Annotated in this window: 100 protein-coding genes and 1 riboswitch; of the genes, 59 read left to right on the top strand and 41 right to left on the bottom strand. The window is 73.8% G+C overall.

Annotation, left to right across the window (positions count from 1 at the left end; all coding sequences use genetic code 11):
* The first annotated feature begins 124 nt into the window (after positions 1–124).
* The 6 genes from ACFY2K_RS05860 to ACFY2K_RS05835 all read left to right on the top strand — a co-directional run bounded on the left by ACFY2K_RS05860 (position 125) and on the right by ACFY2K_RS05835 (position 6,259).
* Positions 125–1,174 (top strand): ABC transporter substrate-binding protein, encoded by a 1,050-nt coding sequence (locus ACFY2K_RS05860; RefSeq protein WP_380521094.1) that lies wholly within the window; start codon positions 125–127, stop codon positions 1,172–1,174.
* Positions 1,175–1,411: 237 nt separating this feature from the next.
* Entirely contained in the window at positions 1,412–2,440 is a 1,029-nt protein-coding gene (locus ACFY2K_RS05855) for an ABC transporter substrate-binding protein (RefSeq protein WP_380521096.1), read from the top strand.
* Positions 2,437–3,303 (top strand): ABC transporter permease, encoded by an 867-nt coding sequence (locus ACFY2K_RS05850; protein ID WP_380521098.1) that lies wholly within the window; start codon positions 2,437–2,439, stop codon positions 3,301–3,303. The genes ACFY2K_RS05855 and ACFY2K_RS05850 overlap by 4 nt, the downstream gene beginning before the upstream one ends.
* Entirely contained in the window at positions 3,300–4,124 is an 825-nt protein-coding gene (locus ACFY2K_RS05845) for an ABC transporter ATP-binding protein (protein WP_380521100.1), read from the top strand. Before ACFY2K_RS05850 ends, ACFY2K_RS05845 begins: the two co-directional genes overlap by 4 nt.
* Before the next feature lie 152 nt (positions 4,125–4,276).
* A complete protein-coding gene (locus ACFY2K_RS05840; protein ID WP_375891414.1) occupies positions 4,277–5,182 on the top strand; it encodes an ABC transporter substrate-binding protein in 906 nt (301 codons plus the stop codon).
* A gap of 3 nt (positions 5,183–5,185) precedes the next feature.
* Complete coding sequence (locus ACFY2K_RS05835) at positions 5,186–6,259, top strand: LLM class flavin-dependent oxidoreductase (RefSeq protein ID WP_380644523.1); 1,074 nt, start codon at positions 5,186–5,188, stop codon at positions 6,257–6,259.
* Positions 6,260–6,420: 161 nt separating this feature from the next.
* Here ACFY2K_RS05835 and ACFY2K_RS05830 read toward each other — a convergent pair whose 3' ends face one another.
* A complete protein-coding gene (locus ACFY2K_RS05830) occupies positions 6,421–7,413 on the bottom strand; it encodes an aldo/keto reductase (RefSeq protein ID WP_380521105.1) in 993 nt (330 codons plus the stop codon).
* Between the two features lie 520 nt (positions 7,414–7,933).
* Here ACFY2K_RS05830 and ACFY2K_RS05825 point away from each other — a divergent pair.
* The 6 genes from ACFY2K_RS05825 (at position 7,934) to ACFY2K_RS05800 (ending at position 12,715) form a co-directional block, all read left to right on the top strand.
* Positions 7,934–8,953, top strand: coding sequence for an LLM class flavin-dependent oxidoreductase (locus ACFY2K_RS05825; protein WP_375891420.1), 1,020 nt, complete (start codon positions 7,934–7,936; stop codon positions 8,951–8,953).
* A 318-nt stretch (positions 8,954–9,271) separates the two neighbouring features.
* Positions 9,272–9,838 (top strand): TetR/AcrR family transcriptional regulator, encoded by a 567-nt coding sequence (locus ACFY2K_RS05820; protein WP_380589967.1) that lies wholly within the window; start codon positions 9,272–9,274, stop codon positions 9,836–9,838.
* A gap of 53 nt (positions 9,839–9,891) precedes the next feature.
* Positions 9,892–10,476: a DUF4865 family protein gene (locus ACFY2K_RS05815; RefSeq protein WP_375891424.1), complete on the top strand. Its 585-nt coding sequence runs from the start codon at positions 9,892–9,894 to the stop codon at positions 10,474–10,476.
* Between the two features lie 17 nt (positions 10,477–10,493).
* On the top strand, positions 10,494–10,997 hold the full coding sequence (locus ACFY2K_RS05810) for a carboxymuconolactone decarboxylase family protein (RefSeq protein WP_380521113.1): 504 nt from the start codon (positions 10,494–10,496) through the stop codon (positions 10,995–10,997).
* On the top strand, positions 10,994–11,914 hold the full coding sequence (locus ACFY2K_RS05805; protein WP_387709790.1) for a phosphotriesterase: 921 nt from the start codon (positions 10,994–10,996) through the stop codon (positions 11,912–11,914). Before ACFY2K_RS05810 ends, ACFY2K_RS05805 begins: the two co-directional genes overlap by 4 nt.
* A gap of 138 nt (positions 11,915–12,052) precedes the next feature.
* The gene (locus ACFY2K_RS05800; RefSeq protein WP_387709788.1) at positions 12,053–12,715 is read left to right on the top strand and encodes a Pr6Pr family membrane protein; all 663 of its coding nucleotides are present in this window, start codon (positions 12,053–12,055) and stop codon (positions 12,713–12,715) included.
* A 269-nt stretch (positions 12,716–12,984) separates the two neighbouring features.
* On the opposite strand, the gene ACFY2K_RS05795 is transcribed toward ACFY2K_RS05800, so the two are convergent.
* The gene (locus ACFY2K_RS05795) at positions 12,985–13,749 is read right to left on the bottom strand and encodes an SDR family NAD(P)-dependent oxidoreductase (RefSeq protein WP_387709786.1); all 765 of its coding nucleotides are present in this window, start codon (positions 13,747–13,749) and stop codon (positions 12,985–12,987) included.
* A gap of 137 nt (positions 13,750–13,886) precedes the next feature.
* Between ACFY2K_RS05795 and ACFY2K_RS05790 the strand changes: the two genes are divergently transcribed.
* A complete protein-coding gene (locus ACFY2K_RS05790) occupies positions 13,887–14,513 on the top strand; it encodes a TetR/AcrR family transcriptional regulator (RefSeq protein WP_387709784.1) in 627 nt (208 codons plus the stop codon).
* Between the two features lie 304 nt (positions 14,514–14,817).
* On the top strand, positions 14,818–15,978 hold the full coding sequence (locus ACFY2K_RS05785) for an alpha/beta hydrolase (RefSeq protein WP_380644517.1): 1,161 nt from the start codon (positions 14,818–14,820) through the stop codon (positions 15,976–15,978).
* Positions 15,979–16,051: 73 nt separating this feature from the next.
* Here ACFY2K_RS05785 and ACFY2K_RS05780 read toward each other — a convergent pair whose 3' ends face one another.
* A complete protein-coding gene (locus ACFY2K_RS05780; RefSeq protein WP_223243450.1) occupies positions 16,052–16,381 on the bottom strand; it encodes a MoaF N-terminal domain-containing protein in 330 nt (109 codons plus the stop codon).
* A gap of 444 nt (positions 16,382–16,825) precedes the next feature.
* A riboswitch (cyclic di-AMP (ydaO/yuaA leader) is annotated at positions 16,826–16,933 on the top strand.
* Positions 16,934–16,940: 7 nt separating this feature from the next.
* Between ACFY2K_RS05780 and ACFY2K_RS05775 the strand changes: the two genes are divergently transcribed.
* Positions 16,941–18,281 carry a hypothetical protein gene (locus tag ACFY2K_RS05775; protein WP_387709782.1) on the top strand — a complete coding sequence of 447 codons (1,341 nt, stop codon included), beginning with the start codon at positions 16,941–16,943 and terminating at the stop codon, positions 18,279–18,281.
* Positions 18,282–18,361: 80 nt separating this feature from the next.
* On the opposite strand, the gene ACFY2K_RS05770 is transcribed toward ACFY2K_RS05775, so the two are convergent.
* Both ACFY2K_RS05770 and ACFY2K_RS05765 read right to left on the bottom strand, forming a co-directional pair.
* Positions 18,362–18,970: a hypothetical protein gene (locus tag ACFY2K_RS05770; protein WP_387709781.1), complete on the bottom strand. Its 609-nt coding sequence runs from the start codon at positions 18,968–18,970 to the stop codon at positions 18,362–18,364.
* A gap of 173 nt (positions 18,971–19,143) precedes the next feature.
* Positions 19,144–19,941, bottom strand: coding sequence for an IclR family transcriptional regulator (locus tag ACFY2K_RS05765; protein ID WP_375891442.1), 798 nt, complete (start codon positions 19,939–19,941; stop codon positions 19,144–19,146).
* A 201-nt stretch (positions 19,942–20,142) separates the two neighbouring features.
* On the opposite strand from ACFY2K_RS05765, the gene aceB reads away from it, so the two are divergent.
* Positions 20,143–21,795, top strand: coding sequence for a malate synthase A (gene aceB, locus ACFY2K_RS05760; protein ID WP_387709778.1), 1,653 nt, complete (start codon positions 20,143–20,145; stop codon positions 21,793–21,795).
* A gap of 162 nt (positions 21,796–21,957) precedes the next feature.
* The gene (locus tag ACFY2K_RS05755; protein ID WP_380521132.1) at positions 21,958–22,359 is read left to right on the top strand and encodes a gamma-glutamylcyclotransferase; all 402 of its coding nucleotides are present in this window, start codon (positions 21,958–21,960) and stop codon (positions 22,357–22,359) included.
* A gap of 318 nt (positions 22,360–22,677) precedes the next feature.
* Here ACFY2K_RS05755 and ACFY2K_RS05750 read toward each other — a convergent pair whose 3' ends face one another.
* From ACFY2K_RS05750 to ACFY2K_RS05720, 7 genes are all read right to left on the bottom strand, one after another.
* Entirely contained in the window at positions 22,678–24,063 is a 1,386-nt protein-coding gene (locus ACFY2K_RS05750; RefSeq protein WP_375891445.1) for an 8-oxoguanine deaminase, read from the bottom strand.
* 69 nt (positions 24,064–24,132) lie between these two features.
* On the bottom strand, positions 24,133–25,608 hold the full coding sequence (locus ACFY2K_RS05745) for a nucleobase:cation symporter-2 family protein (RefSeq protein ID WP_375891446.1): 1,476 nt from the start codon (positions 25,606–25,608) through the stop codon (positions 24,133–24,135).
* A gap of 312 nt (positions 25,609–25,920) precedes the next feature.
* Positions 25,921–26,841 (bottom strand): factor-independent urate hydroxylase, encoded by a 921-nt coding sequence (gene pucL / locus ACFY2K_RS05740; protein WP_375891447.1) that lies wholly within the window; start codon positions 26,839–26,841, stop codon positions 25,921–25,923.
* Between the two features lie 30 nt (positions 26,842–26,871).
* The gene (gene uraH, locus ACFY2K_RS05735; protein ID WP_375891448.1) at positions 26,872–27,207 is read right to left on the bottom strand and encodes a hydroxyisourate hydrolase; all 336 of its coding nucleotides are present in this window, start codon (positions 27,205–27,207) and stop codon (positions 26,872–26,874) included.
* A gap of 118 nt (positions 27,208–27,325) precedes the next feature.
* Positions 27,326–27,829, bottom strand: coding sequence for a 2-oxo-4-hydroxy-4-carboxy-5-ureidoimidazoline decarboxylase (uraD, locus tag ACFY2K_RS05730; protein WP_375891449.1), 504 nt, complete (start codon positions 27,827–27,829; stop codon positions 27,326–27,328).
* Positions 27,830–28,077: 248 nt separating this feature from the next.
* Positions 28,078–28,458: a helix-turn-helix domain-containing protein gene (locus ACFY2K_RS05725; RefSeq protein ID WP_375891450.1), complete on the bottom strand. Its 381-nt coding sequence runs from the start codon at positions 28,456–28,458 to the stop codon at positions 28,078–28,080.
* A complete protein-coding gene (locus ACFY2K_RS05720; protein ID WP_375891475.1) occupies positions 28,455–28,700 on the bottom strand; it encodes a thiamine-binding protein in 246 nt (81 codons plus the stop codon). The genes ACFY2K_RS05725 and ACFY2K_RS05720 overlap by 4 nt, the downstream gene beginning before the upstream one ends.
* Before the next feature lie 218 nt (positions 28,701–28,918).
* On the opposite strand from ACFY2K_RS05720, the gene ACFY2K_RS05715 reads away from it, so the two are divergent.
* The 14 genes from ACFY2K_RS05715 (at position 28,919) to ACFY2K_RS05650 (ending at position 44,397) form a co-directional block, all read left to right on the top strand.
* Positions 28,919–29,761, top strand: coding sequence for a TIM barrel protein (locus ACFY2K_RS05715; protein WP_380593701.1), 843 nt, complete (start codon positions 28,919–28,921; stop codon positions 29,759–29,761).
* 141 nt (positions 29,762–29,902) lie between these two features.
* On the top strand, positions 29,903–30,796 hold the full coding sequence (locus ACFY2K_RS05710; protein WP_380404843.1) for a 2-hydroxy-3-oxopropionate reductase: 894 nt from the start codon (positions 29,903–29,905) through the stop codon (positions 30,794–30,796).
* Positions 30,797–31,252: 456 nt separating this feature from the next.
* The gene (locus ACFY2K_RS05705; protein ID WP_375891453.1) at positions 31,253–32,395 is read left to right on the top strand and encodes a glycerate kinase; all 1,143 of its coding nucleotides are present in this window, start codon (positions 31,253–31,255) and stop codon (positions 32,393–32,395) included.
* A 113-nt stretch (positions 32,396–32,508) separates the two neighbouring features.
* Positions 32,509–33,867, top strand: a complete 1,359-nt coding sequence (gene allB / locus ACFY2K_RS05700; RefSeq protein ID WP_380529154.1) for an allantoinase AllB — start codon at positions 32,509–32,511, stop codon at positions 33,865–33,867.
* 124 nt (positions 33,868–33,991) lie between these two features.
* Positions 33,992–35,266: an allantoicase gene (gene alc, locus ACFY2K_RS05695; protein ID WP_380529152.1), complete on the top strand. Its 1,275-nt coding sequence runs from the start codon at positions 33,992–33,994 to the stop codon at positions 35,264–35,266.
* A gap of 68 nt (positions 35,267–35,334) precedes the next feature.
* Positions 35,335–36,795, top strand: coding sequence for a catalase (locus ACFY2K_RS05690; protein ID WP_387709773.1), 1,461 nt, complete (start codon positions 35,335–35,337; stop codon positions 36,793–36,795).
* A 358-nt stretch (positions 36,796–37,153) separates the two neighbouring features.
* A complete protein-coding gene (locus ACFY2K_RS05685; RefSeq protein WP_375891457.1) occupies positions 37,154–37,933 on the top strand; it encodes an IclR family transcriptional regulator in 780 nt (259 codons plus the stop codon).
* A gap of 235 nt (positions 37,934–38,168) precedes the next feature.
* Positions 38,169–39,086 carry a metal-dependent hydrolase gene (locus tag ACFY2K_RS05680; RefSeq protein WP_380404861.1) on the top strand — a complete coding sequence of 306 codons (918 nt, stop codon included), beginning with the start codon at positions 38,169–38,171 and terminating at the stop codon, positions 39,084–39,086.
* Positions 39,087–39,267: 181 nt separating this feature from the next.
* Positions 39,268–40,386, top strand: a complete 1,119-nt coding sequence (locus ACFY2K_RS05675; RefSeq protein ID WP_387709771.1) for a PDR/VanB family oxidoreductase — start codon at positions 39,268–39,270, stop codon at positions 40,384–40,386.
* A 12-nt stretch (positions 40,387–40,398) separates the two neighbouring features.
* Positions 40,399–41,310 (top strand): M24 family metallopeptidase, encoded by a 912-nt coding sequence (locus ACFY2K_RS05670; protein ID WP_387709769.1) that lies wholly within the window; start codon positions 40,399–40,401, stop codon positions 41,308–41,310.
* On the top strand, positions 41,307–43,040 hold the full coding sequence (locus ACFY2K_RS05665; RefSeq protein WP_387709767.1) for an SDR family oxidoreductase: 1,734 nt from the start codon (positions 41,307–41,309) through the stop codon (positions 43,038–43,040). The genes ACFY2K_RS05670 and ACFY2K_RS05665 overlap by 4 nt, the downstream gene beginning before the upstream one ends.
* Before the next feature lie 95 nt (positions 43,041–43,135).
* Positions 43,136–43,333, top strand: a complete 198-nt coding sequence (locus tag ACFY2K_RS05660; RefSeq protein ID WP_380404873.1) for a type II toxin-antitoxin system VapB family antitoxin — start codon at positions 43,136–43,138, stop codon at positions 43,331–43,333.
* Positions 43,326–43,742, top strand: coding sequence for a PIN domain nuclease (locus ACFY2K_RS05655; protein ID WP_380529140.1), 417 nt, complete (start codon positions 43,326–43,328; stop codon positions 43,740–43,742). Before ACFY2K_RS05660 ends, ACFY2K_RS05655 begins: the two co-directional genes overlap by 8 nt.
* A 34-nt stretch (positions 43,743–43,776) precedes the next feature.
* Entirely contained in the window at positions 43,777–44,397 is a 621-nt protein-coding gene (locus ACFY2K_RS05650; protein WP_380529138.1) for a LysE family translocator, read from the top strand.
* A gap of 33 nt (positions 44,398–44,430) precedes the next feature.
* Here ACFY2K_RS05650 and ACFY2K_RS05645 read toward each other — a convergent pair whose 3' ends face one another.
* From ACFY2K_RS05645 to ACFY2K_RS05620, 6 genes are all read right to left on the bottom strand, one after another.
* On the bottom strand, positions 44,431–44,730 hold the full coding sequence (locus tag ACFY2K_RS05645) for a hypothetical protein (RefSeq protein WP_375891465.1): 300 nt from the start codon (positions 44,728–44,730) through the stop codon (positions 44,431–44,433).
* 116 nt (positions 44,731–44,846) lie between these two features.
* The gene (locus ACFY2K_RS05640) at positions 44,847–46,037 is read right to left on the bottom strand and encodes an XdhC family protein (RefSeq protein ID WP_387709765.1); all 1,191 of its coding nucleotides are present in this window, start codon (positions 46,035–46,037) and stop codon (positions 44,847–44,849) included.
* 92 nt (positions 46,038–46,129) lie between these two features.
* Positions 46,130–47,614, bottom strand: coding sequence for an NCS2 family permease (locus ACFY2K_RS05635; protein WP_387709763.1), 1,485 nt, complete (start codon positions 47,612–47,614; stop codon positions 46,130–46,132).
* A 398-nt stretch (positions 47,615–48,012) separates the two neighbouring features.
* Positions 48,013–50,379 carry a xanthine dehydrogenase subunit D gene (pucD, locus tag ACFY2K_RS05630; RefSeq protein ID WP_380529132.1) on the bottom strand — a complete coding sequence of 789 codons (2,367 nt, stop codon included), beginning with the start codon at positions 50,377–50,379 and terminating at the stop codon, positions 48,013–48,015.
* Positions 50,376–50,864, bottom strand: coding sequence for a (2Fe-2S)-binding protein (locus tag ACFY2K_RS05625; protein ID WP_380404888.1), 489 nt, complete (start codon positions 50,862–50,864; stop codon positions 50,376–50,378). The genes pucD and ACFY2K_RS05625 overlap by 4 nt, the downstream gene beginning before the upstream one ends.
* Positions 50,861–51,748: an FAD binding domain-containing protein gene (locus tag ACFY2K_RS05620; protein WP_375891470.1), complete on the bottom strand. Its 888-nt coding sequence runs from the start codon at positions 51,746–51,748 to the stop codon at positions 50,861–50,863. Before ACFY2K_RS05620 ends, ACFY2K_RS05625 begins: the two co-directional genes overlap by 4 nt.
* Positions 51,749–52,204: 456 nt before the next feature.
* Between ACFY2K_RS05620 and ACFY2K_RS05615 the strand changes: the two genes are divergently transcribed.
* The gene (locus tag ACFY2K_RS05615; RefSeq protein WP_380529129.1) at positions 52,205–53,797 is read left to right on the top strand and encodes a PucR family transcriptional regulator; all 1,593 of its coding nucleotides are present in this window, start codon (positions 52,205–52,207) and stop codon (positions 53,795–53,797) included.
* A 169-nt stretch (positions 53,798–53,966) separates the two neighbouring features.
* Here ACFY2K_RS05615 and ACFY2K_RS05610 read toward each other — a convergent pair whose 3' ends face one another.
* Complete coding sequence (locus ACFY2K_RS05610) at positions 53,967–55,049, bottom strand: alpha/beta hydrolase (RefSeq protein ID WP_380593753.1); 1,083 nt, start codon at positions 55,047–55,049, stop codon at positions 53,967–53,969.
* Between the two features lie 361 nt (positions 55,050–55,410).
* Here ACFY2K_RS05610 and ACFY2K_RS05605 point away from each other — a divergent pair, with 361 nt between their 5' ends.
* The 7 genes from ACFY2K_RS05605 to ACFY2K_RS05575 all read left to right on the top strand — a co-directional run bounded on the left by ACFY2K_RS05605 (position 55,411) and on the right by ACFY2K_RS05575 (position 63,066).
* Positions 55,411–56,430: a substrate-binding domain-containing protein gene (locus tag ACFY2K_RS05605; protein ID WP_387709760.1), complete on the top strand. Its 1,020-nt coding sequence runs from the start codon at positions 55,411–55,413 to the stop codon at positions 56,428–56,430.
* Complete coding sequence (locus ACFY2K_RS05600) at positions 56,427–57,467, top strand: ABC transporter permease (RefSeq protein WP_375884897.1); 1,041 nt, start codon at positions 56,427–56,429, stop codon at positions 57,465–57,467. Before ACFY2K_RS05605 ends, ACFY2K_RS05600 begins: the two co-directional genes overlap by 4 nt.
* The gene (locus ACFY2K_RS05595) at positions 57,464–58,342 is read left to right on the top strand and encodes an ATP-binding cassette domain-containing protein (RefSeq protein ID WP_375884899.1); all 879 of its coding nucleotides are present in this window, start codon (positions 57,464–57,466) and stop codon (positions 58,340–58,342) included. The genes ACFY2K_RS05600 and ACFY2K_RS05595 overlap by 4 nt, the downstream gene beginning before the upstream one ends.
* The gene (locus ACFY2K_RS05590; RefSeq protein WP_375884901.1) at positions 58,339–59,445 is read left to right on the top strand and encodes an ROK family glucokinase; all 1,107 of its coding nucleotides are present in this window, start codon (positions 58,339–58,341) and stop codon (positions 59,443–59,445) included. Before ACFY2K_RS05595 ends, ACFY2K_RS05590 begins: the two co-directional genes overlap by 4 nt.
* Before the next feature lie 136 nt (positions 59,446–59,581).
* Positions 59,582–61,369 (top strand): gamma-glutamyltransferase, encoded by a 1,788-nt coding sequence (gene ggt, locus ACFY2K_RS05585; RefSeq protein ID WP_375884904.1) that lies wholly within the window; start codon positions 59,582–59,584, stop codon positions 61,367–61,369.
* A gap of 121 nt (positions 61,370–61,490) precedes the next feature.
* Positions 61,491–62,294 (top strand): exodeoxyribonuclease III, encoded by an 804-nt coding sequence (locus ACFY2K_RS05580; RefSeq protein WP_375884907.1) that lies wholly within the window; start codon positions 61,491–61,493, stop codon positions 62,292–62,294.
* Between the two features lie 184 nt (positions 62,295–62,478).
* Positions 62,479–63,066 carry a hypothetical protein gene (locus ACFY2K_RS05575; protein WP_380526893.1) on the top strand — a complete coding sequence of 196 codons (588 nt, stop codon included), beginning with the start codon at positions 62,479–62,481 and terminating at the stop codon, positions 63,064–63,066.
* 75 nt (positions 63,067–63,141) lie between these two features.
* Here ACFY2K_RS05575 and ACFY2K_RS05570 read toward each other — a convergent pair whose 3' ends face one another.
* Positions 63,142–63,849 (bottom strand): lysoplasmalogenase, encoded by a 708-nt coding sequence (locus ACFY2K_RS05570; RefSeq protein WP_380526891.1) that lies wholly within the window; start codon positions 63,847–63,849, stop codon positions 63,142–63,144.
* 234 nt (positions 63,850–64,083) lie between these two features.
* Between ACFY2K_RS05570 and ACFY2K_RS05565 the strand changes: the two genes are divergently transcribed.
* The gene (locus ACFY2K_RS05565) at positions 64,084–65,784 is read left to right on the top strand and encodes a DUF2398 family protein (protein ID WP_380593743.1); all 1,701 of its coding nucleotides are present in this window, start codon (positions 64,084–64,086) and stop codon (positions 65,782–65,784) included.
* Between the two features lie 45 nt (positions 65,785–65,829).
* Here the strand turns inward: ACFY2K_RS05565 and ACFY2K_RS05560 are convergent, their stop codons facing one another.
* From ACFY2K_RS05560 to ACFY2K_RS05550, 3 genes are all read right to left on the bottom strand, one after another.
* The gene (locus ACFY2K_RS05560; RefSeq protein ID WP_380593741.1) at positions 65,830–67,203 is read right to left on the bottom strand and encodes an FAD-dependent oxidoreductase; all 1,374 of its coding nucleotides are present in this window, start codon (positions 67,201–67,203) and stop codon (positions 65,830–65,832) included.
* Positions 67,204–67,292: 89 nt separating this feature from the next.
* Positions 67,293–67,472 carry a hypothetical protein gene (locus ACFY2K_RS05555; protein ID WP_375884919.1) on the bottom strand — a complete coding sequence of 60 codons (180 nt, stop codon included), beginning with the start codon at positions 67,470–67,472 and terminating at the stop codon, positions 67,293–67,295.
* A gap of 144 nt (positions 67,473–67,616) precedes the next feature.
* A complete protein-coding gene (locus ACFY2K_RS05550) occupies positions 67,617–69,269 on the bottom strand; it encodes a BCCT family transporter (protein WP_380526885.1) in 1,653 nt (550 codons plus the stop codon).
* 327 nt (positions 69,270–69,596) lie between these two features.
* On the opposite strand from ACFY2K_RS05550, the gene ACFY2K_RS05545 reads away from it, so the two are divergent.
* The gene (locus tag ACFY2K_RS05545; protein ID WP_380526883.1) at positions 69,597–70,907 is read left to right on the top strand and encodes a sulfite oxidase; all 1,311 of its coding nucleotides are present in this window, start codon (positions 69,597–69,599) and stop codon (positions 70,905–70,907) included.
* A gap of 83 nt (positions 70,908–70,990) precedes the next feature.
* On the opposite strand, the gene ACFY2K_RS05540 is transcribed toward ACFY2K_RS05545, so the two are convergent.
* Together ACFY2K_RS05540 and ACFY2K_RS05535 are read right to left on the bottom strand one after the other, a co-directional pair.
* Complete coding sequence (locus ACFY2K_RS05540) at positions 70,991–71,641, bottom strand: TetR/AcrR family transcriptional regulator (RefSeq protein WP_375884924.1); 651 nt, start codon at positions 71,639–71,641, stop codon at positions 70,991–70,993.
* Between the two features lie 176 nt (positions 71,642–71,817).
* On the bottom strand, positions 71,818–72,729 hold the full coding sequence (locus tag ACFY2K_RS05535) for an acyl-CoA thioesterase (RefSeq protein ID WP_380593737.1): 912 nt from the start codon (positions 72,727–72,729) through the stop codon (positions 71,818–71,820).
* A gap of 126 nt (positions 72,730–72,855) precedes the next feature.
* On the opposite strand from ACFY2K_RS05535, the gene ACFY2K_RS05530 reads away from it, so the two are divergent.
* The 3 genes from ACFY2K_RS05530 to ACFY2K_RS05520 all read left to right on the top strand — a co-directional run bounded on the left by ACFY2K_RS05530 (position 72,856) and on the right by ACFY2K_RS05520 (position 78,078).
* Positions 72,856–74,211: an SWIM zinc finger family protein gene (locus ACFY2K_RS05530; RefSeq protein ID WP_380593735.1), complete on the top strand. Its 1,356-nt coding sequence runs from the start codon at positions 72,856–72,858 to the stop codon at positions 74,209–74,211.
* A gap of 50 nt (positions 74,212–74,261) precedes the next feature.
* Positions 74,262–76,988 carry a DUF6493 family protein gene (locus tag ACFY2K_RS05525; protein WP_387709755.1) on the top strand — a complete coding sequence of 909 codons (2,727 nt, stop codon included), beginning with the start codon at positions 74,262–74,264 and terminating at the stop codon, positions 76,986–76,988.
* Between the two features lie 142 nt (positions 76,989–77,130).
* Positions 77,131–78,078, top strand: a complete 948-nt coding sequence (locus tag ACFY2K_RS05520; protein WP_380526875.1) for a DUF389 domain-containing protein — start codon at positions 77,131–77,133, stop codon at positions 78,076–78,078.
* Between the two features lie 55 nt (positions 78,079–78,133).
* Here the strand turns inward: ACFY2K_RS05520 and ACFY2K_RS05515 are convergent, their stop codons facing one another.
* The 3 genes from ACFY2K_RS05515 to ACFY2K_RS05505 form a co-directional block, all read right to left on the bottom strand.
* Positions 78,134–79,303 carry an MBL fold metallo-hydrolase gene (locus ACFY2K_RS05515; RefSeq protein ID WP_375885300.1) on the bottom strand — a complete coding sequence of 390 codons (1,170 nt, stop codon included), beginning with the start codon at positions 79,301–79,303 and terminating at the stop codon, positions 78,134–78,136.
* Between the two features lie 379 nt (positions 79,304–79,682).
* Positions 79,683–80,135, bottom strand: a complete 453-nt coding sequence (locus ACFY2K_RS05510) for a MaoC family dehydratase (protein ID WP_380404942.1) — start codon at positions 80,133–80,135, stop codon at positions 79,683–79,685.
* Between the two features lie 107 nt (positions 80,136–80,242).
* Complete coding sequence (locus tag ACFY2K_RS05505; protein ID WP_387709753.1) at positions 80,243–80,761, bottom strand: pyridoxamine 5'-phosphate oxidase family protein; 519 nt, start codon at positions 80,759–80,761, stop codon at positions 80,243–80,245.
* A gap of 149 nt (positions 80,762–80,910) precedes the next feature.
* On the opposite strand from ACFY2K_RS05505, the gene ACFY2K_RS05500 reads away from it, so the two are divergent.
* From ACFY2K_RS05500 to ACFY2K_RS05440, 13 genes are all read left to right on the top strand, one after another.
* A complete protein-coding gene (locus ACFY2K_RS05500; RefSeq protein ID WP_375884939.1) occupies positions 80,911–81,762 on the top strand; it encodes a hypothetical protein in 852 nt (283 codons plus the stop codon).
* Between the two features lie 281 nt (positions 81,763–82,043).
* On the top strand, positions 82,044–82,523 hold the full coding sequence (locus ACFY2K_RS05495; RefSeq protein WP_375884940.1) for a hypothetical protein: 480 nt from the start codon (positions 82,044–82,046) through the stop codon (positions 82,521–82,523).
* A complete protein-coding gene (locus ACFY2K_RS05490; protein WP_380593729.1) occupies positions 82,517–83,455 on the top strand; it encodes a hypothetical protein in 939 nt (312 codons plus the stop codon). Before ACFY2K_RS05495 ends, ACFY2K_RS05490 begins: the two co-directional genes overlap by 7 nt.
* 65 nt (positions 83,456–83,520) lie before the next feature.
* On the top strand, positions 83,521–84,369 hold the full coding sequence (locus ACFY2K_RS05485; RefSeq protein WP_387709750.1) for an SAF domain-containing protein: 849 nt from the start codon (positions 83,521–83,523) through the stop codon (positions 84,367–84,369).
* Positions 84,369–85,718, top strand: a complete 1,350-nt coding sequence (locus tag ACFY2K_RS05480; RefSeq protein WP_380641962.1) for a hypothetical protein — start codon at positions 84,369–84,371, stop codon at positions 85,716–85,718. The genes ACFY2K_RS05485 and ACFY2K_RS05480 overlap by 1 nt, the downstream gene beginning before the upstream one ends.
* Positions 85,708–87,336, top strand: coding sequence for a CpaF family protein (locus tag ACFY2K_RS05475; RefSeq protein WP_387709748.1), 1,629 nt, complete (start codon positions 85,708–85,710; stop codon positions 87,334–87,336). The genes ACFY2K_RS05480 and ACFY2K_RS05475 overlap by 11 nt, the downstream gene beginning before the upstream one ends.
* Complete coding sequence (locus tag ACFY2K_RS05470; RefSeq protein ID WP_380526866.1) at positions 87,333–88,295, top strand: type II secretion system F family protein; 963 nt, start codon at positions 87,333–87,335, stop codon at positions 88,293–88,295. The genes ACFY2K_RS05475 and ACFY2K_RS05470 overlap by 4 nt, the downstream gene beginning before the upstream one ends.
* On the top strand, positions 88,292–89,170 hold the full coding sequence (locus ACFY2K_RS05465) for a hypothetical protein (protein WP_375884955.1): 879 nt from the start codon (positions 88,292–88,294) through the stop codon (positions 89,168–89,170). The genes ACFY2K_RS05470 and ACFY2K_RS05465 overlap by 4 nt, the downstream gene beginning before the upstream one ends.
* Positions 89,171–89,230: 60 nt before the next feature.
* Positions 89,231–89,530 (top strand): hypothetical protein, encoded by a 300-nt coding sequence (locus tag ACFY2K_RS05460; RefSeq protein WP_387709745.1) that lies wholly within the window; start codon positions 89,231–89,233, stop codon positions 89,528–89,530.
* Between the two features lie 47 nt (positions 89,531–89,577).
* The gene (locus tag ACFY2K_RS05455; RefSeq protein WP_375884959.1) at positions 89,578–89,952 is read left to right on the top strand and encodes a TadE/TadG family type IV pilus assembly protein; all 375 of its coding nucleotides are present in this window, start codon (positions 89,578–89,580) and stop codon (positions 89,950–89,952) included.
* 140 nt (positions 89,953–90,092) lie between these two features.
* Positions 90,093–90,461 (top strand): pilus assembly protein, encoded by a 369-nt coding sequence (locus tag ACFY2K_RS05450; protein ID WP_375884962.1) that lies wholly within the window; start codon positions 90,093–90,095, stop codon positions 90,459–90,461.
* 149 nt (positions 90,462–90,610) lie between these two features.
* Positions 90,611–91,093, top strand: coding sequence for a hypothetical protein (locus tag ACFY2K_RS05445; protein WP_375884965.1), 483 nt, complete (start codon positions 90,611–90,613; stop codon positions 91,091–91,093).
* Positions 91,093–95,205, top strand: a complete 4,113-nt coding sequence (locus ACFY2K_RS05440; protein ID WP_387709743.1) for a LysM peptidoglycan-binding domain-containing protein — start codon at positions 91,093–91,095, stop codon at positions 95,203–95,205. The genes ACFY2K_RS05445 and ACFY2K_RS05440 overlap by 1 nt, the downstream gene beginning before the upstream one ends.
* Before the next feature lie 160 nt (positions 95,206–95,365).
* Here ACFY2K_RS05440 and ACFY2K_RS05435 read toward each other — a convergent pair whose 3' ends face one another.
* Positions 95,366–95,881: an HAD domain-containing protein gene (locus ACFY2K_RS05435; RefSeq protein ID WP_380594646.1), complete on the bottom strand. Its 516-nt coding sequence runs from the start codon at positions 95,879–95,881 to the stop codon at positions 95,366–95,368.
* Positions 95,882–96,053: 172 nt separating this feature from the next.
* On the opposite strand from ACFY2K_RS05435, the gene ACFY2K_RS05430 reads away from it, so the two are divergent.
* Positions 96,054–98,252 (top strand): hypothetical protein, encoded by a 2,199-nt coding sequence (locus tag ACFY2K_RS05430; RefSeq protein WP_387709741.1) that lies wholly within the window; start codon positions 96,054–96,056, stop codon positions 98,250–98,252.
* Positions 98,253–98,457: 205 nt separating this feature from the next.
* Here the strand turns inward: ACFY2K_RS05430 and ACFY2K_RS05425 are convergent, their stop codons facing one another.
* The 4 genes from ACFY2K_RS05425 to ACFY2K_RS05410 form a co-directional block, all read right to left on the bottom strand.
* A complete protein-coding gene (locus tag ACFY2K_RS05425) occupies positions 98,458–99,864 on the bottom strand; it encodes a S8 family serine peptidase (RefSeq protein WP_375884975.1) in 1,407 nt (468 codons plus the stop codon).
* Between the two features lie 285 nt (positions 99,865–100,149).
* On the bottom strand, positions 100,150–100,908 hold the full coding sequence (fabG, locus tag ACFY2K_RS05420) for a 3-oxoacyl-ACP reductase FabG (protein ID WP_380407496.1): 759 nt from the start codon (positions 100,906–100,908) through the stop codon (positions 100,150–100,152).
* Positions 100,909–100,990: 82 nt separating this feature from the next.
* On the bottom strand, positions 100,991–102,190 hold the full coding sequence (locus ACFY2K_RS05415) for a thiolase family protein (RefSeq protein WP_380407494.1): 1,200 nt from the start codon (positions 102,188–102,190) through the stop codon (positions 100,991–100,993).
* Positions 102,191–102,266: 76 nt separating this feature from the next.
* A complete protein-coding gene (locus ACFY2K_RS05410; protein ID WP_387709958.1) occupies positions 102,267–103,430 on the bottom strand; it encodes an acyl-CoA dehydrogenase family protein in 1,164 nt (387 codons plus the stop codon).
* A 129-nt stretch (positions 103,431–103,559) separates the two neighbouring features.
* Between ACFY2K_RS05410 and ACFY2K_RS05405 the strand changes: the two genes are divergently transcribed.
* Positions 103,560–104,210 (top strand): TetR/AcrR family transcriptional regulator, encoded by a 651-nt coding sequence (locus tag ACFY2K_RS05405; protein WP_375884982.1) that lies wholly within the window; start codon positions 103,560–103,562, stop codon positions 104,208–104,210.
* Positions 104,211–104,429: 219 nt separating this feature from the next.
* Here ACFY2K_RS05405 and ACFY2K_RS05400 read toward each other — a convergent pair whose 3' ends face one another.
* The 8 genes from ACFY2K_RS05400 to ACFY2K_RS05365 form a co-directional block, all read right to left on the bottom strand.
* On the bottom strand, positions 104,430–105,533 hold the full coding sequence (locus ACFY2K_RS05400; protein ID WP_380522582.1) for a nitric oxide synthase oxygenase: 1,104 nt from the start codon (positions 105,531–105,533) through the stop codon (positions 104,430–104,432).
* 379 nt (positions 105,534–105,912) lie between these two features.
* Complete coding sequence (locus ACFY2K_RS05395) at positions 105,913–107,337, bottom strand: sugar porter family MFS transporter (protein ID WP_375884984.1); 1,425 nt, start codon at positions 107,335–107,337, stop codon at positions 105,913–105,915.
* A gap of 168 nt (positions 107,338–107,505) precedes the next feature.
* Positions 107,506–108,477, bottom strand: a complete 972-nt coding sequence (egtD, locus tag ACFY2K_RS05390) for an L-histidine N(alpha)-methyltransferase (RefSeq protein WP_380407490.1) — start codon at positions 108,475–108,477, stop codon at positions 107,506–107,508.
* 45 nt (positions 108,478–108,522) lie between these two features.
* Positions 108,523–109,272, bottom strand: coding sequence for an ergothioneine biosynthesis protein EgtC (gene egtC, locus ACFY2K_RS05385; protein WP_380522584.1), 750 nt, complete (start codon positions 109,270–109,272; stop codon positions 108,523–108,525).
* A complete protein-coding gene (gene egtB, locus ACFY2K_RS05380; protein WP_387709737.1) occupies positions 109,272–110,717 on the bottom strand; it encodes an ergothioneine biosynthesis protein EgtB in 1,446 nt (481 codons plus the stop codon). Before egtB ends, egtC begins: the two co-directional genes overlap by 1 nt.
* Positions 110,714–112,018 carry an ergothioneine biosynthesis glutamate--cysteine ligase EgtA gene (gene egtA / locus ACFY2K_RS05375; RefSeq protein ID WP_387709956.1) on the bottom strand — a complete coding sequence of 435 codons (1,305 nt, stop codon included), beginning with the start codon at positions 112,016–112,018 and terminating at the stop codon, positions 110,714–110,716. The genes egtB and egtA overlap by 4 nt, the downstream gene beginning before the upstream one ends.
* A gap of 253 nt (positions 112,019–112,271) precedes the next feature.
* The gene (locus ACFY2K_RS05370; RefSeq protein ID WP_387709735.1) at positions 112,272–113,558 is read right to left on the bottom strand and encodes an aminotransferase class I/II-fold pyridoxal phosphate-dependent enzyme; all 1,287 of its coding nucleotides are present in this window, start codon (positions 113,556–113,558) and stop codon (positions 112,272–112,274) included.
* Positions 113,555–114,037, bottom strand: coding sequence for an SRPBCC family protein (locus tag ACFY2K_RS05365; protein ID WP_380522587.1), 483 nt, complete (start codon positions 114,035–114,037; stop codon positions 113,555–113,557). The genes ACFY2K_RS05370 and ACFY2K_RS05365 overlap by 4 nt, the downstream gene beginning before the upstream one ends.
* Positions 114,038–114,141 lie beyond the last annotated feature (104 nt).

The following is a 114,141-nucleotide window of genomic DNA, read 5'->3' as shown; positions in this document are numbered from 1 at the left end:
CGTGCGGCGTGCGCTCCGCGCTCCGCTTCCCGCTCGCCGCCGTGCGCCGTGCCGTGCGGCGGCGGCGCACCCGAACTCCGCTGCCTCCGACCGCCGTCGGAGCCCCCGAAGAGGACCACGCCCCGTGCCCAGTCGTTCGCCCAGCTCCTCCGCCGTCCCCGAAACCCTCTGGTTCACCCGCTGCCCGGTGCCCACCGCGACCGGTATCGCCGCTGATCAGGGCTGGCTGGCACGGGAGTTCGCCCCGGACGGAATCGCCGTCCGCTCGCTCCAGGACGCCCCGCCGGAGGTGGCCGCCGACCACCACTACACCCACGCGCTCACCGGGCTCTTCCGCGAGGGCGGCAACGTCCCCGCGCTGTGGGCCCGTTCGCGCGGCGAGGCGACCCGGCTGATCGGGTTGACCTGGATCGAGGAGCGACAGGTCGTCCTGGTCCGGGCCGGGAGCGGCATCAGTGAGCCCGGGCAGCTGCGCGGGCTGAGGCTGGCGGTTCCACATCATGGGATCGGCATCGACTTCTGGCGGGCCATGGCCCTGGCCGGCTTCCGGGGCGCCCTGGCGCTCGCGGGTCTCGGGCTGGAGGACGCCGAACTGGTCGACGTGCCGGCCGTCCCGGGCGGCGGGCAGTGGTCCGCCGAGCTGTCCGCATTGCGAGACGGCCTGGTGGACGCCGTGTACGTGAAGGGGGCGCTGGCCGTCGAAGCGGCCCGCCGGATCGGCGCGGAGGTGGCGGTGGAGCTGGACGCGGCTCCGGACCGCCGGGCCCGGGTCAACAACGGCACGCCCCGGCCGGTCACCGTCCACCAGCGGCTGCTGGACGAGCACCCGGAGCTGGTCGCCCGCTTCCTGGCGGTCCTGTTGGAGGCCGCCGACTGGGCCGCCGAGCGTCCGGTGGAGGTGGCCAGGATCCTCCAGGCCGAGACCGGCGCGGGTGCGGAGGGCGTCGAGGGCGCCTATGCGGCGGGCAGTCATCGCACGCTGCATCTGGACCTCTCGGAGGAGCGGCTGGGGCTGCTGGCCCAGCAGGAACGCTTCCTCGCCGGGCAGGGCTTCCTCGCGGCACCGGTCGACATCCGTGCCTGGGCCGACCCGGAGCCGCTCCGCGCCGCGCGCGACCTGCTGCGCGGTCGGCGGGCTGCGGGAGGGGAGCAAGTGGCGAGCGTGTCCAGCTGACCGTCCGCTCGTTCGTCCGGCCAGTCGGCAATGCCGGTCAGCCGTGCCGCTCGGTGGCGTCGGTCGGTGCTGCCCGACGCCGCCCGTTGCCGTCCGAGGCCGCTCGGCGGAGTCCGGCGGAGTTCAGCGAACAACTTTCAGCGAACAACCTTCAGCGAACAGATTTCAGATAACAGAGTTCAGCGAACAACTTTCGAAAGTTGTCAGCTGTCATCTGTCACCCGTTTTGGAGACCCCGTGAACACCGCCCGCCTCGCCCTCGCCGCCACCGCGCTGCTCGCCACCACCGCTCTGGCCGCCTGCGGCTCGTCCGCCGACGGGGGCAGCGCCTCCGCCGCAGGCGGGCCCGGCGGCAAGGCCGACGCCGTGCTCCGCCTGCCCGACCCCGGGAACAACGGCTTCCTCGCCCGTGGCAAGAAGGACGGCTCGCTGGACCGGGCCCTGGCGGCGGTCCACGCCAAGGTGGCCTGGACCGGCAGCGCGGGCCCCTTCGCCCCCGCCGCGCAGGCCCTGTCCGCCGACCAACTCGACGTCGCCCAGGGCTCGATCACCTCGGCCGTCGCCGCGCTCGCCCAGAAGCCCGGCTTCAAGCTGTTCGCCCAGACCGCCCCCGACGGCGTCGGCGAGGGCATCCTGGTCAAGAACGACTCGCCCATCAAGACCGTGCAGGACCTGGTCGGCAAGAAGGTCGCCGTCTCCCAGGGCGGCACCAGCGAGTACCTCCTGCTCAAGGCGCTGGAGAAGAACGGCGTCCCGGCCGACCAGGTCCAGCGGGTCTACCTGCGCGCCGACCAGACCTCGGGAGTCTTCAACTCCGGCCAGGTGGATGCCTGGGCGACCTGGAACACCTTCTCCACGCCCACCATCGCCAACGCCGGCGCGCACTTCCTGGTCGACGGCAAGGCGATCGGCTCCGACAACTACGCGGTCTGGGCGGTGCGCAACGGCTTCGCCGACAAGCACCCCGATGTGGTCAAGGCCTTCTACGCCTACCTGCGCGACAACGGCGCCAAGGAGAAGGCCGATCCGGCCGCCTACCTCAACGTCTTCACCGACTCCGGCCCGACCGCCGTCACCCCGGCCGAGAAGGACGTCGCGGTGAACGTCAGCCGGCAGGGCACTCCGGCCGACGCCATCTCGGCGGCCGACACCGCCCGCTTCGGCACCGTCGCCCAGTTCTTCGCCGACCAGAAGGTCACCAAGCAGCTGGTCGACGTCAAGCCGTACCTGATCGACATCGACACCTTCGGCGGTGGTGCCAAGTGACCGTGCTCGCAAGGGAACAGGATTCCGAGGGCACCCGGGCGGCCCGGGCCGCGGGCCTGGTGACGCCGCGTGCCCAGCTCCGACGGCCCCGTCCGCGCGCCCTTGCCGTGCTGCTGCGCACGCTCGGTCCGCTGGCGCTGCTCGGCGGCTGGGCGCTCGCCTCCGCCACCGGCGCGCTCACCCAGGATGTGCTCGCCTCACCGTCCCAGGTCGCCGAAGCGGTCGGCGAGTTGTGGGGCAACGGTCAGCTGACCGACGCCCTCACCGTGTCGCTCACCCGGGCCGGACTCGGACTGCTGCTCGGTGCCACCACGGGACTGGTGCTCGGCGTGGTGACCGGATTCACCCGCCTCGGCGAGGAACTGCTCGACTCCGCGGTCCAAGTCCTGCGCACCGTACCGTTCCTGGCGCTCGTCCCGCTGTTCATGGTGTGGTTCGGCATCACCGAGACCGCGAAGGTCGCCCTGATCGGGGTGGCCACCAGCTTCCCGATGTACGTCTCCGCCTCGGGCGGGGTCCGCAACACCGACCGCAAGCTGGTGGAGGCGATGCGCAGCTTCGGCCTGGGCCGCTGGGCGATCGTACGGACGGTCGTGCTGCCCGGGGCGCTACCCTCCCTGCTGTCCGGCCTGCGGCTCTCCATGACGCTCAGCGTGATCGCCCTGATCGCCGCCGAGGAGATCAACTCCACCGAGGGCATCGGCTACTTGATGGCCCAGGCCCAGAACTACTCGCGCACCGACGTGCTCGCCGTCTGCATCCTGATCTACGGCCTGCTCGGCCTCGCCGCCGACGGCATCGTCCGGATCCTGGAACGGCTGCTGATGCCGTGGCGCCGCGCCGTCCGAGGAGCTGCCCGATGACCGCCCCCACCGACTCGGCCTCCGCTCCGGCCTCGACCGTGAGCGCTGCCGTGAGCACCGCCGCGAGCGCCACTGAGACCGCCACTGAGACCGCCGCCGTGACTGCCGCCGCGACCGCCGAAGATACCGCCCCCGCCGTCCATCTGCGCGGCCTGCGCCGGGTGTTCGGCACCAGGGCCGTACTCGACGGCGTCGACCTGTCCATCGCCCGGGGCGAGTTCGTCGCCCTGCTCGGCGCCAGCGGCACCGGGAAGACCACCCTGCTGCGGATCCTCGGCGCGCTGGACCAGGCCGACGGGGGCACCGTGCTGGTGCCGCCGGTCCGCACGGTGGTCTTCCAGGAGCCCCGACTCGTCCCGTCCAAGCGGGTGTTGGCCAATGTCACGGTCGGTCTGCCGCGCGGCGCGGCGACCCGGGAGACCGGGCTGAAGGCACTCGCCGAGGTGGGCCTGGAGCGGCACGCCGAGGACTGGCCGGCCACCCTCTCAGGTGGCGAGGCACAGCGCGTCGCACTGGCCAGGGCGCTCGTGCGCGAACCGCAACTCCTGCTCCTGGACGAACCGTTCGCGGCACTGGATGCCCTGACCAGGCTGCGGATGCAGGACCTGGTCGGCGATCTCGTCCGCCGCCACCGCCCGGCCGTGCTGCTGGTCACCCATGACGTGGACGAGGCCGTCCGGCTCGCCGACCGTGTCGCCGTTCTGCGTGACGGTCTGCTGGTCCGGGACGAACCCGTCGGTGTCGAACGCCCCCGGGACCCGGCCGACCCCGCCTTCGCCGACCTGCGCCGCCGACTGCTCGCCGACCTCGGCGTCCACTGAACCGGCGCTCCGCCACGCCGTCACCACGCCATCGCTCCACCACTCCACCACTCCATCGCACCGCCATTCTGCGGCTCGACCGCTCCACCCTCCCCCGCAACCCCACCGCACGTCTTCCGCACGAGCCCCTACGCACCACCGGAGTTGACCAGATGACCGTCACCCTCGGCGTCCACGCCAGCAATCCCACGCTCTACTACCTCGCCCGGTTGCCCTACCTGGACGAGGAGTTGGCCCCGCTCGGGGAGAGCGGCGCGTTCCACCACTACACCGACGGGACCCGTACCGGCGAGCTGCTCGCCGACGGCACCATCGACTTCGGCGGCACCGGCTCGACCCCGCCGATCACCGCCCAGGCGGCCGGCCACGACCTGGTGTACGCGGTGGTCTCCGCACCCCGCCCCGACCACGGCGCACTGCTCGTCCTGGACGGCGGACCGGTCCGTACGGTCGCCGACCTCAAGGGCGGCACCGTCGTGCTGGGCGTCGGCTCCTGGCAGACCCACCTGCTCGCCAAGGCCCTGGACGCGCACGGGCTTTCGTACGGTGAGGACGTCACACCGGCGCGGCCGGTGGCAGGGGAGGACCAGGCCCGGAGGCTGCGCGAGGGCGAGATCGCGGGCTGGATCGCCCAGGGCGCCGAGCTCGCCGCGGCCCGTCGCAGTGGCGAGTTCCGCGCGCTGGTCCGCACCGGGGACGTCATCACCGACCGCTCGGTCTTCTTCACCCGCCGGGACTTCGCCACCGACCGCCCCGAGGTGGTCGCCGCGATCACGACCGCGCTGCGCCGGGCGGACGCCTGGGCGGCCGCCCATCCGGCCGAGGCGGCCGCGATCGCGGCCCGGGAGCTGGGCGGAACGGTCGCCGACTGGCGTGCCGCGCTCGTCGCGCTGCCCTGGCAACTGGAGCCGGCCACCGACGCGTTCGTGGCCGAGCAGCAGGAGGCGGCGGACATCTTCCACCGGGTCGGCTTCATCGACCGCGCGCTGACCGTCGCCGACGCCCAACTGTCCGCTCTGGAGGCCCCGGTGGCCGCCGCACTCGGGAAGGACCGCTGAGCCGTGGCCTCCGAAGTCCTCTGGTACATCATCCCGCGCGAAGGACACTACCCGTGGGAGCCGTCCGGCCGACGCCCGGTGGACCTGCGGTACCTGCAGCAACTCGCGGGCAGTGTCGAGCGCTTGGGCTACACCGGCGCGCTGCTCGCCACCGACCTGTACGACGTCTGGACGCTCGGCAGCGCGCTCGCCGCGGCCACCGGGCCGGCCTTCAAGCCGCTGCTGGCGGTCCACCCCGGACTGGTCTCGCCCACCCTGCTCGCCAAGATGGCGCTCAGCTTCGACCACCTGCACGGCGGGCGGCTGCGCTTCAATGTGGTCAACGGCTCCACCGCGCAGCTGCGCGAGTACGGTCTGGACGTCGAGCACGACGACCGCTACCGGCTCAGCGCCGAGTACTGGTCGATCGTCAAGCGCCTCACGGCCGGCGAAGTCTTCGACCACGAGGGCGAGTTCTACCGGTTGAAGAACGCGGGTGCGAGCCTGCGCGAGCTCACCCCGGCGCAGCCCGGTGGCATCCCGCTCTGGTTCGGCGGCAGCTCGCCGGCCGGCATCGAGATGGCCGCCGAGCACGTGGACGTCTACCTGACCTGGGGGGAGCCGCCGCACCTGCTCAAGGAGAAGCTCGACCTGGTCCGCGAACGCGCCGCCGCGCACGGACGGAGCCTGCGGATCGGGCTGCGGCTGCACCTGATCGTCCGGGACACCGAGGAGGAGGCCTGGGCCGCCGCCGACCGGTTGCTGGACGTGACGAGCGAGGCGACGTACGCCCGGCAGCTGGGATCCGCCGAGGGGGAGGACGGCGTCGGGTGGCAGCGCCAGTTCCGCCAGCACGGCGGAAGGGTCCCGGCGCGCGCCCGGGAGCTGGAGGCCTACCCCAATCTCTGGCCGGGCATGAGCCTGTTCCGGCCCGGTCCGGGGACGGCGGTGGTCGGGTCGACGGCCCAGGTGGTCGAGCGGTTGAAGGAGTTCGAGGCGCTGGGCGTCGACACCTTCATCCTCTCCGGGAACCCGCTGCTGGAGGAGGCCCATCGAGTAGCGGAAACGGTTCTTCCGGCCTTGGGTATTCGCCGTTGACGGCCCTCGGCCGCTGGCCGCTGGCCGACGGGTGACGGGTGACGGGTGACGGATGTCGACGAACAGATAACAGATAACAGCTGACAGATTTCGAAATCTGTCAGCTGTTATCCGTCACCCGTCACCCGCCGCAGTGCCCCGTCACCCCAACCAAGTTCCCGTCACACGCTCAGCCGGTCGATCTCGGCCAGCTGCTCCTCCGTCAGCGGCCCGCCGGCCAGTGCGTCGAGGTTCTGGTCCAGCTGGTCCACGCTGCTCGCACCGATGATCACCGAGACCACCCGCGGGTCCCGCAGCACCCAGCACAGGGCGAGCTGGGCCAGCGTCTGTCCGCGCTCCTCGGCGACCTTGTTCAGTGCCCGCAGCTGGTCCAGCTTCGACTCGGTCAGCACCTCCTCGGTCAGGAACTTCCCCACCGACATGCGCGAGCCGGCCGGGACCCGGCCCGAGAGGTACCGGTCCGTCAGCAGTCCCTGGGCGAGCGGCGAATAGGCGATCAGGCTGGTCCGGGTGTCGCCCACCGCCTCCAGCACGCCGCCCTCCTCCACGTTCCGGTTGAGGATCGAGTACGCCGACTGGTTCAGCAGCACCGGCGTCCCGAGCTCGCGCAGGATCGCAACCGCCTCCCGGTGCTGCTCCGCCGGGTAGTTGGAGATCGCCGCGTACAGGGCCTTGCCCGAGCGCACCGCGCTGTCGAGCGCCCCCATCGTCTCCTCGATCGGGGTGTCCGGGTCGTAGCGGTGCGAGTAGAAGACGTCGACGTAGTCCAGCCCCATCCGGTCCAGCGACTGGTCCAGGCTGGCCAGCAGGTACTTGCGGCTGCCGCCGTTCCCGTACGGGCCGGGCCACATGTCCCAGCCGGCCTTGGTGGCGATGAACAGCTCGTCGCGGTACGGCCGGAAGTCCTGCGCGAACAGGTAGCCGAAGTTGCGCTCCGCACTGCCGTACGGCGGCCCGTAGTTGTTCGCCAGGTCGAAGTGGGTGACGCCCCGGTCGAAGGCCCGGCGCAGCACCGCCCGCTGCACCTCCAGCGGCTGGGCGTCACCGAAGTTGTGCCAGAGCCCCAGTGAGACGGCGGGCAGCTGAACTCCGCTGCGGCCGGCCTTCCGGTAGGTCATCGAGGCATAGCGGTCATCCGCGGCGAGGTAGCTCATGCCGGACATCTTGCCAGTCGGCTCCGCCCGATCAAGTCCCTGGGAGTGTCTTGCCCCGCCTCCCTCCGCTGCTTATCCTCGCGGAGGACCAGGTGGGACGGCGCGGGGCCGGGTGCGGCCGCGCGCGGACGAGGCGGAGGGGGAGCGTGATGGCAGTCCGGACCGTAGCGGCCGAGGCCACCGTGACCGTCGTGCCCCGCTGTTGTCGCCGTCACCGCCGCAGCACCGTGCGCTGACGCCGCCCGCGGGCCGCCAGGCCCGCCCCGGTCCACCTCCGGTGCTGCCCGTCCGAGCGCAGCGCCGCCGTACCGCGCCTCCGCCGGTGCCACGCCCACCCTGTCGCGGACTCCCCGTCGCGGACTCCCCGTCACGGACTCGCCGTCACGGACTCCCCGTGACGGGCTCCGTACCTCGGGCTCCTCGCACCGGTCCCGCATCCCGCGCGTCCCGCACCCGCAGCGCCCCGGACGGCCCAGCGCCGTTCCGTCGTCCGACCACCGAGCGCCCCTAGGAGACCGCCGTGCGGTTCACCGTCTCGTCCCTCGTCGCCAACGCCCCCGATCCCGTCACCGGCATCCACCGCACCCCGCAGCAGAAGCTGTGGAACGTGGTCGACCAGGCCGTCCTCGCCGAGCAGCTCGGCTACGACGGCTACGGGGTGGGGGAGCGGCACGGCGAGCCGTTCCTCTCCCCGGCGCCTCCCGTGCTGCTGAGTGCGATCGCCGCCCGCACCAGCACCATCCGGCTGTTCACCACGGTGACGGTGCTCAGCATCCTGGACCCGGTCCGGGTCGCCGAGGACTACGCGATGCTCGACCAACTCTCCGGGGGCCGGATCGAGTTGATCATCGGCAAGGGCAACGACCCGCGCCACTTCGGCCTGTTCGGCCTCCCGGAGGAGCGTCAGTGGGAGGCGCTCGCCGAGAACTACGCTCTGCTGCACCGGCTCTGGCGGGAGGAGAAGGTGACGTGGCGGGGCTCGACCCGTCCGCCGCTCACGGAGGCCACCGTGTCGCCGCGCCCGCTCCAGGACCCGATCCCGGTCTGGCACGGCAGTGCGACCAGCACCCGCTCGACCGACCTCGCCGCCCGCTACGGGGATCCGCTGTTCTCCGCCAACTCCTTCCATCCGCTGGCCAAGTACCGGGCCCTGGTGGAGGACTACCGCGAGCGCTGGGAGCACTACGGCCGCGACCCGAAGGAGGCCCGGGTGGGCGCGGGCTTCGGCGGACTGTACGTCGCCAGGCGCTCGCAGGACGCGGTGGAGGGCTACCGGCCGTACTGGGAGGCCATGGTCAACTCGGCCGCGGGCAAGCACAACAACTCGCCGTTCCGTTCACTGGAGGACGCGCTGGAGGAGGGTTCGGCCCTGGTCGGCAGCCCGCAACAGGTGGTCGAGAAGATCCACCGCTACCACGAGGCCTTCGGCAACGAGGTGGTCGGGATCGGGGTCGACGCGCTCACCGAGGAGGTGCAGCGGGAGCAGTTGGAGTTGTTCGCGGCCGAGGTGGCACCGGTGATCCGGCGCGAACTGCCCTGAGCGCCCGCCCGCGCAGGGCGCCGCGCACTCCCTACGCGGCGTGACGCCCGACACCGTGCGTAACGTGACGCGCGCCACCGGGTCGGGCCGAATGCCGGTGGCCGGCGCGGGGGATGACGAACGGTCGAGGGGCCGTGGCCGCCGGGGGGCGGCGCACGGCCCTCGGTCTTTCCTCCGCCTCCGCCGAAGGCGCCCGAAGTCGCCCGAAGTCGACCGAAGCCGGCCCCACCCCTGGTGGCACCGCACCCACCCCTGGTCCCGCCCGCCGTGCCGGAGAAACCCCTTCTCTCTGTACCTACTGGTATGTACAGTGGAGTCATGACCACCCAGGACCGCCTCATCGAGAGCACCCAGGCCCTCCTCTGGGAACGCGGCTACGTCGGCACCAGCCCGAAGGCCATCCAGCAGCGCTCCGGCGTCGGCCAGGGCAGCATGTACCACCACTTCGACGGCAAGCCCGACCTCGCCGCCGCCGCCCTGCGCCGCAGCGCCGAGCAGCTGCGGGGCATCGCCGAGGCCGACCTCGCCGCCCCGGGCACCGCGTACGACCGGATCGCCGCCTACCTGCACCGCGACCGCGAGGTGCTGCGCGGCTGCCGGATCGGCCGGATGGCCCAGGACCCTGACGTGGTCGCGGACCCGCAGCTGCGGGCCCCCGTCGAGGAGACCTTCGACTGGCTGCGCGGCCGGATCGCCGAGCTGGTCGCCGAGGGCCAGGCGCACGGCGAGTTCGCCGCGGGCCTCGACCCGGCGGACACCGCCGCGGCCGTGGTCGCCGTCGTCCAGGGCGGCTACGTCCTGGCCCGCGCCGCGGACAGCGCCGCCCCCTTCGACCAGGCCGTCCGCGGCGCCCTCGGCCTGCTGGGCGCCCACCGCCGGGCCTGACCGGAGACGGCGACTCGACGGCCGACACCCGCCCCCGACCCAGGGAGCCCACCGTGCACGCCATGCAGTACGAGATCACCCTTCCCGCCGACTACGACATGGCCGTCATCCGTCGGCGCGTGGCCGACAAGGGCCACCTGCTGGACACCCACCCCGGCCTCGGCCTCAAGGCGTACCTGGTCCGCGAACGCGGCCAGGACGGCTCGCCGGTCAACCAGTACGCGCCGTTCTACCTCTGGCGCACCGCCGAAGGCATGAACCGCTTCCTCTGGGGCCCGGGCTTCCGCGGCCTGAGCGCCGACTTCGGCCGCCCGGTCGTCCGCCACTGGCTCGGCGCGGGCCTGGCCGAAGGCGACCGGACGGAGGCCCCGAGCACCGCCACGCGTACGGTCGTCCGGCTCCCGGAGAGCGCCGATCCGGCCGAGGCCGTCGAGCGGGCCCTCGCCGAGCTCCCGGCACACCCGTCGAACCCCGCCCTGCACACCGCGGCCGTCGCCGTGGACCCGAGCCGCTGGGAACTGCTCAGCCTCGCCCTGTGGTCCGGTCCCGCCCCGGACGACGCGCCCGGCACCCGCTTCCGGGTGCTGCACCTGTCCCGCCCCGAACTCGACCGGCTGCCGGCCGGCCGCCACTGGTGAAAGGTCCCCACACCGCGATGCCCGCCACGATCCCCACCACCCCCACTGCCCCTACCGCCATCGCCCCCGCCGACCTCACACCGGCGCCGCTCGACCGCGAAGCCGGCTACGCCCTGCTCGCCGAGCTCGCCGGTCCGGCCGCCGCCGGGACCCTCGGCGGCCTGGACGCGATCGCCCCGGGCTTCGCCGACTGGATCGTCACCAGCCTCTTCGGCGGCACCTACCAGCGCCCCGGCCTCGCCCTGCGGGACCGCCAGATCGCCAACCTGGCCGCGCTCACCGCCCTCGGCGGGGTCGAGCCGCAGCTCGCCGACCACGTGCGCAACAGCCTGCGGATCGGGATGAGCCGCGAGGAGATCACCGAGGTGATCGTCCACCTGGCCCCGTACGTCGGCCTGCCCAAGGCCCTGGCCGGCCTCCGGGTCGCCACCGCCACCTTCGCGGCGTCCGCAGCCCCGGCTTCCGAAGCCCCGGCGGCCGACACTCCCGTGACCGACGCCTCGGCGGAGGACGTGGCATGACCGCCACCCGCACCGTACGCACCGTCCTGGGCGACCTCGCCCCCGGCGAGCTGGGCGTCACCGACTCCCACGACCACCTCTTCATCCGCAGCCCCCTGCTCCCCGGTCAGGAGCTGGACGACCCGGTCGCCGCCGAGGCGGTGCTGCGCGAGTACGCCGCGGCCGGCGGCCGCTCCTTCGTCCAGTGGACCCCGCAGGGCATGGGGCGCGGCGCGGGCTCCCTCGCCGCGCTGTCCCGCGCGACCGGCGTCCACGTGGTCGCCGCCACCGGCGCGCACCAGGCGGTCCACTACCCCGAGGACCGGTTCCCCGCCGCGTCGGCCGAGCTCGCCGAGCACTTCGTCACCGAGCTCGTCACCGGGCTCCCCGGCGCCCCCGAGGGCGTCCGCGCCGGCCTGATCAAGATCGCCGACGACGCGGGCCCGCTGACCGGGCACACCCGCCGGACGGCGGCCGCCGCGGCCGAGGCGCACCACGCCACCGGCGCCCCGATCGCCGTTCACCTCGAACCCGAGGGCGACCCGCACGGCATCCTGGACCGGCTGCACGGGCGGCACGGCGTCGACCCCGACCGGATCCTCCTCGGCCACCTCACCCGCTTCACCGACCGGTCGCTGCACCGCAGCCTCGCCGCCGAGGGGGCCTTCCTCGCCCTGGACAGTCCCTCGCGGATCGGCCACCCCGCCGACCTCCAGGCCTTCGAGGTGATCGCCGACCTGGTCGAGGCGGGCCACGCCCACCGGCTCCTGCTCGGTGCCGACACCACCACCCGGACGGCCCGCGAGGTCGGCGGCCCCACCCGGCTGCTCACCGACCTCGTCCCGCGACTGGCCCGCACCTTCGGGCCCGAGCTGTGCGACCTGCTGCTGGTCACCAACCCGGCGGCCGCCCTCGCCGCGGACTGGCGCACCCCCTGAGGCGCACCCCACGGAGGGCCCCGAGACAGCCCCTGATGTGCTCCCTGATGCGGTCCCTCGTGTGGCCGAGTCCGCTCGCCGGGGTTTGAATCCGAAGAGCCCCTGTCCGGACCACGCCCCAGAGAGGCGGTTCCGACGATGCACTCGTGGCTCGCCCCCGCCCGGCTCGCCGTCGCGGCCTTCCTCGTCGTCGCGCTCTGCTTCTCCGGCTACCGCGCGGCGACGGACGGCTCCGGGGTGGTGAACTTCCTCAGCTACTTCACCACCCTCGCCAACCTCGCCGGAGCGGCCGTCCTCGGCTACGGCGGCTGGGCCGGGCTGACCGGCCGCCGGCCCGTGCCGGACGCGGTGCGCGGCGCGGTGCTGCTCTACCTGGTGGTCACCGGGTTGGCGTACGGCACGCTGCTGGCGACGTACCCGGCGCCGCTGGTGATCCCGTGGGTGGACGACGTGGTCCACCGCGTGATGCCGCTGCTCGCGCTCGCCGACTGGCTGGTCGACCCGCCCGCCCGGCCCGTCCGGGCCCGGACGGTGCTCGGCTGGCTCGGGTTCCCGCTGCTCTACGTGGCGTACGCGCTGCTCCGCGGCCACGCCGCGGGCTGGTACCCGTACCCGTTCCTCGACCCCGCCCGACACGGTGGCTACCGCCGGATCGCGGGGGCGTGCTTCCTGCTGGCGGTGGCGTTCCTGCTGCTCGGGGCCGCGCTCGCGGCGGTCGGCAACGCCCTCGCCGCCCACCGCGACGCCCGGCGGGGCGTGGCGTCGAACGGCCGGCACGCCCGCGCCCGGGCGACCGGCTGAGAGCGACCGGCTGAGAGCGACTGGCTGAGACTGACCCGCTGACGGCCGTCGCCGCCCGCCCGTACGGTGGCGGCCGTGCCGACCATCCGGACCTCCACCCGGTGGCCCTGCCCGGCGGCACCCCGGCCGGACCGGTCGACAACGCCTGTGAACGACGGCGCCTGTGAACGACGGCGCCTGCGAACAACGGCGCCCGAGAACGAGGACGCCGACGGGGCCCGTGCCCGATGGGGGAGGGCACGGACCCCGCCGGCGACCGGACCGGGGGCTCACATGTGGGTGCCGCCGTCGATCCGGAGCTCGGTGCCGGTGACGAAGGCGCCGTCGTCGGAGGCCAGCATCGCGATCACGCCGGCCACCGTGTCCGGGCCCGCGAAGCCGTGTCCGAGGGCGGGGGAGAGCTTGGCCAGCAGGGTGAAGTCGGCGTCGGCGGGCAGGCCCGGGTTGTTGGTCATGCCGCTGTCGATGCTGCCCGGTGCGACGCAGACCGCGCGCAGGCCCTGCTTCGAGTACTCCGAGGCGATCGCGTGGGTGAAGGACTGGATGCCGCCCTTGGTCGCGGCGTACGCGGCCATGTAGGGGTGGGCGAAGCTCGCGGAGGTGGAGGAGAAGTTGACCACCACGCCCTTGCCGGTGGCGAGCAGCGCGGGGAGCACCTCGCGGGTCATCAGGAAGGTGCCGGTCAGGTTCACCGCGAGGAGCTTGTTCCAGAACTCCAGCGTGGTCTCGTGGGTGTGCGAGGAGCGGAGGATGCCGGCCGCGTTGACCAGGACGTCCAGACCGCCCAGGCCCGCGACGGCCTCGGCGACGCCCGCCACCACGGCGGCCTCGTCCGAGATGTCCAGGACCTGGATCGTCAGGCGGTCGGCGGTGCCCTCGGCGGTCGCGCGGTCCAGGGTCTTCTTCAGGCCGTCCTCGTTGACGTCGACGGCGACGACCTTCCCGCCCTCGGCGAGGATCCGGTGCACGGTCGCCTGGCCGATGCCAGAGCCGCCGCCGGTGATCAGGACGTTCCGTCCGCTGAAGCGCTCCATGGTGGTACTCCTTCGTTCGTGCTCTCTCGACCTTAAGAGACACGGTACGCCCATGTGGCACGTTGTGCCAAGAAGGCTCGATGTGCCACCTGGGCGCGATGCGTCGGGACCGTGATCGCTTGCGTACGCTGACCCCTGTGACCGGACGCCCGACCCTGACCCAGCGCCGCCGTGACGCCACCCGGCTGGAGATCGCCCGCACCGCCGCCGCGCTCTTCGCCGCGCAGGGCGCCGAGGCGACCACCGCCGAGGAGATCGCCGCCGCCGCGGGCATCTCGCTGCGCACCTTCTACCGCTACTTCTCCGTCAAGGAGGACGCCGTCGCCCCGCTGCTGGCGGCGGGCGGGCAGCGCTGGGTGGACCTGCTGGCCGAGAGTCCGGCGGACGTCCCGCTGCGCGAGGCGCTGGAGCGCTCGGCAGTCGAGTCGCTCACCCCGGCCGACGACGAGGCCGTCGAGGCGATGCACTGGACCCGCGACCTGCTGCGCGACCCGCGGCTGGACGGCACCTGGCAGCGGGTCCATGCCGCGTCGGAGGCGCGGCTGCGGGGCGTGCTGGCCGCCTGCTGTCCGGACGGCGCCGATCCGCTGGAGGTCCGGCTGGCCGCGGCGGCGGCCACGGCGGCGATCCGGGTGGCCCTGGAGCAGTGGGCCGGCTCCGATGCCGCCGTCACCGGCCCCGGGTCCCCGCAGGACCTCGGCGCCCGCTGCATGCGCGAACTCACGGCGGGGCTGCGCCTGTGGGCCCGGCCGACGGGGGAGTAGCGACCCAGCGGTGAGCGGATGACAGCGGACAGGTGACAGCAGCCGGATGACGGATAACAGATAGCGGCGAACAGATGACAGAGAACAACTTTCGAAATCTGTTATCTGTTATCCGTTCGCTGTCATCTGTTATCTGAAAGTTGAAATCTGTCATCTGTTCGCCGCTTGCCCACAGCCCCCGATCAGCTTCCTCCCAGCTCCCGCTAGGGTTGGTGCGCGCGCCCCGGTGGGGGAACCGGGGTGACCTCCTCGGATGTCCCTGAGCGGAGGGGGCGGGAGTTCGAGGCGTGGGAGCAACTGGAACATGGGTCTGACGAGCCACAAGGTGCTGGCACTGGCCGTGCTGATGGCGGTCGTGGTGATGGTCGGCACGGTCTGGCTCTGGCCCAGACTCGCCCGGAAGAGCTGGCAGGCGGTGCTCGGCCGGATCGGCGCGCTGCTCGCGACCCAGCTGGCGGTGCTCGCCGCGCTCGGGCTGGTGGCGAACAACTACTTCGCCTTCTACAGCAGTTGGGACGACCTGATGGGCACGGGCAGCACCGGCCCGGTCGTCATCCACAACAAGGCGGACGCCTCCGGCCGACTGCTGGTCGAGACCATAGGCCAGGCGTCGGTCAAGGGCGGCGGCGCGATGGGCCGTGAGCCCGGCCAGTCCGGCGAGATCCGCAAGGTCCGGATCGACGGCAAGGAGAGCCGGCTGTCGACCGAGGGCTTCGTCTACCTGCCGCCGCAGTACTTCCAGCCCGAGTACGCGCAGAAGCAGTTCCCGGCCGTGATCGTCAGCACCGGATTCCCAGGAATCGCCGAGAACCTGATCACCCGCTTCAACTACCCGGGCGCCGCGCTCAAGCTGCTGCAGGAGGGCCGGATGCAGCCGACCGTCATGGTCCTGATGCGTCCCTCGCCCGCCCTGCCGCAGGACACCGAGTGCGAGGACATCCCGGGCGGCGCCCAGTCCGACACGTACTTCACCAAGGACGTCCCGTCGGCGATCCAGGCCAGCTACCGGGTCTCGGCCGACCCCCGGGCCTGGGCCTTCATGGGCAACTCCACCGGCGGCTACTGCGCGCTCAAGCTGGCCATGCGCCACCCGGACGTCTTCCCGACCGCCGTGTCCCTGTCCGGGTACTACGAGGCGGCCGACGACCCGACCACCGGCGACCTCTTCGGCGGCAGCAAGCAGCGCCGCGACGAGGCCGACCTGATGTGGCGGTTGAAGAACATGCCGCAGCCGGACGTCTCCGTGCTGCTGGCCGGCACCAAGAAGGGCGACGGCAACTACAAGCACGACACCGAGGCGTTCATCGACGCCGCGAGGAGCCCGATGAAGGTCTCCTACAGCATGCTCGAGAACGGCGGCCACAACTTCGAGACCTGGAGCGCCCTGCTGCCGTCCTCGCTGGAGTGGCTGTCCCAGCACCTCAAGGTCCCGAACCAGCCGGGCCACCCGGGCCAGACCGTCTGACGGCGCCGCCCGCGGAACGCACCGAACCCCCGGAAGCCTCGGCTCCCGGGGGTTCGGTGCGTTCCGGCGCCGGTCAGGCGACCCGTTCCAGCGTCCCGGTGTGCAGCTGGCCGACCCGGCCGCCCTCGCCCTCGAAGGTCCAGAAGGCCCGTACGGTCAGCGCGTTGAGGTCCATCACGTGACTGACGGTGATCCCGCTCTGCTCCGTCCAGCTGATGAAGTAGATCTCCGGCGCGACCTCGGCGACGTGCAGCCGCACGTCCTCCCACTGGCCCGCCGACTCACCGAGGCCCTCCCAGCGCAGCCGGGTGCCGTCGGCCGAGTAGGAGTTGCGGAAGGCCGCGCCGTTGTCGGCCCGGAAGACGTAGGTACGGCCGGCGAAGGCGGGCAGGGACGCGGTCATGGTGGGGCGGAACCTCTTCTCTGGAACGGGGGACGGGTCGTACGGCTCCGGCCGGTGCTCTTGTGCACCGCGGAAAATCCCAGGGCTCCAATTTATCCGATGGGGCGGACTCGGGCGGCTCCACGCCACGGCGGTCACACACGGTCCGCCACCGCCGCGCCGCGCACCGTGTGTGACCCCCATCCCGGGCGGGCCCGGCGGGGCCGCGGGTCGGCGTCGGCTCCATTGATCAACTCGGCCGCCACGCAGCGTCGTTGATCGACACCACTGTGAGCTGCGCGACAACCGGCCCCATGAGGTTGTCCGTCCACGGACGGCCTGCCTAGCCTGCAGTCGTCGTCCGCTGTCGCGGACCCCGCCGCCGGGACGCCGAGTCCCGTCCACCCGCCGGCGAGTACCCGAGCACCACAGCGGACGGGAGCGGGGGAACCAAGGTCAGCGCCCGGCCCGTACGCACCAGCGTGCGGGGCGTGGCTAGGGGTGAAGCCGCTCCACAGGCGGCCGGGCAACTGCAGCCCGAATCCGACAGCTCACCTCGCAGGCGTGGCAGAGGACCCCCATGCACCAGCCTGCCCGGCGCCGTCGCGCGCCCCGCCACGCCCGTCCGTCCCACCGCGGCCGCAACGCCGCCCTCGCCACGACCGGGGCGCTCGCCATCACCGGCGCCGGCCTGCTCGGCCTGCCGTCCGTCTCCGGCGCCCAGGCCGCCACCGGCCCGACCGTCACCCAGGACCGGCTCGCCCCCGCCACCATGGTCGCCGGCAGGGCCGGCACCGCCTCGCTGGCCCTGCACTCCTCGTCCTGCTTCACCGCCAAGACCGTCGGCGTCGGCGTCCGTGACGCGCGCGGCACCAACCTGGACTTCCCGGGCAACGCGAGCAACGTGCAGATCTGCCCCGGCGGACTCACCTACACCAGCGCCGCCCGCACCCTGGCCGCCGGGGCGTACACCCAGTTCGGCTTCTGGCAGGACCTCGGCGGCGCCTGGCACAACCTGCCCTCGCAGCAGCTGGTGGTCTCGGCCACGGGTTCGCCCACGCCGGCTCCGTCCCCGACGGCGACCCCGACGGCGAAGCCCACCCCCTCCCCGACCGCGACCGCGAGCCCGACGGCGAAGCCCACCGCGACCGCGTCCCCCACCGCGAGCCCGACCGCGACGCCGACCCCCACCGCCACGGCCACCCCGACGACCCCGGCGCCGTCCTCCCCGATCGCCGGCAAGTCGCTGACCTGGTCCGACGAGTTCAACGGCCCGATCAACTGGGGCCAGCGCTGGGTCGGCGACAAGAGCACCTCGTACAAGTACGGGAACCACAACCCGGACGACAACAAGCTCGACTGGCTGAACAAGGACAACGTCACCGTCGCGAACGGCGTCGCCACCTTCACCGCCACCCCGGGCGGGCCGACGCTGGAGAACGGCAAGCAGTCCTGGAACACCGGCTTCCTGACCACCGAGGGCTCCGCCGAGGGCTTCCAGGTCAAGACCGGCGACTACGCCGAGACCCGGGTCAAGCTGCCCGCCGGCACCGGCGCCTGGCCCGCCCTGTGGACCTGGAAGAACGGCAACGGGGAGATCGACTCCTTCGAGTACCACCCCGACAACCCGAACCTGCTGGAGCTGACCAACCACGTCAACCCCGGCAACCCCGACTACTACACCGACGCGAGCGCCATCGGCACCGACCAGTGGGTGACCATCGGCACCTACTACGGCGCCAACTCGGTGGACTGGTACGTCAACGGCGTCAAGGTGTTCTCGGACGGCAAGGGCGTCGGGGCCAACTTCTCGGCGTACCTGATCCTCAACCTCTCGGTGAGCGCCGGCAAGTACCACCCGGCCCCGCAGGGGAACACCCCGATCACCATGGCCGCCGAATACGTCCGCGTCTACCGGTAACCACGAGCCCGCCCCACCGGTCATCGGAGGCCCGGCAGCCGCTCGCCGGCGGCCGGTGACCGGTGGGGCGATCCGTCGCGTCAGTCGCCGGTCGTCTCGACGACCTTGATGTCGAACTCCTCCCGGTGGCCCCTGCCGCCGGGGTCGTCCGCGCTGCGCACCTCGACCGAGCCGCCCTCCAGGACCCCGAGTGGGAGCTTGTCGGAGAGCCGGACCGGGACGAGGGCGGTCACGGTGCGCCCGTCCGGCAGCCCGGGACCGAACACGCAGCGCACCTGCCGGCCGCGCGAGATGACCGCACAGTCCTCGGGGTAGTACGGGCCTTCCGGGGTCACCCCGTTCGGCAGGGTGACCGTGATCGTGAGCGGTGAGGCGGTGGTGTCCGGGCCGAGATTGGCGACGAAGGCGTGGATCGTGGTGGCGCCGCCGGGCGGCGCCGGATCCGGGTCGATCCGGACCACCTCCAGGTGGGAGCGGGACGTCTTGGCGACCACGGCGGGCAGAGTGGACGCCTCGGGCGCCCCCGGCGCGACGGTTCCCAGATCCGGGCGCGGCACCGGGTGCCGCACCGCCCAGGAGGGCCCGGCGGCCAGCGCGGCCACCGCGCAGCCCGCCGTCACCGCCGCCAGCAATCCGGCCCGGCCGAACCTCCTGCGCCCCGCGCCGCCCCGTACTCCGTGCTGCTCCACGCCGTTCACCCTGCTCCCGTGCTCCGGCGGCCCGCACCGTCGCGGGCCGCGTCCGCACCAGGGTGTCCGAGCCGCCGCCGCGAGGGCGCCGCAACTCGCCCACCGCCACTCGAACGGCGGGGGCACCGGTCATGGCCCGATCGCTCTTGCCGGTCAAGGCGGTTGACGGAGCGTCAGGGTGCCAGGACCTGCCCCAGCCGGGCCGCGATCTGGTGCATCACCGGCACCAGTGCGGACGCCCCCGCCTGCTCCTCCAGTGCCCGGATCCGGGCCTCCGGGCCGGAGACGGAGAGCGCGGTGGGCGTCGGCGCGCCCGGGACGGCGAGGGCGATGCAGCGGACGCCGATCTCCTGCTCCTGGTCGTCGACCACGTACCCGCGCTCGCGCGCCTCGGCGAGCTGGTCCATCAGCTCCTGCGGGTCGGTGAGGGTGTACTCGGTGTGGGCGGGCAGCGGGTTGGGGCCCAGGACCGCGCGCGCCTCGTCCTCGGGGAGCTGGGCGAGCAGCGCCTTGCCGACGCCGGTGCAGTGCGGCTGCACCCGCCGGCCGACCTCGGTGAACATCCGCATCGAGCGCCGCGACTGCACCTGCCCGACGTACACCACCTCACCGCCCTCCAGTACCGCGAGGTTGGCGGTCTCGCCGGTGGCCTCCATGAGTTCGGCCAGGTACGGGCGGGCCCAGCTGCCGAGCAGGCGGCCGGCGGTCTCGCCGAGCCGGATCAGCCGGGGGCCGAGGGTGTAGCGGCGCGCGGTGTCCTGGCGGACATAGCCCTGCTGGACGAGGGTACGAACCAGTCGGTGGATGGTCGGCATCGGGAGGCCGGAGCTGGTGGAGAGCTCACTGAGAGTGGCCACGCCGCCCGAGTCGGCCAGCGCCTCCAGGAGTTGGAAGGCGCGCTCGACGGACTGCACGCCGCCGCTCGCGCGGTCGGCGCCTGTCGTCGATGCTGTGTCGGGGGTCGCAACCACCGGCGTTCCCTTCGCTGTCGGGGAGGAGTAGAGTCCCGGCGACCTCTTCAACAAACCGTTGAAATTCTGTATCGCGGAAACTAGTCTCCACCTTACAGAATCGAACCCGCCGACAGGCGGGTAACGATCGAGGAAGTTCCCGAGGAAGTTCCCACCGGAGCTCCCTTCGCCAGGCTCAACCGTCTTAGGAGTGTCCTGCTCATGGCTGCAGCTCAGGGGCCCGTCGGCGCCTCCCCCGCCGCTCCGGTCGTCACTGTCGCCGGACCGCGCGTCCATCGGGCCGAGGAGGTGCTCACCCCGGAGGCGGTCGCCTTCGTCGTGGGCCTCCATCGCGCCTTCGAGGGCCGTCGACAGGAGCTCCTGGCGAGGCGGAAGAGCCGACGCGCGGAGATCGCCCGCACCGGCACGCTGGACTTCCTCCCCGAGACCGCCGACGTCCGGGCCGGCGACTGGAAGGTCGCCGAGGCGCCGCGCGCCCTCCGGGACCGCCGGGTCGAGATCACCGGGCCCACCGACCGCAAGATGGTCATCAACGCGCTCAACTCCGGGGCGAGGATCTGGCTCGCCGACTTCGAGGACGCCACCTCCCCGACCTGGGAGAACGTGGTCAGCGGCCAGGTCAACCTGATCGACGCCTTCGAGGGCCGGATCGACTTCACCAGCTCGGCCGGCAAGGCCTACACCCTCAAGCCCGCCGCCGAACTCGCCACCGTCGTGGTCCGCCCGCGCGGCTGGCACCTGGACGAGAACCACCTGCTGGTCGACGGCGTCCCGGTAGCCGGCGCGTTCGTCGACTTCGGCCTGTACTTCTTCCACAACGCGGCCCGGCTCATCGCCAAGGGCGCCGAGGACCCCAACTCCGGCCCGTACTTCTACCTGCCGAAGACCGAGAGCCACCTCGAGGCCCGGCTCTGGAACGACGTGTTCACCCACGCCCAGGCCGAGTTGGGCATCCCGCACGGCACCGTCCGGGCCACCGTGCTGATCGAGACCATCACCGCGGCCTTCGAGATGGACGAGATCCTCTACGAGCTGCGCGACCACGCGGCCGGCCTCAACGCCGGGCGCTGGGACTACCTGTTCTCGATCGTCAAGAACTTCCGCGACGCCGGCGAGCACTACATCCTCCCGGACCGCAACAGCGTCACCATGGCCTCGCCGTTCATGGCCGCCTACACCCGGCTGCTGGTGCGGACCTGCCACCAGCGCGGCGCCCACGCGATCGGCGGGATGGCCGCGTTCATCCCCAGCCGCAGGGACCCGGAGGTCAACGCCGCCGCGCTGGAGAAGGTCAAGGCGGACAAGGACCGCGAGGCCGGCAACGGCTTCGACGGCTCCTGGGTCGCCCACCCGGACCTCGTCCCCGTCGCCCGGGCCTCCTTCGACGCGGTGCTCGGCGAGCGGCCCAACCAGAAGGACAACCCGGGCCCCGCCGAGCCGGTCACCGCCGTCGAACTGCTCGACATCGCCGGTGCCGGGGGCACCTGCACCCGGGCCGGACTGCACAACGCCGTCCAGGTCGGCCTCCGCTACATCGAGGCCTGGCTGCGCGGGCTCGGTGCGGTCGGCATCTTCAACATGATGGAGGACGCCGCCACCGCCGAGATCTCGCGCTCGCAGATCTGGCAGTGGATCCACAACGGGGTCGTGCTGTCCGACACCGGCGAGAAGGCCACCGCCGAGCTGGTCCGCACCCTGGTCGCCACCGAACTGGCCGAGCTGCGCGCCGAGTTCGGCGACGAGGCCTACCGGGCCGGCCGCTGGCGCGAGGCCGCCCAGCTCTTCGAACAGGTCGCCCTGGCCGAGGAGTTCGCGGACTTCCTGACCCTCCCCGCGCTTCCCCTGCTGGGCTGAGCACCAATCTACCCACCGGCGCCACCGCTGCCGCCTGCCGGGCCGTAGCAGTTCCGCCGCCCTTTGCTCCGTTCCGTACGGCGACGAATCCACCTGTCCTCTCGTCGCCGTGCGGAACGGTCTTTTTCTTCGTACGGCCTTACCCTCCTGAGGAGTTCACCGATGGCACGCATCTTCTTCAACGGCCAGGCGATGGTCGGCGGACCGTTCCACGAGAAGGTCGCCGACGCCCTCATCGGCCCGGCCCGCACCGCGGCCGGCTACCGCTTCTTCTCCATCGACCACAGCGGCGGCACGGACGTCTGCCCGGGACTGCTGGCCGACCCGTCCGTCGACACCGCGATCGAGGGCGAGCTGTACGAGGTCAGCCTGGAGCGCCTGCGGGACGTCATCCTGCCCGGCGAGCCCAGGGAGTTGGAGCTCGGTGTGATCGAGCTGGAGGACGGCTCCGCGTGCTTCTCGATGCTGCTCGCCCGCGGCGAGGTCGAGCGCGGGGTGCACCGCGAGATCACCCACCACGGCGGCTGGCGGGCCTACCTGGCGACGCTGGGGCGCACGGCCTGAGACAGCCGGGCCGACAGCGAACAGATAACAGAAGACAGCGAACGGATCACAGATGATGAAAGTTGTCATCTGTGATCCGTTCGCTGTTCGCTGTTCGCTGTCTGCCTTCCGCCGCCCCCTGTCCCCCCGCGCCCTCCCCCCGCACCCTCCCCCCGCCCCGGGCACGCCGCGGCCCCGAACCCTCGCCGTGGGTTCGGGGCCGCGGTCCGCACGCCCGGACGGGCGTACGGAGTCCGGGTCACGCACCGTCCCTGGGCGCGCTCCGGAACCAGTGGGCCGGGCGGGCCGGAGGGCAGCTCCGGCCCGCCCGGCGGACCGTCAGACGGGCCGGGAGGCGAGCTCCTTGGCCGCGCGGGCGCAGGCACGCGCGATCCGGTCCTCGTTGACGGTGGTCAGCTCGCCCTTCTCGACGACGGCGTTGCCGTTGACGAACAGGGTCGCCAGCGGCGGCAGGGCGCCGAAGGTGAGGGCCGCGACCGGGTCGGCGATCGAGGAGTGCATGACCCCGTCGATCTTCCACAGCGCCAGGTCGGCCAGCTTGCCGGCCTCGATGGAGCCGATCTCGGCCTGCCGCCCGAGCACCCGGGCGCCGCCCATGGTGCCCAGCCGCAGCGCCTGGCGCCCGGTCAGCGCGGTCGGGGAGCCGTGCAGCCGGTTGATCAGCAGCGCGTTGCGCAGCTCGGTGCCCAGCTCGCCGGATTCGTTGGAGGCGGTGCCGTCGACGCCGAGCCCGACCGGTACGCCGGCCTTGAGCATGTCGGGCACCCGGGCGATCCCGGCGGCCAGGCGGGCGTTGGAGGAGGGGCAGTGCGCCACGCCGGTGCCGGTCTCGGCGAACTTGGCGATGTCGGAGTCGTTCATGTGGACGCAGTGCGCCATCCAGACGTCCTCGCCGAGCCAGCCGACGGACTCGAAGTAGTCGGTCGGCCCCATGCCGAACAGCTCCTTGCAGAACTGCTCCTCCTCGGCCGTCTCGGAGCCGTGGGTGTGCAGCCGGACGCCCTTGCGGCGGGCGAGTTCGGCGGACTGGCGGAGCAGGTCGGTGGAGACCGAGAAGGGCGAACAGGGCGCCAGCGCGACGTGCAGCATCGAGCCGAAGGAGGAGTCGTGGTAGCGGTCGACGGCGGCCTCGGAGGCGGCCAGGATGTCGTCCAGCTCCTCGACGGCGTGGTCCGGCGGCAGTCCGCCGTCCTTCTTGCTGCGGTCCATCGAGCCGCGCAGCGCGGTGAAGCGCAGGCCGAGCTCCTGGACGGCCTCGATCGAGGCGCCGAGGATGTCGCCGCCGTCCTTGGGGAAGACGTAGTGGTGGTCCGAGGCGGTGGTGCAGCCGGACTTGAGCAGGGCGGCGGCCGAGCCCTGGCTGGCGGCGTGCACGAGCTTGTCGTCGATCCGGGCCCAGGTCGGGTAGAGGGCGACCAGCCAGTCGAAGAGGATGTTGTCCTGGGCGAGGCCGCGGGTGATCCACTGGTAGAAGTGGTGGTGGGTGTTGACCAGGCCGGGGGTGAGCAGGTGGCCCTCGCCGTTGATCCGGCGCACCACGTTGTCCAGCCACGCCGGGGCGGGGCCGTTGCCGACGGATTCGATCCGGTTGCCGAGGATGACCACGTGGCCGCGGGCGTACTCGGTGTCGACGGCGTCGACCGTGGCGATCGCGACGTTCTCGATCACGATCCGCTGGTCGGCGGGCGGGGGCTGGACTGCCATGGTGTCACTCCTATGGGGGAGGGCCAGGAGGGGCGCGCACCGAGTGGTGTGCGCCCCTGCCCGGACCGGTCAGGACGGTGTCGCCGTCGGCACCGTCGCGCCGGGGGCCTCGCCGGACCTGGACTGCGATGCGGACCGGCGGGCGGTTCCGACGTGGTGGAACAGCAGGTTGAGCAGGACGGCCATCACGCAGCCGGCCGAGATCCCCGAGTGCATCAGGGTCCGGACCGCCTCCGGGAAGGCGTCGTAGAAGGTGGGTACGGCGATCGGGATGATGCCGACCCCGAGCGAGACCGACACCAGGATGGTGTTGGCGCTGGACTCCATGCCGGCTTCCGCGAGGGTGCGGATCCCGCTCGCCGCGACCGTGCCGAAGAGGACGATCCCGGCACCGCCGAGAACGGGCTGCGGCACCAGCGAGACGACCGAGCCGAGGACCGGGAAGAGTCCCAGCAGGATCAGGATGCCTCCGCCGGCCGCGACCACGAAGCGACTGCGGATCTTGGTCAGCGCCACCAGCCCGATGTTCTGGGCGAAGGCGCTGGCGGCGAAGCCGTTGAAGACGGGGCTGAGCGCGGTGGCCAGTCCGTCGGCCCGGAGGCCGGCGGCGAGCGTGGGTTCGTCGGCCTCGCGCTCGACGATTTTGCCGAGGGCGAGCATGTCGGCGGTGGACTCGGTCATCGAGACCACCATGACGATGCACATCGAGACGATCGCGGCCGCGTCGAAGGCGGGCGCGCCGAAGTGGAACGGGGACGGGAGCGCGAAGACCTTCGCGTCCTGGACCGCGCCGAAGTCGGCCAGCCCCAGCGGGAAGGCGACCAGGGTGCCGAACGCCAAGCCGATGAGCAGGGACAGCTGCTGCCAGAAGCCGCGCAGCAGCCGGTTGCAGAGCACCACCGCGGCGAGGGTGATCGCGGCGAGGCCGACGGCCCGTACGGAGCCGTACCCGGGGGCGCCCGGCGAGCCGCCGCGCGCCCAGTTCACCGCCACCGGGAGCAGGGACACCCCGATGAGGGTGATCACGGTGCCCTGGACGACCGGGGGGAAGAACCGGATGAGCTTGCAGAAGTACGGCGCCGCGAGGAAGCACAGGGCCCCCGCGACGATCACCGCGCCGAAGATCACCGGGAGGGCGTCCTTCGGTCCGTGTTCCTTGGCGATGGCGATCATGGGCGCGACGCCCGCGAACGACACGCCGTTCACGAACGGCAGTCGTGCGCCGATCTTCCAGATGCCGAGGGTCTGGAGCAGGGTGGCCAGTCCGGCGGTGAACAGGCTGGCCGATATGAGCAGGGCGAGGTCGGTGGCGGAGAGTCCGACGCCGGCGCCGACGATGAGCGGGGGTGCGACGACTCCCGCGTACATCGCGGCGACGTGCTGGAGCCCGGTGGAGAACAGCTTCACCGGGGGCAGCACCTCGTCCACGGGGTGGGTCCCGGACCCGGACGGCCCGCCGGGCAGGCGGGTCGACGTACCGTCCGGGCCTGGGGTTCTTGCAGGGGTGGAACCGCCGTCGTTACTGCTGGTGTTGCTGGGTGCCATGTCGAGCCCCTCTTGTGCCCGTGGCTCCCGGCGCGCCCGTGGCGCTGGAGATCCCCCGAGGGCGGGACGGCGGAGCAAGGATCCCTCGGGACGCTTCTCCAGTGCCCCGGGCCGGCCGCCGCGAGGCGAGCACGAACTCCGGTTGGTGGGGGTGGAGAAACAGGTGGAGCGTGGTGCGGTGGTACGAGTGGCGATGGTGGTGCGGGTGGCGATGGTGGTGCGGTCCGCCCGAACTCGACCGGCCCGAGCGGGCCGGAGGGTGCGGCGATTCCGGGCGGAGTCCATGGGGTGGGGTGAGCGGGGTGGGGGAGGTCAGGCGACCGGGATGACCGGGACGACGCCCTCGCGGTGCACGGTGCCCTCGATCAGGCCGTACATGCGGTCCGCGGCGTAGTAGACCTCGTTCTCGTTCTTGAGGCCGAACGGCTCCAGGTCGACGAGGAAGTGGTGCTTGTTGGGCAGTTCGAGGCGTACCTCGTCCACCTCGGCGCGGTTGTTGAGGACCCGGGTGCCCATCGCGTGCAGGGTCTGCTGCAGCGAGTAGGAGTAGGTCTCGGCGAACGCCTCCAGCATGTGCCGCTTCACGTGGGTGTAGGAGCGGTTCCAGTTGGGCTGGGCCTCGCCGTCGCGACCGCTGTAGCCGTACTTCCAGCGGGCGGTGACCTGGGTGGCGAGGATGCGGTCGTACGCCTCCTGGAGGGTGGTGTACTTGTCCTTGATGTAGCCCCAGAACTCCGAGTTGGTGGAGTTCATGACGATGAGGTCCTTGAGGCCGGAGATGACCTGCACCGTCTCGCCGTCGTAGACGATCTCGGTGGTGCGGGTCTCCTGGCCGGTGCGGACGAAGGAGTGGCCGACCTCCTCCGAGCCGATGAACCGGGCCGAGCTGTCCGGCGTCCTGATCCGGTCCCAGGCGTACTCCTCGATCCGGATCCGGGCGCTGTGCACGACGCCGCGCTCGGTGTCGTCGACGAAGTGCCGGGCCAGCAGGATGCCGAAGGCCTCGGCCGAGTCGATGCCGTACTCCTTGGCGAAGGCGTACACGGTGTTCTTGGTGGTGTCGGTGGGAAGGCAGTTGGCGTTCGACCCGGTGAGGTGGACGTCCTCGAACTCGCCCTGGAGGGAGACCGAGACGTTCAGGTCCTTGATCTCGTGCCGGGTGGAGTCGCGGTAGACCCGGACGATGCGGTTCTCCGCCTTGCCGTACTGGTTCTGACCGAGCACGTGGGCCATGACAGGCTCCTAAGCTTCCAGGTCGGTCCACTAGCTTCCGCGGTAGACCGAGTATCCGAACGGGTTCAGCAGCAGCGGCACGTGGTAGTGGTGCTGCTCGGGCGCGACCGTGAAGACGATCGAGACCTCGGGGAAGAACGGCGGCTCCGCGGACCCCCGCGCGTAGTAAGCGCCGGTGTCGAAGAGCAGCCGGACGACCGAGCCCGCCTCCACGGCCGGGAGGTCCTTGACCCGGCCGTCGGAGTCCGTGGCGGAGGTGCCGAGCACCTGCCAGCCACCCTCGGTGTGCAGTGCGAGCTCGACCGGGACGCCCTCGGCCGGGCGGCCGAGGCTGGTGTCGAGCACGTGGGTGGAGATGCCAGTCATGGGTGAGGTGACCTTACTGATGGCAGAGGTGATGGTGCGTCAGATCGCGCGGAGCGCACGTCCGAGGTGGGGCGTCCGGGATGGGACGCCCTTCCTGCCGAGCATTCTTGACGATGCGTCAGGAACCGTCGAGGAGGCGGCTCAGCCGGATGTCGTTGATCTTGCGCAGCTCGCCCCGGACGATCTCCGCCTCGGTGGCGGGGTCGTTGGGGTGGCGCTCGCGCAGGGCCGTGAGCATGGTGACCGCGGTGCGGCCGGTCGCGCAGATCAGGAACACGTGGCCGAACTTCGCCTCGTAGGCGGTGTTGGCCTCGTGCAGTTCGTCGAGGACCGCCCGGTCCACGCCCTGGATGCCGGCCTGTTCGCGCTCGGAGGTGGCGTCGCCCTCCTTGGGCCGGCCGATCCGGGCGTGTCCGGCCATCGCGTCGCGCAGGTCCGCGACGGTCAGCGCGGCCATGGCCGCCGCGTTGGCGGCGAGCAGGGCCTCACGGCTGGGCCAGGGTCGGGTCTGTGCGACGGCGGCGGCCCAGCGGGGGCTGGAGCATACCTCCAGCAGGATCTCCTCCAGCTTCGCGGCATCGGCCGCGGCCAGGGAGTCGAGGGCGTGGGGGTGGTTGGTCACGAGTGGACCTCCTGAAGAGTGGTGCCACCCGGAAAAGCTAGATCGGCCCCACCCTGCCGTCAACAGTTTGTTGAACCCTTGGTGGTTACGTTTTGAACCGGGCCGCGCTGCGGGGCCCTTTCGTGTGCGATTCGCCAAGTGTGCCCCGCCGTGGGCCGGTCGAGACTGTCCACAGCGGCGGGGTCACCCGTCCGCGAACCCCTCGTGGGTTCCTCGCGAGCTCTTCGCGGGGAGCCCGCGAGTCGCGCTCAGGACGGCTTCGTGCCGTCCTGGCGGTTCAGGTAGTTGTACACGGTGAAGCGGCTGACGCCCAGGGCCGAGGCGACCGTCTCGACCCCGTGGCGGACGGTGAAGGCGCCGCGCTCCTCCAGGAGGGCGACGACCCGCTGCTTCTCCCAGCGGTCCAGCTCGGCCAGCGGGCGGCCGTCGAACTGGCGGGCCATCTCGGCCAGCAGCCGGTCCAGCGCACTGCTCAGGTGCGGCAGCCGGACGGCCAGGGCCGGGGTGCCCTCCCACTCCAGGACGACGTCCTCGGCCTTCGCCTCGTCCAGTGGGACGGGCGTCGCGCCGACCGCGTCCAGCAGCGGCTTGACCGCCGCGGCGAGCGGGTGCTCCACGTGCTCGGTCACGGCGTACCGCCCTCCTCTCCCAGCACGCTCACCTGGACGGAGATGCGGGTCGCCCCGGCGTCCAGGGTCTCCCGGAGCAGCCGGGTCACCGCGGCGAGGACCTGGTCGGCCTCGCCCTCGGCGCCGGTCCCGAAGGGGCCGACCGCCACGTCCAGGCCGGCCTCGTCGACGACCTTGCGGGCCGTCGCGGCGTGCTCGGGGAACGTGTCCAGTTCGAACGGTTCTGTCGTGAACTCCACCATCAATCGCACCCGCTCACTCTAGCGAGCGGGGGTGGGCGGGGGCAGGGCCTGGGCGATCGAACAGTCGCGGGGCCGGTGGGCGGACCCCTCGGAGCCACTTCAACAAAATGTTGCGGCAGCCTTGACACCCGCTCGGCGGGCCGGAGATGCTTCCACTACACAGAATCCCTCTTCCGGATCGTGGAAGTTGCGGATGAAGGAAGAGAGAGTGAGAGGTGATGGACGTGACGGCGGCTGCCAAGCACGGCTTCACGGTCAACCTGTCGATCCTGTTCGGCGAACTCCCGCTGCTGGAGCGCCCCGCGGCCGCCGCCGCGGCCGGCTTCACGGCCGCCGAACTCTGGTGGCCCTTCGGCACCGAGCACAGCCCGGGCCGGGCCGAACTCGACGCGCTGCGCAAGGCGTTCAGTGACGCGGGCGTCCGGCTCACCGGCCTCAACTTCCTGGACGACCTCAGCCAGGGCGCCCGGGGAACCGTCTCGGTCCCGTCCGAGCGGGAGCGCTTCCGGGCCAACGTCCCGGTCGCCGCGGAACTGGCCGCCTCGCTCGGTGCCACCGCGCTCAACGCGCTGTACGGCAACCGGGTCGAGGGCGTCGAGCCGGCCGAGCAGGACGCGGTCGCACTGGAGAACCTGGTGCTCGCGGCCCGGGCGGCCCACGAGATCGGTGCCGTCCTGCTGATCGAGGCCCTCAACGCGGCCGAGTCCCCGGACTACCCGCTGGTCTCCGCGGCCGCCGCGGTCGAGGTGGTCGACAAGGTCAACGCCGCCACCGGCCTGGGGAACGCCAGGTTCCTCTGCGACCTGTACCACCTGGCCAAGAACGGCGAGGACCTGGCGGCCGTCATCGACACCTACGCCGACCGGATCGGCCACGTGCAGATCGCCGACAACCCGGGCCGCAACGAGCCCGGCACCGGCGGGCTGGACTTCGAGGACCTGTTCACCCGGCTCAGCGCGGCCGGCTACAGCGGCTCGATCGGCCTGGAGTACCGCCCCTCCACCGGCGTCAGCGCCGACAGCTTCGACTGGCTGCCGCGCGAGCTGCGCGCCGCCCGCTGACCCGGCGCCCACTCCGCCGGCGCCCACTCCGCCGGCCGACCCGGCGCCCCCGGCGCCCGTCCGGCCCGGGTACGCGGCGTACCGCGGCGCCCGTCCGGCCCGTCACCCCTCCCCACCCGTACACGTAAGGAACCCGACGCGATGAGCGCCTCCCGCAAGATTGCCTTCGTCGGCCTCGGCATCATGGGCAAGCCCATGGCCGTCAACCTGGTCAAGGCCGGCCACCACGTGACCGGCTTCGACCTTTCCCAGGCCTCTATCGACACCGTGATCGCGGCCGGCGGCCACGGCGCCGCCAGCATCGCCGACGCGGTGAAGGACGCCGAGGTCGTCATCACCATGGTCCCGGCCGACCCGCACGTCGAGGCGGTCATCCTCGGTGAGGGCGGCGTCCTGGAGAACGTCCAGGCCGGCACCCTGGTGATCGACATGTCCTCGATCACCCCGCAGACCTCCATCAAGGTCGGCAAGGCCGCCCGGGAGAAGGGCGTGCGCACCCTGGACGCCCCGGTCTCCGGCGGCGAGGCCGGTGCGGTCGAGGCGGTGCTGTCGATCATGGTGGGCGGCGAGGCGGCGGACTTCGCCGAGGCGAAGCCGCTGTTCGACGCGCTCGGCACCACGGTCGTCCACGTCGGCCCCGACGGCGCCGGCCAGACCGTCAAGGCCGCCAACCAGCTGATCGTCGCGGTCAACATCCAGGTGCTCGCCGAGGCCGTGGTGTTCCTGGAGAACGCCGGCGTCGACCTCGCGGCCGCGCTGGACGTGCTCGGCGGCGGCCTGGCCGGCTCCACGGTGCTCAACCGCAAGAAGGCGAACATGCTCAACCGCGAGTTCGCCCCCGGCTTCCGGATCGACCTGCACCACAAGGACATGGGCATCGTCACCGACGCCGCCCGCGCCGTGGGCGCCGCGCTGCCGGTCGGCGCCGTGGTCGCCCAGCTGGTCGCCTCCGCCCGGGCCAACGGCGACGGTTCGCTCGACCACTCGGCGCTGCTGCGCGGCGTCGAGCGGCTCTCGGGCCGCGAGGTCGCCTGACCCGAGGGGTCGAGGCCCCACAGACTCCTCCTGGTGGCGTGTACCTGATCCGGTCGTGCCCGCGCCACCAGGAGGCCAGACCCGACCGGCGTGCGGGCAGGGGCTCATCCGCCCGCCCGCCGGTCGATCCAAGCCGGTGACGCACACACCCTCCCCCGGGGGCACTTCGGTCGTGCCAGCGGTGCGTCGCCTGGCCCCCTCCTCGCCGAGGGGAGCCCCTCGAACGTCGGAAGCGGGTCGAGGGGAACGGCGGGGAGGGGGTCGCACCCCCTACGGGACCGGCGCTCCCACGGAAGCGACGATCCTCCGGGACCGGCGCTCCCGCGGGAGTCCGGCCCCGGGCCGGGCCGCACCGCCCGGCCAGGGGGGTCGCAACCCCGGTGCCACCGGACCCATGCTTGTCCGGACCCATGTTCGTGGAACACCGCCCGACCCGCACGGAAGTGAGGACCACCGATGCCCCCCACCCCCCTCAAGGGCCACGTGGTCGTAGCGCCGGACAAGTTCAAGGGCACCCTGGAGGGTGCCGAGGTCGCCGCCCGGATCGCCGCCGGCATCCGGCGTGCCGCACCCGGCGCCGACGTGCGCGAACTGCCCGTCGCCGACGGCGGTGAGGGCACCCTGGCCGCGGCGCTCGCGGCCGGGTTCGACCGCGTCCCGGCCAAGGTGGCCGGTCCGACCGGCCTGCCGGTGGACGCCGCGCTGGCCGTCCGCGGCGACACCGCCGTGGTCGAACTGGCCCAGGCCTCCGGGCTCGCCCGGCTGCCCGGCGGCCGGACCGCCCCGCTCGCGGCCGGCTCCTACGGCGTCGGCCAGCTGATCGCCCGCGCGGTGTCGATGGGTGCCAAGCGGATCGTGCTCGGCCTCGGCGGCAGCGCCTGCACGGACGGCGGGGCCGGCATGGTGCAGGCGCTCGGGGTCCGGCTGCGGGACGCCGACGACGTCGAACTTCCGCCCGGCGGAGCCTCGTTGCGCCGCCTGGAGCGGATCGACCTCGGCCCGCTGGCCGAGCTGCTGACCGGGGTGGACGTCGTGGTCGCCTGCGACGTGGACAACCCGCTGCTGGGCCCGCGCGGCGCCACCGCCGTCTACGGCCCGCAGAAGGGCGCCGACGGCGACGACCTGGTGGTCCTGGAGCAGGGGCTGACCCGCTTCGCCGACCGGGTGGCCGCGGTGACCGGTCGGGACGTGCGGGAGGCCCCCGGCGCCGGGGCCGCGGGCGGGGTGGGCTTCGCCGCCCTCGCCCTGCTCGGCGCCACCATGCGACCCGGTATCGAGCTGCTGCTCGAACTGCTGGGTTTCGACGAGGCCGTGCGTGGGGCACGCCTCGTCGTCACCGGTGAGGGCTGCCTGGACGCTCAGACGCTCCATGGCAAGGCCCCCGCCGGAGTCGCCGCGGCGGCTGCCCGGGCGGGGGTTCGGGTGGCCGCCGTGGCGGGTCGGCTGGAGCTGTCCGAGCCCGAGTGGCGGGCGGCCGGCTTCACCGCCGCGGTCGCCCTCACCGACCTGGCCGAGCAGCCGGGGGACAGCATGACCAGGGCCGGCGAGCTGGCCGAGGTGGCGGGGGAGCGGCTGGCCGTGGAGCTGCTGCCGGGCTGAGCCCTCGTACGTTCCTCCATTGACGTTTTGTTGAAGGCGGGCCTAGGCTCCCGGCAATCCTTCGACCCCACCCGTGTTCCGCCACCCCCAACTCCCAGGTTCCGGAGGTCCCCATGCCGATCAGCCAGCCAGCGGTGATCCGCTCCCGCCGGGCGGTGCTGCCCGAGGGCGAGCGCCCCGCGGACGTGCTGATCCGGGACGGCAGGATCGAGCAGGTCGCCGCCCACGGATCGCTCGTGGTCGGCGACAGCGACCTCGTCGACCTCGGCGACACCGCGCTGCTGCCCGGCCTGGTCGACACCCACGTACACGTCAACGAGCCCGGCCGGACCGAGTGGGAGGGCTTCGCCACCGCCACCCGGGCCGCCGCGGCCGGCGGCGTCACCACGATCATCGACATGCCGCTCAACTCCGTACCGCCCACCACCACGGTGGCGGGGCTGGACGTCAAGCGGAAGACCGCCGAGGGCCAGGCCTGGGTCGACCTCGGCTTCTGGGGCGGGGCCGTGCCCGGCAACGTCCCGGACCTCGAACCCCTGCACCGGGCGGGCGTGTTCGGCTTCAAGAGCTTCCTCGCCCCGTCCGGCGTCGACGAGTTCCCGCACGTCGAGGCCGCCGACCTGGAGGCCGCGCTGGCCGAGCAGGCCCGGATCGGGGCACTGGCGATCATCCACGCCGAGGACCCGGCCGTGCTGGCCGCCGCGCCGCAGCAACCCGGCGTCCACTACCGGGACTTCCTCGCCTCCCGCCCGGCCGGCGCGGAGACCGCCGCGGTCGCCCACCTGCTCGACACGGCCCGGCGCACCGGTGCCCGGGTGCACATCCTGCACGTCTCCTCGGCGGCCGTGCTGCCCCTGCTGCGCCGGGCCCGCGAGGCGGGCGTGCGGGTCACCGCCGAGACCTGCCCGCACTACCTGACGCTCGCCGCCGAGCAGGTGCCCGACGGCGACACCGCCTTCAAGTGCTGCCCGCCGATCCGCGACGAGGCCAACCGGGACGCCCTCTGGCAGGCCCTGGCCGACGGCGAGTTCACCGCCGTCGTCTCGGACCACTCGCCGTCCACCCCCGACCTCAAGCTGCTGCCCGAGTTCGGCGGCAGCGGCGACTTCGCGGCGGCCTGGGGCGGCATCGCCTCGCTCCAGCTGGGCCTGCCCGCCATCTGGACCGAGGCCCGCCGACGCGGCCACACGCTCGCCGACGTGGTGCGCTGGATGTCCGCCGGACCGGCCGAACTGGTCGGCCTCACCGGCACCAAGGGCGCCATCGCGGCGGGCTGCGACGCCGACCTGGTCGCCTTCGACCCCGACGGGGAGTTCGCCGTCCACGCGGGCGAGCTGCACCACCGCAACCCGGTCACCCCGTACGCCGGACGGACCCTGAGCGGCGCCGTGCGCACCACCTGGCTGCGCGGCCGGGCGGTGGACACCGGGGCCGAGCCCTTCGGCCGCCAGCTGCTGCGCCCCGCGGACTAGCCCGGCGGACGGCCCGGCGGACCAGCCCCCGGCGGATCGGCCCCCGGCGGATCGGGCCCTCGCTTCGGTCCCTCGCTCCGGGCCTGCCAACTCCCTTACCCACCAAGCCTTCCGAGGAGAGTCAGTGACCACTGCCGACACCCCGAGCGCTCCCTTCACCGAGCTGGTCAACCTGGCCTCCCGGCTGCTCGGCGCGGGCGTCGTCGCCACCAACGAGGACACCTTCGCGGACGCCGAGAACCTGCTGGTGGCCAAGCCGGCCGAGTTCCGCCCGCACACTTTCGGCCACAAGGGCCAGATCATGGACGGCTGGGAGTCCAAGCGCCGCCGCGGCGTCTCCGCGGACCAGCCGCACCCCACCGACCAGGACCACGACTGGGCGATCGTCCGGCTCGGCGTCGGCGGTGCGATCCGCGGCGTGATCGTCGACACCGCGCACTTCACCGGCAACTACCCGGAGAGCGCCGTGGTCGAGGCCGCCTCCGTCCCCGGGCACCCCTCGCCCGAGGAGCTGCGGGCCGCCGAGTGGACCGTCCTCGTGCCGCGCACCCCGCTGCGGGGCGACACCGCCCACGAGTTCGCCGTCCAGGACGACTCCCGCTACACCCACGTGCGGCTCAACATCTACCCGGACGGCGGCGTGGCCCGCCTGCGGGTGCACGGCGAGGTGCTGCCCGACCCGCGCGAACTGGACGGCCTCACCTTCGACCTGGCCGCCCAGGAGTACGGCGGCGTGGCCGAGGCGGCGTCCGACCGCTACTTCTCCTCCCCGCACAACCTGAACGCTCCCGGTCGCGCCTCCGTCATGGGCGAGGGCTGGGAGACCCGTCGTCGGCGCGACAAGGCCAACGACTGGGTTCAGATCGCCCTGGCCGGGGGCGGTGAGGCCCTGGCGGTCGAGGTGGACACCACCCACTTCGTCGCCAATGCCCCCGGCTGGGCCGACCTGATCGGCTTCGACGCCTCGACCGGGCAGGCCGCGACCTCGCAGGCGCCGGCCGACGGCGAGTGGTTCGAGATCCTGCCCCGCACCCGCCTGCAGCCCGACACCCGGCACCGCTTCCGGCTCGACGTCGGCCGCCCGGTGACCCACGTGCGGATCAACGTCTACCCGGACGGCGGCCTCGCCCGCCTGCGGCTCACCGGCCGCCTCACCGAGGCCGGCCGCGCGGCCCTCGCGCTGCGCTGGTTCAACGCCGTCCCGGCCGCGGAGGCCGCCGCCGCCCTCGTCGACGCCGGCCTCGGCGCGGAGGAGGCCGCCGTCCTGGCCGCCGCCCGCCCGCTGGCGGACCCGGCCGCGGCCACCGCCGCGGTCGCCGGCCTCCAGCCGGCCGACGGCCCGGACGGCGAGCACTCCGCCCGCCGCCGCTCGGCGCTGTGGCGCCTGCTGGGCGTCTGAGCGGGGCTCGCCCGCCCGCCCGCTCCACCTCTCCACGCACCGCCTTATCGACACCTGAAGGACCCTCCATGTCCAAGATCCTGACCACGGAGTCCGGCGCCCCGGTCGCCGACAACCAGAACTCGGCCTCGGCCGGCGAGTACGGCCCGCTGCTGATCCAGGACCAGCAGCTGCTGGAGAAGCTGGCCCGGTTCAACCGCGAGCGCATCCCGGAGCGCGTCGTGCACGCCCGCGGCTCCGGCGCGTACGGCTACTTCGAGGTCACCGACGAGGTGTCGAAGTACACCCGGGCGGCGTTCCTGTCGGAGGTCGGCAAGCGCACCGAGGTCTTCCTGCGCTTCTCCACGGTGGCCGGCAACCTCGGCGCCAGCGACGCGGTGCGCGACCCGCGCGGCTTCGCGCTGAAGTTCTACACCGAGCAGGGCAACTACGACCTCGTCGGCAACAACACCCCGGTGTTCTTCATCAAGGACCCGGTCAAGTTCCCCGACTTCATCCACTCGCAGAAGCGCGACCCGTACACCGGCGTGCAGGAGGCGGACAACGTCTGGGACTTCTGGGCCCACTCGCCGGCCTCGACCCACCAGATCACCTGGCTGTTCGGCGACCGCGGCATCCCCGCCTCGTACCGCCACATGAACGGCTACGGCTCGCACACCTACCAGTGGGTCAACGCCGAGGGCGAGGCCTACTGGGTGAAGTACCACTTCAAGACCAACCAGGGCATCCGCAGCCTGGACGGCGACCAGGCCGCCGAGGTGGTCGGCGCCGACGCCGACTCGCACCAGCGCGACCTCCACCAGGCCATCGAGCGGGGCGTCTTCCCGTCCTGGACCCTCTACGTCCAGCTGATGCCGGTCGCCGAGGCCGCGGACTACCGCTTCAACCCCTTCGACCTCACCAAGGTGTGGCCGCACGCCGACTACCCGCTGGTCAAGGTCGGCCGCCTGGTGCTCAACAGGAACCCGGAGAACGTCTTCGCCGAGGTCGAGCAGTCCGCGTTCTCGCCGAACAACTTCGTGCCCGGCATCGGCCCCTCCCCGGACAAGATGCTCCAGGGCCGGCTGTTCGCCTACGCCGACGCCCAGCGCTACCGCCTCGGCGTCAACCACACCCTGCTGCCGGTGAACACCCCGCACGCCACCGAGGCCGCCAACTACGGCCGGGACGGCCTCATGGCCGTCAACAGCGCCGGCCGCGGCAAGAACTACGAGCCCAACTCGTACGACGGCCCGGCCCAGACCGACGGCGCGCTCGCGGCGCCGGTCAAGGTCGACGGCTACACCGGCACCTACACCACGCCGGCCCACACCAAGGACGACGACTTCTTCCAGGCCGGCGAGCTCTACCGGCTGATGTCGCAGGGCGAGCGGACCCGCCTGATCGACAACATCGCCGGCTTCCTGTCGCAGGTCAGCCGGGACGACGTGGTGGAGAAGAACCTCGCCCACTTCCACGCCGCCGACGAGGAGTACGGCGCCCGCCTGGAGGCCGCCGTCGCCAAGCTCCGCGCGGGCGACGAGGGCTGACCCTCCGCGGGCCGACCCTCCTCGCACACTCCGCACCGACCTTTCGCACCGACCTTTCGCACCGACCTTTCGCACCCTCAGGACCGCCGGGGCCCGCACCCCGGCGGCTCCACGACGGGCCCCTCCCCCCGGGCAGTGGGGGAGGGGCCCGTCGGGCTTCGCGGGGGCGCTGCGGCAGGGGAGGTGTCGGGTGCGGGTTCCGTTCGTGCGTGTGCGCGGGGCCCCTTGTACCAGCCGACCGGCCGTGCTCCACGGAATGTTCACGGATATTCACGGACGGCAGCCGCCCGGGGCCCGGGGTGGATAGGCTGGAGACCGCCCGCGGTCGCTCCGTGGGGGGACATCGGAAGGGGACGACATGTCGACACCAGCCCCGGGTCGTCACGCCGCGCTGGACCAGGGCCCGACGGGCCCGTTCACCTCCCTGCAGCACGCCCTCAGACTGCTGGAGGCCGTCGACCGGCACCCCGACGGCGCCACCCTGGTCGGGCTCGCGCGGGAGACCTCGCTGGGCCTGCCGACCGTCCGCCGGCTCGCCGAGATCCTGGAGATCGAGGGCTACCTCCAGTGCCAGGACGGCGGTTGGGTGCTCGGCGGCACCTTCGCCCTGCTCGGGCAGCACAACCGGGAACAGCTCGTCAAGGCCCGGCTGAACCGCAAACTCGCCGAACTCCGGGACGAGTTGGGCGCCGCGGTCTACTTCACCCGGTACCACGACGGGGAGTTGTCGGTCGAGGCGGTCGCCGCCGCCGACTACGCGCCCGCCGTCCAGGAGTGGGTGGACTTCCGTGCCACCGCGCACGCCAGCGCGATCGGCAAGTGCCTGCTCAGCCAGCTCGACGCGGACGGCCGGCGGGACCACCTCTCCCGGCACCCGGTCGCCCGGCTGACCTCCCGCACCGTCACCGATGCCGACCAGCTGATGCACCGGCTGGAGCGCCAGCCCGCGACGGTGCCGGTGCTGGACATCCAGGAGTACGCGCTCGGCACCGTCTGCGCGGCGGTGCCGATCACGGCGGGCAGCACGGTCGGCTGCCTGGCCACCTCGATGCCCGTGGACAACATCCACAAGCTCAGGGCCGCCGCCGAACTGCTGGCCGCCCGGGCGGCGCCGCTGATACTGGCGATGGCGGTCTGAGCACCGCTCGCTCGTGGGGCCCCGTCGGACGCGTCGTCCGGCGGGGCCCGCGCGCTTTCCGCGGGAGGGTTGCCGCGGGAGGGTTTCCGGGGGTGGGTTTCCGGGGGTGTCCCGCGGTGCACATCACTTATTAGACTCGATGTCGATAAGAGGTGCCGAACCCCTTGTCCCCATCGCTACCGGCGAGTACGTTTCCGAGAGTCGAGCCGCCGCCCCCAGGTCAGGAGGGCCTGCCATGCCCCGCCCCACCCCCGTCCCCGCCGTCGCCGCCCCCGCTGCGCGGGTGCACGAGAGCCTCGTCCTGGAACCCCGGGACGTCCGCTTCGACTGGGCCCGGCTGCCGCTGCACTGGATCCCGGACGAGCCGATGGCCACCCACGTGATCAACGTGCTGCACCTGCTGCTGCCCGAGGGCGAGCGCTGGTTCGTCAAGGTGTTCAAGGAAGCGCTGCCGCTGATCCGGGACGAGCAGCTGCGCGAGGAGGTGCTCGGCTTCATCGGGCAGGAGGCCATCCACGCCGAGGCCCACCAGGAGGTGCTCGACCACCTGCTCGGCCAGGGCCTCGACCCGCGCCCGTACGTCCGGCAGATCTCCTGGCTGTTCCAGCGCGTCCTCGGCGACAAGCCGGGCCTGACGCCGGCGCAGCGGCGGGAGAACGTCATCGAACGGGTCGCCTTCGTCGCGGCGATCGAGCACTTCACCGCCTTCCTCGGCAACTGGGCGCTCAACTCCCCGGGCCTGGACCGGGCCAAGGCCGACCCGACGATGCTGGACCTGCTGCGCTGGCACGGCGCCGAGGAGGTCGAGCACCGCAGCGTCGCCTTCGACCTGATGGTCCACCTGGACCCGGGCTACCTGCGGCGGGTCCGCGGCATGGCGATCTCCGGGCCGCTGCTGGTGCACCTCTGGGTGCGCGGCGCCCGCTTCCTGCTCGCCGCCGACCCGACCCTGGAGGGGCGGCTCAGGCCCACCTGGCGGGAGGCGAGCCGGATCGCCAAGCGCGGGCTGCTGCCGGATCCGGTCCGCTCCCTCCGCTCCGGGCTGCGCTACCTCCGGCCGGGCTACCACCCGACCCAGGAGGGCTCCTCCAGCCAGGCGCTGGGTTACCTCGCCACCTCCCCGGCCGCCCGGGCGGCGGCCGGGCGGGGCTGACGGGGAGCAGCTGACGGCTGACAACTGACAGGTTTCAACGAACAGCGAACGTTATCTGTTCGCTGAAATCTGAAATCTGAAATCTGTCAGGTGTCAGCCGTCGGCCGTCAGCTGCCGCCCGCCGCCCGCCGCCCGCCCGCCCCCGCCGCCCTTCCTCTCTCCCCGCCAAGGACCCGCCCGGATGGACCTGCTCACCCCGCCCCCCGACCTCTACGGCCGCCCCCGCGCCGACGGCTTCATGCGCTGGCTCACCGCCTTCGGTGACCGCTACTCCCCGGCGCTCGGCGGCCCGCTGCTGCGCCGCAACCCCCGCCGCCCGCTCAGCCGCCCCACCCCGCTGCTCCGGCTGGTCGTCGCCGAGCGCCGTCAACTCGCCTCCGACGTGATCGAGTTGACGCTCGCCGACCCCTCCGGCGGGCAACTGCCGTCCTGGCAGCCCGGCGCCCACCTGCGGCTGGCCCTGCCCTCCGGCCGTGAGCGCCACTACTCGCTCAGCGGCGACCCCGCCGACCGCCGGCACTACCGGATCGCCGTCCGGCGGTTGCCCGGGGGCGGCGGAGGGTCCGTCGAGGTCCACGACGCCCTGCACCCCGGCGCCCGCCTCGCCGCCCGCCGCCCGCGCAACGGCTTCGCCTTCTGTGCCGAGCCCGCCGTCCTGCTGCTCGCCGGCGGCATCGGTGTCACCCCGCTCCTCCCGATGGCCCGCGAGGCCCAACGGCACGGCCTGGACTGGACGTTGGTGCACGTCGGCCGCAGCGCCGACACCCTCCCGTACAGCGACGAGCTGCGCGCCCTCGATCCGCGCCGGGTCGTGCTGCGCACGGACGACGAGCACGGCGGCGTCCCCACCGGCGCCGAACTCCTCGCCCACGCCCCGCACGGCGCGGCCGTCTACTGCTGCGGCCCGGCCCCGATGCTCGCCGCCGTCCAAGCGGCTCTGGACGAATCCACCTCCACCGCCCTGCACTTCGAGCGCTTCGGCGCCGCCCCGGTCACCGACGGCCGGCCCTTCGCCGTCCGGCTCGGCGCCGACGGGCCGATCCTGGACGTCCCCGCCGACCGCTCCGCCCTGGACGTGCTGCGCGAGGCCCGCCCCGACCTCCCGTACTCCTGCCACCAGGGCTTCTGCGGCACCTGCGAGGTCCGCCTGGTGGCCGGTACGCCCGAGCACCGGGACCGCCGCCTCACCCCCGAACAGCGCGCCGCCGGCGCCCTGCTGCCCTGCGTCTCCCGCGCCGCCGAGGGTGAGACCCTCGTGCTCGACCTCGACCTCGACCTCGACGCCGACCTCGACGTCTAGAAGGAGCCCCCGATGCCCCCGACGGCGCATGCGATGCCGACGTTCTCCTACTCCGAGCGCGACCTCGCCCGCTTCCGCGAGACCCAGCAACTGGCGTACCACTGCGCCGAACAGGTCGCCGCCTGGATCGAACCCGGGGTCACCGAGCGCCAGACCACCGCCGAGCTGCGCCGCCGCCTGGTCGCCGCCGGGGTGCAGGACTTCTTCCACGTCCCGTTCGCCTGGTTCGGCGACCGCACGGCGTTCCGGCACTTCCACACCCCGCTGCAGTTCTTCGCCGGCGGCCGCCGCCTGGAGGAGGGCATGCCGTACGTGCTGGACTGCGCGCCCGTCGTGGACGGCTACACCGCCGACATCGGCTACGGCGGCAAGGTCGGCGAGAACCGGGTCTGGGACCGGCTGGCCGCCGACCTCCGGGTCTACCGCGAGCTGATCCTCACCGAGGTGCGCGCCCGCAAACCGCTCGACGAGGTGTACGCGGCGGTGGACGCGCAGATCGCCGCGCACGGCTACGACAACCGGCACCAGGTCTACCCGGGCCGGGTGATCGGCCACCAGGTCACCCGCACCACGGCACGTGGCCCGGCCGGGGTGAATGTCTTCGGCTTCGGCGTGCGCACCCTGCAGACCCTCGGCCGCGAGCTCATCTCCGAGCGCCTGCACGGCCGTTCGCCGCTGTGGGCGGACGGGCGGTCGTCCCGGCACGCGCCCACCCCGGGGCTGTGGGCGGTCGAGCCGCACATCGGCTTCCGCGGTGTGGGCATCAAGTTCGAGGAACTGCTGGTGGTCACCGAGGACGACGCCTACTGGCTGGACGACGACCTCCCGCACGTCCGCCGCTGGACCGCCGCCGATGCCGAGTCAACCACCCTCGCTGCCAGTAGTGCCACCGTCGAGCCGACCGCCCAGGAGGCCACCCGATGACGACCCCCACCCGCCGCCGGACCGTCTACTCCGGCGGCATCCCGCTCGCCGTCTTCGAGCAGGGCGACCCCGAGGCCCCCACCGTCCTCCTGGTGCACGGCTACCCGGACACCCACACCGTCTGGGACGACATCGCCGCCGACCTGGCCCGCGACCACCACGTGGTCCGCTACGACGTGCGCGGCGCGGGCGAGTCGGGCGCCCCGGCGCACCGAGACGGCTACCGCCTGGAGCAGCTCGCCGACGACCTGTTCGCCGTCGCCGACGCCGTCAGCCCGGACCGCCCGGTCCACCTGGTCGCCCACGACTGGGGCTCGATCCAGTCCTGGGAGGCCGTCACCACCCCCGGCGCCGAGCGCCGGATCGCCTCCTACACCACCCTGTCCGGCCCCAGCCTGGACCACATGGGCTTCTGGCTGCGCCACCGGATGCGCCGCCCCACCCCGCGCCACCTGCGCCAACTGCTGCACCAGGGCGCGCACTCCTGGTACATCACCGCCTTCCACCTGCCCTTCCTGGCCCCGGCCGTCTGGCGCCTCGGCCTCGCCCGGGCCTGGCCGCGGGTGCTGCGCGACCTGGAGCACGTCACCCCGCGGGCCGACCACCCGCAGCGCACCCTGCGCCGCGACGCGGTCCGCGGCATCGAGCTTTACCGGGCCAACTTCCGCCCCACGCTGGGGAGTCCGCGGGAGCGGCCGACCGAGGTGCCGGTCCAGCTGGTCACCCTCACCCGGGACCGCTACGTCGGCACCTACCTCTCCGAGGGACTGGAACGCTGGGTGCCCCAGCTGACCCGCCGCACGCTGCACGCCGGCCACTGGTCGGCGCTGCTGGAGAAGGGAGCCGCCGTGGCCGGCATGGTCCGCGAGTTCACCGCCCGGATCGACACCGGGAAGGCGGACGGGGCCCAAGAGTCCTACGGTGACGGCCGGTTGGTGGTGGTCACCGGTGGCGGCAGCGGCATCGGCCGGGCCACCGCGCTGGCCTTCGCCGAGGACGGCGCCCGGGTGGTGGTCTGCGACCTCGACCTCGCGGCCGCCGAGCGCACCGCCGAACTCGCCGCCCTGGTCGGCCCGCAGGCGCACGCCTACCAGGTGGACGTCTCCGACGGCGCCGCGATGGACGCCTTCGCGCAGCGCGTCGCCGCCGAGCACGGCGTGCCCGACGTGATGGTCAACAACGCCGGCATCGGCCACTCCGGGACGTTCCTGCAGACGACCGAGAAGGAGTGGCAGCGCGTCCTGGACGTCAACCTCTGGGGCGTCATCCACGGCTGCCGCGCCTTCGGCACCCTGATGGCCGACCGGGGCCAGGGCGGCCACATCGTCAACGTCTCCTCGGCCGCCGCCTACCTGCCCGCCAAGGCGCTCACCGCCTACGCGACCAGCAAGGCCGCCGTCTTCATGCTCTCCGACTGCCTGCGCGCCGAGTTCGTCGGCCACGGCATCGGCGTCTCGACCATCTGCCCGGGCATCGTCAACACCAACATCACCCGCACCTCCACCTTCTCGGCGACCACCGCCGACGAGCAGTCCGCCAAGCAGGCCCGCGCCGCCAGGCTCTACGCCCGCCGCGGCTTCCCGCCCGAGAAGGTCGCCGGCGCCATCGTCAGCGCCGTCCGCACCGGCAAGCCGGTCGTCCCGGTCACCCCCGAGGCCAAGGCCGCCCGCCTCCTCTCCCGCCTCAGCCCCGGCCTCCTGCGCCTCGCCGCCCGCCTCAACATCACCTGATCGGGCGAACTTCACCTGATCGGCCCCAACGGGCCTGCGATATCAACTATCATCGATTGTGATATCGCAGGTCTGTATTCCTTTGGAGGCGACTCATGGCTCGCACCGTGATAGACGTCAACGACGAACTCCTGGCCGAGGCCGCCGAGATCTTCGGCACCACGACCAAGGTCGCCACCGTCAATGCCGCCCTTGAGGACGCGGTAAAGCGTCGCAAGGGCAAGGAGTTTCTTGCGTGGCTTGCCGACGGCGGGCTGCCCGACCTGACTGGTCCGGTGGACAAGAGTGAGTGAGCACTTCCTCATCGACAAGTCCGCTTTCGCTCGCTACCCCAAGCCCGCGATCGGGGATGTCATCGACAGGTTGTTCAATCAAGGGCGCCTCGCGATCTGCGGTGCGGTCGAGCTGGAGATCCTGTACAGCGCCCGGTCCAAGGCGGATGCCGACCGAATCCGGGACGGCCTGCGTGGCTTCGGCTGGTTCTCCACACCCGACGAGGTGTGGGACCGGGCCATCGAGGTGCAAGCCCTGCTGACAACCGCCGGCAACTGGCGCGCGCTGTCCGTGGCAGATCTCATCATCGCCGCCACGGCTGAGCGTCATGGCGCGACCGTCCTCCACTACGACGGCGACTACGACATGATCGCCGCCGTCACCGGCCAGCCCACCGAGTGGGTCGTCCCGCCGGGGACGGCGGACTGAGGGTGTCTCCGGGGTTGTGAGAGCATCGCGGCCCATGGAGATGACAACGGCCCTGTGGTCCTTCGCCCTCGTCGTGGGGCTGCTCACCCTCACCCCCGGGCTCGACACCGCGTTGATCCTGCGGACGTCCGCGCTGGGGCGGCGGCGGCAGGCGTGGGGGGTGGTGCTGGGGATCCAGACCGGGACGCTGATCTGGGGGACGCTGACCTCGGCGGGCGTGACGGCGCTGCTCACCGCCTCGCAGGTGGCGTACGAGGTGCTGCGCTGGGCCGGTGCCGCCTACCTGGTGTGGATGGGCGTCGGGATGCTGCGCGAGCGCGGGGCGCAGGCCGAGGCCGAGGAGGAGTCGGCCGAGGGCGGGTTCGTCCACGGCTGGCGGCGCGGGACGCTGACCAATCTGCTGAATCCCAAGGTCGGGGTGTTCTACGTGGCGGTGCTGCCGCAGTTCATCCCCTCCGGGGCCCCGCACTTCGCCGCCGGGGTGGCGCTGACCGGCGTGCACGTGGTGGAGGGCGTGCTGTGGTCGACGGTCCTGGTCGGCTTCGCCCGGGTACTGCGGGGCTGGCTGCGCCGCCCGGCCGCCCGGCGGGTGATGGACCGGGTGACCGGTGCGGTGGTGGTGGGCTTCGGCCTCAAGCTGGCGCTGGCCGACTGAGCCGAGCCGCCGTACCGGATCGGGTAGCCGGGTTCAGGCCGGGGTGAGCCGCCGCAGCCCCTCGCGCAGGTCGTCGGCGTTCATGCAGATGCGGACGTCCACGTTCGCTTCGAGTCGCAGCCAGAACGGCTCGCAGATCGCGACGACGGAGGCCTCGTCCGGTACGTCCACGACGAGCAGCATGCCGCGGCGGCCGTCGCCGCTGGCGAAGAAGTACGAGGCCTCGGGCTTGAGTTCGCCGAGGACGCGTTCCAGTTCGGCGCCCATCGAGCCGTCGGCGATGAGCTTGTTGGAGGCAGCGGTGTCGAGGGTGACATCCAGCAGGGCGCGCATGGTCCCCGCTCCTTCCCCGGGCTCGGGGTGAGTCCGCACCTCCAGCCTCCCGCTGCCGACTACCGTCCGCAACGTCACCCGGACGGTCGCAGCGAGTGGCCGGACGCGGGAGGGCGTCACGCCGCGTGCGGCGAGCGCCGCTCGACGGGATCCTCGGCCGGCAGCGGGGCGGCGGTGTCGTGGTGGATCGGTCCGTTGCCGGCGCTCAGCGGCAGGCAGCTGCCGCCGCGGCGGTGGGCGATGATCTCGGCGGCGACCGAGACGGCGGTCTCCTCGGGGGTGCGGGCGCCGAGGTCGAGGCCGATGGGGGAGCGCAGCCGGGCGAGTTCGGCGTCGGTGAGGCCGGCGTCGCGGAGCTTGGCCTGCCGGTCGCGGTGGGTGCGCCGGGAGCCCATGGCGCCGACGTAGCCGACCGGGAGGCGCAGGGCGCGTTCGAGCAGCGGGACGTCGAACTTGGCGTCGTGGGTGAGCACGCAGAGCACGGTGCGGCCGTCGATCCGGCCGAGCTGGGAGTCCAGGTAGCGGTGCGGCCAGTCGACGACGACCTCGTCGGCCTCGGGGAAGCGCCGGGTGGTGGCGAAGACGGGCCGGGCGTCGCAGACGGTGACGTGGTAGCCGAGGAACTTGCCGATCCGTACGACGGCGGCGGCGAAGTCGATCGCGCCGAAGACGAGCATCCGGGGCGCGGGCACGTAGGACTCGACGAAGCAGGTGACCGTCCCCTGTTCCTGTTCGTCGCAGGGCCGGCCGTCGAGGCCGAGCACGATCCGTCCGGTGCGTCCGGCGTCGAGCATGGCCCGGGCCTCGGCGACGAGGGCGCGTTCGAGGGCGCCGACGGTGGACGGTCCGACGCTGAGCGCGCCGTGCTGTGCGTCGGCGGTGACGGCGAGGGTGGCGCCGACGAGTCCGGCCGGGCCGTCGATCACCCGGGCGAGGGCGACGGGCGTGCCGTCGGCGATGTGGCGCAGGCCGGTGTCCAGGCCCGGGTCGGTGCCGGGCACGATCGGCTGGACGAACACGTCCAGGATCCCGCCGCAGGTCAGGCCGACGGCGAAGGCGTCCTCGTCGCTGTAGCCGAAGCGTTCCAGGACGGGTTCGCCGGATTCGATCGCGGCCTGGCAGAGCTCGTAGACGGCGCCTTCGACGCAGCCGCCGGAGACGCTGCCGACGGCCTCCCCGGCGGCGTCGACGGCCAGGGCCGCCCCGGGGTCGCGCGGGGCGCTGCCGGAGACGCTGACGACGGTGGCCACGGCGAAGGAGCGCCCGGACGCGTGCCAGGCCTGCAACTGCTCGGCGATGTCCTGCATGTCGGATGCTCCTTACACGTTTCGACAGTAGCGGGAGACGCCGCCGTACGGGAAACGATCCCGTACGGCGGCGGTGATGATCAGAAGGGCACTCAGTGCACGCCCAGCCAGGACTTGACGGGGCTGAGCGCGAAGTACACGACGAACACCGCGGTGAGGATCCACATCAGCAGGCCGGGCTCGCGCCACTTGCCCTGGCCGGCCTTGATCACCGAGTAGGAGATGACGCCGGCGGCGACGCCCGCGGTGATGCTGTAGGTGAACGGCATCAGCACGCAGGTGAGGAAGGCCGGGATGGCGACCTCGCGGTCGGACCAGTCGATGTGCCGGGCCTGGCTCATCATCATCGAGCCGATCACCACGAGGGCGGCGGAGGCGACCTCGACCGGGACGATGCCGGCCAGCGGCGAGAAGAACAGCATCAGGGCGAACAGGCCGCCGGTGACGGTGGAGGCGAGGCCGGTGCGGGCGCCGTCGCCGACGCCGGTGGCGGACTCGACGAAGACGGTCTGTCCGGAGGCGCCGGCCAGGCCGCCGACCGCGCCGCCGGCGCCGTCGATGAACAGGGCCTTGGACAGGCCGGGCATCCGGCCCTGCTTGTCGGCGAGCCCGGCCTCGGTGCCGACGCCGATGATGGTGGCCATCGCGTCGAAGAAGCCGGCCAGCACGAGGGTGAACACGGCCACCGAGGCGCTGATCGCGCCGAGGCCCTTGCCGCCGAAGGCGCCGAACAGGTCGACGTGGCCGAAGAGGCTGAAGTCGGGGGCGGCGACGGGGCTTCCGGGCCACACCGGGGCGGAGTTGCCCCAGGCCTTGGCGGGGAGGTCGGCGAGCTTGTTGACGACGACGGCGACCACGGTGCCGCCGGCGATGCCGATCAGGATCGCGCCGCGCACGCCGCGCGCCATCAGCACGAAGATCGTGAGCACGGTGAGGCAGAAGATCAGGACGGGCCAGCCGGAGAGCTCGCCGAAGGGGCCGAGCGACAGCGGGGTGGGGCCGCCGGTGTGCACGAAGCCGGCCTTGTAGAGCCCGATGATGGTGACGAACAGGCCGATGCCGATGGTGATCGCGTGCTTGAGCGGCAGGGGGATGCCGTTCATGATCTTCTCGCGCAGTCCGGAGACCACCAGCAGCACGATCAGCAGGCCGTAGATCACGCACAGGCCCATGGCCTGGGGCCAGGAGGTGTGCGGTACGACGAGTGCGGAGACCGCGCCGGAGACGGAGAGGCCGGCCGCCAGGGCGAGCGGCACGTTGCCGACCACGCCCATCAGGATGGTGGTGACGGCGGCCGCGAGGGCGGTGGCGGTGGTCAGCGCGGCGTGGTCGAGCTTGACGCCGGTGACGTCCGCGCCACTGAGGATCAGCGGGTTGAGCAGGATGATGTACGCCATCGCCATGAACGTGGTGAGGCCACCGCGTAGTTCGTTGGCGAGGGTCGAGCCGCGGGCCGAGATCTTGAAGTACGCGTCGAGCGCGCCCTTGGGCTCTGCTGTCGAGGGCGAGGGGTGGGTCTCGTCCTCGGCGGGTCTGTCTGCTTCAGTGGTGCCGGGCTCCGTGGGGATCCTGGTCATGTCCACTCCCAAGTGTCAAAGGGGGTTGGGGTGGGCGAGCCGACCTGACTGCCAGTCAACGAAGTTGGCACAGGGGGACGGTATCGACTCACTGGAGGCACTCGTCGGGGAGTGCCGGCGGTGCGGATGGGGTGGTGCGTGAGGGTGCTGCGTGGTGGTGCAGGTGCGGGTGGTGCGCACCACTGCGGAACCCCGGCGTGGGCAGGGCAGCGGATGTGGGGGTCCCGGGGCGGCGGGGAAGACGTGTCGCCGCCCCGGGAAGTACGGCCGTGGTAGGCCTCACCGGTCGAACCTCACCGGTCGAACCTCACCGGTCGAACCTCACCGGTCGAACCTCACCGGTCGAACCTCACCGGTCGAACCTCACCGGTCGAACCGAGCTGGTCGAACTCCCGCTGTCAGCCGGGCTGTTCGGTGGTCAGGTGTTCCGGCCGGACCGGGATCCGGTTGAGCGCGAGTCCGGTCGCGTTGCGGATCGCCGCCACGATCGAGGGGGTCGCCGACACGGTCGGCGCCTCGCCGACGCCGCGCAGCCCGTACGGGGCGTGCGGGTCGGGCAGTTCGAGGACGTCCACCGGGATCGGCGGGGTGTCCAGGATGGTGGGGATCAGGTAGTCGGTGAAGGAGGCGTTGCGCACCTTCCCGTCCCGGACGATGATCTCCTCCATCACGGCCAGGCCGAGGGCCTGGGTGCAGCCGCCCTGGATCTGGCCGACCACGGAGAGCGGGTTGAGCGCCTTGCCGACGTCCTGGACGGCGGTCAGCTCGACCACCTTGACCAGGCCGAGTTCGACGTCCACGTCCACCACGGCGCGGTTGGCGCAGAAGGTGTACTGGACGTGGCCGAAGCCCTGGCCGGTCTCCTTGTCGAAGGCCTGGGTCGGCCGGTGGTGGTGCTCGCGGGTGAGGTCGATGGCCTCGTCGCCGAGCAGGTCCACCATGGGCACCAGCACGCCGGCGCTCTCCGAGACGACCTTGCCGCCGGTCAGCGTGATGTCCTTGTGGGTCCAGCCGTAGCGGCGCCGGCCCTTCTCGATCAGCTCCCGCCGGACGGCCTCGGCGGCGATCTTCACGGCGCCGCCGGTCATGTACGTCTGGCGCGAGGCGGAGGTCGAACCGGCCGATCCCACTTCGGTGTTGGCCGGGTGGATGGTGACCTGCTCGACGCCCAGCTCGGTGCGGGCGATCTGGGCGTGCACGGTCACGCCGCCCTGGCCGACCTCCGCCATCGCGGTGTGCACCATGGCGACCGGCTCGCCGCCGATCACCTCCAGGCGCACCCGGGCGGTGGAGTAGTCGTCGAAGCCCTCGGAGAAGCCGACGTTCTTGATGCCGACCGAGTAGCCGACCCCGCGCACGATGCCCTCGCCGTGCGAGGTGTTGGAGAGTGCTCCGGGCAGCGAGCGCACGTCGAGGTGCTCGGTGTCCAGCGGCGGCGGCAGCGGCATCTCCTTGGCCCGCCGCAGCAGTTCGGCCACCGGGGCGGGGGAGTCGATCTGCTGGCCGGTGGGCATGAAGTCGCCCTCCGACATGGCGTTCAGCTGCCGCAACTCGACCGGGTCCATACCGAGTTCGACGGCCAGCTTGTCCATCTGGGTCTCGTAGCCGAAGGCCGCCTGGACGGCCCCGAAGCCGCGCATCGCCCCGCAGGACGGGTTGTTGCTGTAGAGCGCGATGGCGTGCATCTTCACGTTCGGGATCACGTACGGGCCGTGTCCGAGCGAGGCCGCGTTGCCGACGACGGCGGGGGAGGCGGAGGCGTAGGCGCCGCCGTCCAGCACGATCCGGCAGTCGGCGAAGACCAGCTTGCCGTCGCGGGTGGCGCCGTGCTCGTAGTGCATCCGCGCCGGGTGGCGGTGGACGTGGCCGTAGAAGGACTCGTCCCGGGAGTACACGATCTTGACCGGCTTGCCGGTGTGCAGGGCCAGCAGGCAGGCGTGGATCTGCATCGAGATGTCCTCGCGGCCGCCGAAGGCGCCGCCGACGCCGGCCAGGGTGAGCCGGACCTTCTCCTCGGGCAGGTCCAGCACCGGGGCCATCTGCTCGCGGTCCACGTGCAGCCACTGGGTGGCGATGTAGAGGTCGATGCCGCCGTCCTCGGCGGGCACGGCCAGGCCGGACTCGGGGCCGAGGAAGGCCTGGTCCTGCATGCCGACCTCGTAGTCGCCGCTGACGATGACGTCCGCCAGCGCCCGCACCTCGTCGGTCACGCCGAGGCCGGAGACCAGCCGCTGCTCGTGGCAGATGTTGCCGTACGCGTGGGACTTGTACTCGTGCGGCTCGTGCACGTACCCGTGGGTCTGCGGGTCCAGGCACTGCTCCTCGGTGACGATCGGGGTGAGCACCTCGTACTCGACCTTGATCTTCTTCACCGCGCGCCGGGCGGTCTCCGGGTGGTCGGCGGCGACCAGGGCGATCGCCTCGCCGTGGTAGCGGATCTTGTCGATGGCCAGGGCCGGCTGGTCCTGGATCTCCAGGCCGTAGTACTTGGCGCCGGGGATGTCCTCGTGGGTGAGCACCGCGTGGACGCCGGGCACCTTGAGCGCCTCGGAGATGTCCACCGAGAGGATGTTGGCCCGGGGGTGCGGCGAGCGCAGCGCCATGCCCCAGAGCATGTCCTCGTGCCACATGTCCGAGGAGTAGGCGAACTCGCCCTTGACCTTCAGGTTGCCGTCCGGGCGCAGCGGCGAGCCGCCGATGCCGTCCTTCGAGGCCTGGTTGATGTTCTGCAGGTTCTTCTGGCCCTGGATGGTCCGCGTGGTCATGCCGAAGCCCCCTTGCCCGAGCACTTGCGGGCGGAGGCGAGCCGCACCGCGTCCATGATCTTCTCGTAGCCGGTGCAGCGGCACAGGTTGCCGGACAGCGCCTCGCGGATGTCGTTGTCGCTCGGCTGGGCGTCCTGCTCCAGCAGGGCGTCGGTCTGCACCAGCAGCCCCGGGGTGCAGAAGCCGCACTGGACGGCCCCGGCGTCGACGAACGCCTGCTGGACGAGGCCCAGCTCGCCGTTCTCCTCGGCCAGGCCCTCGACCGTGCGCACCTCGCGGTCCTGCACCTGGCCGGCGGCGACCAGGCAGGAGCAGACCGGCACGCCGTCCAGGTAGACGGTGCAGGAGCCGCACTCGCCCTGCTCGCAGGCGTTCTTCGAGCCGGGCAGGCCGACGCGCTCGCGCAGCACGTAGAGCAGGCTCTCGCCCTCCCACACGTCGTCGGCCTCGACCGGCTTGCCGTTGGCGGTGAACGTGACCTTCATGCCGCGCTCCTGATCTGCTTGCTGTAGTCGTTCCAACACCAGGTGAGGGTGCGGCGGGCCATCACGGCCAGCGCGTGCCGCCGGTAGTCGGCGGTGCCGCGGACGTCGTCGATGGGGGAGGCGGCGGCCTTGACCAGCTCGCCGAAGCGCTGGATCACCTCGGTGCCCAGCAGCTCCCCGGACTCCCAGAGCCCGCGCTCGGCGAGCACGTCCCGCAGGTACTCCTCGGCCTCGACGGCGCGGCGCGGCGTGGGGGCAGCCGAACCGATACCGGTGCCGACGGTGCCGTTCTTCGGGTGAAGGGCGAAGCCGAAGGCGCAGACCGCGATCACCATCGCGTTGCGGGTGCCGATCTTCGAGAACTGCTGGGGGCCGTCCGCGACCGGGATGTGCACGGCCCGGATCAGCTCGTCGGCCTCCAGGCTGTTGCGCTTCACGCCGACGTAGAACTCGTCGATCGGGATCAGCCGGGTGCCGCGCACCGAGGCCGCCTCGACGAAGACGTCCCGCCCGGCCGCCAGCAGCGCCGGGTGCGCGTCACCGGCCGGGGAGGCGCCGCCGAGGTTGCCGCCGACGCCGCCGCGGTTGCGGATCTGCGGCGAGCCGACGGTGTGGGCCGCGAGGGCGAGCCCGGGCAGCGGCCCGGACAGCTCCGAGATGATCCGGGCGTACGGGACGGAGGCGCCGAGTCGGACGACGCTGCCGTCGTTCGTCCATTCGGTGAGCTCGGTGACGCGGTTCAGGTCGAGAATCGCGGATGGCCGGTGCACGTCGAAGTTCAGCTCGACCATGACGTCCGTGCCGCCCGCGATGGGCAGCGCGGTCGGGTACTCAGCCTTCGCCGCGAGAGCCTCGTCCCAGGTGGCGGGCCGAAGGAACTCCATGCGGGTTTCTCCTCAGGTCTTCGCCGACCGGGTGTCCGGCGGCGTGTCGCCCAGTGAACTCCTGTGACGCGGCCCACTGGCAGTCACCGATGGCATGAAGCCCCGGCTGTGAGCCCGCCCGGCATCCTGTACGTTCCTCTAAGCAGGAGAATCCGCAGCCCAGGTGTTCGCCGAGTGCTACCTACGACCGTAATCCGGCCGTGATTCGCGGGCTACGGGCCCGTGACCCGGCGGCCCGCTGGTACGTAACGCCGAGCACGGATGTTCGGGCACACTGTCACCCCCGGACGGCGTACCCGGCAGCCCCCACCCCCCGTCCAGGCCCCCGATCCCCGCTTCCACCCCCGCCTCCACCACCGCCTCCACCACCGCTTCCACCCCCGTTCCCACCCTGCTCCGACCCCCGCTTCCACCCCGCCCTGCCACCCTGTTCCTGCCCCCGATAGGAGTCCGCGGATGCGTGTCCGTGACCTGCTCGCCCCCGGCGCCCCCCGACTGCGCCTGCTCGCGGCGGAGGAGGAGCTGGACCGGCAGGTCAGCGGCGTGATGACCACGGACCTGCACGACCCCGGCCGCTACCTGCACGGCGGCGAGCTGGTGCTCACCGGGATGCTCTGGCGCGGCGGCCCCGCCGACTCCGAGCGCTTCGTGCGGACCATCGCGGCCGGCGGCGCGGTCGCCCTGGCGGCCGGCGAGGCCGAGGTCGGCCCGGTGCCCGAGGACCTGGTCGAGGCCTGTCGCCGGCACCGGATGCCGCTGCTGGCCGTGCCCGACGACATCGCCTTCGGCACCGTCACCGAGTTCATCGGCCGTCAGGTCTCCGCCGACCGCGCGGCCGACCTCGCCGCCCTGGTCGACCGGCACCGGCTGCTGGTCTCGGCGGCCGGCGGCGGCGGACTGGACGCCGTGCTGGACCTGCTCGGCGGCGACCTCGACCTGGACTGCTGGGTGCTCACCCCGACCGGCGCGGTGATCGCCGGCCCGGCCGACCGGCTCACCGCCGAGGACCGCGACCAGCTGGTCCGCGCCCACCTCGCCGCCCAGCGCCAGCGCCGCCGCCCCCCGCACCGGGCCCGACTGGCCGGCGGCGCCTACTCGCTGCTGCCCGCCGCGGCCTCCGCCGAGCACGAGGCGCCGCTCGTCGACTGGGTGCTCGCGGTGGCCGGCGACGTCACCGAGTGGACCACCAAGCGCCAGCAGCTCGCCGAGAACCTGGCCCGGCTGGTCGCCGCCGAGCGCCACCGCCGGGACGAGGGCCGCCGGCTGCGCCGCCGGCTGGCCGACGAACTGCTCGCCCTGCTGCGCCGCGACGCCGACCCGGCCGAGATCAGCCGCACCCTGTACGCCTCCTCGGCGATGGCCGCCCGCTACGAGAGCCACGAGCCCAAGTCCCCCGTCCAGGAGGCCTCCTGGCTGGTGCTCAGCGCCGAGGGCACCGGCCTGCCCGAGGGCACCGTGCGGGCCGTGCTGGAGGAGGCGCTCGGCGGCACCAGCGACCGCGCCCTGGTCGCCGGGGCGGGCAACGGCGCCGTGGTGGTGCTGCCCGCGCTGGACTCCCCGGTGCCCGCCGACACCCTGCGCGAGCTGCTCGCCCCGCTGGAGGCCGGGCTGGGCTCGGAGGGCCGGATCACCCTCGGCGTCTCCGCCCCCGCCTCCGAGGCCGGCGGCCTGCGCGGTGCCCTGGAGGAGGCCCGGCACGCCCGCCGGATCGCCGCCGCCCGGGTCGGCCGGGTCTGCGTCGCGGGCCCCGAGGAGCTGGCCTCGCACGTGCTGCTGCTGGCCGCCGTCCCGGACGAGGTCCGCCGGGCCTTCCGCAGCCGGCTGCTGGACAAGGTGATCGCGTACGACATCGAGCACCAGGCGGACCTGGTCCGCACCCTGGAGGCCTTCCTGCGCTCGGACGGCTCCTGGACCCGCTGCGCCGGGCAGCTGCACGTCCACGTGAACACCCTGCGCTACCGGATCGGCCGGATCGAGGAGCTGACCGGGCGGGACCTCTCCCGCCTGGAGGACCGGGTGGACTTCTACCTGGCCCTGGAACTGGCCTGACCGTTTCCTGACAGTTCCGCCCGATGAGCGCCGGTCCCAGGAACGGCCGCTTCCTGGGAGGTCGCTGGACGGCGCCTGAGCCGGTCGGGAGCCGTCAGGAGAACGGCCGGGGGCCCGTCGCGAACACGCGCGACGGGCCCCCGGCCGTTCTTCCGGCGGTGCCGGTCGGTCACTGCACCGGGATGACCCCGGTCAGCCACTCGAAGGCGCTCGGGACCATCCGCTTCCACATGTCGGTGGTGTGCGGGCCGGTGCTCTCCTCGACCTGGACCTTGGTCGGCTCCTTGGCCGCGGCGGCGATCGCCTGGCCGTCCTCGTAGCCGTCGCCCTTGGCGCCGCTGACCAGCAGGGCGACCTTCGGCGGCTGCTGGGCGGACTTGAGGATGTTGACCGGGTTGTTCTCGGTGCGCAGCTTCGGGTCCTTGCCGACCAGCGAGTCGCCCTCGGTGGCCGGGTCGTTGTAGCCGGACATCGCGATGGCGGCGCGGTAGCGGTTGGGGTGGGCGAGTGCGAGCTTGGCCGCGCAGTGGGCGCCGGCCGAGTAGCCGGCGATCGCCCAGCGGTCCGAGGACGGGTCGGCGCGGAAGTTGTCCATCACCATCTGCGGGACGTCGCGGGTGATCCAGGCGTCCGCGTTGATCTTGCCGGGGATGTCGGTGCAGCCGGCGTCCTGGTGGCTGCCCAGCAGCAGGGTGCGCGGCGAGACCAGGATGAAGGGCGCGACCTTGCCCTGCTGCATCAGCGGCTTGAGCTGCTCGGAGACCTTGAGGGTGCCGTACCAGGTGGAGGAGGAGCCCGGGTAGCCGGGGATCAGCTCGACGACCGGGAACTTCTTGTCCTTGAACGCCGGGTCGTTGTACTGCGGCGGCAGCCAGACCAGCACCTCGCCGTCGACCCCGGAGACCTGGCCCTTGAGCTCGGTCTTCTGGACGTCGCCGGGTACCGCCGGGTCGTTCACGCCGCCGAACTTCTGCAGCACCTTCGGCGGCTGCTTGGCGGCGTCGCCGGAGCCGTCCTTGCCGTTGCCGGCCGGGTCCACCGGCGCCACCGAGGGCACCGCGCGGACGTGGTCACCGGTGCCGAGCAGGTCGTCCCAGTTGCCGTAGATCAGGTTCGCGTTGTTGACCATCACGAAGACCATCAGCACGGCGGTGACCTGGCAGAACATGATCATGACGATCCGGGACAGGGTGCGCACCGGCTGGGGGCCGCGCACCTTCCCCCAGAAGAGCAGCGCCACTGTGATGGACACCGGCACCAGGATGACGGTGAGGATGAGGAATGGCGTACCTGTCAGTTCCATCGCGTTCTCGTATCCGGGTCGCTCGCCGCCCGGGCCCCACTCGCCCGGACGCACGTCAATGGCATCAGACGGCAACCAGCGGATGATCGGTTGCTGTCCGAATCTGTGCGGAACCTGAGAGGAACATCACGTTTCAGAGTTGTTCCCGCTTCGGGTCGGCGCCTAGTCTGTCACCCGGACGGCGGTGCTCCGGACCAGATGTTCAGCGAACTTCCAGGAAGGTCCCCCGGGGCACCTTACCTGGCGCGCCGTTCGCACCGCCGGGCGAGGCGGTGCGATCCCGCGCGGCCGGGCCAGAGAGACTATGGGGATGAGCACAACCCGCTTTCGCCCGTCCCGCCGCTTCTGGCCCGTGTGCGCCGTCCTGGCCCTCGCGGTCACCGCGGCCGGTTGCAGCAGTACCGGAGGCAGACGCGCCGAGGAGGCCCGCGCCAAGGCCGCGGCCGCCGGTGGCAGCGCCGTCACCACCCCGCGCTGGAAGGTCGCCATGGTGACCCACGCCGGCGCCGGCGACGCCTTCTGGGACAGCGTGCGCAAGGGCGCCGAGCAGGCCGCCGCCAAGGACAACATCACCTTCCTGTACTCCAACGACGCGCAGACCCAGAACCAGGTCCAGCTCGTCCAGGCCGCCATCGACCAGAAGGTCGACGGCCTGCTGGTCACCCTCGCCAAGGGCGACGCGATGGCCGGCGTCCTCGGCAAGGCCAAGGCGGCCGGCATCCCGGTCATCACGATCAACTCCGGTCAGGAGTTCTCCGCGAAGTTCGGCGCGCTCACCCACATCGGCCAGGACGAGTCCTCGGCCGGCCAGGCGGCCGGCACCGAGCTGGCCTCGCGCGGCCGCAAGAACGTGCTGTGCGTGATCCACGAGCAGGGCAACGTCGGCCAGGAGCAGCGCTGCTCCGGGGCCCAGTCCAAGGCCGGCGGCGGCTTCCAGGTGCTGTACGTCAACGGCGTCGACATGCCCGACGCCCGGGCGTCGGTCTCCGCCAAGCTCCAGGCCGACCCTTCCATCGACACCGTGCTCACCCTGTCCGGCCCGATGGCCGCCACCGGACTGCAGGCCGTCCAGGACGCCCACCGCGGCGTGGAGCTGGACACCTTCGACCTGGGACCGCAGGTGGTCGCGGGGCTCAAGTCCGGCAGCGTCGGCTTCGCCGTCGACCAGCAGCCCTACCTCCAGGGCTACGAGGGCGTCGACCTGCTCTGGCTGTACCGGTCCAACCTGGACATGCTCGGCGGCGGCAAGCCCGTCGCGACCGGCCCGCAGATCCTGACCAAGGACGACGCCGACGCGCTCGCCGAGTACGTCGCGAGGGGGACCAGGTGAGCGGTTCCACCACCCCGGACCTGCTCGTCCAGGACCGTCCGGCCGCCCTGCGGCGCCTCCTCGCCCGCCCGGAGCTGGGCTCGCTGATCGCGGCCGTCGCGGTGTTCACGGTCTTCGCCGCCGTCGCCGAACCGTTCCTGCGGGTCTCCTCGCTGGGCACCGTGCTCTACGCGGCCTCCACCATCGGGATCATGGCCGTGCCGGTCTCGCTGCTGATGATCGGCGGCGAGTTCGACCTGTCGGCCGGCGTGCTGGTCACCACCGCCGCGCTGACCTCCTCGATGGTGTCCTACCAGTTCACCGCCGTCACCTGGGTCGGCGTGCTGGTCTCGCTGGCCACCACGCTGGCGATCGGCGGGTTCAACGGCTGGATGCTCGGCCGCACCAGGCTGCCCAGCTTCATCGTCACCCTCGGCACCTTCCTGATGCTGACCGGCGCCAACCTGGGCGTCACCAAGGCGATCTCCGGGACGGTCTCCACCAAGTCGATCGCCGACATGCAGGGCTTCGAGAGCTGCCGGTGGCTGTTCGCCTCCGAGGTGAACATCGGCGGACTGACGGTCAAGGCCACCGTCTGGTGGTGGCTCGGCCTGCTGGTGGTCGGCAGCTGGGTGCTGCTGCGCACCCGCTTCGGCAACTGGATCTTCGCCGTCGGCGGCGACGCGGCGGCCGCCCGCGCGGTCGGCGTGCCGGTCGCCCGGACCAAGACGCTGCTCTACCTGGGCGTCGGCTTCGGCGCCTGGGTGCTCGGGCAGCACCTGCTGTTCTCCTTCGACACCGTGCAGTCCGGCGAGGGCGTCGGCAACGAGCTGATCTACATCGTCGCGGCGGTGATCGGCGGCTGCCTGATCACCGGCGGCTACGGCTCGGTGGCCGGCTCCGCGCTCGGCGCGCTGATCTTCGGCATGGCCAGCAAGGGGATCATCTACGCCCAGTGGAACCCGGACTGGTTCAAGTTCTTCCTCGGCGCGATGCTGCTGCTGGCCGCGCTGCTCAACGCCTACGTCAAGCGCCGGGCGGAACGGGGTCCGCGATGAACGACCAGCTCGGCTCCGGCACGGAGCGCCCGGTGGCCACCGAACCGGCGGGCACCGAACTGCTCGCGCTGGAGGGCGTCGGCAAGACCTACGGGACGGTCCGCGCGCTGCAGGACGTCTCGCTGACCCTGCGGGCCGGCGAGATCAGCTGCGTGCTCGGCGACAACGGGGCCGGCAAGTCCACCCTGATCAAGATCATCGCGGGGCTGCACCGGCACGACGAGGGCCGCTACACCGTCGGCGGCGAGGAGGTCCGGCTGGACTCCCCGCGCCAGGCGCTGGACCGCGGCATCGCCACCGTCTACCAGGACCTCGCCGTCGTCCCGCTGATGCCGGTGTGGCGCAACTTCTTCCTCGGCTCCGAGCGGGGCACCCGCCGCTGGGGCGGCCTGCGGCTGGACGCCGAGGGCATGCGCGCCACCACCCGCGAGGCGCTCGCCCGGATGGGCATCGACCTGCACGACGTCGACCGGCCGATCGGCACCCTGTCCGGCGGCCAGCGCCAGTGCGTGGCGATCGCCCGGGCCGTGCACTTCGGCGCCAAGGTGCTCATCCTGGACGAGCCGACCGCCGCGCTCGGCGTCAAGCAGTCCGGGGTGGTCCTCAAGTACGTCACCGCGGCCCGCGACGCCGGGCTCGGGGTCGTCCTGATCACCCACAACCCGCACCACGCCTACCTGGTGGGCGATCACTTCACCCTGCTGAAACGGGGGCGGACGGCCGGCAGCCACCCGCGCGCCGAGATCGGCCTCGAACAGCTCACCACCGAGATGGCCGGCGGCTCCGACCTCGCCGAACTCTCGCACGAGCTGGCCCGGCCGTCGGCCCCCGGTCCCACCGAACCCGACTCTCGTGAGGAGCGTCCGCAGCCGTGACCAGCCCCCATGGCAGCACTCGGCCGGCCGTCCTGCCCACCCTGCTCGGCCTCGGCCCGCGCGCCGAGCGCCGCCGCCGCGCCCTGCCCGCGGGCATACTGCGGCTGCCCACCATCGGCGTCGACATCGGCGGCACCAAGGTGGTCGCCGGGGTCGTCGACGGCGAGGGGAAGGTGCTGGAGAAGCTGCGCACCGACACCCCGCACAAGAGCAAGAGCGCCAAGGTCGTCGAGGACGTGATCGTCGAGCTGGTGCTCCAGCTCTCCGACCGGCACGACGTCCACGCGGTCGGCATCGGCGCGGCCGGCTGGGTCGACGCCGAGCGCTCCCGGGTGCTCTTCGCCCCGCACCTCAACTGGCGCAACGAGCCGCTCCAGCAGGCGCTCAGCGAGCGGCTGCGGTTCCCGGTGATCGTGGAGAACGACGCCAACGCGGCCGCCTGGGCCGAGTGGCGCTTCGGCGCCGGGCGCGGCGAGGACCACATGGTGATGCTCACCCTGGGCACCGGCATCGGCGGCGCGGTCGTCCGGGACGGCTACGTCGACCGCGGGAAGTACGGCCTGGCGGGCGAGTTCGGGCACATGCAGGTGGTGCCCGGCGGCCACCGCTGCCCGTGCGGCAACCGCGGCTGCTGGGAGCAGTACTCCTCCGGCAACGCCCTGGTGCGGGACGCCCGGGAACTGGTCGCGGAGGAGTCCCCGGTGGTGCAGCAGCTGCTCGCCCGGGCCGGCGGCACCGTCGAGGGCATCACCGGACCGCTGGTCACCGAGGCCGCCCGGGAGGGCGACCCGACCGCCGTCGAGCTGCTCTACGAGGTCGGCACCTGGCTCGGGGTCGGCATCGCCAACCTGGCGGCCGGCCTCGACCCGGGGCGCTTCGTCATCGGCGGCGGCGTCTCCGAGGCCGGCGACCTGCTGCTCGGCCCGGCCCGGGACACCTTCCGCCGCACCCTCACCGGCCGCGGCTTCCGGCCCGAGGCCAGCATCGTGCACGCGGCCCTCGGCAACGAGGCCGGGCTGGTCGGCGCCGCCGACCTGGCGCGGCAGGTCGCACGGCGGTTCCGCACCATCAAGCGGCGCCGGGTGGAGCGCAGCGCGCCGTAGCGGGGCCAGGGGCGGCGGGGAGCAGGGCGTCCCCTCCGTCCCTCCTGTCAACTACCCGTTGGTAGCCGTGCGGTGTGGTTGTCGGATTCATGTCTCCTGTGGAACAACTGACGTGACGTCGACTCAGGAGGACCGGATGAGGGCCCTGACCCGCCTAGCGCCATCACTGCTGATCGCCACCGCACTGGTCTGGGCCACCACCGGCCCCGCCGGCGCCGCGGCGCCACCGCCCAAGGCGCCCGAGGCGGTGGGCTGGGGCGGGGCGGTGGCCTCGGTGGACGCCGACGCCACCGCCGCCGGCATCGAGGTGCTGCGCAAGGGCGGGAACGCGGTGGACGCGGCCGTCGCCGCCGCGGCCGCGCTCGGCGTGACCGAGCCCTACTCCTCCGGGATCGGCGGCGGCGGGTACTTCGTCTACTACGACCACGCCACCGGCACGGTGCACACCGTCGACGGCCGCGAGACGGCCGGCCGCACCGCCGACACCGGACTGTTCCTGGAGGGCGGCAAGCCGCTCGCCTTCGCCGACGCCGTCACCAGCGGACTGTCCGTCGGCGTCCCCGGCACCCCGGCCACCTGGGACTCCGCACTGCGCCAGTGGGGCACCCGCTCGCTCGCGCAGAACCTCGAACCCGCCGAGCGGATCGCCGAGAACGGCTTCGTCGTCGACGACACCTTCCGCGGCCAGACCTCCGACAACTACAGCCGCTTCAAGGACTTCCCGGCCACCGCCAAGATCTTCCTGCCGAACGGCAAGCTCCCCGAGGTCGGTTCCGTCCTGCGCAACCCCGACCTCGCCGCGACCTACAGGCTGCTCGCCAAGGACGGCGTGAAGGCCTTCTACCAGGGCGCGTTGGCACAGGACATCGCCGACACCGTGCAGCACCCGCCGGTCGACCCGGCCTCCGGCCGCAACGCCCGCCCCGGGAAGGTCGACGCCGCCGACCTGGCCGCCTACCAGGCCCGCCGCCAGGCGCCCACCCACGTCGCCTACCGCGACTACGACGTCTACTCGATGGCCCCGTCCAGCTCCGGCGGCACCACCGTCGGCGAGGCGCTGCACATCCTGGAGGACGGCGACCTCTCCGGCTCCAGCAGCACGCAGTACTACCACCACTTCCTGGAGGCCTCGCGGATCGCCTTCGCCGACCGCAACCGCTGGGTCGGCGACCCGGCCTTCGGCGACGTCCCGACCCGGCAGCTGCTCTCCGAGCGCTACGCCGCCTCCCGGGCCTGCCTGATCAGCCCGGACCACGCGCTCACCAGCCCGCTCGCCCCCGGCGACCCGTACCACCCGGCCGACTGCGCGGACACCGGGCAGGCCCTCCCCGAGCCGTACGAGGGCCCCAACACCACCCACCTGACGGTGGCGGACCGCTGGGGCAACATCGTCTCCTACACCCTCACCATCGAGCAGACCGGCGGCAGCGGCATCACCGTCCCCGGCCGGGGCTTCCTGCTCAACAACGAGCTGACCGACTTCGACTTCGTCCCGCTCGCCGCCGGCGTCCCCGACCCCAACCTGCCCGGACCGGGCAAGCGGCCGCGGTCCTCGATGTCCCCGACCATCGTGCTGCGCGACGGCGAGCCGCTGCTCGCCACCGGCAGCCCGGGCGGCGCGACCATCATCACCACCACCCTCCAGGTGCTGCTCGGCCGCCTCGACCGGGGCCTGAGCCTGGAGCAGGCGATCGCCGCGCCGCGCGCCAGCCAGCGCAACAGCGCCGTCACCCAGGCCGAGCCCGGCTTCCTGGCGCTGCCGGAGCGGTCCGCGCTGGAGGCCCTCGGGCACCGGTTCGCCGACGGCGGCGAGATCGGCGCCGCCACCGGCGTGGAGCGGCTGCCGGACGGCCGCTGGGTGGCCGCCGCCGAGCCGGTGCGACGCGGCGGCGGCTCGGCCGCGGTGGTCCGCCCCGCGGGCTGACCGCCCGGCCGCGGCGCCGGTCGGGCCGGGTTGTCGGTGCCGGGCGGTATGTTCGGGGTGGGTCTCCCCGTGGGGCCCACCCCCGTCCGTACCGACCGAACCACCGGGAAGGCCGCCCGCCGTGACCGTCCGCATCGCCACCTGGAACATCAACTCCGTCACCGCCCGGCTGCCCAAGCTCCTGGAGTGGCTGGAGAGCGCCAAGCCCGACGTGCTCTGCCTCCAGGAGCTCAAGTGCGCGGCCGACGCCTTCCCGTACGAGCCGGTCCGCGAGCTCGGCTACGAGACGGCCGCGCACGGCAACGGCCGGTGGAACGGCGTGGCGATCGTCTCCCGGATCGGCCTGGAGGACGTCGTGCGCGACCTGCCCGGCCAGCCCGGCTACCTGGCCGACGGCGCCCTGCTGCCCGACGTCGAGCCGCGCGCCGTCGCCGCCACCTGCGGCCCGGTCCGGGTCTGGTCGGTCTACGTGCCCAACGGCCGCGAGGTCGACCACCTGCACTACCACTACAAGCTGGAGTGGCTGGAGGCGCTGCGCAAGGCCTCCGCCGAGGACGCGGCCGGCCCCCGCCCCTTCGCCGTCCTGGGGGACTTCAACATTGCCCCCACCGACGCGGACGTCTACGACGTCGCCGCCTTCGAGGGCCTCACCCACGTCACCCCGGTCGAGCGCGCCGCGCTGGCGGCGCTGGGCGAGATCGGCCTGCACGACGTGGTGCCGCGCCCCCTCAAGTACGACCACCCCTACACCTACTGGGACTACCGCCAGCTGGCGTTCCCGAAGAACCGCGGCATGCGGATCGACCTCACCTACGCCAACAAGCCCTTCGCGGACGCCGTCACCGACAGCTACGTGGACCGCGAGGCCCGCAAGGGCAAGGGCACCTCGGACCACGCCCCGGTCGTGGTGGACCTGGACCTCTGAGCCCCCGGGGCCGCGGTGACGCCGTGTGACGATCACACGAGGTGACGGGCCGTCGCCCGAACGGTCCTGAGCGGTGGCCGGGCCCACCGGGCCTGCCTACCGTCGGTGAAAGACCGGGTGCAGTTGACACACCACGTGGACATGGGAGTCCCCGGCTGCGCCCGAGAATCCCGGAGGTTCCGGCATGCGCCCCACGCGTACGGCCGCCGCCGCCCTGATCGGCGCGACGGTGCTGACCGGTCTGACGGCCCCCCTCGCAGCAGCCAGGGACGGCGCGGCCTCGGTCAGCCCGTCCCAGGCCGCACCGGGCCAGACCGTGACGGTCACGGTCTCCTGCGAGAAGTCGGACAAGCCCGACGCCAAGACCATCACCGCCCACTCCGCCGCCTTCGAGGGCGGCCCCGCGACCCTCACCCTGGGCTCCGACGGCAGGCACACCGGCTCCGCCCGGCTCGCCTCCGAGCGCAACGGGGACAGCAAGGTCGACGGCACCTGCCCGGACGGCGGCGCCTTCTCCACCACCGTCAAGGTCACCACGGTGACCGCCACCGCCCCCGACAAGGGCCTCGGCGACTGGGGCAAGGCGGCGGGGGAGTGGGCCGGCTCGCTGGGCCAGTCCGGCGCCGGCAGCCAGCAGGTCGCCCCGCACGGCGCGGTGAAGACCGGGCTCGGCGGCTCGGTCGCGGCGGACCCGGCGGAGCTGGCCGGAGGGCTGGCCCTGGTCGCGGGCGGCATCGGCGGCTTCTGGCTGCTCCGCAGGCGCAGTGCCTGACGGCCCCGCCCCCCGCGTACGCCCACGCCGCGCCGCCGAGCCCTGACCTGATCGGACCGGCGGCGTGGCGGCGCGTCAGAGGGCCGCCCGGTCCTGCCCCTCCTCGTGCTGGAGGAGGCCGCTGGCCAGCAGGTACTGGGCCAGCACGTACGTCGCCATGATCCAGAACTGATGCCCCGGCAGCTCGCGCCACTTCGCCAGCTGGGTCGCGATCAGGGTGTCGGAGAGCAGGAACAGCGCCCCGCCCAGCCCGGTCCGCCAGCCCAGGCCGGCTGAGGTGACCGCCGTCGAGGTGAGCAGCAGGCTGTAGCCGGCCACCGGGACCTTGAGCTCCCCGAGGTCCGGCCAGAGCCGCCCGATCATGCCCGCCCAGGCCGCCGCGTACGCGGCCGCGACCACCAGGGCGCGCCGCCGGTCGGTGAGCGCCCCGCGCTGGACGAACATCGCGACGTAGCAGACGTGCGCGGCCGCGAACGAGCCCATCCCGGCCAGGAACGCGGTGTCGTCCTTCAACTGCAGCAGTACGTCCCCGCCCGCGCTCGCCAGCAGTGCCGGGGTCAGCAGCTTCGGCAGCTCGCGCTCGGTCCGGGCCGCCGTCGCCACGCTGTGCGCGGCCAGCAGCGGCATCAGGGCCGGCTTGGTGGCGTTGCGCAGCACCGGGGCCCCGGAGAGGATCGAGCCCAGGTGCACCGCCGAGGTGGCCGCGAAGCCGCCGAGCAGGCCGGTGGCCGAACGCAGGCGCCCGCCGAGGCCGGTGGCGCGGGTGGTCGTACGGATGCTCATGCGGCGTCTGCCTCCGAGGTCGCCCGGGGTGGGGGGTCCACCGACCCTAAGGGAGTCGGCGGGGTGGGGGAAGACCAGGTTACCGGTGCGTAACCCGGGTGGGGGAAGGGGAGTGACGGCCCGGCCGGGAGAGCGGAGCACCGGCGACCGCTTCGAGGGCTCTTGCGGAGACTTCCTCAGGAGCACGGTTGCTGCCACCGGGTGAGCCGGTCACCGTCTACGCTGGACCCCGACATGGAGCAGCAGGAGTACGCGGTCGGCGCCACCCGGGTGGCCGCCGGCAGGCCGGACGGACGCAGGGGCGGGGCAGGCCGGGGAACCGCCGCCGCCGTCCTCGCCGTACGCGGACCCGAAGCCGCCGGGCCCGCCGATCCGGCCGGTGCCGCGGGTGAGCACGGTGCTGACGGTCCGCAGGAGCCCGACGGGGCGCTCTCGCCCGACCCGGGACTGCTCCGGCTCGCCCACTGGTTCGCCGCCGCCGCCCCCGGCGCCGCCGACGACCTGTGCACCGCCTCCTTCGGCCTCTACCCCGCCCGGCACCTGGGCGCCACCGCCGAGCCCGGCGACCCCGCCGTCAGCTGGTGGCACGGCCCGACCGCCCACACGGCCGCCGTCCCGCGCGCCCGTGAGGCCCGCGAGGGGCGCGCCGACGGCGGCCTGCGCCGCGCCCGGCGCGACGCCGCCGCCCTGCCCGTCGTCCGGTCGGGCGCCAAGTCCGGCCGGCCCGGCCGCCACCGCAGGCCGGAGCGCACCCGGGCCCTGCCGGAGCTGCCCGGCGACGCCCCGGAACCGGCGGGCGAGGAACTCCCCGACGCCGAACGCCGCATCGCCGCACGGCTGTTGCTCGCCCACCCGCTGGTCACCGCCTCCGGCCCGCACGCCGACGGCTTCCCGCTGATCCGCCGTCACCGCGACTGGCTCGTCGAACGCTTCGACACCTTGCTCGGCTACCGCCTGGTCGTCGGCCCCTGGCACGCCCGGCTCTGCAAGGCCGGCCTCGGCCCCGGCGCCGCCCGCCGCCTCGAACACCCGGCCACCGGTGCCCCGTTCACCCCGGCCGGCTACGCCCAGCTCGCCCTCGCCCTGGCCCTGCTCGTCGATGCCCCCGAACAACTCCCGTACGGGCGGCTGCTCGACGCGATGCGGTCCGCCGCCCCCGACCTCGCGGCCCAGGCGGCCGACCCGGACGCCCCCGCGATGGCGCTCGCCGCGCTGGCCGACTGGCAGGTGCTCGGCGACCTGCCGGCCGACCCGGCCGACACCGCCTTCGTGCTGACCGTCGACCGCGAACTCGCCCGCGCCGTCCCGGCCGGACCGCCCGCCCTCGCCGCCGACGCCGCCGACCTGATCCGCCGTGCCGCCGAGGCCGAACCCGCTACCGCCGTGCGGCGCCTCCTCGCCGAGACGCCCGCCGTCCTCGCCGCCGACCTCCCCGAGGACCGGCGCGCCTGGCTGCACGAGCACCGGCTCAGCGGCCCGGCCGCGCTCGCGGACTTCCTCGGGCTGGAGGCCGAACTGCGGGCCGAGGGCGTCGCCCTGCTCGACCCGGCCGCCGAACTCACCGACCTCGCCCTCCCCGGCACCGGCACCCTCTCCCAGGCCGCCCTGCTGCTGGTCGAAGGCCTGGTGGAGGAGGTCCGGCCGCTGCCCGGCGAGGCCACCGAGGGCGACGTACCGATCGCCGACGCGCTGATAGACGGCCTCCTCGGCGACATCGCCGACGACCACGACCTCCCGGCCCGCTACCTCGCCGACCGCACCGCCCTGCGCCGCGACGCCCTCGACCTCCTGCACCGGCTCGGCCTGATCACCCCCACGCCCCGCACCACCTGGCTGCTGCGCCCCCCGGCCGCCCGCTACGCCCCGGCCCCGGACCTCCACCCCACCCCCGGCACCGGCCGCCACTCCCGCCCCGCCGCCCCGTCGGGGAGTTGAGCCCCGGGCCCCGGCGACTGCCGGGCCGGGGCGGGCCGTGGGCGGTCAGGCCGGGATGAGGGCTTCCCATTCGCTGCGGGTGGGGCCGTCGTGCCGGGGGGTGAAGTCGGGGCGGGCGGCCAGCCAGGCGGTGACGTGGCGGTCGACCTCCTCGCTGCCGAAGGCCTCCTCGGGCGTACGGACCAGGTGGCGGACGTGGGCGCGGGCGCGCATGACGACCGGGTCGTCGAAGGCGCAGGCGGCGAGGGCGGCGGTGCGGCGCTCGGGGAGGGCCGAACCGTCCAGCAGGCGCTGCTCGTTGGTGCGGTCGCCGGCCACCTGGGCGTCGAACCAGGGGCGCAGGGTCCGGGCGGTCCAGTCGTGGTAGCCGGCGGGGTCGGCGGCGACCTGGTCGGCGTGGCCGGCGAGGTACTGGCCGGCGAGCAGGCCGAGGGCGACGCCGTGGCCGAGGGTGGGGTTGGTGTGGACGAGGCTGTCCCCGGCGTTGACCAGGCCGGTGACGACGGGGCCGGCGTCGTCGGTGAGGGAGGTCCAGCGGTTGTCCAGGCCGGCCATCGCCAGGACGGCCGAGCGGGGTTCGGGGTCGAGGTCGAGCCAGGCGGCGCAGGCGGGGAAGCGGCGCAGGACGGCCTCGAACACGGCGGGGTCCAGGAGTGCGCCGCGGGTCGGGTCGCCGGTCGAGAGCACCATGCTCAGCGCGAAGGTGTCGTTGTCGGAGGGGAAGACCCCGGCGGCGGCGAACCCCGCGACCGAGCCGGTCCGCACCCGCCCCGGGTCGCGCGGGCCGTCGGCCCGCAGGCGGTACCAGCGGCACAGGTAGGTGATGCCGGTGCGGTGGCTGTCGACGACGGGCGGGCGGCAGCCGGCGGCCGTCAGCCAGCCGGGGACGGCGGAGCGGCGGCCGGCGGCGTCGACGACCAGGTCGGCCGGGTGGGTCCCGTCGTCGACCCGCAGGCCGGTGACCCGGGGCGGGTTTCCGTCCTGGAGGGTGAGGGCGCTCACCCGGCGGCCGCGCCGTACCTCGACGGAGGGCTCCCGGCGGACGGCGGCGGTGAGGGCGGCCTCCAGCACGATGCGGCGGGTGCGCAGGGTCACCAGGTCCTCGTCGCCGTCCCGGTGCGGCGGGTGCTGGTCGAACCAGTCGAAGTCGTGGTACTCCCGGGCGCCGCGGGCCAGCAGGTCGGCGTGGACGTCGGGGGCCTCGGCGCGCAGCACCGTGCGGACCGGGGCGAGGAAGGAGTGGGGCTGGTCGGCCTGGGGGACCCGGGGCCGCTTCCAGTGGTAGAAGTCCTGGTCCAGGTCCGTGTCGGCCTGTCGGGCCTCCTGCTCGAACAGGGTGACGGCATGGCCCCGCCGTCCGAGCATGAGGGCCGTTCCCAGCCCGCTGATCCCGCCACCGATGATTGCAACCCGCGCCACTGCATCCCCTTCGCGTCGTGTTGCAGAGCGATCATAGGGCTTGCTGATCTTCGGATTGACATGACCCCCCAGGCGCGGGGCGGGGCCGGCTACCTGCTCGCGGTGGCGGCGGCGATCGGGCCGTGCTGGACGGTCTCCACGGTGGCACCGACCCCGAGGGTGCCGAGGGCGATGGAGGCGAGGACGGCGGTGCAGGCGAGGAGACGGCGGTGGCGCTGGGGGAGCGGGAAGCGCGGTTCCTGGTAGGGCGCCTGAGGGCTGGCGTTCATGACAGGGAGGCTCCCAGGGCGGTGTGAACGGTCGGTACGCGCGGGTGAAGTCCGGGCGGGGATCGGGCGTCACTTGGCCGCATACGCCCCACCCGGTCGCCGGGTGGGGCGTATGCGCTGGTCAGTGCCGGTGTGTCGGGGGCCTCAGCGCCGTCGGCCGCGCTCGGCGAGGGCCTCGCCCACCGCGACCCGGACGGCGTCCCGCAGGCCGTGGGCGGGGTGGAAGCGGGAGGGGCCGGCCGCCGGGTCCTCGCGGAGCTCCTTCACCAGGGAGAGGCAGAGCAGCAGCATCACCACGACGAAGGGCAGCGCGACCAGGATGGTGGCGTTCTGCAGCGCGGTGAGCCCGCCGGCCAGCAGCAGGGCGGCCGCGACCCCGCCCATCAGCACGCCCCAGACCACCACCAGCGGGGTGCGCGGGTGCAGCGAGCCGCGGCTGGAGAGCGAGCCGAGCACCAGGGAGGCGGAGTCGGCGCTGGTGATGAAGAAGGTCATCACCAGCAGGACCGCGACCACGCTGGTGACCGAGCCGAGCGGCAGCGAGCGCAGCATTTCGAACAGCGAGGCCTCCGCGCCGCGCGGGATGGTCGCGACCAGGTCGGCGGTGCCGGTGCCGACGAGCCGGATCGCGGTGCCGCCCATGACGCAGAACCAGATCACGGTGGCTCCGCTGGGCACCAGCAGCACGCCGAGCAGGAACTGCCGGATGGTGCGGCCGCGCGAGATCCGGGCGATGAAGGTGCCGACGAAGGGCGCCCAGGAGAGCCACCAGGCCCAGTAGAAGATCGTCCAGGAGCCGAGCCAGCTCTCGTCGGTGAAGGCGCCGGTCTGGGTGGACATCCCGAGCAGGTCGGAGAGGTACCCGCCGACGGTGGACGGGATCGAGTCGAGGACGAACACCGACGGCCCGAACACGAAGACGAAGAGCATGATCAGCGAGGCCAGCACGACGTTCGCGGTGGAGAGCCACTTGACGCCCTTGTGGACGCCGGAGAACGCGGAGAGCACGAAGGCGGCGGTCAGCGAGCCGATGATGACGAGCTGGGCGTTCTGGGTGTTGCGCACGGAGGTGATGTAGCCGAGGCCGTCGGCGACCTGGAGCGCGCCGAGCCCGAGGCTGGTCGCGGAGCCGAAGACGGTGGCGAAGACGGCGAGCAGGTCGATCGCCCTGCCCTGCCAGCCGTCCGCGCCGCGCTGCCCGATCAGCGGGACGAAGGCGGCGGAGATCCGGTTGCCCCGGCCCTTGCGGAAGGTGGTGTAGGCGAGGGCGAGGCCGCCGACCGCGTAGATCGCCCAGGGGTGGAGGGTCCAGTGGAAGAGCGAGAACTCCAGCGCCTGCTGGGCGGCGGCCGCGCTCTGCGGTTCGAGGCCGGAGCCGGGCTGCGGGGCGGCGAACAGTTGCAGGGGCTCGCCGACGCCGTAGAACATCAGGCCGATGCCCATGCCCGCGCTGAACATCATGGCGACCCAGGCGAGGGTGGAGAACTCCGGTTCGTCGTCGTCGCGGCCGAGCCGGATCCGGCCGAAGCGGCTGAAGGCGAGCAGCACGGTGAGGACCAGGAAGACGTCGGCGGCCACCACGAACAGCCAGCCGAAGTTGTGCAGGACCCAGCGGAGCGCCGTGCTGGAGGTGCGGCCGAGCGAGTCCTCGGCGAACACGCCCCAGGCGACCACCGCGAGCACCAGGACGGCGCTGATCCCGAAGACCGCCCGGTCGGTGGGGAGGGTGGCGGCGGGTTCGCCGGGTTCGTCGGGCTCCTGCACAAGCGGGGAGGGCTGCGGCGGCTGGCTGCTCATGCGGGAGGACCTCTCGACATACGGGGAACACGGGGGATTCAAGATGTATGTCGCACTATGTCCAGTTGGCGGCGTGCGCGGCGGGAGGGCGCGCCGGGCAGGCGGAGGGTGGGGACCTTCGTCCCGTCAGGCCGCCCGCCCCCGCCCGGCGGGTGCGCGGTCGCGGGGCCGGGGTCGGGGTCGGAGGAGAGCGCTTCGGCGGCTGCCCGCGTCGGCCCCCGGCCCGGTGGAGGTGGGGGCGGTTCGGCCCTTGGCCAACTCCTCGACGGATGCGCGGGGTTGGGGCAGGGCTTCGGCCATCGGCCGCTGCCCGGAGGGGAGTTCTAGGTGGCGGGCGCCGGGGGCGTACTCGGCCGGGCCCGGGCGGGAACCGCCGCCCGCCGACCCGGTCACGGAAAGCGCCGGAGCGCCTACGCTGGGAGAGCGGGAGCGCCATCCGGACAGTGCCGTCCGGATGCCGTCGTGCCCCGCCGTCGAGGAGGTGCCAGGCCCGTGCCCGGAAGCATGGACCCGTCGGGAAGCATCGAGCTGCCCGGAATCGTCAAACCGCTGCCCGCCCGGTGGTTCGTCCGGCGCGACACCAATGCCGAGATGCGCTGGGACGCGCTGCGCGAGGCCGACGGCGGGGCCGCCGTCGGCCGTCACGTCCCGGTGGAACGGTTCTTCGTCCGCAACCACACCAGCACCCCGCTGATCGACCCGGCCACCTGGCGGCTACGGCTGTTCGGCAGCGGCCTGCACGGCGCTCCGGGGCCGGAACGGGCGGTCGAGTTCGGCCTGGCCGACCTGCGGGCGCTGCCCGCCACCCGGACCGAGGCGCTGATCGAGTGCGCGGGCAACGGCCGCGGCTACTTCCACCGCCAGCAGGGCCAGCGCGTCCCCGGCACCCCGTGGACGCTGGGCAGCGTCGGCTCGGCGGCCTGGCGGGGCGTGCGGCTCGCCGAGGTGCTGCGGGCCGCCGGGCTGACCGACCGCGCGGTGGACGTGCTGCCCGCCGGCCTGGACCCGGACTACGTCGTCGACGGCACCAACCACGGCCCGGTGCGCCGGCCGCTGCCGATCGCCAAGGCGCTGGACGACGCGCTGCTCGCCTACGAGATGAACGGGGCCCCGCTGATCCCCGACCACGGCGCGCCGGTGCGACTGGTGGTGCCCGGCTGGGTCGGTATCGCCTCGATCAAGTGGGTCGGCAGCATCGAGGTGGCCGACCACCCGCTCCGGTCGCCCTGGAACACCGTCTTCTACCGGATGTACGGCCCGGGCTGGCCGCCCGACGGCGTCGCGCTCACCACCCAGGTGGTCAAGTCCGCCTTCGAACTGGCCGAGGGCGCCCGACTGGAGGCCGGGCGCGAGCACCGCCTGTACGGGCGGTCCTGGTCCGGCACGGCCCCGGTGCGGCTGGTCGAGGTGAGCACCGACGGCGGCCGCAGCTGGCGGCCCGCCGAACTGGACGGGGAGCCGCCCGCCGGGGACTGGGCGCGCTGGAGCGTCGGCTGGCGCCCCGAGCGGCCCGGCCGGTACGAGCTGCGCGCCCGCGCGACCGACCGCGGCGGCGCCACCCAGCCCGAACGGGCGGCCCTCAACCGCGAGGGCTACCTGTTCGGCGCGGTGGTGGCGCACCCGGTGACGGTGGTCTGAGCGGCCGTCGGGACGCCTGGGCCGGGGCGCCCGGGTTCGGGGCCGTCCGGGTTCGGGGCCGTTCGGGTTCGGGGCGCGCGGGCTCAGCCGGTGGACTGGACCTCGTACGGGGCCGGGTAGGGGGTCTCGTACGGGGTCAGCACCAGGCGCACCACGTCCTCCAGCCGCCGTCTGGCGTCCCCGAGGGTGGTGCGGCCGGTCACCCAGGCCGTCAGTTCCCCCTGCCAGGCGTGCGCCACGATGTGGCGCACCAGGTCGCTGGCCGCCGCCGGCACCTCGGCCGTCACCACCTGGAGCGCGGTGCTGTCGGCCCGGGCCATGCCTTGCAGGGCCTCGCTGGCGAAGGGATCGGTGGAGGCGGCGACGGCGACCCGCAACCGGGCCAGCTCGGGCTGGCGCTGGTAGGCCCGCATCCCGCCCCGGACGAACCGGACCGCCCGGTCGGTGGCCCCCAGCCCGGCGCGCGGTCCGCGCAGCTCGGCCACCAGGTCCGCCAGCAGCAGCCGGTGCCACTCGGCGATCGCCGCCGCCAGGAGGTGGTCCTTGGAGGAGAAGTAGCGGTACGCCGTCCCCAGGGCGACTCCGGACCGCTCGCAGACCTGCTTCATCTGCAGCCGCTCGACGCCGATCTCGTTCACCAGGGCGAGCGCGGCCGCGATCAGGCTTTCGCGGCGTTCGAGCTGACGCGGAGACATCGCCTCCACCGGCCGTGGTGACAGGTCAACCTTGGTCACCCGCACCATGATACGGGCCGGGGCCGCTCAGGAGTATGACGCCGACCGGCCCCCTTCCGTTCGCCCGCCGTCCACCGGGCTTCGTCCGGGCTTCGTCCGGTCGGCGGGCGGGGGTGTCCGGAGGCCTTCCGGGTGCCTCCCGCGCGGCTCCCGGCGGCCTCCGGGAGCCGCCCGGTTCACGGCATCCGGCGGATCAGCGCCTCCTGGGTGGCGGAGGCCACCAGCCGGCCGTCCCGGTCGTAGAACTCGCCGAGCGACAGGCCGCGGCCGTCCGAGGCGGAGGGGCTGCGCTGGGCGAAGAGCAGCCACTCGTCGGCCCGGAAGGGGCGGTGGAACCACATCGCGTGGTCCAGCGAGGTCATCAGCAGTCGGGGCGGCTCGATGCGCTGGAAGAAGTTCGCCTGCTCGTGCAGCCCGGCGGTGGAGGCCAGGGTGAGGTCGGACAGGTAGGTGAGCGCGCAGGTGTGCAGCAGCGGGTCGGTGTCCGGCAGGCGGGTGGCGATGCGCAGCCAGACGAACTGCTGGGGCATGCCGGGGACGGCCGGCGGCAGGCCCGGGGCGTCCGGCGGCACGAAGCGCAGTTCGAGGTCGCGGAAGCCGTCGGAGGCCTTGATCGCGGTGCGCAGCTCCTCGTCCCAGTGCGAGAAGGCGTCCGGCAGGGTCTCCGGGTCGGGCAGCGGGGGCACCTCGCGCTGGCGGTCGCCAGCGGCCGGCTCGGGGAGCTTGAAGGAGGCGGTGAGGTTGAAGATCTCCTTCCGGTCCTGCACCGCCCGGACCCGGCGGGTGGTGTAGGTGAAGCCCTCGCGCAGCCGGTCGACCTGGTACTCGATCGGCCGGGTCGGGTCGCCGGGCAGCAGGAAGTAGCCGTGCAGGGAGTGCACCGCGCGCTTCGGAGCGCAGGTGCGTCCGGCGGCGGCGAGGGCCTGGGCGGCGACGTGGCCGCCGAAGGCGCGCATCGGGGCGCCGGCGTGGCAGTGGCCCCGGAACGTGTTCTCGTTCAGCTGCTCGATTTCCAGCAGGGCGGCGAACGGGGTGGCCGGGGCGGGCGCCTGCTCGGTCGGTCTCTGCTGTTCTGTCAGGTCGGTCACCGGCCCATAGTGGCAGAAGCCAACCGTGCGGTGGTGTGACCTGGGTAACGCGGACCCCGGGTAGAACGTGTTTCACTATGCCGACCGGGCGGGGGGATGTCGGACCGGTCACCTAGCGTGCTGCCCATGACGCAATCCGCACAGGCGTACGCCTACCTGCGCCCGTCGGCCGTCCTGGACGGCGCCGCCGGCCGGAGCCTCGACCTGGCCACCTCCGGCGGCGCCACCCCGCTCGGCGCGGCCGCCAACCCGCGCTTCTTCGCGGGCTTCCTGGCCGAGCCGGCCCCGGCCGCCGCCGCACTGCTCGCCGTCGCGGACGTCGCCGCCGCCCGCTACCACCAGCCGCGGCTGCGGGCCTCGCTCGACCCGGTGGTCACCGCGAACGGGGACCGGCTGCGCTTCGAGTCCTTCTCCGGCTGCTGCGGCGTGTACGCCCGGCTCGACGTGCTCGGGGCGGGGCTGGACGGCGGCGAGATCGGCCACGGCACCACCAACGTGGACGTCAACGACCCGCTGCGGGAGGCGCTGACCAGGATCGGCCCGGCCGAGCCGCTGCACCTCGCGGTCGGGCCGGACGCCCTGGAGGTCACCGGCCTCGACGGCCCGCTGGTCGAGCGGAAGGTGCCGCTGCCGGAGCGCTGGCTGCGCGGCTTCGCCGAGACCCAGGTGGTCGCCGCCGGCTTCGACCTGCGCGCCGAACTCGGCGCCGCCGAGGCCGTGCGCTTCCTGCGCTCCCTGCCGCGCGGCGGCCGCGGCGGCGTCGGCTGGGTCGTCCCGGCCGGGCGCACCCTGCGGCCCACCACCCGTCCGGTGCCCGGCGCCGTCTGCCTGCCCGGGCCCGAGCGGCTGGTCGCCCTGCAGCGCGTGCTGCGGCACGCGCTCGGCCTGCGGGTGTACGGGCCGGTCGCCGGCCCGGCCCCGACGGCCTGCGCCTGGGAGGTCGTGCTGCCCGGCATGCGGCTGACCCTCACCCTCTCGCCGGACGCCTCGCGCGGCTTCTCCGGCGAGGGCGGCGTACTCGACGCGCTCGCCACCGGCACGGTCGAGCAGGACGCCGAGCTGATCGCGGTACTGCTCGCCTGGGAGCCCCGGATCGAGGTCGCCGAGCTGGCCGAGCAGTCCGGGCTGGGCGTCGAGCGGGTCCGCGCCGCGCTCACCCGGCTCGGCACCGCCGGGCAGATCGGCTACGACACCGCCGAGGCCGCCCACTTCCACCGGCGGCTCCCGTACGACGCCGGGCGCGCCGAGGCCGCCAACCCCCGGCTGCGGGCCGCCCGGGCGCTGGTCGCGGCGGGTGCGGTGCGGCTGGAAGGCGACGGGGCAACGGCCGTCGTCACGGTGGACGACCACATCCAGCGGGTGCGGACGGACGCGTCGGGGCGGGTGAGCTGCACCTGCCTGTGGTGGGCCAAGTACCGCGGCGGGCGCGGGCCGTGCAAGCACGCGCTGGCGGTCGGCATGGTGCGCGAGGCCGGGGCATGAGCACGGGGGAGAGGGCGGAAAGGGTGGACAGAGCGGTGAAGGTGGCGAAGATGGCGAAGGCGGAGGCGGAGATCGTGGAGCGGACGGCGGGGCCGGTCGGGGAACTGCTCGCGGCCGTCCGGGTCGGGTTCGTCGAAGCCGTCCCGGAACTGCTGGCCGAGCTGGACAAGGTCCAGCGGCGGGAGTGCCTGGCCGCGCTCAGGGAGCTGCGCAAGGAGCTGCGCGACGACTGGTCGCAGTCCGGGACGGACACCCGGGGCGCCCTGCTGATCGCCGGAGCCGGCTGCCACCCCGGCCCGGCGGGCGCCGCCACCTGGCTCGCCGGTACCGACTTCGGCAGCCGCGACTGGGCCCGGCACCCGGCCCTGCACGTGGTCGTCGAGTCCCAGCCGCAGGAGTGGCAGATCGAGGTGGCCACCCGGCTCGCCCAGCGGCCGGTGCGCTCCTGGGGCTGGTCGATGCACCCGCTGGTCGAGGCGATCGTCCGGCGCACCGGCTGCGCCGTGCCGGTGAGCGAGCCCTTCGTCCGGGGCTGGTTCGGCGCCCTGTCCACCGAGTACGGCCCCCGGCCGCCGTTGGTCGAGCGGCTGCGGGCCGACGCCCTGACGCCCGTCCTACTGCCCCGGATCCTCGAACTCGCCGACATCGGTGGCACGTTGACCCGCCGGCACAGCCCCCGCCGCGGGGACGTCTGGACCGAGGCGATCGCCGACCTGGCCGCGGCCGGGCTGGTGGACCGGGTCGAACTGCTCGACCGCTGCCTGGCCCGGCTGCTGCGCGGCGGCAAGGCCGCCGACCAGCGGGCCTTCCTGGAACTGCTGCGCGCGCTCGACCCGACACCCGAGGAGTACGCGGCCAGGGTACGGGACGTCCTGGCGCTGCTGGACGGGCTGTCGGTGATCGCCGGCCACGCCCAGGAGGTGCTCGCCGGACTGGACGAGGCCGGGCTGATCGAGCCGGAGACGCTCACCGAGGCCTCCGCGGTGGTGCTGTTCCGGACCGAGAAGAAGCTGGTCAGGGCCCAACTGGCCTGGCTGGAGAAGGCCGCCCGGCGCGCGCCCGACCGCTCCGGGCCGGTGGTGCTCGCGGCGGCCGGAGCCTTCGGCCACCCGGACCCCGGCGTCCAGGAGCGGGCGCTGAACGTGGTGGCCCGTCACCTCGCCGCGGCGGGCGCGGCCGTGCTGCCCGAGCTGCGCGGCGCCGCCGAACTGCTCCACCCCGCCCACCACGCCCGGGCCGGGGAACTGTTCGGCGCCCCGGTCGGTGGCGGTGGCGGCGACGACCCGGCGGGCGGATCGGAGGAGATCCTGCCGCCGGTGCCCGGGCCGCGCCCGCTCGGGGCACCGATCGGCTCGGCGGCCGAGCTGGCCGAGGAGCTCTCCGCGCTGCTCGCGGCCCGGGAGCCCGAGGTCGCCGCCTTCGAACGGGTGCTGGACGGACTGGTCCGGCAGGCCCACCTGGACCGGGCCGCGCTCCTCGCGGCACTGGAACCCGTCCGCCGGACGCACCCCTGGCAGGGCGCCGGCCACTGGGCCGACTGCACGCCCCGGGACATCTCCTACGTGGTGGCCGCGCTGGCGGGCGAGACGCCGTCACGCCGGCTCTGGGACGCCCTCACCGGCAGCGGACGCACCCCGCTGCGCGGCCCCCGCACCAGCCCGCACGGCACCGTCCTCGCCGCCCGGCTGGAGGAGGCCGCCTGGCAGGTGACCGCCAACCGCCCGCCCTACCTGCTCGCCGTCCCGACCGACACCACCGGGGCGATCGAACCGGCGGCGCTGGTCGAACGCCTCGCCGGGTACCAGGCGGCGCGCATCACCCCCGGCCAGGCCGACCTGTGCGCGGCCCTGCTCAGGGTCCGGCCGACCGCCGAGCCCGAGGTGCTGGCCGCCGCCGAGGCGCTCACCTCGCCCGCCGGGCGGTGGCTGGCGCACTGGCTGCGCACCGGCGGCCTGCCCGGACAGCCCTCCGAACGGGTGCTCTTCGCGCCCGGCCGGGGCGTGCGGAGCCGGCGGACCTACCTGGACCGCTGGTGGGAGGAGATCGAGCGGATCGTCGTCGCCCAGCCGGGCACCGGCTCCGGGCCGACGGGGCCGGCCGGCGAGCGGCTCGCCCCGGAGTTCCGCAAGCTGCTCGACCCGACCGGGCCCAGCGTCTCCCGGGCCCGCGCCGTCGAGGAGTGGGTCTGGCGGCCGGTCCCGCACTGGGTGGCGGTCCTGCCCCACCACCGGGAGGAGCTGGCCGCCCGCTGGCTCGACCAGTTCGCCGCGGGCGCCGACCGGGACGAGCGCGGGGCCGCGCGCCACCTCCCGCTGCTCGCCGAGTCCGGCGGCCCCGCCGGACTCGCGCTGCACCTGGCGCTCGCGTACGGGCTGGGCGCCCGGCACGCCGAGGACCGGACCGGCGCCCTCGACGCGCTGCTGGTGCTCGCCGCGCGCGGGGAGCTCGACGGCGGGCTGCTCGGGCGCGAGCTGGGCGAACTGGTCCCGCTCGGGGCGGTCAAGCCGACCCGGCTGGTGGCGGTGCTCGGCCAGGCGGCGGAGACCGGCGCGCACCGGACGGTGTGGACGGTGCTGCGGGCCGCGTTGCCCGAGCTGCTCGGCACGTCCGGGCCGACCGTCCGCGGGCTCGGGGACCTGCTCGCGCTCGCCGCGGACTGCGCCCGGCGGGGCGGGGCGCGGGGCGCGGTGGCCGAGGTGACGGCGGCGGCGGAGCAGGGTGGGTCGAGCCGGGTGGTGAAGGAGGCCCGGGCGCTGCGGGACGTCCTCGCGGGCTGAGCGGGGCTCATGTGTCGGCGGGACGGGCCGCGAGGGACGGGCCGAGAGAGCGGGCCGAGAGAGCGGGCCGCGAGGGCGGGCGGGGCGTCAGGTTCTAGGGTGGGCGGGATTTCCGATCCGTCCGCTACGTACCGGAGAGCCCGTGCTGCACCTTCGCCTGATCGTCCCGCCCGACCTGCGCGAGCCGGTGCTCGGCTGCCTGGACGACTCCGTCGGGGTCACCCACGTGGTGGTCCTGCCGGACGCGGCCGTCCGGCCCGCCGGGGACGTGGTGCTCTGCGACGTGGCCCGGGAGGCGCTGGACGAGGTGCTGGGCGCACTGCGCGGGACGGGCCTGGTCGAGCGCGGGGCGATCGACGTCTCGGCGCTCGACCTGAGCCTCTCGGCGGCGGCCGACGAGGCCGAGCGGCTCGCCCCGGGGGAGGGGGCCGACGCGCTGGTGTGGGAATCGGTCTCCGAGATCACCCACGAGGAGTCCACCCTCACCTGGGTGTTCCTGGCCTTCCTCACCGTCGCCACCATGCTGGCGGCCTGCGGCTCGGTGCTGGACAGCGCCATCCTGGTCGTCGGCGCGATGGCGGTCGGCCCGGAGTTCGGGCCGCTGGCCGGGCTCTGCGTGGCGATCGTCCAGCGCCGCGCGCGCCCGGCGCTGCGCTCGCTGAACGCCCTGGTCACGGGCTTCCTGGTGGCGATGGCGCTGACGGTCTGCTTCGGACTGCTGATGGACGCGCTGGGGCTCTTCTCGGAGGAGCGGTTCGACGCCGCGCGTCCGAACACCTCGTTCATCTGGCAGCCCGACGCGACCTCCTTCGTGGTCGCCTTCCTGGCGGGCGTCGCCGGGCTGCTCTCGCTGACCTCGGCGAAGGCCGGCACCCTGGTGGGCGTCGCGATCTCGGTCACCACCGTGCCCGCCGCGGCCAATGCGGCGGTCGCGCTCGGGTACGGCAAGGTCGACCAATTCTGGGGATCCAGCGTGCAGTTGCTGCTGAACCTGCTGGGGATCGTGCTGGCCGGGGTGCTCACCCTGGTGGTGCAGGAGGCGGGCTGGGCGGTGATCCGGCGCCGCCGGGGGACGGCGTCGAACAGCTGACGGCGAACAGATAACAGCGAACAGATAACAGATGACAGATTTCAGCGAACAGATTTCAGATGACAGAGTTTGAAATCTGTTCGCTGAAACCCGTCGCCTGTTCCCGCACCTCCGTCCGCTCCGCGACCAGCGGCTCGATGCCGCGCGGCCTGGCCGCGACGGCGCGCCACCACAGCCGCAGGGCCGGCGGGTCGGCGGGCTCGAAGGGCTTGCCGGGGCGGGGGACCGCCAGGTGGGCGCCGAGCGCCTGGGCGGCGGTGACCACGCGCTCGGCGGGCTCCTCCCAGGGGTGGATCGCCAGGTTGAAGGTGCACCAGTGGATCGGCAGCAGCAGCTCGCCGCCCAGGTCCAGGTGCGCCCGGACGCCCTCCTCCGGGGTCATGTGCACCTCGGGCCAGAACTCGCTGTACGCCCCGACCTGCATCATCGTGGCGTCGAACGGGCCGAGCCGGCGGCCGATCTCCGCGAAGCCGGGGAAGTAGCCGGTGTCCCCGCTGTGGAAGATCCGGTGCCCGCCGCCCGCGACCACCCAGGACGCCCAGAGGAACAGCGCGCTGGTGCGCGGACCCCGGCTGCAGTAGTGCCGGGCGGGCGTGGCGGTCAGGGTCAGTCCGGCGACCTCGGCCGACTCCCACCAGTCCAGCTCGACGATCCGCCCGGCCGGCACGCCCCAGTGCTCCAGGTGCGCCCCGACCCCGAGCGGTACGGCGAACACCGCGCCGCTGCCGATCAGGGCCTTCACGGTGCGCATGTCGAGGTGGTCGTAGTGGTCGTGCGAGATCACCACCACGTCCACCGGCCCGAGTTCGGACAGCGGCAGCGGTACCGGGTGCAGCCGCTTGGGGCCGGTCCAGCCGAAGGGGGAGCAGCGCTCGCCCCAGACCGGGTCGATCAGGACGCGCCGCCCGCCGATCTCGGCGAGCACGGTGGCGTGCCCCAGCCAGGTGAGCCGCAGTCCGGAGGCAGGCGGGGCGGCGAGGTCGACCGGGAGCAGCCGGTGCACCGGCACCGCTGCGGACGGCGCCCGGCGGGTCTTGTCCCCGCTCAGCTGGGCGAGGGTGATCTCCAGCGGGCTGCGCTCGTAGACCAGGCGGCGGGTGGGCACCGGGTTGCGGAAGGCGCCGTCGGAGAACTGCGGCGAGCGGCGGATCCGGGCCAGCCGCTCGCCCCGGGGGTCGGCCCCGAAGGCGTCGGTGCGGACCCGGTGCCAGGCGGCGCGGGGCAGCCCGGCGAGGCCGGGGAGTGCGCGCTCCGGGGCGCCGCAGCCGAGCGCGGCCCGGTCGGCGTCCGGTGCGCTGGGCGGCGGTGCGAACTGTGACGTCAGACCGGCGAGACGGGAGAACCACGGGACGGGGCGGGGCACGGCTCCTCCTGGGACGGTCACGGCTACCGGGCAGGCCGGGGCGCGTACCCCGGGGGCCGTGGGGCCACTGGGGTACGACAACCATCTCGTCGGACGTTACTCGCCGTGGGCCGTTCGGACCCGGCGAAGAGCCCGGCGCGGTCCAATCGGCGTACCCGGCACGCGCCGCCGGCGCCGAGCCCGGCCCCCGCGCGGTGCGGGTGCCCGGCGTCCGGGCCGCGCGCCCGTCGCCGGCCCGCCGCTACGCGTAGAAGCGGGTGATCGCCTCCGCGACGCAGTGCGGCTTGTCGCTCTGCTCGCTGGTGATGGTGAAGCGCACCACCGCCTGGACCCCGCCCGGCACCTCGGTGGCCGAGAGCAGCTCGGCGGTGGCCCGGATCGCGGTGCCGACCGGCACCGGGGCCGGGAAGCGCACCTTGTCCGAGCCGTAGTTCAGCGCCATCCGCACGCCCTCGACGCCGTAGCACTCCTTGGCCAGCACCGGGATCATCGACTGGGTCAGGTAGCCGTGCGCGATGGTCGAGCCGAACCGGCTCTCCTTCGCCCGCTCCGGGTCGACGTGGATCCACTGGTGGTCGCCGGTCGCCTCGGCGAACAGGTCGATCTTCCGCTGGTCGATGGTGTGCCACTCGCTGGTGCCCAGCTCGGTGCCGACGGCGGCGGTCAGCTCGGCGAGGGAGGCGAAGGTCGTCACGGTGCGCTCCTGGAGGGGACGGCCCCGGGGAGGGGTCACGGGGCAGGACGCCGGAAGCGTATGCCTACCCGCCGGTACCTGTCAGGAGCGGAGTGCGAAACCCGAGCTCAGGGCCGCAGCAGCGGTCGGCCGAGCGAGCCCTGCCCGAGCGAGCCCTGCCCGAGCGAGCCCTGCCCGAGCGAGCCCTGCCCGAGCGAGCCCTGCCCGAGCGAGCCCTGCCCGGTCGGGAACAGCCGGCGGCCGCTCACCAGTTCCGGCACCAGGGCGATGAACAGCGGCTCCGGGTCCCCCACCCACGGCCGCAGCCCGGAGCGCAGCACCCGGCGCACCTGCTCGGGCTCGCTGACGGCGTCGGCCCGGCCGTGCACCAGCACGCTCCACCCGGTGCGGGTCACCGGGTCCAGCAGGTCCGCCTGGAAGGCCACCACCGTGCCGTCGAGCCCGCGCGCGGTGGCACTTCCCCGGCGCACGGCGAGCACCAGCCGCCCGTCCAGGACCTCGAAGGAGACCGGCAGGACGGCCGGCAGCGCGTGCTCGGTGTACACCACGCGCCCGACGGGCACGGTGCTGAGCAGCCGTAGGCACTCGGCCTCGCTCAGGGTCTGCACTCGGTCCTCACGCTCCATGCGTCCGATCGTCCTCGGTCGGCGCGGGCGTCGATAGGGCCCATGGTCCCTGAGCGGACGGGCCGGGAGCCCCGTCGGCGCCCGGCCGGAGCGGTAGCCTGCCCCGCGTCGGGATCGGTGGAGGGGCGGGCGCAGGAGGGGGCGGACGGATGGCCGGCGGGGTCGATCTGGTGGTGATCGGTGCGGACGGCGGGCCCGAGCGGGCCTACGGCGGGTCGGCGCACGCCCCGGCGGGCGCCCGGCTGTTGGCCGAGGTGCTGCCCGGGATGTGCTTCGACACCGGCGCCGCGGGCTGCCGGGTGACGGCCGTGGCGCCGGACGCGGACGCCAACGCGATGCTCACGGCCGTCCGGGACGCGGCCCGGCGCCCCGGCCGCTGGCTGGTGGTCTGCCTGGTCGGCCAGTTGGTGGCCGACCCGCGCGGGCGCCGGCTCGCCCTGGTCACCGGTGGCAGCACCCCCGGCAACGCCTACCGGCGCGGCCTGGCCTGGGACTGGGTGGTCAGCGCGATGGTGCACGGGGACCAGGAGGAGGCCCTGCTGCTGGTCGACGCGGTGGCCGACCGGGACACCTGGACGGCGCTGGAACGGCCCGGCGAGGACAGCGCGGGCGAACTGCTCAGCTACTCCCGGGTCCCGCTGTGGGGCCGGATCGGCCGCTACGCCCCGGGCAGACGCGGCCGGGACGCCGTACTGCCGGGCGAGGAGGGCTCGTTCAGCCGGGCGCTCACCACCGTCCTGCACCACGGCGTCCCGGGCGCCCCGGCGGCGGTCGCCCCGCTGGACCTCCAGCCCGCCGTGGCCGGACTGCTGGACGGGGGCGATCCGTCCGGCGGTCCGGGTACGCCGGGCGCGCGCCTGCTCGTTCCGCCGCACGGCGGGCGCCTGTTGATGCGCAATCGGGCCGCTGTTCGGGGCGCATTGGCCGGATTGTCGCTTTCCGAAGAACTGTTGGCCGTTCTGTGGCGGGAAAGTGCCCCGACGGAACCGCCTTCCGCGTAAGGTCAGGGGGCCTGAGGTGTTGCCGTGATGGGGTGGGTTGGCGAAGAATCGATCCCCAGTGGAAACATCGGCGGGTCTTCGGAATTCTCCTGGCGACCGTTGATCACGGATCGGCTCGGTCGCGACGAGGTGGGGCGATGCGGCAGCGCGGAAATGTGTTGCGCCCTGGGGCGATCGGGACTGGCGGGGCGGTTCTGGTGTTGCTGCTCGGCGCTTGTGCGAGTGGTGGTGGCGGTGGTTCCGTGGATCGTCTCGGGTCGCCCGTGCCCACGGTTGCGGGAGTGAACCCGTTAACTCCTTCGGGTGGTCCGGCAAACGGCGCGATCGCGCCGACCGACGGGCCGGAAGGGGCCCGGGGGCGGCTGGCCCTGAGGACGTATCAGGACTGGTGGCAGGCGCAGGCCACGGCCTACGGGCGTACGGATTCGGACGGTTCCGCGCTCGAGGCGTACTCCTCCGGTCGGGCCCTGTCCGACGCCCTGGTCGACCTCCGTCAACTCCACGACGCCAAACTGGTGATGACCGGAATGCCGCGGAATTCGGCGGTGGTGAAGGCCGTCGACCTGAATGCCGATCCGCAGACCGCCGTGATCGAGGACTGCGTCGACCTCTCGGACTGGCACAGCGTCGATGCCGTCACCCGTACCGCGAAGGATCCGGTCGGCCGACTGAACCGCTATGCCGCGACCGCGTCCCTGCGATGGTTCCAAGCGCACTGGCTGATCTACGACTTCAAGCGGGAGGTGGACCGGACATGCTGAACGCAAGGAAACCGGCCCGACGGTTCGCGGTCGTCGCTTCGTTGTCCGCCGGACTGCTGTTGTCCTCGGCGGTGACGGCGACGGCGGACGAACCACCGGGCACCGGGGCGGATAACTGTTCCCTGAACGTGATCTGCTCGCACACCGGCACCGGCGGCAGCAGCACCAGCACGCCCGGAACCTCGCAGGGCGGGGGCGACACCGGGGGCGGCGGGCCGCAGTTGTGCAGCTACCACGACACCCAGTGGGCCTGTTACGACCCGGAGCGCGGCTACTTCAACAGCGACGTCGGGTGCTACTTCCGGCCCCTGGACCAGCAGCCGGCCGAGGGCGACAAGGCCTGGGAGGGCCACAAGCCCTCGGAGGGAACGGTCTACTCCAAGGTCTGCCCGCAGACCGCCGGCGGGCAGGACGGCCTGCAGACCCAGTTCGTGAGCAACGCGGCGGGTGCGACCCCGGTGATCAACCTGACCGTCCAGGCGAAGCTGCTCGCCGACCGGATGGTCTTCCCGGCGCCGAAGGCGGGCCTCGCGCCCAAGGAGACCGCGGTGGTGAAGGCGCCGGTCTGGCTCTGGGCCGAGGGAATGGTGGCGCCCAAGCCGAGTTCGCTCGCGGTGCCGGGCGCCTCCGTCACCGTCACCGCGCAACTGGACGGCATGACCTGGGACTTCGGCCAGGGGATGACGGTGGACTGCGCCACGGCCGGGACACCGTACGACCCCGTCTACAAGGACGCGAAGTCCCCCGACTGCGGCTACGAGTTCGCGGCCGGCTCGGGCACCCGCAAGGGCGGTGTCTTCACCGGCACCGTGACCGCGCACTGGCGGGCCCATGTGGTGATCACCGGGCCGCAGGCGAAGACCTTCGACATCGACATGCCGCGCGGAGCGGACCTCGCGCTCAAGGTCGCCGAGGTGCAGGTCCTCAACTGACGGCACCACAAGGGCCGTTCGGCCACTGACGAGCAGAAGAGCGAACGAGGGAAGGGCGGAACCCGGTGGAGAACCGTACATTCGCGACGCCGGGGTCCGGCACGCCGGCGGGCGCCGCGGTGTCCGTGGCGGTACCGCAGCAGCAGGAACAGGGCCGGGCCACGCCACACGCGCCCGGCCGCACCCTGCGGGCCCGGCGCCGGCGCCCCGCGGTGCTCGCCATGGCGGTCGCGCTGATCGCGGCCGGCGGGCTCGGCGGCGCCGTCCTCTACAACAGCACCGGTCAGCGGGTCGCGGTGCTGGCGCTCGCCCGGGACGTGCCCTGGGGGCAGGTCATCACCGACGACGACCTGGTGGTGGCCCGGATCGCGGGCGACCCGGCGCTGCGGCCGGTCTCCGCCCAGGACCGGGCCAGGGCGGTCGGCCTGCGGGCCGCCACCGACCTCAAGCGTGGTGCCATGCTGACCGGTTCGGACCTCGCGCGGGGCCTGACCGTGCAGCCGGGGCAGATCGTGGTCGGGGTGTCGGCCAAGCGCACCCAGCTGCCCGCCAGCCGGCTCCAGCCCGGGGTGCAGATCGTCGTGGTCAACACCCCCGACAACGGCCGGCCCGACTCGCTGGCCGCGACGGTCATCACCGTCGGCCGGGTGGACACCGACGGCAGCCAGGTGGTCGACGTGGCGGTCGGCACGGCGGACGGGCCGCGGCTGGCGCAGTGGGTGGCCGGCGGACGGATCCAGGTACTGCTGGCCCCGCGCGCGGCCACGGACGGCGGCGCCCCGGCCTCACCCTCGACCGCCCCCTCCGGCGCGGCCCCCACCGGCGCCGCACCCTCGGGCACGACGCCCCCCGGCGGCGCGGCCCCCACGGGCGGTGGCGGGCCCTCGACCCCGGCCGGGGCGGGTGGCGCCTGATGGCGGTGATCGCGGTGGTCGGCGGCCCGGGCGCGCCCGGGGCGACCACCACCGCCCTGGCACTGCTGCTCGCCTGGCCGCTCCAGCCCGGCCGCCGGATCCTGCTGGTCGAGGCCGACCCGGACGGCGGCGCGGTGCTGGCCGGCGCCCTGGAGGGCCGGGTCGAGGCGGTGTACGGGCTGCGCAACCTGGCCGTCGCCGACCGGCGCGGACTGCTCGCCCAGACCATCTGGGAACAGCTCATCGACCTCTCGCCCGAGGGCGACGCCGAGCGGCTGCTGCTGCCCGGCCTCACCGACCCGGTCCAGGCCTCCGGCCTCACCTACACCTGGGAGCCGCTCGCCGAACTGCTGCACGGCATCGAGCAGCAGGGCTACGACGTCATCGTCGACCTCGGCCGCTCCGGCGCCACCGGGGCCGGCGCGGTGCTGGCCCGCCGGGCCGACGTGGTGGCGGTGACGGTCCGCAGCACGCTGCGCGGGCTGAGCGCCGCCCGGCCGCGGCTCGCCGCGCTCGGCGAGGACCTCGCCGCCGCCGGGACCGGGACGGACGCGCTCGGACTGCTGCTGGTCTCCGAGGGGCCGTACTCGGGCGCCGAGGTCTCCCGCGAGTTCGGCCTGCCGGTGCTCGGCGAGCTGCCGCACGCCCCCCGCACCGCCCGGGTGCTCTCCGACGGCGGGGACACCACCGACCGGCGGTTCATCCGCTCGGAGCTGATGCGCACGGCGCGGTCGGCGGCGGACGAGGTGCAGCTGCTGGTCCGCCGACGGCGGCAGCGGCTCGCGCCCACCGCGAGCCCGGCGGCCGCACCGGCGCCCGCCCTGGGCGCGGCGCCGGGCGGGCCCGCGGCGACCGGTACCGCGACCGGCGGGCCGGCCGCGCCGGTGGCGCCGACGCCGGTGCCGCCCGCGCCGACGCCGCCCGCGCCCGTGATGCCCGCGCCGAGCCCGTACGGGCAGACCGGGTACGGGCAGCAGGTGTACCCGGACCGGACGTACCAGGGGCAGGCCCAGCCCGGCCACCCGCAGCCCGGCTACCAGCAGCCCACCCACCCGCAGTCCGGCCACGGCCGGCCCGGGTACGGCCAGGCGGCCCCCGGGCCCGTCCCCGGTGAGGCGGAACCGCCTTCGTACGCCCCGCCGGTGATCGTCACCGGCCCGGTCGCGCCGCTCGCCGGGCTGGCGCCGCAGCCGGCCGCCCCGGCGCCGTTCCCGGCGCACGTCCAGGGGGCCGCCGGGCCGGCCGGCGAGGAGGACGGCCCCTACCAGCTCCAGCAGCCGACCGTGACCGACCGGCGGACCGACGACCGCCACCCCTACGACCCCGGGGAGGTGCTCCGTGCGCGGTAGCCCCCTGCACCAGCACCCGACGGCCGACCCGGCCGCCCTGCCCTGGGCCGCGCCCGTCCCGGCCGCCGCACCGCCGCCGCAGGCGTACCGGCCGGGCCCCGTCGTGCCCCAGCCCGGGCTGCCGCAGTCCGCGACCCAGGGGCCGGCCGTCCCGGGCGGCGGCGCCGCCGCCGGGCCGACCGCCGTGCCCGCCCAGCTGCCCTCGCTGGACGTGCGCGGCAGCGCCACCCGGCCGGCCGTCGACACCCAGGTCGCGCGCGAGCTCAAGCGCCAGGTCGCGGCCGAACTGCACCAGCAGATCACCCGGTTGACCACCACCTCCGGGGCCGAGCCGGACCGGGCCACCCGCCGGCAGCGCGGCCGTGCGCTGATCGAGGAGGCGGTCGCCCGCTGGTCCGACGCGTACGCCCAGACCCACGGCATCCCGCCCACCCGGGAGCAGGACCGCGCCCTCGCCGAGGCCGTCTTCGACCTGCTGTTCCGGGCCGGCCGGCTGCAGCCCTACCTGGACGACCCGGAGATCGAGAACATCCTGGTCAACGGCTGCGACGACGTCTGGGTCTCCAAGGTGCACCAACCCCTGCGCCAGGTACCGCCGGTGGCCGACAGCGACGCCGAACTCGTCGAACTGCTCCAGGACCTGGCCCGCCAGCACGGCGGTGGCGAGCGCAGCCTGTCCACCGCCAGCCCCACCCTCGCCCTGCGCCTGGAGGGCGGCATGCGCCTCCAGGCGCTGACCGAGGTGACGCCCCGCCCGTACGTGGCGATCCGCCGTCACCGGGTGGCCTCCGCGACACTCCCCGAGATGGTCGAACTCGGCACCCTGGACGGGTCCTTGGCCGCCTTCCTGGCCGCCGCGATCCGGGCCCGGAAGAACGTGATGATCACCGGCACCCAGGGCGTCGGCAAGACCAGCCTGCTGCGCGCGATGGCCGCCGAGATCCCGCCGGACGAGCGGATCGGCACCCTGGAGTCGGAGTTCGAGCTCTGGCTGCACACCCTCGGCCACCTGCGCCAGGTCGTCCCGATGGAGGCCCGGGAGGGCAACGGTGAGCGCGTCGAGGGCCGCCTGGCCGGGGAGTTGACGATCGGCGACCTCATCCCGGCCGCGCTGCGGATGACCCTCTCCCGGATCATCGTCGGCGAGGTCCGCTCCGGCGAGGTCGTCCCGATGCTGCGGGTGATGACCAACGGCGAGGGCGGCTCGATGTGCACCCTGCACGCCCGCGGCCCGCACATGGTCGTCGACCGCATCGCCGAACTCTGCCTCGAGTACGGCTCGCACATGACCGACGCGCTCGCCTACCGGCTCACCGCCAACGCCCTGGACCTCATCGTGCACGTCTCCATGGTCGACGAGACCGCCGTCGGCGGCCGCCGGCACCGCTTCGTCTCCCACGTCCTGGAGGTCACCGGCCTCGGCGAGAGCGGCCGGCCCGCGCTGAACACCGTGTTCGGCCCCCGGCCGGACCTCGGCGAGCCGCGGGCCGTCCCGCACACCCCGCCGCAGTGCCTGGACGACCTGCGCCGGGCCGGCTTCGACGCCTCGCTGCTCGGCTCCCGGTACGGGAGTTGGGCCGCCCCGCTCCAGCTGCGGATCGGCGGTGGCCCGCGATGATGCTGCTCTTCGCCCTGTGCGGGCTGGCGCTCGCGGGCGGCCTGGTCGCCCTGGTGGCCTGGGCGCGCGGCAGCGAACCCGCCGACGAGGACGAGCCGGCCGGCCGGGACAACCCGCTGGCGGGCCGCGCCCACGTGTTCTGGTACGGCGCCCCCGGCAGCGCCTCGCTGCGGATGGTGCGGCTGCGCCGGATCCAGCTGCCGCTGGCCCTCGTCGGCGCCCCGCTGGCCTGGCTGTTCACCCGCATCCCGCTGACCGCGCTGCTGGTGCCGCTGGCGGTCTTCGGCCTGCCCTGGCTGTTCGACACCACCCGCCCGGACACCCACCGGATCGAGCGGCTGGAGGCGCTCTCCGAGTGGACCCAGCGGATCGCCGACGTGCTGCTGCTCGGGGTCGGCCTCAACCAGGCGATCGTCACCAGCCGCCGCACCGCCCCCGCCGCCCTGGAGGAGGAGATCGGCGAACTGGCCGCCCGGCTGCAGGCCCGCTGGCGGCCCGAGGAGGCGCTGCACGCCTTCGCCGACAGCCTGGCCGACGCCACCGCCGACAAGGTGCTCGCCGCCCTGGTGCTGCGGGCCGGGGACAGCGGCCCGGGGCTGGCCCGGACGCTCTCCGACATGGCCGAGTCGGTGCGCGAGGAGGTCCGCCAGCGCCGCGCCATCGAGGCCGACCGGGCCAAGCACCGCACCACCATCCGCTGGCTGGTGGGCATCATCGTGCTGGTCGTCACGATCGGCTCCTTCAACAGCGAGTACACCCGCCCGTACGGGACCTTCCTCGGCCAGATCGTGCTGGCCGTGGTCGCCGCCCTGTTCGTCGCGATCATCGCCTGGATGCGGGCCCTGGCCGCGCACCCGCCGGTGCCCCGGCTGCTCGCCCCGGACCGGCGCAGCAGGAGCGGGCGCCGGCTGCGCGGGTCCGCGCCGGAGCCGGCCGAGCGGCTCGGGGAGGTCCGGTGATCTCCCCCTGGTCCGTGCTGGCCGGCGCCGTCGCGGCCGGCGGCCTCGCCCTGCTGGTCGCCGAACTGCGCCCCGCGCCACCGGACCTGCGCCAGGCGCTGGACCGGCTGCACCGCACCCCGGCCGACCGCGAACCGGACCCGGACGAACGGCCGCGCTGGTACGACCGGATCGGCGAGCGCTCGCTCACCCTGCGCGGGGTGACGATCCCGCGCCGCGAACTCGCCCTGATCGGCCGCACCCCGGCCCGCTTCATGGTGCACAAGCTGCTGTTCGCCGCGCTCGGCCTGCTGCTGCCCGCCTACCTGGGCGCGATGGCCGTGCTGATGGACGTCGGCCTGCCGTTCGCGCTGCCGCTCGTCGCCGGGCCGCTGCTGGCCGGGCTGCTGTGGTTCGTCCCGGACGGCGTGGTGCGCGGCGAGGCCAAGGAGGCCCGCACCGAGTACCTGCACGGCATCGCCGCCTACCTGGAACTCGTCGCGATGGAGCGGGCCGCCGACTGCGGCCCCGCCGAGGCGCTGCGCCGGGCGGCCTCGGTCGGGCAGGGCGTGGTGTTCCGGCGGATCCGCGACGCGCTGGAGCGCGCGGCCACCGACCGGCTCCCGCCGTGGGCCGGACTGGACGCGCTGGCCGAGGAGTTGGGCCTCACCCCGCTCCAGGACGTGGCCGACATCATGCGGTTGTCCGGCACCGACGGCGCCGCCGTGTACGACACCCTGCGGGCCCGGGCCAAGGGCCTGCGCGGCGAACTGCTCGCCGAGGACCTGGCCCGGGCCAACGCCGACAGCGAGCGGATGGTCGCGCCGGGCGCCGCCCTGACCCTGCTGATGACCGTCCTGATCGTCTTCCCCGCACTCCACCAGATGCTCAACTGACCTTCCGTGACGTTCCCGACCGAGCAGCTGACACCACACACCACACCCCGGGAGACCCCGATGACCGTACGACTCGCCCAGCTGGCAGGCCGGGTGCTGCGGCCCGTCCTGCTGCCCGTGCAGTTCGCCCTGCTGCTGTTCACGCTGCGGATGGGCCGGCTGCGGGCCGCCCGGGCACGCGGCGACCGCGGCGCCATCAGCATCGAACTCGCCCTCGCCATCATCGCGTTGGTGTTCGTCGCCGGGGCCGTCGCGACCGCGCTGTACCTGTTGAAGGACAAGGTGGTCACCAAGGTCGAGCAGGACCCGAACCTGCCCGGCGGTGGCGCCGCGGGCGGCGCGGGGGGCGCCACCAAGTGATCCGGGTCCGTCGTCGTCCGCTCCGCCGTCGGGGCGACCGGGGATCGATGAGCATCAGTCTGGCCATCGTCTTCCCGGTCGTCCTGCTGCTCCTGCTGCTGGTCGTCCAGGCCGCGTTGATCTGGTACGACCGGCAGGTCGCGCTCACCGCCGCCCGGGAGGGCGTGGACGCCGGCCGGGTGCAGGGCAACGCGACGGCGTCGGCGGCGACGGAGGCCGCCGCGCGGCAGGCCCGGGACTTCCTGGACCGGCAGGGCGTGCACGCGTACCAGGTGGGGACGGACGGCAGTTCGGACGACACCATCAAGGTGACCGTGGAGCTGACGCCGCCGCTGCTGATCCCCGGGCTCACCGGGCCCACCGTCCGGCAGTTCGCCGAGGCGCCGCGCGAGCGCTTCGTCCCCCCGGTGGTGAAGCCGTGAGGCGGTCGGCGCGGGCCGGTGCCGACCGGTCGGGACGGCCGGGGCGGGCGGCGCGGCCGGGGTGGCGCGGGCGGCTGCGGAGGCCGAGGCGGCCGGACCGGGGCGGGATCGCGATCGAGGCCGCGATCGTGGTACCCGGCGTGGTCGGACTGGTGCTGCTCGCGATCGCCGCCGGGCGGGTGCAGACCGCGGCCGGCACGGTCGAGGCCGCGGCCCGGGTCGGGGCCCGGACCGGCTCGCTCCAGCGCAGCGTCGCCGGGGTGGACGGGCCCGCCAAGGAATCCGCGCTCGCGACGCTGCGCCAGCAGGGCGTGTCCTGCCGCACCTCGGACGTCCAGGTGTCCGAGGCGCCGATGGACCTGCCGGGCGGCCGGGTGGTGGCCGTGACGGTCACCGTGACCTGCGACGTCGAACTCGCCGACCTGCTCGGCGGACCGTCCGGGCTGCCCGTGACGAAGCACCTCGTCGGGGAGTTCACCTCGGTGATGGACCGCTACCGCGGCACATGACGACGGCAGGCGGCGGCGCGCGGGCCGCAACGGGCGCGGCCGGGGGATTGGGGACGGCCCGCGCGGGGGAGACGCAAGCGGAGAGCGCTCGGGGGATGACGCAACGACACCGAGGGGCGCCCGGTGGGGAGCCGGTGGGGAGACACCGTGTGGATCGGGGGGAGAGGGTGCGGGTGCTGAGCGGGCTGCGGGACCGCCGACGGCGTACGGCCGGGCGGCGGTCCGACCGGGGCGCGGTCGCCCTCTTCGTGGCGATCTGCGCCGCCTACCTGGTGCTCGTCATCGCGTTGGTGATCGACGCGGGCGGCCGCCTGCGGGTCGCCGAACGCACCGACGCCTACGCCCAGGAGGCCGCGCGGGTCGGCGGCCAGCAGCTCGACCAGGCGGACGTGTTGCAGGGGAAGGGCTTCAAGGTCCGCCAGGACTACGTCCGGCAGGCCGCCGGGATCTACCTCGACCGGTACGGCCTGAAGGTGGACGAGGTCGTCTTCTCCGACGACGACAGGGTCGTCACCGTCACCGTGCGGGCCGACTACCGGCCGGTCCTGCTGGGCGCCCTCGGGGAGCGGAAGGTAACGGGCAAGGGCAGTGCGACCCTCGTCCACGGAGTCGAGAAAGCGGAGACCCACTGATGGCCGCGCCACGTGCCAAGGACCAGGCCCGTACCGCCCAGGCCCGTACGGTTGGGGCCGGCACCGGCCCGGGCGGAACCGGGAACGGCGGAACCCGGAAGGGCGGCAAGCCGACGGTGAGGGGGCACGCCCGCCCCGGGCGCCGCCGACCCGGCCGCGGCGGCGCGGTGCTCGCCGCGCTCGCCGCCCTGGTCACCCTGCTCGCCCTGCTGTTCGGCGTGCCCGCCCTGCTGCTGTACGGCACCCGGGCGGTCGCCTCGATGGGCGAGGTCGCCTCCGGCGGGGTGGGCGAGGCGCTCACCAGTCCGGACGACGGGCGGCTGTTCCTCTGGCTGCTGGTGGTGGTCGGCTGGCTGGCCTGGGCGTGCTTCGCGCTCTCCGTCCTGCTGGAGGTCCCCGCCCAGCTGCGCGGCCGGATCGCCCGCCGGATCCCGGCCTTCGGCTGGAGCCAGCGGATGGCGGCCGGGCTGGTCGGCTCGGTGCTGGCGCTGCTGCCGGTGGCCGGTTCGGCCTTCGCCGCGGTGCCCGAACTCACCCAGGGCCCGTCCGCCCAGGCGCAGTTGACCCCGGGTGTGCACCGGGCCGCACTGCCCGCCGCGCAACCCGCCGCGGCGCCCGTCCAGGCGGCGGACCAGCAGCCCACCTACACCGTGCGGGACAGCCGCCCGGCCGACAGCCTGTGGTCCATCGCGGAGCGCCAACTGGGCTCCGGGGAGCGCTGGGTGGAGATCGCCAAGCTCAACGAAGGCCGGGTGATGGGCGATTCGGGCACCCGCTTCGACGCGGAGCGGCCGATCCAGCCCGGCTGGCAGCTGCTGATGCCGACGGACGCCAAGCCGGACGAGGCGAAGGCCCCGGCGCCCGCCCAGACCTCAGGGCCGGGCCAGGCCCCTTCGGCCGGTGACTCCTCGCCCGGTGACTCCTCGGCCTCGGCGACGGCCGCCGCGGCGCAGGTGCCACAGGCCGGGACGGAGCCGGAGGCGGGCGGGCAGAAGACGGTGACCGTCCGGTCCGGGGACAGCCTGTCGGCCATCGCCCAGCGGGAGCTGGGGGACGCCGAGGCCTGGCCGAAGCTGTTCGAGGCCAACAAGGGTGTCCAGGCGCCGGACGGGGAACGGCTGACCGACCCGGACGTGCTGGAGCCGGGGATGGTGCTCACCGTGCCCGGAGCGGCCGCACCGGCGCCCGGGCAGACGCCCGCGCCCGCGTCCACGCCAGCACCAGCGCCTGCGGGTTCTGGTTCCGGGGCCGGGGCCGGAGCGGGAGCCGGGCAGACGCCCGCCCCCGCCGCCACGCCCCAGCCCGCGCCGGCCACCCAGTCCCCGGCGCCGACCCACGCCCCCGACCGCGCGCCCGCACCCGCTCCCGCCGCGCACGCCTCCCCGGCACCCAGCGACGACTACAGCGTCGCCCTCGCCGCGTCCACCGTGGGCGTGCTGCTCGCCGCCGTCATGGTCGGCACCGTCGCCTACAAGCGCGGCACCCAGCAGCGCGGCCGCCGCCCCGGCCACCGCATCGCGATGCCCGAGGCCGAGGCCGCCGCCTTCGAGAACGAACTGATGGTCCGCCAGGACCAGGCCGGCCTGGAGCTGCTCGACCGCTCGCTGCGGACCCTGGCCCGCCACACCACCCGCGGGGGCAAGCGGCTGCCCGCGATCGTGGCGGCCCGGATCACCCCCGACCACACCATCGAGCTGCACCTGTCCGGCCCGGCCACCCCGATCGCGCCGTTCCGCGCCGCGCACGCCGCCAACGTCTGGTGGTGCAGCGAGGAGTCCTCCGACCTGCTGAGCCCGGCCCAGGCCCGCAAGACCCCCGCGCCCTACCCCGCGCTGGTCACCCTCGGCACCTCGCCCGACGGTTCGGTGGTCCTCGCCGACCTGGAGGCCGTCCGGCTGCTCCACCTGTCCGGGCACCCCGACGACGCCCGCGCCGTGCTGCGCACCCTCGCCATCGAGCTCGCCCACAGCCCGCTGGCCGACCGGCTCCACCTGCACCTGGTGGACCTCGCCGAGGAGGTGCCGATCACCGGACCGGCCGCCGAGCGGGTCCACCGCCACCCCACCCTGGAGGCGGCGCTCGCCGCGCTCGGCCCGCGCACCGCCAAGGCCCGCGCCACCCTGGTCGCGGCCGAGGCCACCAGCCCGCGCGAAGCCCGCAGCCGGGGCCAGGCGGACGAGTCCTGGGTGCCGGAGATCGTGCTCTGCGCCCAGCAGCCCGGCGGGGACACCCCGGCCGAGCTCGGCCGCCTGCTGGACGCCCGCCCGCGCACCTGCGTCGCCGTCATCACCCGGGCCCCCGAGCGCGGCACCGGACCGGTCGCCCGCTGGACCCTGCCGACCACCGGCCAGGCCGCCGTCCCCGGCCTGCACCTGAGCGTCGAACTCCAGCGGCTGGACGACCACCAGTACGACCAGGTCGCCGAACTGCTCCGGGCCGCCGACGACACCACCCAGCACCCGGCACCCGCCTGGACCCTGGACGGTCCCGGCCTCGACCCGGACGAGGACACCGACACCACCGAACTCCCGCTCGCCGTACCGGTGCTGGCCGCCGTCGGCGCCCCGGGGGCGGCGGCCGAGGAGGACGCGGGGGCGGCGGCCGGGCCCCGGCTGCTGACCCGGGTCATCGGGACCGGCGCCAGCCCGTTCGCCGGGACTGACCCGGTCGCGCCCGCTCCTGCGACCGCGCCCGCCGCCGTCCCTGCTCCCACGCCGCCCGGTCCGGCGCGCTTCGCCGTCAACGGGCAGGGGCGGCAGGCGGCCACCGGGACGGAGCAGCCCGCCGACGAGGCCACCCGCGACCTGCGGCTGCCGGGCGGGCCGGGGGAGTCCGGGGAGTCCGCAGAATCCCCGGAATTCGCGGAGCCCGCCGAGGCGCCGGTCGGGCCCGCCGGGCCCGCCGGGCCTGCGGAGTCGACGGCGGTGGACGGCCCGGCCGAGGCCTCGGTGCCGGTGCTCCCCGTCCAGCCGGTGCGGCCCGTGGCCCCGCAGGCGCCCGTCGTGCCCGCTGCGCCCGTCGTGCCTGCCTCGCCCGCCTCGCCCGCGTCACCCGCCGAGCCGGTGCCGACGCACCAGAGCGCGCCCGCGCCCACCGGCGTCGACCCGCGCGTCCCGGCCCGGCCGGAACCCGGCGTCGGTCCCGCCCCCGCCCCCAGGGTCGTCCCCGGGGCCGCCCCCGGTCCCGAGGGTGGTCCTGGCCGCGGCCGAGAGGGCGGCTCCGCCGGTACGGCGCCGGCCACGGTCGAGCCCGGCCCGGCCGCCGTCGCGCCCGTCGCCCGGACCACGTCCGGCCGCAGCGACAGCGACGACCTGCTCGCCATCCTGCGCTCCCCGGAGGCGCACACCCCGCGCAACGCCCCCCGGATCCGGCTGCTCGGCCCGGTCGACGTGGCGGGCACCCCCGGCGCCGTCGAACCCGGGGCGCTGCCCCGGCTCACCGAACTCGCCGTCTACCTCGCGCTGCGGCCGGGCGCCGACCACCACGCGCTCGACCACGACCTGCACCCGGGCGCCGCCCACCTCGACCCGCACCCCACCGCGGCCGACGCCAGGAGCCCGCTGCCGGCCAAACTCGCCGACCTGGCGGCCTGGTTCGGCAGCACGCCGGACGGCCGTGCCCACCTGCCCACCGACACCACCGAGGGCTACTCCTTCGCCCCCGTCGTCACCTGCGACTGGGACGAGTTCCGCAGTCTCTACCGGCGCGGCATGCGCAGCACCAGTGCCACCGCCGACGCCGCCCTCGCCCACGCCCTGGCGCTGGTCCGCGGTGCCCCGTTCGCCGAGGCGCCGCCGGCCTCCTACGGCTGGGCCGAGGCCGAGCGCCAGGACATGATCGCCGCGATCGTGGACACCGCCCACGAACTCGCCGCCCGCCGCCTCCAGTACGGCGACCACCGCAGCGCCGAGGCCGCCGTCTTCCGCGGCCTCGCCGTCGCCCCGGACGTCGAACTCCTGCACCGGGACCTCTTCTACGCCTACGCGTCGGCCGGCGCGCGGGACCAGCTGCTGCGCGCGGTCAACCGCCTCGACGCACTGAGCCGCCGCACCGGCCGGGACCTGGACGCCGACACGGTCGCCCTGCTGCGGGACCTGCTCGCCGGGTCCTGAGCCGCTGGTCCTGAGTCGACGGTTCCTGAGCCGCTGGTCCTGAGTCGACGGTTCCCGAGCAGGCGAGGCCGCCCGGATGTCCGACCGGCCGTACCCGATCCACCGGGTCCGGCCGGTCGGTGTCGGTCGTGGCGGGGGCGTGCGGTCAGGCGGAGCGCGGTCAGGTGGCGTGCAGCCAGGTGTCGACGGTGGTGAAGTCGGCCTCGGTGAGGCCGACTCGGGGGTCGACGCGGTGGAGCAGCGCGGCGCCCGGGGAGTTGGCCTCGACCCAGCGCCGGTCGGCCGGGGTGATCTCGTCGTCCACCCAGACGAACCGGCGTCCGGCCGCCCAGGCGACCAAGGTGCTCGTCTTCCAGTGCAGTTGGGCGTGCAGGGTGCTGCCGTCACCCGGCAGGTCGGTGTCCGGCCAGTCCACGTGCGGCAGCCGGGGCAGACCCAGCCGGGGCGCGAGGCAGGCGTTTGCGTCCGTCAACCAGGTGGTGGACCAGACCAGTTGGCAGGGCAGGGCGAGCAGTCGGGGCCCGAGCCCCGGGTCGACCCGGGCCACCAGCGGGTTGCCGGACGGGCCCGCGCCCGGGCCCGGGTAGGTGGGGTAGCCGCCGGGCGGCGGGGCGCCGAAGGGGATCAGGGGCCCGTCGACGTCGAGGAACAGCAGGGGGAGCCCCGGATCGGTCATGACGGCACGATAGTGGCCGGTGCCCGCGCCGTGGCACGCCGATCGGCCACCCGGCCTGGCTCGGGTGTGCCGGGATCTCGTAGGGTGGCGCGCACGGGACGTGGTGGCTGGCACCACGAAGGCAAGGGCATCAGACGCCGCGGACGCGGCGGGGCGGGGCGGTGACCAGAAGATGGCGGAGACGACTGCTGTTTCCGGAGGTCCCGAGCCGTCTGCGGACTCGGGCCCCTGGGACGCCGTACCGCCGCAGCCCGCAGGGCGGCCCGAGGAGCACCCGCCCGGACCCGCCGCACTGTACGAGCCGCCGCCCGCGCCCCCGCTGCCGCCCGCGGCGTTCACCGCCCCGGTGCCGCCCGCGCCGCCGGTCGCGCCCACCGGATGGACCCTCACCGGCCTGCCCGCCGCGGGGGCCCAGCCCCAGGTTCAGCCCCAGGCACCGGCGCCGTCCGCGGCTGCGGTGCCGGCGGCTCCGGCGGCACCGTCGGCCCCGGGTGGGCTCGGTGCGGCGCCGCGCGGCCGGATCCTGGTGATCGAGGGCGGTTACGGCAACTCCGGCCGCCGCACCTGGGGCCGGGGCGGTCCCGCCCAGGCACCGGTGCTGTCCGCGATGCTCGCGGCCGTGTCGCCGCAGGTGCTGCTCGCCGCGGACGCGGTGGACGCCGTCCACCTCCCCGGCGCCAGCGATCCGCACACCGTCCTCGCCCACCTGCGCGCCGCCTCCCGCCACCCGGGCCCGCTGCTGGTCCACCTGGGCGGGCACGTGGTGGCCGACAAGCGCGGCGGGCAGCTCCAGCTCACCCTGCGCGACGCCAGGCAGGACGGCCTGCCCTGGCAGGCGATCGCCGCCGAACTGAGCCACCGTCCGGCCGAGTGGCAGACCTTGGTCATCGCCGACCTGAGCGCCGACCAGAACGCCTGGCCCTACCTCCAGGGCACCGTCTCGCCGCTCACCGAGGGCATCCCGCTGTGGGCGGTCGTCAGCCCGGACCCGGAGCAGATCGGCACCTTCACCCGCGCCCTGATCGAGGCGCTGCACGGCGGCCGCCCGGGCGCGGGCGAGGTGCTCGCCCCCGAGCAGCTGCGCCAGCAGGTGTACTCGGTGCTGCGGCCGGACGTGGTCATCCTGGCCACCCACACCCCGGACCGCCCGGTCTTCCGCAACACCGCCCGCCGGGGCGAGGCCCCGGTGGCGGACGTCGTGCTGCCGCTGCCGGAGGCGCTGCCCGTCGCGGACGCGGTGCCGTCCGAACTGCCGCTACCGCTGCCCGCCGTGGCACCGCTGCCGCTGCCGCTGCCGCGGCAGGCGGAGCCGCAGGACGCCGTGGCCGGGCGGGCACCGGTGGCGCCCGCCCCACTGCCCGTCACGCCCGTCGGCGGGCCGGTGAGCCTGGTCAAGCCCGGAGTGCCGCCGACCCCGCCCCGTCCGTCCCGCCCGGTCAGCCTGCGCAAGGCGGGCGAGCAGCCCGCTGACACGGCTTCGGGGGTGAGCCTGCACAAGCCCGCCGGGGCGGCGGTCACGGCCACGGCCACGGCCGCGGCCGATGCCGCGTCGTCGGCGGAGGAGGCCTCGGCGGCGGGCGTCACGCTGCGCAAGGCCCGGCCGGAGGACGCGGAGCCGGTCGAGGCAGCCGGAACCGCCGTTGGTGCCACGGGGGTTGGCGAGCCCACCGAGCCCACCGAGACAGTCGAGCCGGTCGAGGAGCCCCGGGACGCCGTCCCGGACGAGAGCGGTCCGACGGCCGAGGCCCCGCAGGACGCGGTGCCGACCGATGCCGTCCCGGCCGACGTCGCCCCGACGGACGTGGAACCGGCCGCCGAGGTTCCGGCCGCCGAGGTTCCGACCGATGCGGTGCCGGCTGCCGAGGCACCGGCCGACCAGCCGCCCGCCCCGGCCGAGGCACCGGCCGCCAACGCGCCGCGCGAGGACTACCGCGAGGTGATCGGACGGATCGTCCGCAGTGCCGACGCCGGGGACCACGCCGCCGCCACCGACCTCGCCTTCGCCCTCGAACTGGAGGCGATCGCCGAGCACGGGGCCGTCTCCGAGCCGGTCCTCCAGGTGCGCCAGGTGCGCGCCCACGTGTGCCGGCTCGCCGGCCGGACCGCGGAGGCGGCCGGCATCTACCGCGAGGTCGCCCTGACGCTGCTCCGCTCGCAGGGCGCCGACCACCAGGAGACCCAGCGGGCGGCCACCAACGCCGAGGCCTGCTGGCGTTCGATCGCCGACCGGGCGGAGGCGATCCGGATCGCCCCGGAGATCATCGAGCTGCGGGCCTTCCTCCCGGGCCCGGACAACCGCAAGCTCCGTGCAGCCGAGCGCTACCTGGCCCAACTCGCCGCCGCTGCACCGGTGGTGGCCGACCAGGGCTGATGGTCGGTCCGGTCGCCCTCGTCCACCCTCGGCGGGCCGCCGAGGGTGGACGGCAGGCCGCGAACACCGAACAGCGAACAGAAGACAGGTAACAGATAACAGAAAACAGCGAACGGATAACAGATGTTGAAATCTGTTATCCGTTCGCTGTTACTTGTCAGCTGTCAGGCTCCGCGTCCTGACCGACTGCTTACTGCCTCACCGCTTACTGCTCGTTGCCCTGGCTGTTGTCGTCGAACTGCACGTCGCCCGCGATCGCGTGGACGAACTTGGCTCCGTCGATGGTGCCGAGGCCGCTCGCGAGGTCGTAGCCCTCGACGGCGTTGTAGCCGGTGACGCCGCCCCAGCCGTTGTCGCCGTCCTTGACGTCGACGATGCCGCTCCACTTGCTCGGCAGCAGGCTCAGGCCGTACAGGCTCGGGTTGAGCTGGCCGAGGCGGTGGCCGGCGAGCTGGTCGGCCAGCGCGACGATGCCCGAGAACAGCGGGGTGGCCTCGCTGGTGCCGCCGGTGAGGTGCCAGCCGACCGCGGTCGGGTCGTAGGACTCGTAGGTCCAGGCGGCGCCGTCGACGGCGGCGCTCATGCTGATGTCCGGGGTGCCGCGGTGGTTGCCGGTGACGTCGGAGACGCCGGCCTGGTACCACGGGCGGGAGAAGATGCCGGACACGCCGCCGCCGCCGGCGCCGGACTTGTCGTGCCACACCTTGTCGGCCGCGGTGCGCTTGCCGTTGTCGTCCAGGGTCAGCTGGGTGCCGCCGATGGAGGTGACCAGCGGGTCCGAGGACGGCCAGGAGTTGACCTTGAACGGGTACAGGTCGGTGCCGTTGGTCTGCGAGTCGGTGGCGCCGTTGTCGCCGGAGGCGGCGAGCACCGTGACGTTGCGGTCGGCGGCGGCCTTGAAGGCGTAGCGCAGGTCGGTCAGCGACTTGAAGTCGCCCTTGTCGTAGCCCGGGAAGGTGTTCTCGGTGGCGCCGAAGCTCTGCGAGATGACGTCGCCGACGCCCTTCTTGATCAGGTCCTTCTCGGCGTCCATCATCTCGGGCAGGCCGGTGGTGCCCTCGGTCTCGGCGACGCCGGTCTCGACCAGGACGATGTGGGCGTCGGGGGCCATCGCGTGGGCGTACTCGACGTCCAGGGTGGTCTCGCCGGCCCAGCCGGTGTGGTCGGGGTTCTTCGGGTCGAAGACGGGGACGTTGCCCCACTTCCGCACCTCGACCTGGGTGTCCTTGATGCCCCACTGCTTGTCGAAGACCTCCAGGTCGTGCTGGATGGTCGGCGAGCCGAAGGAGTCGACGATGACGATGGTCCGGCCCTTGCCGGTGATGCCGTCCTTGTACAGCGGGGCCAGGTTGTAGGCCGCCTGGTACTGGACCGGCGAGTAGCAGTGGATGCCGATCTGGCTGACGCACTGGGTGGTGCTCAGCGGCGCCGGGCGGGTGGTGGCGAGGTGGTGGCCGAAGGAGGCCGGGCGGACGTGGACGCCCGAGAGGTCGTGCGCGGGGGCGGCGGTCGCGGCGCCGACGGCCGGAACGGCGACGGTGCCGGCGGTGAGGGCGGTGGCCCCCACGGCGAGCAGAGCCAGGGCACGGCGGAGGGAGGCGGGGCTGCCCATGGGACTCCTTGGGACGCAGAGGGCCCGACCAGGTCCGGTCGGGTCGGTTCGGACATCCCATCGAGTGCCGCATGATCATGCCATAGTCATTTGGTGGGGTCGATTGACCAGGCACATGGTCATGATCGGCCACGCGAAAGGGTAAAGGCCGTCCCAGGGAAAAGTAACCGTGCACCTGGGACGGCCATGTGAGGGCGCGTCAGCAATTTTCACTGAATGTCAACCGTATCCACCCAGCACCCACCCACTTCGCTCACGGGTGCGGGAGAGCCGCCCCGGCCGGAGCTACCGGGCCCCACCGTTGACGTACAGTGTCTGCCCGCTCACGTACGAGGCCTCCTCGCTCGCCAGGAAGGCCACCACCGAGGCGACCTCCTCCGGCTGCCCGACCCGCCGCAGCGGCGTGCGGGAGGCCACCTCGGTCTGGTGGTCCTCGGCGGTGGCGCCGACCCGCTCGGCGGTGGCGGCCGTCATCGGGGTGGCGATGTAGCCGGGGGCGACGGCGTTGACGTTGATGTTGAACGGGCCCAGCTCGATCGCCAGGGTCGCGGTGAGCCCCTGGATCCCGGCCTTGGCGGCCGCGTAGTTGGCCTGGCCCCGGTTGCCGAGCGCGGAGCGCGAGCTGAGCGAGACGATCTTCCCGTACTTCTGCGCGACCATGTACTTCTGCGCCACGTGGCTGCAGTTGTACGCGCTGGTCAGGTTGACCGTCAGGACGGTGTCCCAGTCGGCCTTGGGCATCTTGAAGAACAGGTTGTCCCGGGTGATCCCGGCGTTGTTGACCAGGATGTGCAGTCCGCCGAGCTCCTCGGCGACCCGGGCGAAGACCTCGTCGACGGCGTCGTAGTCGGCCACGTCGCAGCCGTAGGCCCGGGCGGTGCCGCCCTTGGCGGTGATCTCGGCGACCGTCCCGGCCGCCCGCTCGGCGGTCAGGTCGACCACCGCGACGGTCGCGCCCTCCTCCGCCAGCCGACGGGCGGTGGCCGCGCCGATGCCCTGCGCCGCGCCGGTCACCACGGCGACCTTCCCCGCGAACCGTGCCATGTCCGTTCCTCCGCTCACTGGATGCTCCCGCTCACTCGAACCCCGCTCACTCGAAACCCCGCTCAACCTGTCCCGACCCGTCTCAGACGTTCTCGACCAGCACGGCCGTACCCTGCCCCACGCCCACGCACATCGTGGCCAGGCCGCGCCGGGCGCCGGTGCGGCGCATGCGGTGCAGCAGGGTGGTGAGGATGCGGGCGCCGGAGCCGCCCAGCGGGTGGCCGAGGGCGATCGCCCCGCCGCTGGGGTTGACCACCTCGTCGGCCCGCTCCGGATCGAACCCGATGCCGTCGGCGGAGGCCAGTGCCTGGGCGGCGAAGGCCTCGTTCAGCTCGGCGGTGTCCAGGTCGGCGAGGTCCCATCCGGCCCGGCCGAGCACCTTGGCGGTGGCGGGCACCGGGCCGATGCCCATCACGTCGGGGTGCACCCCGGCCGAGGCCCCGGCCACGTACCGGCCGAGCGGCTGCAGTCCGAGGTCGCGCAGCGCCTCCTCGCTGACCAGGACGAGCCCGGCCGCGCCGTCGTTCATCGGTGAGGCGTTCCCGGCCGTGACGGTGCCGCCCGGGCGGAAGGCCGGCTTGAGGCGGGCGAGCTTGTCGAGGCTGGTGTCCTCGCGGATGCCCTCGTCCTGGCTCACCGTCACCCCGTCGGGGCGCTCGACCGGGATCAGCTCGGCGTCGAAGTGCCCGTCCTTGCGGGCGGCGGCGGCCCGCTGGTGGCTGCGCAGCGCGAAGGCGTCCTGGCGCTCGCGCCCGATGCCGTACCGGCCGGCCACCTCCTCGGCGGTCTCGCCCATGCTGAGCACGCCGTGCAGTTCGGCCATCCGGGGGTTGGTGAGCCGCCAGCCGAGCCGGGTGTCGTAGGTCTCGATCCGGTGCGGCAGCGCCTCGTCGGGGCGCGGCAGGATGAACGGCGCGCGGGTCATCGACTCGCAGCCGCCCGCCAGCACCACGTCGGCCTCGCCGGAGCCGATCGCCCGGGCGGCGAGGGTGACGGCCTCCAGGCCGGAGGCGCAGAGCCGGTTGACGGTGGCGCCGGGGACGGTCTCCGGCAGGCCGGCCAGCAGGACGGCCATCCGGGCGGCGTTGCGGTTGTCCTCGCCGGCCTGGTTGGCGGCGCCCCAGTAGACGTCGTCGATCCGGGCCGGGTCGAGGGCGGGTACGTCGGCGAGCAGGGCGCGCAGCACGGTGGCCGAGAGGTCGTCCGGACGGACCGTGGCGAGCGCTCCGCGCAGCCGGCCGATGGGTGTGCGGCGGGCTGCGGCGAAGTAGACGGGTCGCACGTCGTGCTCCTTGTCGAGGGGTGGCGGGTCGCGGAGTGGCGGGTCGGAGAGTGGTGGGGCGGAACGCGGTGGCCGGTCAGAAGGCGTTGACGCCGGTCAGGGCGCGTCCGATGAGCAGTTGGTGGATCTGGCTGGTGCCCTCGTAGAGGGTCATCACCCGCGCGTCGCGCAGGTACTTGCCGACCGGGTACTCGTCGATGAAGCCGTAGCCGCCGAACACCTGGAGCGCGTTGTTGGCGGCCCGGACGGCGGCCTCGCTCGCGAAGAGCTTGGCGACGGAGGGCTCGGTGGCGAACGGGAGGCCGCGGTCGATGTGGTCGGCGACCTTCCAGGTGAGCAGCCGGGCCGCCTCGACGTCGACCGCGATGCCGGCCAGCAGTTCCTGGACGAGCTGGTGCGCGGCGATCGGCTTGCCGAACTGCTCGCGCTCGCCCGCGTAGCGGACGGCGGCCTCCAGGCAGGCCCGGGCGATGCCGACGCAGCCGGCCGCGACCGACATCCGGCCCTTGGCCAGGGCCGCCATCGCGACCGTGAAGCCCTTGCCGACCTCGCCGAGCCGGGCGCTGTCGGGCACCCGGACGCCGTCCAGGTCGAGTCCGGCCGTGGCCTGGCCACGCAGGCCGAGCTTGCCGTGGATCTCGGTGCGGCCGAAGCCGGGCAGGCCGGTGGGGACGAGGAAGGCGGTGATGCCCCGGTGGCCCTGCCGCTCGGGGTGGTCGCCGCCGGTGCGGGCGAAGACCAGGGCGACGTCGGCCCAGGTGCCGTTGGTGATGAAGGTCTTGGCGCCGCTGATCAGCCAGTGGTCGCCGTCGCGCACGGCCCGGGTGGTGAGGTGGGCGGCGTCCGATCCGGTGCCGGGTTCGGTGAGGGCGAAGCAGGCCAGGGCCTCGCCCGAGGTGAGCCGGGGCAGCCAGTGCCGCTTCTGCTCCTCGGTGCCGAAGGCGTTGATCGACTTGCCGACCAGGCCGAGCGAGACCGAGACGATCCCGCGCACGGCCGAGTCGCCGCGCCCGAGCTCCTCCAGGACCAGGCAGTAGGCGAGGTGGTCGCCGCCGCTGCCGCCGTACTCCTCGGGGATGGTCAGGCCGAGGAAGCCGACCTTCCCGAGCTTGCCGATGATCGCGCGGTCCACCTGTTCGGCGCGGTCCCACTCGGCGGCGTACGGCACGATCTCGCGGTCGGTGAACGAGGCGGCCAGCTCGCGGACGGCGGCCTGCTCCTCGGACAACTCCAGGTTCACGACGGTGCCCACCTCGTTAAACTAGCGCTGCAAGTTTTACGTGTGGACTGTAGACCCCACCCGCCCGCGCTGGGAAGGGGCACCTGCCAGAATCGGTCCCCACCCCACCCGACCGGAGGTAGCGACCCGATGGCTCGCCCGCGCACCCCGCTGCTCAGCCGTGAGCGCATCGTCACGGCCGCCCTGCGGCTGATCGACGACGAGGGTCTGGAGGCGCTCTCCACCCGCCGCCTCGCGGCCGGGCTGTCGGTCAGCGGGCCCTCGCTCTACAACCACTTCGCCACCAAGGACGACCTGCTGGACGCGGTGGTGGACAGCGTGATCGGCGAGGTCGACCTGTCGATGTTCGACGACCGGGCCACCCCCTGGCCGGAGGCGCTGCGCGCCTGGGCCCGCTCCTACCGCGCCGCGCTGGCCGCCCACCCCAACATCGTCCCGGTGCTCGCCCAGGGGCCGGGGCGGCGGCCCAACGCGCTGCGGCTGGCCGACGCCGTGTTCGGCCACCTGGTCGGATCCGGGTGGCCGCGCGGCCAGGCCACCCGGATCGGCGCGCTGATGCGCTACTTCGTCACCGGCTCCGCGCTGGCCTCCTTCGCGGCCGGCTTCCCGGCGGACGCCGAGGTGTACGACGCGGCCGACTACCCGCACCTCGGCGAGGCCCACCGGCTCGCGGGGCACCGGGGGTCGGTCGACGAGGGCGCCTTCGAGACCGGCCTGGAGGCGCTGCTGGACGGGCTCGTGCTGCGCTTCGAGCGCCTGGCCGTACGGGCGCCCTCCTAGGGCCTGTCCGGCGGATCTTGCCAGGCGCGCGACGCCGGGCATCCCGCCTGGACGCACGCCCGAATCGCCCAAGTACGTCCAGTACGAGGCCGACTCGGGCGCACGCCCAGCCGGGCGCCCAACGCCGCGCGCTGATCTGCCAAGATCCGCCGGACAGGCCCTAGTCGCGGGCGACCGGCCGGGCCGGGGTGTCCGGCGCCGTCGGGGCGGCCGCCCTGGTCACCAGGGCTCGCGGGCCAGGAAGGCCGGCCGCTGCTCCGGGTCCACCGGGTCGTAGTACCGGTGGTAGACCGGGGTCAGCCCGCCGGAGACCGGGGGCACGATCCAGCTCCAGTCCGCCGGGGTCGGGCGGCCGAGGCGCTGCTCCTGGGCGACGTGCTTGAGGAAGCGCGCCGACTCCGTGTGGTGGTCCGCGATCGTCACCCCGGCCTCCTGGAAGGAGTGCAGCACCGCGAGGTTGAGCTCGACCAGGGCGCGGTCGCGCCAGAGCGTGCGCTCGCTGGAGGTGTCCAGGCCCAGCCCTTCGGCGACGGTGCCGAGCATGTCGTAGCGGTCGGCGTCGGCCAGGTTGCGGGCGCCGATCTCGGTGCCCATGTACCAGCCGTTGAACGGCGCGGTGGGGTAGCGGACGCCGCCGATCTCCAGCGTCATGTCGCTGATCGCGGGCACCGCGTACCAGCGCAGCCCGAGGTCGGCGAACCAGGCGTGCTCGGGGTGGCTGAGCGGCACCTCCAGGGTGGTGTCGTCCGGCAGGCCGTACCAGCGCGGGCGCGCCTCGGGGCTTTCCTGGAGCAGCAGCGGCAGCACCTCGAAGCGGTCCTCGGCGCACTTCCAGCCGAGTTCGCGGGCCCGCGCGGCGAGTTCGGCGCCCGCCGGGTCGCCGACCACGGCGCCGACCACATCGCCGTCGACCCGGTGCCCGGCGTAGCGGACCAGCTGCTGGTTGAGGATCCGCGGGGCCGGGCGGTCCGGGCGGTCGGGGGCGAACACCGAGACCACCGGGCGGATCCGGCCGCCGTTGCCCGCCAGCCGGAGGTGCTCGAAGCACTCGGCGGCGATGTCGTCGGGGTCGGACAGGTGGCGCAGGTCGCGGACCACCAGGCTGCGCCAGTACAGCCGGCCGATGCAGCGGGCGGCGTTGCGCCAGGCGAGCTTGGCGCCGTAGGCGAGTTCGGCGGGGGTGTGGTGGTAGCTGCCGGTGCGGTCGATCTCCTCCCGGACGGCGCGCAGCCTCGGCCCCGGGCCGCCGGCGGTGGGCTGCTCGCGGTGGAACTGCCGGACGAACTCGGCAGCCTGCCCGGGGTCGGTGAACGGCGTTGGCACGGGCGGCAGTTGCGGCGCCGGTGCCGGCTCCGAAGTCCGCTCCGAAGTCTGTTGCGGGGTCAGCCGTGGGTCCGGGGCCGGGTCCGGCCGCAGCCCCGGTCCGGGGGTCGGCGGTACGGGTGGTGCGAAGTCCGGCGCGGGGTGCGCGTGGGCGTACGGACAGCCGCCGCTCGGGGCGGTGGCTGTTCTGCGGGTGCGGAGCCGGTTGAAGATCAAGGACACATCCCTCCTGGCGAACAGGAGTACCGGAGGTGTCCGGCCCACCGCAGGGAGTGAACGATTCGGCCCCCGCACCCGCGCTCAGCGCGCTAGGGTGCGGGGGCCGAAGGTCGGATCGTACGACCGGAAGGCGGGGCCTGTGGGGCTGGTGGGGCTTCGGTCAGCCCATGTCCTCCAGGCGGACGCCCTTGGTCTCCTTCATGTACTTCGCGACGAAGACGAGCGACAGCGCCGCGAAGGCCGCGTACACCAGGTAGGTCGCCGAGAGGTTCCAGCGCGCGAGCGACGGGAACGACACGGTGATCACCCAGTTGGCGATCCACTGCGCGGAGGCGGCGACGGAGAGCGCGGCGGCGCGGATCCGGTTCGGGAACATCTCGCCGAGCATCACCCAGACGACCACGCCCCAGGACATCGCGAAGAACAGCACGAAGGCGTTGGCGGAGATCAGCGCGACGGTGCCCTGGAGGTCGGGCAGCGTGACGTTGTCGCCGGAGCCGGTCGCGGAGGAGAACGCCCAGCCGGCGGCGGCGAGGGTGACGGCCATGCCGGCCGAGCCGATCAGGGCGAGCGGCTTGCGGCCGATCCGGTCGACCAGCAGGATCGCGATCACGGTGCCGAGGATGTTGATGACCGAGCCGATGAAGCTGATCAGCAGCGAGTTGCTCTGGTCGATGCCGACCGACTGCCACAGGATCGACGAGTAGTAGAAGATCACGTTGATGCCGACCAGCTGCTGGAACACCGACAGGCCGATGCCGACCCAGATGATCGGGAGCAGGCCGAAGCGGCCGCCGAGCAGGTCGCGGAAGCGCGGGCGGTGGTCGGAGGCGATCAGTGACTGGATCTCGGCGATCCGGGCGTCGGTGTCGATGCCCTCGCCCTCGACCTCGACCAGCACCTTGCGGGCGTCGTCCAGGCGCTCGGCCTGGATCAGGTAGCGGGGGGACTCCGGGATCACCGAGGAGAGCACGAAGTAGACCGCGGCCGGCACGACGCAGATGCCGAGCATCCACTGCCAGGCCTCCAGGCCGAGCAGGCGGCCGCGGGTGTCACCGCCGGCGGCGTCCGCCAGCACCCAGTTGACCAGCTGGGATATCGCGATCCCGAGCACGATGGCGGCCTGCTGGAAGGAGGCCAGCCGGCCGCGGTACTTGGTCGGCGCGACCTCGGCGATGTAGGTCGGGGCGATCACCGAGGCGATGCCGATGGCCGCGCCGCCGAGGACGCGCCACAGCGCGAGGTCCCAGGGGGAGAACGGCAGCATCGAACCGACGGCGCTGACCGCGAACAGCAGCGCGCCCGCCTTCATGACCTTGATCCGGCCGTAGCGGTCGGCGAACCGGCCGGCCAGCGCGGCACCGACCGCGGAGCCCAGCAGCGCCGAGGAGACGATCAGGCCGGTCTCGCCGCTGCCGACTCCGAACTTCCCCTGGATCCCGGAGACGGCGCCGTTGATCACGGAGCTGTCGTAGCCGAAGAGGAAGCCGCCGAGGGCCGCTGCGGCGGTGATGAAGACGACGAAGCCGAGGCGGCCGGGCGCGGTGGCCTCGGCCGCCCCGGAGGGCTTCTGGGTGACGCTCACGATCTTGACTCCTGGTACTCAACGCTGAGCTCGGTAGCCGAGATCGTAACCCCTATTCGTTCAAGCCTTGTAGGCGGGGAGGCTCAAGTTTTGCTCTGAGAATTCGTAAGGTGAACAAGCAAATTGGGGCCTCCGGGGTAACCCGCTGGTGGCTCGCTCCTCGCTCGCTCAGGCGGGGGCGGAGAGCGAGAGCCCGAACCGGCCCTCGGGGTCCGTCCACCAGTGGGTCAGCCGCAGCCCGGCCGCGGCCAGCTCCCCGGCCACCCGCTCCCGGCGGAACTTGGCCGACACCTCGGTGCGCAGCTCCTCGCCCCGGTCGAAGTGCACCGGCAGGTCCAGGGCCGGGATCTTCACGGTCTGCGTGCGCAGCGAGCGCAGCCGCATCTCGATCCACTCCTGCTCCGGGTCCCAGAGCGCGACGTGCTCGAAGGCCTCCGGGTCGAAGTCGGCGCCCAGCTCGCGGTTGAGCACGTTGAGCACGTTGCGGTTGAACTCGGCGGTCACCCCGGCGCCGTCGTCGTAGGCGGCGACCAGGACGGCCGGGTCCTTGACCAGGTCGGTGCCGAGCAGCAGGAAGTCGCCCGGGTCGAGGGCGGCGCGCAGGCCGCGCAGGAAGCCGGCCCGCTCCTGCGGCAGCAGGTTGCCGAGGGTGCCGCCGAGGAAGGCGACCAGCCGGGGGCCGCCCTCCGGGGGCAGGCCGAGGCGGGCGGTGAAGTCGGCCAGGACGCCGTGCACGGCCAGCCCGGGGTACTCGGCGGCGAGCGCGGTGCCGGCCGCGACCAGGGCGCTCTCGCTGACGTCCACCGGGACGTAGGTCTCCAGGTCGCCGGTCGAGCGCAGCGCGTCCAGCAGCAGCCGGGTCTTCTCGGAGGAGCCGGAGCCCAGCTCGACCAGGGTGCGGGCGCGGGTGGCGGCGGCGATCTCGCCGGCCCGGGCGGTGAGGATGGCCCGCTCGGCGCGGGTCGGGTAGTACTCGGGCAGCCGGGTGATCTCCTCGAACAGCTCGCTGCCCCGGGCGTCGTAGAACCACTTCGGCGGCAGCCACTTGGGGTCGGCGGTCAGTCCGTGTCGCACGTCGTGGTGCAGCGCGGTGCTGAAGTGGTCGGCGGGCAGCAGTCGGGTGAGATCGAATGTGTCCATGACAGGGTGGTTCCTCTGTTCAGAAGATGAAGGGAGAGTGGAGGGTCAGTAGTGGCTGGGGAGCCGCCGGACGGTGACGCCCGCGGCGTCGGCCAGCAGCAGGGAGCCCTCCGGGACGGGCGTCCAGTCCGGGGCGTCGTCGTACGGCTCGGAGGCCGCCACCGTGCCGAGGCCGGGCAGGCTCCGGTGGTGCAGGGTGTCGCCCCAGGTGGTCGCGGCGAGCGCGGCGCCGTCGGTGAGCAGCAGGTTGAGCCGTCCGGTGGTGTGCGCGGTGACGTCGGCCACCGTGCCCGCGAGCGCCTCGCCGAGGCTCTCGCCCCGGCGCAGCCGGTGCAGGGTGAGGGCCCACAGCAGGGCCGAGTCGCTCCGGGCCTCCAGCTCCAGCAGCTCGGCGGGCGGCAGCAGGGCGGCGAGCGCGTCCAGCTTCCCGGGCCAGCCGGCCACCGCCCCGTTGTGGCTGAACAGCCAGCGCCCGGCGGCGAACGGCGCGGCCGCGGCCGCGCCCGCCGCGCAGCCGTCGGTGGCGGAGCGGACGGCCGCCAGCAGCGCCCGGGTGCGGATCACCCGGGCGAGGTCGGCGAAGCCGGCGTCCGCCCAGATCGGCCCGGACCGGCGGTAGCGGGCGGGCACCTCGTCGCCGTCCGCGTACCAGCCGAGGCCGAAGCCGTCCACGTTGACCGTCCCGTACTGCTGGGTGCGCGGCGCCCAGGACTGCCGGTGCAGCGCGTACGGCGGCCGCACCAGCAGCTCCTGGGGTGCCACCGGCTCGCCCAGGTAGGCGATGTGACGGCACATCAGGCGCCCTCCCGCCCGTGCTCCGCGCCGCGGGCGCCGCGCTCCGGGGCGCGGGCGTCGTGCTCCGCGCTGCGGGCGGTGCGGAAGCCGGAGAAGATCTGCCGCCGGACGGGGTAGTCCCAGTTGCGGAAGGTGCCCCGGCAGGCGACCGGTGCCACCGCGAAGCAGCCGCCGCGCAGCACCTTGTGCTCGGGTCCGAAGAAGACCTCCGAGTACTCCTTGTACGGCCAGGCCCGGAACCCCGGGTAGGAGTGGAAGTCGCTGGCCGTCCACTCCCACACATCGCCCATCAACTGCCGTACCCCGTACGGTGATTCGCCCGCCGGATAGCTTCCGGCGGCGGCCGGTCGCAGATGCAGCTGGCCGAGGTTGGCGTGCTCGGGGCCGGGTGGGCCGTCGCCCCAGGGGTAGCGCCGCGACCGGTCGGTGGCCGGGTCGTGCCGGGCCGCCTTCTCCCACTCGGCCTCGGTCGGCAGCCGCCGCCCGGCCCAGCGGGCGTACGCGTCCGCCTCGTACCAACTGACGTGCAGCACCGGCTCGTTCGGCGGCACGGGTTCGACGGCGCCGAACCGGCGGCGGAGCCACTGGCCGTCCTGCCGCTGCCAGAACAGCGGGGCGGTCAGGTCGGCCCGCAGCCTGTGCTGCCAGCCCTCCGCGGTCCACCAGTGCGGGTCGTGGTAGCCGCCGTCGGCGATGAAGCGCTGGTAGGCGGCGTTGGTGACCGGGGTGGTGTCCAGGAAGTAGGCCGGCAGGTCGACGCGGTGCGCCGGGCGCTCGTTGTCCAGGGCCCACGGCTCGGTGTCCGTGCCCATGGTGAACGGGCCCGCGGGGATCAGGACCTCGGCGGGCAGGGTGGCGGCGTCGGCGGGCGCGGGCGGCGGCGGGGGAGCGGCCAGGGCGGGTTCACCCCGGCGGAGCTGGTGGGTGATCAGCATCGTCTCGTCGTGCTGCTGCTCGTGCTGGGCGATCATCCCGAAGGCGAACCCGGCGTCCAGCAGCGGTGCGCCCTCCAGGGGGCTGGCGGCCAGCAGGTCCAGCACCCGGCCGCGCACCTCGTGGGCGTACGCGCGGGCCTCGGCCGGCGGGAGCAGCGGCAGGCTGGGGCGCTCGGCCCGGGGGTGCTCGAACGCGTCGTACAGCGGGTCGATCTCGGGGTGCATCGGGTCCCGGCCGCCGACGTTGCGCAGCAGCCACAGCTCCTCCTGGTTGCCGATGTGCGCGAGGTCCCAGACCAGCGGCGACATCAGCGGGGAGTGCTGGGCGGTGAGGTCGGTGTCCTCGACGCAGTCGGTCAGCGCGCCGGTCCGGGCGCGGGCGGCCAGCAGTTCGGTGGCGATGCTCTCGCGCAGGGCCTCGGTCCCGCGGGTGGGATCGATGCCGGGGGTGGGATCGCTCCCGGGGGTGGGATCGGTGCCCGGGGTGGCGGGCGGTCGGACGTCGGTCATGATGCCTCCTCCGGGGGAGTGCGTCGGGTGCCGGAGCGCAGGGCGTCCAGCTGGTCGTCGGCCGGGCAGCGGCCGCGCGCGGGGTAGCGCTCGGCGAACTCGGCGACGGTGGCGCGCAGCCGCCCGGCGCCGGGCAGGCGGCCCAGCGCGGCGTCGGCGGCGGCGAAGCAGGTGAGGGCGGCGCGGCGCAGCTCGGGGTCGGCGACGCCCAGGGTGGCGGCGCGGCGCCAGATCCCGCTGCGCGGCGGGCGCGCACCGGCGGCGCCCTCCCGCCGGTCGGCGGCGTCGAGCGGTTCCAGCGCGGCGAGTGCGGTGTCGGCGGCCACCGGGTCGTCCAGCAGCGCGGTGACCAGGGCGGTGGGCACCACCCAGCCGTCACCGGGCTGGGCGTCGATCATCCGCAGCTCCAGGTGGCCGCGCGGGCGCACCGGGGGGAACAGGGTGGTGCAGTGGTACTCCAAGTCGGCCAGTGTGGGCGGGCGTTCGCCCGCGCCGCGGGTCCAGTCGCGGAAGGTCAGGCCGGGCGGGGCGGTCCAGGGCCGCCCCTCCGGCCTTCGCACGCACAGGACTTCGGCGTCCAGCACGTACTGCGCCCAGGCCTCGCGGGGGTCGCCGTGGTCCGGCTCGGGGGCGAGGGTGCGGGTCGGGTCCATCCGGGACCAGACGGTCTGCCGGGTGGACCGGTGGCCGGTCGGCTTCCCGTCCAGGAGCGGGGAGTTGGCGAAGGCGGCGACCAGCACCGGGCCGAGCCGGTGGACCAGCTGCCAGCGCCGCTCGACCGCGTGCGGGCCGGCCGCGTCACCGGCGTCCAGGCACACCTGGACGGACGCGGTGCCGGTCATCATGACCCGGCCCCAGGGCCCGGCCGAGTCGAAGAAGCGCTCCATCGCGAGGTAGCGGGGGTGGTCCAACACCATCCGTCGGGGGCGGGCGAGCGGGTCCGTCCCGGTGCCGGTGAGGCGCAGGCCCTGCGCCGCGAAGGCGGCCCGCAGGGCGGTCAGATCGCGTCGGGTGTCGTCGACGCAGGCCAGCAGGCCGGTGGCGGGCGGGGAGCTGAGCTCGACCTGTCCGCCGGGTTCGAGCGTGAGGCGCGAACCGGAGGGGAGCGAGGTGCCGTCGGCGCCGCCCAGGGGCAGCGATTCCAGCGCGGCGTGGAGCAGTTCGGGAGGAACCGGCCGGCCGGGACATCGGTCGTCATGGACGAACCACTCGACCTCGACCCCCACCAGGCGGGGCGGTCCGATCTTGAAGCAGACGCCCGACACGTGGCTGCGCGCCCCCGATTCGGTCAACGGGGTCACCCCCGTCGGGGGCGGTGCTGCGCTCTGCCGGTCGGGCGGAGTGGTGCGGGACGTCGGTATCACCGGACTCACCATCCTCGGGATCACGATTGCGGCCCGGTCTACTTTGCCCAGTCTGCTACGGAGCATGCGGGGGCGCTTCGCAAATATCGCGTGAATGTTCGTTTCCGCAGGTCAGAGCCATGGCGATCGGGTGAATGCGGGGTTCTCGGGGGCTCCGGGGAGGGCTGCCCGGCCGGGGCACGTGCCCCGGTCACAGGCGGTCCAGGCGCTGCAGGACGGTGTCCAGCACCGGGCCCGGCAGGGCGTAGTTGAGGCGCAGCGAACCCGCGCCGCCCGGGCCGAACTCGGCGCCGTCGGAGGCCTCCAGGCCGCAGCGCTCCAGCAGCGCGGCGCGGGCGCCGGTGGGCGGCAGGCCGAGGGCGGCGGCGTCCAGCCAGAGCAGGTACGAGGCCCGCGGGACGGAGCGGACGGCGGGGCCGAGCCGCTCGGTGAGCCGGGCGCGGGCGGCGGCGAGGTGCGCCAGCAGCGCGTCCAGCCACGGGCCGCCCTCGCCGAGCGCGGCCCGCTGCACGGTCTGCTCCAGCAGGCCGCCCTCCCAGAGGCCGTAGCCGGCCAGGGTGTCGGTCAGCCGGGCGCGCAGTGCCGGGTCCGGGACGAGGGCCCAACTGCTGGGAATGCCCGAGCAGTTGAAGGTCTTGCCGACCGAGTTCAGGGTGACGACGGCGTGCCGGTGCGCCGGGTCGGCGGTGGTCACGGCGACGGGGTGGGCCCGGCCGGGGTGGGTGAGGTCGCCGTGGACCTCGTCCGAGACCAGCAGGGCGCCCGCCTCCGCGGCCCACCCGGCCAGCCCGCTCAGGTACCCGGTGTGCCACACCGTGCCGGAGGGGTTGTGGGGGTTGCTCAGCAGGACGGCGGACGCGGGGCGGGGCAGTGGGGTGCCCGGGGAGCGGTAGCCGGTGGGGGAGGGGCGCAGCGGCAGCTCGCGGTACGGGAGGCCGGCCGCGCGGCAGAGCTGGGCGAAGCCGCCCCACTCGGGGGTGGGGAAGAGGACGGGGGCCTGCTGGTCCGCGGTCCCCGTCCGGACGGTCTCCAGGAGCAGGCGCAGCGCGGTGCGCGGGCCGCAGGGGAGCAGCAGGACCCAGTCCGGGTCGACCTCGACGCCGTGCCGGGCGCGGTACCAGTCGGCGACCAGGGTCCGTCCGGCCGGATCGCAGACGGTGTACCCGTAGGCGGGGTGGCGGGCGCGCCGGGCCAGGGCCTCGGCGACGGCGGGCGGACCGGGGAGGTCCATGTCCGCCAGGCCCATCGGGATCACGCCGGGGGCGGCGGCCCGGGCCCACTTGCTGCTGCCGGTGCCGGTGCGGTCGAAGGGGGCGTCGAAGCCGAACGCGGAGCCGGCGCCGGGGCCGGAGCCGGGGTGAGGGTTGCGGCCGGGGTCGCGTCCGGAGTCGGGGTCGCTGCCGGAGTCCGGCGAACAACTGACAGCTGACAGATGTCGAAAGTTGAAATCTGTTCGCTGAAATCTGTCATCTGTCATCTGTTCGCCGTCCTTCGTCCGCCGTCGTCACCCGCCAGGTACGCCGCCAGTCCGCGGCCTCCCCGGCACATCATCACCGCGTGGTTGGCCCGGAACAGCGGGTGCAGCGGCAGGGCGAGGCGTCGCAGCAGGGGCTTGGCGGGGCGGGCGTCCTCCTCGAAGAGCACCCGGCACCGCGTACCGCCCGGCCCGTCCGCCGTCACGGTGAACCGCGACCAGCCGACCAGGTCGCCCCGCATCGCCGCCTCCAGCACCCCGGCCGCCGGGTCGCGCCGCCGGGCCTCCAGCCCGATCACCAGCCGGTACGGCAGCAGCGCCCGGAGCACCACCTCGCCGGACCCCGCACCGGTCTCCCGGGCCGCGCGGACCTCCGGCCACCACAGCGGATAGCTCCGCACGTCCGCCAGCGCCGCGTACACCGCCGGGGCCGGTGCCGCGAGGCGCCACTCGCCCCGGAAGCGGTAGTGGTTGGGATCCACGGCTCCACCCTAGTGTCCTGAGTCCTTGATCCGTCGTTGGTCAGTGCATGGGACGTCCTGGGCCGAGGCTGGCCGAGCTGGTGTTGTCGGATCACGAGCGGCAG

Source organism: Kitasatospora sp. NPDC001309 (assembly GCF_042896295.1).
Classification (GTDB): Bacteria; Actinomycetota; Actinomycetes; order Streptomycetales; family Streptomycetaceae; genus Kitasatospora.
This window is presented reverse-complemented; position numbering and strand designations above follow the sequence as displayed.

What these genes read in the sequence shown, in the direction of transcription:
- pucL (WP_375891447.1), bottom strand. Translation starts at nt 26,841, where the DNA reads ATGGCCCACGTGCTCGGTCAGAACCAGTACGGCAAGGCGGAGAACCGC.
- ACFY2K_RS05490 (WP_380593729.1), top strand. Translation starts at nt 82,517, where the DNA reads ATGCTGAACGCAAGGAAACCGGCCCGACGGTTCGCGGTCGTCGCTTCG.
- aceB (WP_387709778.1), top strand. Translation starts at nt 20,143, where the DNA reads ATGGCTGCAGCTCAGGGGCCCGTCGGCGCCTCCCCCGCCGCTCCGGTC.
- ACFY2K_RS05800 (WP_387709788.1), top strand. Translation starts at nt 12,053, where the DNA reads ATGCACTCGTGGCTCGCCCCCGCCCGGCTCGCCGTCGCGGCCTTCCTC.
- ACFY2K_RS05570 (WP_380526891.1), bottom strand. Translation starts at nt 63,849, where the DNA reads ATGAGCATCCGTACGACCACCCGCGCCACCGGCCTCGGCGGGCGCCTG.
- ACFY2K_RS05810 (WP_380521113.1), top strand. Translation starts at nt 10,494, where the DNA reads ATGCCCGCCACGATCCCCACCACCCCCACTGCCCCTACCGCCATCGCC.
- ACFY2K_RS05750 (WP_375891445.1), bottom strand. Translation starts at nt 24,063, where the DNA reads ATGGCAGTCCAGCCCCCGCCCGCCGACCAGCGGATCGTGATCGAGAAC.
- ACFY2K_RS05615 (WP_380529129.1), top strand. Translation starts at nt 52,205, where the DNA reads ATGCGTGTCCGTGACCTGCTCGCCCCCGGCGCCCCCCGACTGCGCCTG.
- ACFY2K_RS05675 (WP_387709771.1), top strand. Translation starts at nt 39,268, where the DNA reads ATGGACCTGCTCACCCCGCCCCCCGACCTCTACGGCCGCCCCCGCGCC.
- ACFY2K_RS05780 (WP_223243450.1), bottom strand. Translation starts at nt 16,381, where the DNA reads ATGACCGCGTCCCTGCCCGCCTTCGCCGGCCGTACCTACGTCTTCCGG.
- ACFY2K_RS05525 (WP_387709755.1), top strand. Translation starts at nt 74,262, where the DNA reads ATGGCGAAGGCGGAGGCGGAGATCGTGGAGCGGACGGCGGGGCCGGTC.
- ACFY2K_RS05705 (WP_375891453.1), top strand. Translation starts at nt 31,253, where the DNA reads ATGCCCCCCACCCCCCTCAAGGGCCACGTGGTCGTAGCGCCGGACAAG.
- ACFY2K_RS05430 (WP_387709741.1), top strand. Translation starts at nt 96,054, where the DNA reads ATGGCGGAGACGACTGCTGTTTCCGGAGGTCCCGAGCCGTCTGCGGAC.
- ACFY2K_RS05665 (WP_387709767.1), top strand. Translation starts at nt 41,307, where the DNA reads ATGACGACCCCCACCCGCCGCCGGACCGTCTACTCCGGCGGCATCCCG.
- uraH (WP_375891448.1), bottom strand. Translation starts at nt 27,207, where the DNA reads ATGACTGGCATCTCCACCCACGTGCTCGACACCAGCCTCGGCCGCCCG.
- ACFY2K_RS05555 (WP_375884919.1), bottom strand. Translation starts at nt 67,472, where the DNA reads ATGAACGCCAGCCCTCAGGCGCCCTACCAGGAACCGCGCTTCCCGCTC.
- ACFY2K_RS05785 (WP_380644517.1), top strand. Translation starts at nt 14,818, where the DNA reads ATGGGTCTGACGAGCCACAAGGTGCTGGCACTGGCCGTGCTGATGGCG.
- ACFY2K_RS05480 (WP_380641962.1), top strand. Translation starts at nt 84,369, where the DNA reads ATGGCGGTGATCGCGGTGGTCGGCGGCCCGGGCGCGCCCGGGGCGACC.
- ACFY2K_RS05440 (WP_387709743.1), top strand. Translation starts at nt 91,093, where the DNA reads ATGGCCGCGCCACGTGCCAAGGACCAGGCCCGTACCGCCCAGGCCCGT.
- ACFY2K_RS05435 (WP_380594646.1), bottom strand. Translation starts at nt 95,881, where the DNA reads ATGACCGATCCGGGGCTCCCCCTGCTGTTCCTCGACGTCGACGGGCCC.
- egtB (WP_387709737.1), bottom strand. Translation starts at nt 110,717, where the DNA reads ATGACCGACGTCCGACCGCCCGCCACCCCGGGCACCGATCCCACCCCC.
- ACFY2K_RS05425 (WP_375884975.1), bottom strand. Translation starts at nt 99,864, where the DNA reads ATGGGCAGCCCCGCCTCCCTCCGCCGTGCCCTGGCTCTGCTCGCCGTG.
- ACFY2K_RS05845 (WP_380521100.1), top strand. Translation starts at nt 3,300, where the DNA reads ATGACCGCCCCCACCGACTCGGCCTCCGCTCCGGCCTCGACCGTGAGC.
- ACFY2K_RS05720 (WP_375891475.1), bottom strand. Translation starts at nt 28,700, where the DNA reads ATGGTGGAGTTCACGACAGAACCGTTCGAACTGGACACGTTCCCCGAG.
- pucD (WP_380529132.1), bottom strand. Translation starts at nt 50,379, where the DNA reads ATGACCACGCGGACCATCCAGGGCCAGAAGAACCTGCAGAACATCAAC.
- ACFY2K_RS05820 (WP_380589967.1), top strand. Translation starts at nt 9,272, where the DNA reads ATGACCACCCAGGACCGCCTCATCGAGAGCACCCAGGCCCTCCTCTGG.
- ACFY2K_RS05710 (WP_380404843.1), top strand. Translation starts at nt 29,903, where the DNA reads ATGAGCGCCTCCCGCAAGATTGCCTTCGTCGGCCTCGGCATCATGGGC.
- ACFY2K_RS05745 (WP_375891446.1), bottom strand. Translation starts at nt 25,608, where the DNA reads ATGGCACCCAGCAACACCAGCAGTAACGACGGCGGTTCCACCCCTGCA.
- ACFY2K_RS05455 (WP_375884959.1), top strand. Translation starts at nt 89,578, where the DNA reads ATGAGCATCAGTCTGGCCATCGTCTTCCCGGTCGTCCTGCTGCTCCTG.
- ACFY2K_RS05755 (WP_380521132.1), top strand. Translation starts at nt 21,958, where the DNA reads ATGGCACGCATCTTCTTCAACGGCCAGGCGATGGTCGGCGGACCGTTC.
- ACFY2K_RS05840 (WP_375891414.1), top strand. Translation starts at nt 4,277, where the DNA reads ATGACCGTCACCCTCGGCGTCCACGCCAGCAATCCCACGCTCTACTAC.
- ACFY2K_RS05370 (WP_387709735.1), bottom strand. Translation starts at nt 113,558, where the DNA reads ATGACAGATGACAGATTTCAGCGAACAGATTTCAACTTTCGACATCTG.
- ACFY2K_RS05620 (WP_375891470.1), bottom strand. Translation starts at nt 51,748, where the DNA reads ATGGAGTTCCTTCGGCCCGCCACCTGGGACGAGGCTCTCGCGGCGAAG.
- ACFY2K_RS05830 (WP_380521105.1), bottom strand. Translation starts at nt 7,413, where the DNA reads ATGAGCTACCTCGCCGCGGATGACCGCTATGCCTCGATGACCTACCGG.
- allB (WP_380529154.1), top strand. Translation starts at nt 32,509, where the DNA reads ATGCCGATCAGCCAGCCAGCGGTGATCCGCTCCCGCCGGGCGGTGCTG.
- ACFY2K_RS05505 (WP_387709753.1), bottom strand. Translation starts at nt 80,761, where the DNA reads ATGGAGCGTGAGGACCGAGTGCAGACCCTGAGCGAGGCCGAGTGCCTA.
- ACFY2K_RS05650 (WP_380529138.1), top strand. Translation starts at nt 43,777, where the DNA reads ATGGAGATGACAACGGCCCTGTGGTCCTTCGCCCTCGTCGTGGGGCTG.
- ACFY2K_RS05680 (WP_380404861.1), top strand. Translation starts at nt 38,169, where the DNA reads ATGCCCCGCCCCACCCCCGTCCCCGCCGTCGCCGCCCCCGCTGCGCGG.
- ACFY2K_RS05660 (WP_380404873.1), top strand. Translation starts at nt 43,136, where the DNA reads ATGGCTCGCACCGTGATAGACGTCAACGACGAACTCCTGGCCGAGGCC.
- ACFY2K_RS05690 (WP_387709773.1), top strand. Translation starts at nt 35,335, where the DNA reads ATGTCCAAGATCCTGACCACGGAGTCCGGCGCCCCGGTCGCCGACAAC.
- ACFY2K_RS05565 (WP_380593743.1), top strand. Translation starts at nt 64,084, where the DNA reads ATGGAGCAGCAGGAGTACGCGGTCGGCGCCACCCGGGTGGCCGCCGGC.
- ACFY2K_RS05795 (WP_387709786.1), bottom strand. Translation starts at nt 13,749, where the DNA reads ATGGAGCGCTTCAGCGGACGGAACGTCCTGATCACCGGCGGCGGCTCT.
- ACFY2K_RS05715 (WP_380593701.1), top strand. Translation starts at nt 28,919, where the DNA reads ATGGACGTGACGGCGGCTGCCAAGCACGGCTTCACGGTCAACCTGTCG.
- ACFY2K_RS05645 (WP_375891465.1), bottom strand. Translation starts at nt 44,730, where the DNA reads ATGCGCGCCCTGCTGGATGTCACCCTCGACACCGCTGCCTCCAACAAG.
- ACFY2K_RS05635 (WP_387709763.1), bottom strand. Translation starts at nt 47,614, where the DNA reads ATGACCAGGATCCCCACGGAGCCCGGCACCACTGAAGCAGACAGACCC.
- ACFY2K_RS05685 (WP_375891457.1), top strand. Translation starts at nt 37,154, where the DNA reads ATGTCGACACCAGCCCCGGGTCGTCACGCCGCGCTGGACCAGGGCCCG.
- ACFY2K_RS05530 (WP_380593735.1), top strand. Translation starts at nt 72,856, where the DNA reads ATGACGCAATCCGCACAGGCGTACGCCTACCTGCGCCCGTCGGCCGTC.
- ACFY2K_RS05805 (WP_387709790.1), top strand. Translation starts at nt 10,994, where the DNA reads ATGACCGCCACCCGCACCGTACGCACCGTCCTGGGCGACCTCGCCCCC.
- ACFY2K_RS05575 (WP_380526893.1), top strand. Translation starts at nt 62,479, where the DNA reads ATGCGCCCCACGCGTACGGCCGCCGCCGCCCTGATCGGCGCGACGGTG.
- ACFY2K_RS05405 (WP_375884982.1), top strand. Translation starts at nt 103,560, where the DNA reads ATGGCTCGCCCGCGCACCCCGCTGCTCAGCCGTGAGCGCATCGTCACG.
- ACFY2K_RS05625 (WP_380404888.1), bottom strand. Translation starts at nt 50,864, where the DNA reads ATGAAGGTCACGTTCACCGCCAACGGCAAGCCGGTCGAGGCCGACGAC.
- ACFY2K_RS05470 (WP_380526866.1), top strand. Translation starts at nt 87,333, where the DNA reads ATGATGCTGCTCTTCGCCCTGTGCGGGCTGGCGCTCGCGGGCGGCCTG.
- ACFY2K_RS05595 (WP_375884899.1), top strand. Translation starts at nt 57,464, where the DNA reads ATGAACGACCAGCTCGGCTCCGGCACGGAGCGCCCGGTGGCCACCGAA.
- ACFY2K_RS05605 (WP_387709760.1), top strand. Translation starts at nt 55,411, where the DNA reads ATGAGCACAACCCGCTTTCGCCCGTCCCGCCGCTTCTGGCCCGTGTGC.
- ggt (WP_375884904.1), top strand. Translation starts at nt 59,582, where the DNA reads ATGAGGGCCCTGACCCGCCTAGCGCCATCACTGCTGATCGCCACCGCA.
- ACFY2K_RS05670 (WP_387709769.1), top strand. Translation starts at nt 40,399, where the DNA reads ATGCCCCCGACGGCGCATGCGATGCCGACGTTCTCCTACTCCGAGCGC.
- fabG (WP_380407496.1), bottom strand. Translation starts at nt 100,908, where the DNA reads ATGGCACGGTTCGCGGGGAAGGTCGCCGTGGTGACCGGCGCGGCGCAG.
- egtC (WP_380522584.1), bottom strand. Translation starts at nt 109,272, where the DNA reads ATGTGCCGTCACATCGCCTACCTGGGCGAGCCGGTGGCACCCCAGGAG.
- ACFY2K_RS05775 (WP_387709782.1), top strand. Translation starts at nt 16,941, where the DNA reads ATGCACCAGCCTGCCCGGCGCCGTCGCGCGCCCCGCCACGCCCGTCCG.
- ACFY2K_RS05460 (WP_387709745.1), top strand. Translation starts at nt 89,231, where the DNA reads ATGACCGTACGACTCGCCCAGCTGGCAGGCCGGGTGCTGCGGCCCGTC.
- ACFY2K_RS05550 (WP_380526885.1), bottom strand. Translation starts at nt 69,269, where the DNA reads ATGAGCAGCCAGCCGCCGCAGCCCTCCCCGCTTGTGCAGGAGCCCGAC.
- egtD (WP_380407490.1), bottom strand. Translation starts at nt 108,477, where the DNA reads ATGGACACATTCGATCTCACCCGACTGCTGCCCGCCGACCACTTCAGC.
- ACFY2K_RS05640 (WP_387709765.1), bottom strand. Translation starts at nt 46,037, where the DNA reads ATGCAGGACATCGCCGAGCAGTTGCAGGCCTGGCACGCGTCCGGGCGC.
- ACFY2K_RS05500 (WP_375884939.1), top strand. Translation starts at nt 80,911, where the DNA reads ATGGCCGGCGGGGTCGATCTGGTGGTGATCGGTGCGGACGGCGGGCCC.